This is a genomic window from Rhodococcus sp. NPDC056960, assembly GCF_042674125.1.
GTDB lineage: Bacteria > Actinomycetota > Actinomycetes > Mycobacteriales > Mycobacteriaceae > Rhodococcus_F.
Map to the genome: position 1 here is coordinate 112,435 of NZ_JBHURF010000012.1, position 115,343 is coordinate 227,777.

The following is a 115,343-nucleotide window of genomic DNA, read 5'->3' on the forward strand; positions in this document are numbered from 1 at the left end:
GGCCAGTACCTCAGCGCGTCCATCCCGCAGCGGCCCCGGATGTGGCGGTACCTGTCGCCGGCCATCCCCGCCAACCCGTACGGACAGCTCGAGTTCCATGTGCGCCGCGTGTCCGGCGGGTGGGTCAGCCCCGCCATCGTGAACGAGACACAGGTCGGCGACCGCTGGTTGCTCAGCTCCCCACTCGGCGGGCTCGAGGTCGACCGGGACAGCGGGCAGGACGTCCTGATGATCGGTTCGGGGACGGGCATCGCACCGCTGCGCGCGCAGGTGATGGAGATGGCCATGCGGTCGAACAACCCGCGGGTTCACATGTTCGTGGGCGGCAGGTACCCGTGCGACCTGTACGACATCGAGACCCTGTGGCATCTGTCACTGAGCAATCCGTGGCTGACCGTCGTCCCCGTGTCCGAGGAGGACGAGGACCCGTGGTGGCACACGGCGCCCGCCCCCGAGGCGCCGCCGGGGTTGCATCAGCGACTCCAGGGGCAACTCGGCCGCGTCGTCGCCCGGTTCGGGTCGTGGGCGGACCGGCAGATTCAGATCTCCGGTTCGCCGGCGATGATCAAGACCACCGTGTACGCCCTGCAGGGCGGCGGCACACCGCTCGAACTGATCCGGCACGACCCCCTCGTCTAGCAGGCAGCCAGACGCCGCCCATCCGCAATCCGGTTCGACAGTCGGGAGAGCATCGCCCCATGCACGCCACGCAGACCACCTGGACCAGCACCGTCGTCGAACATCATCGCCTGCGGCACGACCTCGCCGTGATCCGCCTGGTCGGCGATTACGTTCCGTTCGCGCCGGGCCAGTACGTGGACGTGAGCGTGCCCCAGAATCCGCGGCTGCTGCGCAGGCTCTCCCCCGCCCTTCCACCGTCGCGCGACGGCAAGCTCGAATTCCACGTGCGCACCGTCCCGGGCGGCTGGGTCAGCGGCGACATCGTCACGGAGACCTCGCCCGGCGACCAGTGGCAGATCCTCGAACCCCGCGGCACGATGACCGTCGACGAGGACGGACCGGACGTCATCATGATCGCCGGCGGCACCGGCCTGGCCCCGTTCCGATCGATCCTCCTGGACCTGTCGCGCAGGCCGAATCCGCCGCGGGTGTTCCTGTTCACGGGAGATCGGACGCCGCGCGACCTCTACGCGTCCGACATGCTCTACCTGCTGCTGCAGAATCTGCCGTGGCTCACCGTCATTCCCGTCGTGGAGAACGTCGTGGATCCGGACTGGACCGACGAATGGTACGAACGCACCAGAGTGGACGTGGGGTTCACCGAGGACGATCTCATCGAGGGCTCGCTGCCCGACGTCGTGACGTCGTACGGTGCGTTCACCGAGCACCAGGTGCTGGTGTGTGGTTCGGCGGCGATGGTCCGCGCCACCCTCGACCGTCTCCGGGACACGGGAACGCCCACGGAGAACATTCAATTCGACCCGTACTGAGCCGGCCCGGTCAGTAGGCGGGGTCGTGCCGGATGTTCTCCGGCGGAGTGCCCGCCGCCTGCAACCGGAACTTGGTGGTGTTGATCATGGCCTCGGAGCCGACGAGCTGGATGTCGCGCTCGGCCCACGTTCCGAAGTCGGCGACGACCTGCCCGACCTTGCCGGTCAGCCTGCGGTGCATGCCGGGCAGCGTCGCGCTGACCGGCCCGGTGTACCACCACGGATCCTCGTCCTCCTCGGTGACGGGGACGACGGTCAGCCACGGATTCTGTTCGGCGAGGGCCCACACGGTGCCCAGGTCGTAGAGGTCGCAGGGGTATCGGCCGGTGAAGAAGAGGTGGACCCGGCGGTCCTGGCCGCGTTGCGACATCTGGAGAATCTGCGCGCGCAGCGGGGCGATGCCCGTGCCCGACCCGATCATGAGCATGTCGCGACCGTTGTCGTGGCGGACTCCGAGGTCGCCGAGCGGGGATCCGATCACCCACCGCTCGCCCACGAGCGTCTGGGTGACGATGGCGGGACTGACCCAGCCACCCGACACGCGGCGGACGTGGAATTCGATGATGCCCTGGTCGTTGGCCGGGTTGGCCGGTGACAGATACCGCCACATGCGGGGACGCGACGGGACCTGCACGCTCACGAACTGGCCTGCGGTGTACGCCATCGGTTCGTCGAGTCGGAGGCGGATGATCGAGATGTCCTTGCGGACCTGGAGGTGCTCGATCACGGTCGCACCCCACGCCGGCGGACCGCTCTCGGCGTTGGCCGCATCCATCATGGTGGCGGCGACGACGGCGAGGACGTCGCGCCAGGCCTGCTCGAGTTCGTCGGTCCACGGTTCGGTGGACGGGAACTGCTGGACCGCGGCGATCAGGGAGTTGCCGACGGCGACGTAGTGCGCGTCGTCTATTCCGTACTTACGGTGGTCCCGGCCGAGCTGGGCGAGGTAGGCGAGTATCTGCCCGGACTCCTCCTCGAGTCGCTCGATCACGTACTGGACGGCGGAGATCAACCGGTCGCGCTGCTCGTCCATGGCTGCGGGGAAGAAGTCGCGGGCCTCGGGGTACCGCGCGAACAACAGGGCGTAGAAGGACCGCGAGAGCGCCTGAGGGCCGTCCGGCACTGCCGCGATAGCCTTGAAACTCGACCGGACCAGCGATATTGCCTGTGAATCCACGCGCATCCTCGTCGCCGACCGAACGCGGACCCCGCCGCGAAGTACTTGGGCAGACTATAGGCGGGGCCGCCACGCCACAGACCAGGTCCCTTGATTCCCGCCCTGCTCGTGCTATCCGACCGCTCGGTCTGCACTCTCCCAATAGCGGGACCGCAACGCCTTCTTGTCCAGTTTTCCGAGCGGGGTCAACGGCAGCGTATCGACGAAGTCGATCGATTTGGGGGCGTGCACGGAGCCTTTCGCCGCACGGACCCGTTCGACCAGATCCGCGGCGTCCACCGACTGCCCGGCCCGCAACACCACGCACGCCTTGACGGCCTCGCCCCACTTCTCGTCCGGAACACCGACCACCGCCACCGACGCGACCGCCGGGTGCGCCGAGATGACGTCCTCGATCTCCCGGGGAAACACGTTGAAACCGCCGGTGACGATCATGTCCTTCTTGCGGTCGACGATCGTCATGAAACCGTCCTTGTCCTTGCGCGCGACGTCACCCGTGTGCAGCCATCCGCCCCGGAACGCCTCGGCGGTCTCGTCGGGCTTGTTCCAGTACCCCTTCATGACCAGGGGGCCGCGGACGCAGATCTCGCCGAGTTCACCCTGCGGCACCTCGTTCAGGTCGTCGTCGAGCAGGGCGACGTTCAGCCACGGCACCGGGCGCCCGCACGTCGCGAGCCGGCTGGGGTCGTCCGCCACGTGCTCCTCCTTCCGCAGCACGGCGATGGTCATTCCGCATTCGGTCTGGCCGTAGAACTGGAAGAAGATCTGGCCGAACTTCTCGATACCCTCCCGCAACCGGGCCGGCGACATCGCCGACGCCCCGTAGAACAGTGTCTGCAGACTCGACACGTCCCGGTTCGGCAGGTCGGGATGGTCCATCAGCAGGTAGATCATGGTGGGGACGAGCATGGTGGCCGAGATCTTGTGCTTCTCGATGGCCTCGAGGACCGCGCCGGGCTCGAACGCGGGCAGCACGATCAGCGCGCCACCCCGCAGCAACGTCGGAATGAAGAAGGCGGCGCCGGCATGCGAGAGCGGCGTGCAGATGAGGAAACGCGGCTGGTGCGGCCACTGCCACTCGGCCATCTGGATCTGATTGAGCGTTGCACCCGACTGATAGGAGCCGACGACGCCCTTCGGCTTGCCGGTGGTGCCCCCGGTGTAGACCATGCTGCTGCTGTCGTCGGCGGCCACATCCGCTGCCCGCAGTCGTTGCGGGGTGAACGTCTCGGCGAGCGCGAGGATGTCGGTACCCACTTCGGACGGCCCCAACGACAACACGTTCTCGATGGACGGGGACTGCGCAACCAGCTGTGCGGCGCGCTCCTCGAAGGCGGTGGGATCGAAGATCAACGTCTGGATCTCGGCGTCGCCGACGATGTACAGATGGTCGTCGAGCGAGCCCATCGGGTTCAGCGCGCTGGCGCGGCACCCGGCGATCATGGTGGCGCCCATGCTGATGAGCACCTCGGGCCTGTTCTTCGACAGCATGGCGGTGCTCGTACCCTTGCCGATCCCGAGCGAAGCCAGTGCCTGCGCAAAACAACTGATCTGATCGCGCATCTCACCGCCGGTGAGGACGACGTCGCCGAGGTAGAGCGCCGGCTTGTCGGTGTTGCGTTCCAGTGCAGTGATGAGGAGGTCTGCAGCGAAGGCGGGTCGATGCAGATCTGCGAACTCGTCGGTCATCTGTAATCCTTCTCCCGCGACGCCCCGGGCGCGTGGTCCGGCGGCCTGGATTTGCTGTGTCCTGGGTCACCGACACCCTAACCGGAAACCGGGAAAACTGAAACCTGTTCCACTCCCTGGTGATGGCGATCCGAGCTTCCGGAGCGGGGCACTCCGATACCGTGTCAACCATGAGTCCGCAGGACAGAGTGGCAGAACGGATCTCGGCGGCGGCGCGCCGCTCCCACGTCTTCCTCGCAACGGCGGAATCACTCACCGGCGGCCAGATCTCGTGTCTCCTCGGCGCCGCACCCGCATCCTCCGACTGGTACCGGGGCAGCGTCGTCGCCTATTCCAGCGAAGTGAAGCACCGGGTGCTGCAGGTGCCGGACGGTCCCGTGGTCAGCGAGCCCAGCGCTCGCGCGATGGCCGGCGCGGTCGCGGAACTGCTCGGCGCCGACATCGCCGTCGCCGTGACCGGTGCGGGCGGACCCGACCCTCAGGACGGGCAACCGCCGGGCACCGTCTGGTTCGGGCTCTTCTCCGACGGGCGGATCGAGACCGAGGTGCGCCGTTTCCCGGGTGAACCGCAGGACGTCGTGACCGCCACCACCGAGCACGCCCTGGCGCTGCTCGAGCAGGCGCTGGCCGCCGTCTCCGGTCGAGTACCGCCGCCCGCGTAAATTCCGGGGAGTCGGGTAACCGCTCGGGAGGTCACCTCTACACCCGAGGAGGATTTCTCCGTGCCGAAGACCACCGACAGCGGCAAGCCGAAGAAGAGCGAGCTCCCGGAAACTCTGAAGAAGTCGTCCGAGAAGGCGCAGCGCACGTTCGCCAAGGTGTACGACTCCGCCATGGACCGGTACGACGACGAGGAGCGAGCGCATCGCGTCGCGTACGACGCCTTGAAGCACAGCTACGAGAAGGTCGGCGACCACTGGGAGGCCAAGAAGGAGAAGGGCCCGTCGGACGATCGCGCGAAGAGCGGCGGCCCCAACCCCTCCGGAGAAACGGCCGAGGGCGTCGACGCCAACGCGAGCAAAGAACACCTGATGCACGTCGCCCAGAGGCTCGACGTTCACGGCCGGTCGACCATGACCAAGGACGAACTCGTCGACGCCATCGAGAAGGCGAACTGGAGAGCCCGATGAAAGCCGTGACGTGGCAGGGGAAACGGAAGGTCAGCGTCGACACCGTCCCCGACCCGGTGATCGAACAGCAGACCGACGCGATCGTCGAGATCACCACCACCAACATCTGCGGCTCCGACCTGCACCTGTACGAGGTGCTCGGCGCGTTCATGCGCGAGGGCGACATTCTCGGCCACGAACCGATGGGCATCGTCCGCGAGGTCGGGTCCGCGGTGTCCGACGTGAAGGTGGGCGACCGGGTGGTCATCCCGTTCCAGATATCCTGCGGCAGTTGCCACATGTGCGATCGGCAGTTGTTCACCCAGTGCGAGGTCACCCAGATTCGCGACGAGGGGATGGGCGCGGCGCTGTTCGGGTATTCGAAGTTGTACGGGAGCGTTCCCGGCGGCCAGGCCGAATATCTGCGGGTGCCGCACGTGACGAACACCCACATCACGGTTCCCGAGGGTCCCCCGGATGCACGTTTCGTGTACCTGTCCGATGTGCTGCCGACGGCCTGGCAGGCCGTCGAATACGCGGACGTGCCCGACGGCGGTTCCGTCGCCGTTCTCGGTCTCGGACCCATCGGCGACATGGCGGCACGCATCGCCGCGCACCGCGGGTTTCGTGTCATCGGCGTGGACCTCGTGCCCGAGCGCCTCGACCGCGCGAGGGCGAGGCAGATCGAGACGGTCGACCTGAACGAGTCCCCGGGTGAACTCGGCGACCTGATCCGAGACATGACCGACGGCCGCGGTCCCGATTCCGTCATCGACGCCGTCGGGATGGAAGCGCACGGCTCCCCCGGGGCGAAACTGCTGCAGCAGGTCACGTCGTTCCTGCCCGGCGCCATCGCCGGGCCGCTGATGTCGACGGTCGGGGTCGACCGGCTCCACGCCCTGTACTCGGCGATCGACATCGTCCGACGCGGCGGCACCATCTCACTGATCGGGGTGTACGGCGGCATGGCCGACCCGCTCCCGATGCTCACGCTGTTCGACAAGCAGATTCAGCTCCGGATGGGGCAGGCCAACGTCAAGCGGTGGGTCCCGGACATTCTGCCGCTGCTCACCGACGCCGACCCGCTCGGCGTCGATTCGTTCGCCACCCACGAACTGCCGCTGGACGACGCCCCGCACGCGTACGAGATCTTCCAGAAGAAGGAAGACGGCGCGGTGAAGGTACTGCTGAAACCGTGATCCTGGAAAGGAATTGCCCATGACATCCACCGATACGCTGCGCGGCCGGAAGGTCGCCATCCTCGCCACCGACGGCGTCGAGGAAGTCGAACTCGTCGAACCCCGGAAGGCCGTGGAGAACGCTGGCGCGGAGGTTCGGCTGATCTCGTTGTCCCCCGGCAAGATCCAGGCCATGAAGTCGGACGTGAACGAGGCGGGCACGTATCCTGTCGATGCCGTCGTCGGAGACGTGTCGGTTGCCGACTTCGACGCGCTGATCCTGCCCGGCGGCACCACGAACCCCGATCACCTCCGGATGGACGCAGCGGCCGTCGGCTTCGTCCGCGACTTCGTCAATGCGGGCAAACCGGTGGGCGTGATCTGCCACGGACCATGGACCCTGGTCGAGGCCGACGTCGTCCGCGGTCGCACGCTCACGTCGTATCCCAGTGTGCGCACCGACATCCGCAACGCCGGCGGAAACGTCGTCGACGAGGAAGTGGTGGTCGACAACGGGTTGGTGTCGAGCCGCAACCCGCACGACCTGCCCGCGTTCTGCGCGAAGATCGTCGAGGAATTCGCCGAAGGCCGTCACTCGCGGTGACGAATCCGTCGGCGAGCGTGGTCAATCGGGGTCCGGAACCGTCACCACCACGCGGGTGCCCGCACCGGGCGAGGACGTGACATCGAAGGTGCCACCCAGGCTCTCGACCCGCACGATGTTCGACGCGAGTCCGATGTGCCCCTGCGCCACCCGTTCCGGAACGACGGCCGGATCGAATCCCGCGCCGTCGTCCGCGACGGTCAACGTGATCCGGCCGTCGGCACGGTCGAGTGCGAGTTCGATCTTCGTGGCGCGGGCATGCCTGGTCACGTTGGTGAGCAGTTCCCGTGCCACCCGGTAGAGCAGTTCCTGGCTGTCCGGGTGGCCGACCTCGCCGAGGTTCACCACCATCTCGACCTCACCCCGGCGCTCGTACAGATCCGCGAGTTCCCGCAGTGCCACGGTGAGGCCCAGTTGCGCGAGCACCTGCGGATGCAGTGTGGTGACGGTGGAGCGCAGCTGCGCGGCGGTCTCGCGGAGGGCGGACTCGGCGGCGTCGAGCATCTCGTCGGGGTGCCGCTCCAGCGCCTCCTCCACGTCGAGCCGGGCGGCGAGCACGTTCTGCAGCGGCCCGTCGTGGAGGTACTCGGCCAGCTGCCTGCGCTCGCGTTCCTCGGCGACCATCGACTCCGCAACCAGTTGCTTGCGCACATCCATCAGCGAGATCACCGTCGCCGACCGCCGGACCAGCACGTATGACAACGCCGTGGTCGCGGCCGCGAGCCACAGCAGGAACCCGAAGTACAGGTACACCTCGTCGGGGAAGCCCACCGCGTCGTCGCGTTTCGAGTAGACGATCCACACCACCTGATACCCAACCGCGGTGCACACCCCGACGATCGCCGTCAGACGCGGCCGGTACTGGAACGCCACCGAGATCGGCAACAGGAAGAACACCGGCAGCAGCACCGACGTCGCACCGCCCGAGGCGATACACAGCGCCACCACCGCGGTGACGTCCGCAGCGGTGGACACCCAGCCCGCCCACGGCCCGACCTCCCGCACGAGAACGAAGATCAGCCAGACGAGCGCGATCGCCGCGTACCCGATCAGCAGTCCCGCGAACACGTCGGGTTTCCAGTGCGTCACGTGGATCACCGGTCCGAGGAGTGCCATCAGTCCGATCAGCGGCAACCGCAGGATGGCGGTCACCCGGACGGCCTCGGTGGTGTAGCGCCGGACTACGCGACTCTGGGACGGATGGGGCACGTCACTCCAGCAGACCGCGGCGCATCGCCTCGGCCACGGCTGCGGCGCGGTCGCTCACCCCGAGTTTCTCGTAGAGGCGCTGCACGTGGGTCTTCACCGTCGACGGGGCAAGGTACAGTTCGCCGGCGATCGTGGGAATGCTCTGGCCGCGCGCGATGAGCGCCAGCACTTCCTTCTCCCGGCCGCTCAGCACCGGGCCCGCCGGTTCACGGCGGCGGCGCACCTCTCCCGCTAGCCCGACGGCGAGGGAGGCGGGCAGGACGTCCCGGCCCTGGGCGCAGTCCAGGACGGCCTTCACGATCTCGGCCCGCGTCGACTCCTTCGGCAGGAACCCCGCGGCCCCCTCCTGCAGTGCGTGGTAGACGATCGCGGACTCGTCGTGCGCCGACAGCAGCAGTACCCGCGTGGCGAGTTCGGACTGTCGCACGGCCGCGGCGACCTGCGCACCGTCCAGTTCGGGCATCCGGTAGTCGAGCAGGGCGACGTCGGGACCGAGTTCGCGGATCAGGGCCAGCGCCGCCGCGCCGTCGTCGGCCTCGCCGACCACTTCGATGTCGCCACTCGCGACGAGGGCACGGACGACGCCGTCCCGGAAGATCGGGTGGTCGTCGCCCACCACCACACGCACGGCGCTCACGGCGCGGTCCGATGCGTGTCGACCCCGGCGAAGTCCATTGCTCACTTTCTCACGAGACCGGGCCCGCGCGGAGCACTTCGCCGAGCCCTGTCCCCCGATCGGGGGACACCGGATTCATCCCCGCCTCGGTCCTGTCGGCGGACAGACGGCAACGCGCATTCGCGACATAGTTGATGCACACCGGAAAGCGGGGAGATCGGAAACCGAAACCCCCACGGCCCCAGACGTTCCACCCCACAGAAGCGTCAGAACCCCGACGTTCCCGAACTCAGGAGAAGCCATCATGCGCACTCACGTCCGCCGCCGCGTCGCACTCTTCGTCGCACTGCCCGCCACCGCCGTGGCCGTCACCGGATTCGCGATCGCCGCCGCCGGAGTCGCCAACGCCGGCACGATGCCGACGTCGGGTCCCACGATCGCGATGACGATCAGCAACGACACCGACCTGCCGATGGTTCTGGCGGGGTGGTCGAACCCTTACGGTCAGTGGATCCAGGCGCCGTCGGACTACCTCGCCCCGCACAGCAGCGAGATCGTGAAGGCCTACTCCACCGACCCGAACGGCGTCGAGGTCGACGCCACCTATTCACTCGCAGGCGGCGCCCAGGCCGTGTTCCGCGCCGACAACTACATCAACACCACCGACCTGGACGGCACCCGTGTGGACGCCGACTTCGGCCACGGCTACGGCATCAGCAGCTGGATCGACTCGGGCTACCCGAACATGAACGCCGGCTACCACCTGTACGGACAGCCCTGATCGGCACACCCGACCATCCACCGAACCCTCGAAGAAAGACAGAAGACATGTTCACGAACGTCACCGACACCCCCACACCCACCCTCTCCCGCGCACTCTGGACCACCGAAGAGATCAAGGCGCGTCTCGAGGTAATGGACATTCCGCGCACGCGCACCCGCCGCGGGCCCCGCTGGGGTAGCCGCGACCGATAAGCCTGGGTGGGGCCGGGGCCCGATGTCGCACTGGTTCACTCGGACAGGACCAGTGCGACATCGGTTCGTCTTTTCCCGGCGCGGATCAGCGCTGGTGTCGCGGCTTCCACACGACGAGCGCGTTGCTCCGCGGAATCGGCACGAGGTCGCGCCGGTAACCGGCGTGGACCTTCGAGATCTCCTCCGCGAGCTCACGAACCCGATGTTGCAGGGCCTCCACCTGGTTGGTCAGTTCGATGATCCGCTTGATCCCGGCGAGGTTGACCCCCTCGTCCTGGGAGAGGCGTTGCACCTCGCGGAGCAGTGCCACATCCCGCGGCGAGTACCGCCGCCCGCCACCGGACGTGCGGTGCGGGGTGACGAGACCGAGCCGGTCATAGTTGCGCAGAGTCTGGGCGTGCATGCCGGCGAGTTCCGCGGCCACCGAGATCACGAAGATCTGGGCGTCCGGATCAACGGCGGTTTCGCGTGGATCCTGGGTCGTGTCGCTCATCAGGCACCTGCCCACCCGGCCCTGGGATCGAATCCGCTGGCCTTCTCTGCTTCCAGATAGGTCTTCAGTGCTTCGGTGGCCGGGTCGTCTAGCTTCTGCGGAACCGCGACCTTGACGGTGACCAGCAGGTCACCGGCGCCGCCGGCGCGTTTGGGGACGCCTCGTCCCCGCACGCGCAGGATCCGGCCGTCGGCCGTGCCCGCCGGAATCTTCACGCCGACCCGCCCCTCCAGGGTGGGGACGGAGACGGTGGTTCCGAGCACGAGCTCACCGTAACTGACGGGGACCACGAGGGTGAGGTCGTCGCCGTTGCGCCCGAACACCTTGTCGGGCTTCACCCGGACCGTCACGAACAGGTCGCCGGACGGCGCGCCGCGCAGACCGGCCTCACCCTGCCCGGCCAGCCGGATCTTCTGTCCGTCGCTGACACCCGCGGGGACGCGGACGGTGATGGTACGGGTGCGGTTGGTGACTCCGTTGCCGTGGCAGACCTCGCACGGGGAGTCGATGATGGAGCCGGTGCCGCGGCAGTCGTCGCACGGCTCACTGAACCCGAACGCGCCCTGGTTCCGGCTGACGATTCCGGTTCCGTTGCAGCGCGGGCACACCCGCGGGCTGGTGCCCGGCTTCGCCCCGCTGCCGTGGCACGTGGTGCACGGTGACGGGCTGGTCAACCGCAGCGGAACCGTGACTCCCAGCGTGGCCTCGCGGAACTCGAGTGTGGTCTCCGTCTCGACGTCGCTTCCACGCCGGGGACGGTTGGTGGTGCGGGTCGCGCCGCCGCCGGCGGCACCGCGATTGAACAGGCCGCCGAAGATGTCGCCGATACCGCCGTCACCGGCCGCCGCTCCGCCACCACCGAACAGGTCGTTGATGTCGAATCCGCCCTGACCGAAACCGCCGGCTCCCGGGTTGAATCCGCCGCCGCCCTGACCGAACCCACCGCTGGCGAACAGGCGCCGGGCCTCGTCGTACTCCTTGCGCTTGGCAGGATCGGACAGCACGGCGTGGGCTTCGCTGACGGACTTGAACCGCTCCTCGGCCTTGGCGTCGCCGGGGTTCGCGTCGGGATGGAGGTCGCGGGCGAGCTTGCGATACGCCTTCTTGATCTCGTCCGCGGACGCGTGGGACGAGACGCCCAGCTCCTTGTAGAAGTCCTTTTCGATCCACTCCCGCTGGCTCACTGGGCGTCTCCTCCTCTCGCTCTTACTCTTGTTCCGACCGGGCGGACGTCGCCGCCTCGTCGGAGGTGTTCGCATCGGCATCGCCGGTGCGATCGATCACAGCTACCATCGCATGCCGCAGGACGCGATCACCGAATTTGTAGCCCTTTCGCATCACCGTGCCGAGAACGGGGTCGGAACCCTCGCCCTCGTGCTGCACTGCCTCGTGCAGCGCCGGATCGAATGCGTCGCCCTCGGCACCGAACTCGCTCAGGCCGAGCGAGGTGAGGGTGCCGGTGAGCTTGTCCGCCACACTCTTCAGCGGCCCCGAATCGAGGTCGCCGTGGCTGCGTGCACGGTCGAGGTCGTCCAGCACCGCGATGAGCTCACCGACGACGGACGCCTTGGCGTTCGCGATGTCGGACTGCTTGTCGCGCTGGACGCGGCGACGGTAGTTGGCGTACTCGGCCTGCAGTCGCTGCAGGTCCGCGGTACGTTCCGCCAACTCGTCCGTCTCCGGTGCCGCCGTCTCCGGCTGCGTCCCTTCGTCCACCGAGTCGGGCTGCGGAGCGGCAGCGGCGCCCGCGAGGGACTCCACTACCGGCTCCGCGTCCCGCGTCTGACCGGTCTCGGGGTCGATCTTCCGCTTGTCCACGAAAGTGACCGGTTCCTGCTCGGTGTTGTCGGACGTCACTTCTTCTCCGAGTCGGACGGCTCGTCCACGACCTCGGCGTCGACGACGTCGTCGGCACCGCTTGCGCCGGAACCGTCGGTGTTGGCGGCCTCTTCCGCGGCACTGGCCTCGTAGATCGCCTGGCCGAGGGCCTGCGACTCGGTGGCCAGCTTCTCGACCGCAGCCTTGACGGCCGCGATGTCGGTGCCGGCGAGAGCGGCGTTGGCTTCCTTGATGGCCGCCTCGACCTTCTCCTTGACGTCAGCCGGGACCTTGTCCTCGCTGTCCTTGATGAACTTCTCGGTCTGGTGCACCAGCGACTCGGCCTGGTTGCGGACCTCGGCCTCCTCACGGCGGGCCTTGTCTTCCTCGGCGTGCGCCTCGGCGTCCTTGACCATCCGCTCGATCTCTTCCTTGGACAGACCGGAGCCGTCCTGGATCTTGATCGTGTTCTCCTTGCCCGTGCCCTTGTCCTTCGCGGTCACGTGCACGATGCCGTTGGCGTCGATGTCGAACGTGACCTCGATCTGCGGCACACCACGCGGGGCGGGCGGCAGGTCGGCCAGCTCGAACGAGCCGAGGAGCTTGTTGTGCGAGGCGATCTCGCGCTCACCCTGGAACACCTGGATCTGCACCGACGGCTGGTTGTCGTCGGCCGTGGTGAAGGTCTCGGACCGCTTGGTCGGGATGGTGGTGTTGCGCTCGATGAGCTTGGTCATCACGCCACCCTTGGTCTCGATGCCGAGGGACAGCGGGGTGACGTCGAGGAGCAGCACGTCCTTGACCTCGCCCTTGAGGACGCCGGCCTGCAGGGCGGCGCCGACGGCGACGACCTCGTCCGGGTTGACGCCCTTGTTGGGCTCGCGGCCACCGGTCAGCTCGCGCACCAGGTCGGAGACGGCGGGCATACGGGTGGAACCACCGACGAGCACGACGTGGTCGATGTCCTTGACGGCGATGCCGCTGTCCTTGATGACGGCCTGGAACGGCGCGCGGGTGCGGTCGAGGAGATCGGACGTGATCTTCTGGAACTCGCTGCGGGACAGCTGCTCGTCGAGGAACAGCGGGTTCTTGTCCGCGTCCACGGTGATGTAGGGCAGGTTGATCGACGTGCTCTGCGAGGAGCTCAGTTCGATCTTGGCCTTCTCCGCAGCCTCACGGAGACGCTGCAGGGCCATCTTGTCCTTGGTCAGATCGATGCCGTTCTGAGCCTTGAACTTGTCGACGAGCCACGTGACGATGCGCTCGTCCCAGTCGTCACCACCGAGGTGGTTGTCGCCGGACGTGGCGCGAACCTCGACGACGCCGTCGCCGATTTCGAGCAGCGAGACGTCGAACGTGCCGCCACCGAGGTCGAAGACCAGGATGGTCTGTTCCTTGTCGCCCTTGTCGAGGCCGTAGGCGAGCGCGGCCGCGGTGGGCTCGTTGACGATGCGCAGGACGTTGAGGCCGGCGATCTGGCCGGCTTCCTTGGTGGCCTGACGCTGCGCGTCCTCGAAGTACGCGGGGACGGTGATCACGGCGTCCGTGATGTCCTCACCCAGGTATGCCTCGGCGTCGCGCTTCAGCTTCATGAGCGTGCGCGCGCTGATCTCCTGCGGCGTGTACTTCTTGCCGTCGATCTCCACGTTCCAGTCGGTGCCGATGTGGCGCTTGACGGAGCGGATGGTGCGGTCGACGTTGGTGACCGCCTGGTTCTTCGCGGGCTGGCCGACCAGCACCTCACCGTTCTTGGCGAAGGCGACGATCGACGGGGTGGTGCGTGAGCCTTCGGCGTTGGCGACCACTACGGGCTCGCCGCCTTCCAGCACAGACACGACCGAGTTCGTTGTACCGAGGTCGATACCGACGGCACGAGCCATAGTGTTCCTCACTTTCGTTTTGCAGTCCTGTGGGCAGGCTTTTCATGACTGAACTGCGATGTTGGCGCTTGATGAGCGCCCTCCGCTCAAGTTTGCACTCCGACACCGTCTGGAGTCAATTCGAACTTGAGTCTTGCACGCTCAATCTTGTCGTAAGGCTCAACGGAGGGGTGCGGAGATTTGTTCCCGGCGCCCGAACTTTTCTTCGGACACGGCCCTGCGCGGGTCTGCCCGCCGGGGGTCGGTCGCTCGATAGGATCGCAGCGTGACGACACCCGAACAGCCGCCAGGCCGGCCGGCACCGCCGCGACCCGTACCGCCGCGTCCGGAGTTCGCGGTCACCCCGCTGCGCGCCGCCCCGACCGATGCGACCCCGAAGGCCGTCACGGTGTCACTGTCCGCGTGGGTGGGGTCGTTCGTCGTCCTCGCCGGGATCGCCGGGGCCATCGCCCTCGACCTCGGCGCGGTGCGCGACGCCCTCGAGGCGTCGGTGGCCGCGGACAACCCCGGCGACTCCGCGGCCGACATCACCGACACGGTGAATCTCACGCTGATCGGCTGCGGCGCCATCGCGGTCGTCCTGATCCTCCTCGGACTGATCGGGATCCAGCTCCTGCGCGCCCGCAAGCCGGCGGGCCAGATCACCCTCGCCGTCGTCGGTGCCCTCAGCGTCGCCGGCGGGGTGGGCCTGTGGACCCTGCTGTCCGACGCCGGCGACGCGACCGCGGGTGTGCTGCAGTGGGCGCCGCTCGCCTACAGCGCCCTGGTCGCGGTGGGTGTACTTGCCCTGTTCGCCCCCGGCGTGTCCGCGTGGCTGCACCGGAGTCGCCGAGATTCGACGATCGCCCACCGCACATGACGCACTGCGTGACCTGGCGCGGCCTCCCACCGCCGCCCGATGTCACACCGGTGCAATCGGACTGAACGGATGTCACATCGGGCGAGGCGGCGGGCGCTTTCGGCACATCCGGGAAGGCACCCAACTCCGACCCGCGAGAAACGCCGAGGAATGGCCTTTCTAATAAGGACCGTTTCTGACCTCAATCGCTTCTATCGTTCTTCTCATGACCACTTCCAAGCAGTCCGAGCAGTCCACGGCCACCGGTGAGCGCGCCGACATCCTCCAGATCCTGCAGGAGCAGCGTGCCACCCTGTTGATCACCGTCCGCGGCATCGACGACGCACAGGCACGGCAACGCTCCACCGTCAGCGACCTGACGCTCGGCGGGCTGATCAAGCACGTTCTGCACACGGAAAAGCATTGGGTGGAAACCATTCTCGAACCCGACGAGAACGCGGAGTTCGACATGGAGTGGGCGATGGAGAAGTACTACATGCGCGACGACGAGACGCTCGAGGGGCTGCTGGCGGAGTACGCCGAGGTGGCCCGCGCGACGGAGACCGCGCTCGCCGGCCTCGACGACCTCGACGTGCTGATCCCCCTGCCGACGGCACCCTGGGCACCCGAGCGGCAGTGGTGGACGATCCGCCGCACCCTGCTCCACATCATCCGGGAGACCGGCCACCACTCCGGTCACGCCGACATCATCCGGGAATCGCTCGACGGCGGAAACACCACCCTGCAGATGGGAGCCGACGCCGGCATGGAGTTCTGACCGGAACAAACGAAAACGCCTCACCGGGTCCGGGTTCCGGTGAGGCGTTTTCGTCTCGGCAGTGGCGGTCTGGGGTGTTGACGTACCTCCTGCGGGTCAACCTTTCGCCGACTGGTGAGAACTATCGTGCCTCCCGGCTGCGACATCGGCCACCGACCCCAGGGTGGGTGTCGCCCACCCCGGAGCCGGGACCGAATTCCGCGGCTACGCCTCCTCTGTGACGGAGAGCACGACGACGTCGTCGGGGAACGACGCGGGCGTCTGCAGACCCGCCGCCGCGAGGGCCCGGCCCGTCAGCACGACGCCGGGAACGTCGCTCCCCGCGGACAGTCCGTCGGATCGTCCGCCGCCGGGCGGGGTGGTGACGGTCGGCTGTCCCTGCGGCGGAACGTTGAACCACGCCGGCGGTTTCAGGCCCTCGTCCGGTTGACCGGCGAACACGGGCCGAACCCGGTAGCGCCGGTCGGGGTCGAGCCCGGGCAGGGTGAACCGGCCCCGCGGAGACACCTCGGAACGCCCGAGGTAGGCGAGGAAGAACAACGCCTCCGAACGGTCGTCCGCGACGGCGCCGTAGACCTGGAGGGTGGGGTCGATCTCGTCGGCGCGCACCATCGTTCCGGTGTGCAGGAGCTCGCGGTGCCGCTTGTGCAGGTCGATCCACACGGCGAGCTCCGCGTTCTCCTCGTCGGTGGCGGTGGCCAGATCCCACTCGATCCCGAGGTGACCGTAGAGTGCCGTGCCCGCCCGGAACGACAGCCGGTGGTACCGGCCCGTCGTGTGGGAGGTCCCGGATGCGATGTGCGAGCCGAGCAGTTCGGGCGGAAGCAGCTGCATCGTCCACCGGTTCATCTGCTGGCGCTCGAGCGGATCGATGCAGTCGGACACCCACACGCGGTCGGTGCGTTCGAGAATGCCGAGATCCACCCGGGCCCCGCCCGACGAGCAGGATTCGATCTCCAGCCCGGGGAAACGGTGCTTCAGTTCGTCCATCAGCCGGTAGGTCGCGAGAGTCTGGTCGTGCACGCCGGCGCGCCCGTGCGGTGCGGTGCCGGCGTCGATCAGGTCGCGGTTGTGGTCCCACTTGATGTAGGCGATGTCGTACTCCGCGAGAATCGCGGACATCCGCCCCAGGATGTGGTCGTACGCCTCGGGGATCCCCAGATTCAGTACCTGCTGGTTCCGGGACGGCACCGGCGTCCGCCCGCCGGTCGCCATGACCCACTCGGGATGCTCCCGCGCGAGGTCGGAATCGAGGTTGATCATCTCCGGTTCGAACCACAGGCCGAATTCCATGCCGAGGGAACGCACGTGATCGATGATCGGGTGCAGACCGTTCGGCCACACCGTTTCGTCCACATGCCAGTCCCCCAGCCCGGCCAGGTCGTTGCGCCGGTGCCGGAACCAGCCGTCGTCGAGGACATACCGCTCGACGCCGAGCTTCGCCGCTCGATCCGCCAGGTCCGTCAACCGTGCCAGGTCGTGATCGAAGTAGACGGCCTCCCACACGTTGATCGTCACCGGGCGGGCGCGCCGCGGGTGTGTGGGGCGCGCACGGAGGTAGTCGTGGAAGCGACGCGCCTGGGCGTCGAGGCCGTCGCCGTAGGCGCCGTAGATCCAGGGCGTGCCGTAGCTCTCGCCGTCCGCCAGCCGGACCTCGCCGGGTAGGAGGAGTTCGCCGCCGCCGACCACCTGGAAACCGGTGAAGAGGCGCTCGGCGTAGTGGCGGTGGTTGCCGCTGAACGCGACATGGGTGCCCCACACCTCGCCGCGGGCGAAGCCGAAACCGGGCACGCCGACGGACAACACGGTGGCCGCGTCCGGGCCGGTGCGGCCCTTCCGTCCTTCCCGCTCGTGGACGCCGACGGTGAGTTCGCTGCGCTGCGGGACGCGTTCCTTCCCCCATCGCCCGGCGAAGTCGAGAATCTCACGGGCCTGCGGCGGAACCGGGAACGCGAGCTGGAGGTGATCGAGGACGTAGAACGAATCACCCGAGTTGGTGACCTCGGCCCGCGCCCGCAGGAGGCCGCTCGGCAGCAACTCGATGTCGAGGGCGAGACCGAGATCGGCGACCGCATCGCGCGCGGTGACCCGGACGGTGCCCGGACCGGCCGAGACGAGTTCCGCGTCCGCGGACGGCCGGTGCTCGGTTCCGTCGACCGTGAGGGAGTCGGTGGTGAACAGCGGCGACCAGTCGGCGCCGTCGCGGTGACCGGCGATGCCGGGCTTGCCCACCCACCCCGTGTGATGTTCGGGGAGGATCGACAGCCGCACCGGGAGGTCGACCACGTTGCCCGCGAGGGGCTCGATGTTCGCCTGCGCCAGAGCCTCGACGTCGGCAACGGTCAGCTCGCCGAGCGCCGCCCCCCAGTGGACGATCGCCGGCAACCTGCCGTCGGTGACGTCGAGGACGACGGACACACCCGCCGAGGTCAGATGAACGTACGCGTGCGGTGAAACCATCGCACTCACTTGTTGGCTCCCATCGTCAGTCCGGAAACGAAATGCCTTTGCAGCGCCACGAATACGAGCACCGTCGGCAGTGCGACGAGAACCGATCCGGCGGCCAGCAGGTTGGTGTCGGTGAAGAAGCTGCCCTGCAGATTCTGCAGAGCGGTGGTGACCGGCAGCTTGTCGCCGCTGACCATGAGTGCCAGCGCCCAGAAGAAGTCGTTGTAGATCCAGGTGATCATGAGCGTCGCGAGCGCGGCCAGCGCCGGACGGCACAGCGGGAGGACCACCTGCCAGTACTGGCGGAACAACCCCGCTCCGTCGACGGTGGCCGCCTCGAGCAGCTCGGGGGGAACCGTCTTCATGTAATTGCTGAGCACGAACACGCAGAATCCGGTCTGGAATGCCACGTGCACCAGGATCAGACCCCAGTAGCTGTCGTACAGCGAACCCGACGAACTCATCCAGTACGGCAACGGAATTGCGTTGTACAGCCGGAACAGCGGCGTCAGCAGCGTCTGCTGCGGCAGCAGATTGCCCGCGATGAACACCGCCAGCATGATCACGTTGAACTTCCACGGGAACCGGGCCAGCACGAACGCGGCCATCGACCCGATGAACAGGATCAGCAGCACCGCCGGGATGGTGATCAGCATCGAATTGAAGAAGTAGTGCGGGATTCCGCCGACCTGCCACGACTCGGTGTAATTGCTGAGCGTGAATCCGCCGACCGACAGGTAGCCGTGCGTGAGGACGTAATCGTAGTCGCGGAACGAATTGTAGAGGGCCCACAGGAGTGGGAAGATCCACAGCAACGCCAGCGTGGTGAGCAGGAAGTACATCGCCGCGTGCGCGGTACTCAGCCGGCGCCGGTTGGCCACCGCGGCCTTGTTGCGGGGCCCGGGCCGTTCGACGGGCGCACTGTGGTCGGCGAGGGGTGTCGTCATGGTCATCAGTCGTCGCTCCGCATCACGATCCAGAGATAGAGGGCAATGAACACCAGCGAGATCACGAGCATGATCGTCGCCAGGGCCGAACCGAATCCGACCCGGCCCGCTTCACCGACGACGTTGGCGGTGACGAGGGCGGAGATGAGTTCGAGTCCGTTGCGGCCCTTGTTGATCACCCACACGAGGTCGAAGGCACGCAGGGCCTCGATGACGGTGATGACGATGATCAACAGGTTGGTGGGCTTCATCAGAGGGAACACGATGCGGAAGAACGTGCGGATCGGGCCCGCTCCGTCCATGAGTGCCGCCTCGCGCACCGACGGGTCGATGGCCTTCAGGCCTGCCAAGTACAGCAGCATGATGTAGCCGGTGTGCCGCCAGCTGGCGGCGACCATGACGGCCCAGATGTTGACGTCGGGGTTGCCGAGCCAGTCGACGTCCGCGCCGAGGATGGTGTTGAGGACGCCGCCGTCGGTGGAGTAGATCAACTGCCACACGAACCCGACCAGCGCCATCGACAACACCACGGGGATGTAGAAGATGCTCTGGTACAGACGGCTCCCTTTGAGGCCCCGGTCGAGCAGCACGGCGAGGAAGATGCCGAGCACGGTCGGGAAGACGAACAGGAACGCCAGCCAGAGGACGTTGTTGTGGAGCGCCTGCTGGAACGGCGGGTACGCCTGGACGGCGTCGACGTAGTTCTGCGTGCCGATCCATTCGATGGTGGACGTGCCGCCGATGCCGTCCCAGCGGGCGAACGACAGGATCACCGTGAACACGGTGGGAATCCACACCAGCCCGATGACGATCGCGGCGGGCAGCCCGAGCATCACGGCGATGGTCCACCGGTCGCCCCGGCTGCGCCGGATCTTCGGCGCCGGGGCCCGGGTCTCGGTTCCGGCCCGGGGAGGAACTGTGCTGGTCATGAATTCACCTGACCTGTCGGGACAGCGGGGATGGTCGTTGTCTTCTCGTGTGCGCTCATTGGCCGAACACCGCCGCCTTCTGTCGCTCGATGCTGCGGACCAGGCCGTCCACGTCGTTCGGATTGCCCAGGAACTGCTGCATCGCCGGAATCATCACGACGGACGCGAAATCGGGCCGGGTGTCCCGGTCGAGGAACTGGGTGATGGATCCCGCGCCCTGCACGAGTGCGGCCGACTTCTGCACGAGAGGAGGAAAACCCGACAGATCCGCGTCGCGGTGAGCCGGGATCGCCTGGGGGTCCTGCTTCGCATAGGCGACCGCGGCGTCGGCGCCCGTGAGGAAGGAGAGGAACTGCTGCGCCCCGGCGAGGTTCCGCGGGTCCTTGCGCATCATGAAGCCGTCCATGGGCGCCTCGACCGCCGAAGTACCGACGGCGGAGTCGATTTCGGGAAAGGGGAAGAAGTCCAGATCGTCCCGGTCCGGGCCTGCGGGGAAGCTCTGCGCGACGAACATGCCGGCCACCAGCATCCCGACCTCCTTGTTGAGGAGGGCCTGCTGCGCCTCGGACATCTTGCGGCCCAGTGGCTGCGGCTGGTGGAACGGGAGAATCTCCCGCCAGGTGTCGAACACCGACCGGACTCGATTGTCGGTCCAGCTCACGTCGCCGGCCAGGAGGGAACGGTGGAAGTCGACTCCGTTGAGGCGCAGATCGAGGTAGTCGAACGTGCCGAACGGCGACCAGCCGTCGCGGACCCCGAATCCGATCGGGGTGAGCCCGTCCGCCTGCATGCGCTTCGACAGGGCCACCCAGTCGTCGAACGTCTTAGGCGGCGCGTAGCCGCGCTCCCGCCAGACGCTGGGACGGTAGAACACGGCCCACGGGTAGTAGAAGAACGGGATCAGGTACTGCCTGCCGTCGGTTCCGGTGGACGCCTCACGGAAGCTGTCGCTGAAGCCGCCTCCGTGTGACTGCCACACCGAGCTGACGTCGTCGACGAGGCCCTTGTCCGCGAAGTACTTCATGCGGTACCCCGACATCCAGGTGAAGACGTCGTCCGGGGTGCCCTGCAGGTAGTTGTTGACGTTCTCCTGGAACGACGTGGAGTCGACGGAGTTGATCCGCACGGTGCCACCGGTCTGCTGCTGGAACATCCCGACGACGTCCTTGACGCCGAGTTTCGCGTTCTTGTCCGACAGCCGCGATCCGAGGGTGATCACATGGGGGTCGACACCGCTCGTGCAGCCGGACAGCAGGCCCGCCGTCGACAGGGCGCCCGCGGCGCCGAGCGCGGCCTTGAGAAAGGTGCGCCGGGAGGGTTGCCACGTGTGCGGCAGCTCGTTTCGGTTCATGGTGCCCTTTTCGATTGAGTACCGGGAGGGCGGAGTCGCTCACCACCTGATCGAAATCGAACAACTTCGATCACATCTCGGTGCTGTCGTCTCACGCCCTGACGTGATGCACGTTACAAAATCACGCCACACCGGGGCTTGTCAACCGGACGGACGTGCCTTCACCTGGGAAAGTACAAAAATGTTCATTCGTGTTGACTTTTGATCGGGGATCGGACAGATTGTGAGCATGCACACAGCGAGCGACTCCGGCGGGCGGCACCTGAGGTGGCCGACCCGGGGCATTTCCTTCGGCGGTGACTACAACCCCGAGCAGTGGCCGGAAGAGGTCTGGCGGCGCGACGTCGAACTCATGCGCGAGGCGGGTGTCGACTTCGCGACGGTCGGCGTGTTCTCCTGGGCCCGGCTGCAGCCCACCCCCGGAACCTGGGACTTCGGCTGGCTCGACCGCGTCCTCGACCTCCTGCACGACGGCGGCGTCCGCGTCGACCTGGCGACGGCCACCGCGTCCCCGCCCCCGTGGCTCACGGCCGCGCATCCCGAGATCCGGCCCGTGGACGAGCGCGGCTACCGGTACGAGATCGGCAGCAGGCAGACGTGGAGCCCGAGTTCCCCGATCTACCGCGAGCACTCCCTCGTCCTCGTCGAGAAGATGGCCACCCGCTACGGCGACCACCCGGCACTCGCGCTCTGGCACGTGTCGAACGAACTCGGCTGCCACAACTCGCGCTGCTACTCCCCCGACAGCGCGCGGGCGTTCCGGCGGTGGCTGCAGCGGCGCTACGGCGACCTCACCGAACTCAACCGGGCGTGGGGCACGACGTTCTGGAGCCAGCACTACGGCGACTGGGACGAGGTGGTGCCACCGTCCGCGAGCACGACGTTCGGCAACCCCACGCATCTGCTGGACTGGCGCCGGTTCTGCTCGGACGCCCTCCTCGACCAGTACCTCGCCGAGCGGGAGGTGTTGCGGCGCATCACCCCCGACGTTCCGGTGACGACGAACTTCATGGTCGGCATGGGCTCGCCGCAGTCGCTCGCCGGCGACATGAACTACGCGCAGTGGGCGCCCGAGCAGGATCTGGTGTCCACCGACCACTACCTGGTGGGGTCCGCGACGGGCGACGGCGCGGCCCACCACCGGCTGTCGTTCTCCGCCGACCTCACCCGCGGCATCGCCGGCTCACGGCCGTGGCTGCTGATGGAACATTCGACCAGCGCCGTCAACTGGCAGCCGGTCAACCGGGCGAAGACTCCCGGAGAGATGCTGCGCAACTCCCTCGCCCACGTCGCCCGCGGAGCGGACGGCATCGCCTTCTTCCAGTTCCGCGCCTCGCAGGCCGGCGCCGAGAAGTTCCACTCCGCCCTGGTTCCGCACGCGGGCACCGACTCCGCCCGATGGCGGGAGGTCGTCCAACTCGGCGCCGTGCTGCGCCGTCTCGAACCGGTGGCCGGCAGTCGTGTCGAGGCGCCGGTGGGTGTGCTGTTCGACTGGGAATCGCAGTGGGCGTGCGAGCAGGACGGCCACCCCTCCCGGCTGATGCAGCCCATGACGATCGCCGAACGCGCCCACCGGGCCTTCTCCGGGGTCACGTGCGACGTGATCCCGCCGGACGCCGACCTCGGCACGTACGCCGTGGTGGTGGTCCCCGCCCTCTACCTGTGCAGCGACGACGCCGCCGCGCGAATCGAGGCCGCGGCCCGCGCGGGTGCCCAGGTGCTCGTCACCGCGTTCTCCGGCATCGCCGACCGCGACGACCACGTCCGACTCGGCGGCTATCCCGGGGCGTTCCGCGACCTGCTCGGCGTCCGCGTCGAGGAGTTCTTCCCGCTCGGCGCCGACGAGACCGCCCCGCTCGACGACGGCACCGCGGCCCGCATCTGGTCCGAGTACCTGACGGTGGCCGACGACGTGGACGTCCTCGCCCGCCACACCGAGGGGCACCTGCAGGGTGTGCCCGCTTTCACCCGGCGCCCCGTCGGCGACGGCGCCGCGTGGTACGTCGCCACCGTCCCCGATGCGCGCGGCTGGACGAGCATCGCCGAGACGATCTGCACCGCAGCCGGTCTCGACCTCCACGCGGGGCAGCACTCCGACGTCGAGATCGTCCGCAGGCGGGGCGAGCACGGGTCGTGGCTGTTCGTCCTCAACCACACGAACGACAAGGTGACCGTCGAGGTGTCCGGCACCGACCTCGTGACCGAACGGGTCGTCGACGGTCCCCTCACGCTGGAACCGGGCAACTGTGCTGTGATTCGCGAACACGGCGCCGGCACCGGCGCCCGGACCCGGAAGGCGGACGCATGATGCTCGCTCGACAGCGCCAGCAGGTGATCCTCGACGAGGTCACCGCCCACGGCGCGGTGAAAGTGGTCGATCTCGGCGCGACGCTCGGGGTCTCCGACATGACCATCCGGCGCGACATCAACGAACTCGTCGAGCAGGGTCTCGTCGAGCGGGTGCACGGCGGGGTCACGCTGCCGCGGTCGGCGAGCGTGCACGAACCGGGGTTCTCGGCGAAGTCCGAACTCGACCGCGAGGCCAAGCGGGCCATCGCCCGCGCCGCCGCCCGGCTGGTGCGTCCGGGCACGTCGGTGGGCATCTCCGGCGGCACGACCACGCACGCACTGGCCCGGGAACTGCTCGACGTCCCCGACATCACCGTCGTCACCAACTCGCTGCCCGTCGCCGACGCGTTCCACGAGGGCGGCCGCGACGATCAGACGGTCCTCCTCACCGGCGGGCAGCGGACCCCGTCGTTCGCCCTGGTCGGGCCGCTCACGGTGGCCGCCCTGCGCGGGATCCACGTGGACATGCTGTTCCTCGGCACGCACGGCATGGGGATCGAGTCGGGACTGACCTGCCCCAATCTCATGGAAGCACAGACCAATCAGGCGCTCGTCGCGTCGTCGCGGCGGGTCGTGGTGCTCGCCGACCACACGAAGTGGGGTGTGACCGCGCTGGCGAACACGATCCCCCTGTCCGACGTCGACATCCTCATCACCGACGCCGGGCTCGAGCGCGCCGCCCAGGAAGCTCTCGCCGATCACGTCGGCGACCTCGTAGTGACACGGGAAAACCGGGAAGGACTCGTCGATGACCGTGCGTGACGATCAGGATGCGCGGGAGGCCGTCCCCCGGCTCCGGATGCGCAAGACCCGAACCACCCTCGCGGACGGCCGCGAACTCCTCTACTTCGACGACTCCGAGCCGTACGTGTCGGGGGACGCGACCCGCGAACTGGTGGATTCCCGTCCGCTGCCGCCTGCGGTGTCGCAGTCGCAGATGCGCTTCGACGTCCTCACCGGGGAGTGGGTGGTCATCGCCGCTCAGCGGATGGACCGCACGTTCCTGCCGCCGCCGGACGCGTCGCCACTCGCCCCGAGCCGTCCGGGCAAGGCGCCCACCGAGATTCCGGCCGACGACTACGACGTGGTGGTGTTCGAGAACCGCTTCCCCTCGCTGGCGACGGCCGCCGCCGAGCAGGATCTCCCCGACTGCGTCGACGGAGAAGCGTTGTGGCCGTTGGCACCGGGCGCGGGCAGGTGCGAGGTGGTGTGCTTCACCAGCGACCCGGACGCCGCGTTCTCCTCCCTGAGTGTCGACCGGGTCCGCACCGTCGTCGACGTCTGGGCCGACCGCACCGCCGAACTGTCGGCACTGCCGGGAATCCGGCAGGTGTTCTGCTTCGAGAACCGGGGCAAGGAAATCGGCGTCACCCTCACCCACCCGCACGGGCAGATCTACGCCTACCCGTACCTGCCGCCGCGCACGGACGCACTGATCCGGCGGTCCCGCGAGCACTTCGAGAGCACCGGCCGACTGCTGCTCGCCGACGTCCTCGACGCCGAACGCCGATCCGGCAGGCGAGTGGTCCTGACGGCCGGGCACTGGACCGCGTACGTTCCCGCGGCCTCGCGCTGGCCGCTGGAGGTGCACCTCGCACCGCACCGCGACGTCCGTGACCTCACCGAACTGGACGAGGACGAACGCGACGAACTCGCCCACGTCTACCTCGAACTGCTGCACCGGGTCGACCGCTTCTTCGACGGCGTCGACGCCGTGCCCTACATCGCCGCCTGGCACCAGGCGCCCGTCGGCGAGGACCGCCCGCTCGGACGCCTGCACCTGCAGCTGTTCTCGATGATGCGGTCCCCCGGCCGGATGAAGTACCTCGCCGGATCCGAATCCGGGATGGGCGCGTGGGTCAACGACACCACCCCCGAGCGCATCGCCGACCGCCTGCGGGAGGTGGCGTCGTGAGTGCGGCGCATTGGGTCGAGCCCGTCGACGTCCGCGTGGTCGCCGGCACCGCGGAGGCGTTGTTCCGCGGCACGTTCGGCGGCGCCGCGGACGGCGTCTGGGCCGCGCCCGGCCGGGTCAACCTCATCGGTGAGCACGTCGACTACGCCGGCGGGCTGGTGCTGCCGTTCGCTCTCCCCTACGTGACCGTGGTGGCCGTGCGGGTGCGCGGCGACGGAATCCTGCACGCCGTGTCCACGCACACCGACGAGTCCTGGCAGGGCCCGCTCGCGGACGTCGCCCCCGGCCACCCGGCCGGCTGGGCCGCCTACGTCGCCGGGGTCGTGTGGGCGCTGCGCCGGTCCGGGCATCTTCCGGCGGAAACGGGTTTCGACGTGGCAGTGCATTCGACGGTCCCGGTCGGATCCGGACTGTCGAGTTCCGCCGCCCTCGAGTGCGCGTTCGCGCTCGCCGTCGCCGACCTCGCCGGACTGCCCACCGACCACGCCGGCCGCCGGCCGCTGATCGCCGCGTCCATCCTCGCGGAGAACGAGATCGCCGGCGCGTCCACCGGCGGCATGGACCAGTCGGTCGCGATGCTCGCCCGCCCCGGCCACGCGGTACTCCTCGACTGCCGGGACGGCGCGACCCGCCAGGTCCCGCTCGACTTCGACTCCGCGGGCGCGCGGCTGGTGGTCATCGACACCAACGCACCGCACCGGCTGGTCGACGGCCAGTACGGCAACCGGCGCGCCGCCGTCGAGAAGGCGTGCGCCGACCTCGGCGTCGCCACCCTGCGCGACGTCCCCGACCCCGATGCCGCCGTCGCGGCGCTCGGTTCCCCCGCCGCGGCCCGGGCCCGGCACGTGCTCACCGAGATCCGTCGTGTCACCGAGGTCGCCGGCCTCCTCGACCGCGGCCGGATCGCCGACATCGGCGACGCCCTGAACCGTTCGCACGCGTCGTTGCGCGACGACTACGAGGTCAGTTCCGTCGAACTCGACTCCGCCGTCGACGCGGCGCTGGCGGCAGGCGCCTGGGGTGCGCGGATGACCGGGGGCGGTTTCGGCGGCTCCGCGATCGCCCTCGTGCCCGCCGACCGGGTCGACGCCGTCGCCGAGAACGTCGTCCGCCGGGCCGAATCCGCCACCCTCCCCACACCACAGTTCCTGTCCGCCGAGCCGTCGGGCTCGGCACACCGACTCTGAGATCCCTTCCACGACCAGGAGAACACCATGGCACGAGTCACGTACGACGCAGCCACCAAGATGTACCCCGGTTCCGATGTGCCGGCCGTCGATTCACTGAACCTCGACATCGAGGACGGCGAATTCCTCGTCCTCGTCGGCCCGTCCGGGTGCGGCAAGTCGACGTCGCTGCGGATGCTGGCCGGTCTCGAGGACGTCGACTACGGCGCCATCCGCATCGGCGAGAAGGACGTCACCGCACTCGCGCCGAAAGAGCGCGACATCGCGATGGTGTTCCAGAACTACGCCCTGTACCCGCACATGACGGTCGCGAAGAACATGGGCTTCGCGCTCGAGATCGCCGGCATGGACAAGGGCGAGATCCGCCGCCGGGTCGAGGAGGCCGCGAAGATCCTCGATCTCGGCGACTACCTGAACCGCAAGCCCAAGGCCCTGTCCGGTGGGCAGCGCCAGCGGGTCGCGATGGGGCGGGCCATCGTCCGCAACCCGCAGGTGTTCCTCATGGACGAACCGCTGAGCAACCTCGACGCGAAACTCCGCGTGCAGACCCGCACCCAGATCTCGCTGTTGCAGCGCCGGCTGGGCACCACCACCGTGTACGTCACCCACGACCAGGTCGAGGCCATGACCATGGGTGACCGCGTGGCCGTCATGAAGGCGGGCATCCTGCAGCAGTGCGCGAGCCCGAAGACGCTGTACGACAAGCCGGTCAACAGTTTCGTTGCCGGGTTCATCGGATCACCGGCCATGAACCTCTTCGAGGTCGATGTGGTGAACGGCGCCGCCCGGATCGGTTCGCTGTCGGCGCCGATCGAGCGGTCGGCACTGAATGCCGTCGACACCGCCCAGGTGGTCGTCGGAATCCGCCCCGAGGCCTGGACCGTGTCCGACCAGGGCACCACGGTGAAAGTCGACGTGGTGGAGGAGCTCGGCGCGGACGCCTACATCTACGGGCGCATCGTCCGCGACGGTGAACTCGGCGGCCACGACATCGTCGCGCGCGTGAGCGACTCCCCCTCCCCGGCCAAGGGCGACGTCATCCGGCTGGCTCCGGACCCCGCCCGCCTGCACTACTTCTCCCCGACCACCGGTGCCCGGCTCGGCGACTGACCGGGGAGGGGAACAGTGAAACTTCTCGTCACCGGCGGCGCCGGTTACGTGGGCAGCGTCTGCGCCCAGCGGCTGCTCGAGTGCGGTCACACGGTCGTGATCGTCGACGACCTGTCGACGGGCAACGCCGACGCGGTGCCGGCGGAAGCGGTATTCGTGGAAGACGACATCGCGGGCTCAGCGGAGCGGGTTCTCGGCGCCGGGGACTTCGACGGCGTGCTGCATTTCGCCGCCCGCTCCCTCGTGGGCGAGTCGGTGGTCACGCCGGAAACGTATTGGAACGCGAACGTCGTCGAGACCCTCGCCCTGCTGGAGGCGATGCGCGCGTCCGGCACCGGCCGGCTGGTGTTCTCCTCCACCGCGGCGACGTACGGTTCTCCCGAGTCCGTGCCGATCACCGAGGATGCTCCCACCCGGCCGACCAACCCGTACGGCGCCACCAAACTGGCGGTCGACCACGCGATCACGTCGTATGCGGCGGCGCACGGTCTGGCGGCGTGCAGCCTGCGCTATTTCAACGTGGCGGGCGCATACGCCGGGCTCGGCGAGAATCGCGTCGTCGAAACGCACCTGATCCCGCTGGTGCTGCAGGTCGCTGCCGGGCAACGGGACGAGATCTCGGTGTTCGGCACCGACTGGCCCACCCCGGACGGCACCGCCGTCCGCGACTACATCGACATCCGCGACCTGGCCGAGGCGCACGTCCTCGCGCTCGAGTCGGCCCGGCCGGGCACCCATCGCATCTACAACCTCGGTACCGGCACCGGGTTCAGCGTGCGGGAGGTGATCGCGTCCTGCGAACGCGTGACGGGCCGGACCATCGCCACCCGGGACGCCCCGCGCCGCGCCGGCGATCCCGCGGTCCTCGTCGCGTCGAGCGCACGGGTACAGGCCGAACTGGGCTGGCACCCGCGGCACACCGATCTCGACGAGACCGTCGCCGCCGCCTGGGCGTATCAGCAGTCGCTGGGCGGGCGACAGCGCTACCGTGATTCGGTGCGGTCCTGACGAGGCGTGCGGCGGCGGGTCTGCCGCGGGAAGGAGGCGGGTGTGGACGACACCGATGCTGCGCGGAAGAGGCGGATCGTGGAGGTTCTCGTCGAGACCTTCGCCGACCTGATGGAGGCGGACCCGAGCGCGTTTCGCACGAAATTCCGGAAGATGGCCGCCGATCCGTTCGCCTTCTACCGCGGCAGCGCCTGCCTGTTCTACGACGATCTGCGGGACTTCGACGATCCGTGGGCGGACGAGCGCACCGGCCGGGTGTGGATTCACGGCGATCTGCACCTGGAGAATTTCGGCACGTACATGAACTCGGAGGGCACCCTCGTCTTCGACGTCAACGATTTCGACGAGGCGTACGTCGGGCACTTCAGCTGGGATCTTCGTCGCTTCGTCGCGAGTCTCGCCCTGATGGGCTGGCAGAAGGCCCTCCCCGAGAAGGATGTCCGGGCGCTGGCCGACACGTACCTGCGGAGCTACGTCGACCACGTCCTCCACTACGCGCGGCAGGACGGGGACGAGGACTTCGCGCTGGGCCTGGACAATTCCCGCGGCGCGATTCACGACCTGCTGCTGAGCGCGCGCCTCGCGACCCGGGTGGAGTTGCTCGAATCCGTCACGGTGCTCGAGGACTACGATCGGCACTTCCGGCGCGGCAGCGGCGTCCGCGAACTGGACGACGCGGAACGCGCCACCGTGAGCGAGGCGGTCGAGACGTACGTCGAGCGCATTCCGCGCAGCAAACGTTCCGCGCGGCCGGTGTTCTACCGGATCAAGGACGTGGTGGGGCGGACGGGATTCGGGATCGGCAGTGCCGGCCTGCCCGCGTACAACGTGCTCATCGAAGGGGCGACGCAGGCCCTCGAGAACGACATCGTGCTCTCCCTCAAACAGGGCAACGTCGCCGCACCGAGTCGCATCGTCGACGAACCCACCGTCCGCGATTACTTCGAGCACGAAGGTCATCGCACCGCGGTGAGTCAGCGGGCCCTGCAGGTTCACACGGACCCGCTGCTCGGCTACACGGAGATCGACGGCACCGGTTTCGTCGTCGCCGAACTCTCCCCGTACGAACTGGACCTGGACTGGTCCGATCTCACCGAGCCGGAGGACATCACGCCGGTGCTCGAGGACCTCGGCCGGGCGACGGCGAAGGCGCACTGCGTCTCCGACGAGGACAGCGATCAGACGCTGGTCACGTTTCAGACCGAGGACGCCGTCCGCAGTGTCCTCGACGGCAGGCTGGACGAATTCGTCGACGAGATAGTCGAATTCGGCATCAAATATGCCGAGGTGAGCCGCAGGGACCACCAGCTGTTCGTGAACGCGTTCCGGGAGGGTGAGATCACCGGAGTGTCCGCGACCTGACACCGCGCTGCTACAGGCGGACCGTGTTCAGCTCCTCCAGCACACCCTCCGCGCTGCGGGCGGCGACGGTGCAGGCCCGGGCCGTGAACTGGTCGAGCAGCGGGTGCCGGGCCCGTTCGCGCCACTTCCGGACCGCGGCGAGGGCCCGCATCCGCTGCAACTCGACGGAGTCGTCGCCGTCGGTGCCGAGTCGTTCGCAGATCTGGATCCCGAAGCCGCCGATCAGGCGCTGCAACTCGGCCACGTCGTCGGCGGGCAGTCCCACCTCGGTGGACCGCAGCCGCCCGAGCAGCCGCAGCTCCTGGAACCCGTGCACGTCGGAGAGCAGCCGCTCGGCCGACAGCAGGATCTCGCTCGCGCCCGGCACGGGATGCGCCGTGAGCACCCGCTTGAGTGCCACGAGGGCCGAGTGCGTCTTCAACTGATCGGCCCGCTGACCGAACTGGATGTCGATCACCTGGCGCAATTCGTCGAGACCGCTGCGTTCCACCAGCTCGGCCGCCAACGTCGGCGAGTCCTTGGTGCCCAACCGGATCAGCGTGACGGCCATCCGAATCCCGAAGAGCCCGAAGCGGTCTGCGAGCTGGGCCCGCATCCGTGCGTCCACCGGCAGCGGGCTGTCCTCCCGCGCGAAGCGGTCTGCCGACAGCATCGCCAGGTTCAGATCGTCCACCGGGACCTCGGCCAGATGCTGGAACGCGGTGAACTCGGCCTGCCGCATCGTGCGGGCACCGAGCGCCAGCAGCCCCGCGACGGGGACGACGGCCTGGCACAGCCCGGTCCGTTCGAGTTCGCCCGCGAACCGGGACGCCACCTCCTTCGCGGACATCATCGCGTCCAGGCGGCCCGCCCCCACCTCGTCGGCCCGCGACACCACACCCACCACACCGAGCGGCCCCGACTCGTCGCCGACATGGTCGCCGATCTGGCCGAGGAACTGGACGTCGGTCGCGTTGAGTGTGCGCAGCAGGTAGACCACCGCGTCGGCGCCGGACGCCTCGTTGTCGGGGGTGAGCATCTCGAGCGTGCGGGCCGAGACGTCCCGCGACAGCGAGGACGTGCCGGGGGTGTCGATGATCGTCGTGTGCGCGAGCGCGGACGACGGCCACTCCACGTCCAGGCGGTCCACCTGATCGGCGGTGAGGTGACCCAGGTCGAACGTGAGATGCCCGTCCCGGCGCAGCACCGGGACGTTCGCGGAACGCTGAGCGCCGGTGCCCGGGTCCGGCTGGTACCAGGCCGTCACGGTGGGCGTCGAGCCACTGCGGTACCAGGTGACGACCCGGGTGCACTCCGTCGCGTCGGTGGGCGCGATATCCTGCCCCACCAGGGAATTGAGCAGGGTCGACTTGCCCGCCTTCAGCGAACCGGCCAGGGCCACCCGCAACGGCTGTTCCAGTCGACGCGCACATTCGGTCAGCTGATCCCGGATCTCGGGACTGCCCGCGTACAACCGGCGGGCGGACGCGATCAGCGCGCGGGCGTCGTGCAGCGGAGCGGCGCTCATGCCGTGACCGCTCCCGCGTCACCTTCGACGAGTTGCGCCGCTTGCTGTTTCAGTGCGGACGCGACGTGCAGATCCTTCTCGAGCTGCGCGATCCGCCGGGTCCGCTCGGTGGACTCGAGGTTCGCCGCCTCCTGCGCCGCGCGCAGCGACTCGTTGATCGAGCGCAGCGCCTGCTCCGCGATCGCCGTGAAATGGTCGCGCAGGAGTCGCTGGATCGAGCGGAGCCGATCCTTCGACTCCTTGCCCACCTGGAAGCTGGCGTCGTCGGCGAAACGCCGGATCGCGGTCTTCGCCTCCGCCCGCCGCTTCAGGATCCGGCTCTCCCGGTCCTCCCGGTACGCCTTGGTGCCGAGGAGGACTCCGGCGCCGATCGAGATCGGATTGACCAGGGCCATGCCCATCATGGTGGTGATCAGGCCGAACATGAGCACGCCACCGTACGACCCCCGCATACCGACGAGGACCTTCTGGGTGATGCCGATGCGGCCCGCCTCGAGGTCGGCGAGCGACGCCACCGGTTCGAGCACCCCGTCCACGTCCGCGACATCGAGGTGCGGCAGTTCCACGGCGCCCGTCTCGGCGAAATGCTGCGCGACGACCTCCGCCAGCCAGAGGGCGCGGTCGTGCGCCCAGACGAAGTTGTCGCCGATCGCAGTGGCGAACTCCTGCTCGAGCCACTGCCCCAGCGCATCCCAGTCCTTGCCGGGGTCGCCCTCGTCGACGGTTTCCTCCGCCTCCCGGGTGACGCGGCGCAACCGGTCCCGCAGGTCGTGGTCGATGTCGGCGGCGAGGTCGGCGATGCCGTCGCCGAGCGTCTGCTGCCACAGCGACGTCTTCTTGTGAAGTTCCTCGGCGGCGGCCTTCGCCTTCTGCAGTTCGGCCACCGCGGCGGCGCCCTTCGCCGGATCACGCAGGGCGGCAAGCTCACTGCCTATTCCCAGGGTGAGGTGCTCGGCCGCCGACGACACGTCCAGCGACACGGCCCGGCGGGTGTTCGCCTCGGCCCGGGCCACCACCCGGTCGCGCAGAAACGCGTACAGCTCGACGAAACCGGATTCGGTGTTGAGTTCCTCGTCCTGCAGTCGCAGCGCGTGTGAGCGCAGCACCGACGAGATCGGGATCAGAGGAACGTCGAGACCGGCCCGCGAGAGGTGCGCGCGGTCGGCCCCGACGATGTCGCGCCAGTGCGGGTACAGATCGGTCTTGCTGATCAGGCACGCCACCGACGGGCACAGGCTCGTGACCTGACGGATGAACCCGAGCTCCGGTTCGGTGAATTCCTGGCTGGCGTCGGACAGGACGAACACGGCGTCGGACGCCGGGATCAGCCCGAGTGTGCTCGCGGCGTGCGGGTTGCCGGCACCGCCGACGCCGGGCGTGTCGACGAGGACCAGCCCGTCGGCGAGAAGCGGGCTCGGGACGCTGACCTCGACCCGCAGCACCTCCCGGCCCCCGGCGCGCGGCGAGGCCGGGGTGATGCCGTTCAGCTCGTCGAGAGGCAGGGGCACACGGATCGCGTCGGCGCCTGGATCGGCGAGGACGAGTTCCGCCGACGCGGTCTCGGCGTTCTGGACGACGGTGGGAATCGCGGTGGTCTCGTCGTCACCCACCGAACACACGGTGAGATTGAGGAGGGAATTCACGAACTGGCTCTTGCCCTGCTTGAGCGGCCCGACCACCACGATCCGCATCCGCGGGTCCTGGACCCGGGTCCGGGCCGAATCGAGCCGCTTCACCAGGTCACCGCGACCGAACCGCTCGGCCACGCCCAGCGCCTGCGTGAGCAGCGCCGTCATCGACTGCGACCCGGCTGGACTCTTCTGGGCGGCTGCACTGTCCATGAGTTTCGTTGACCCGCAATTCTTCCGACCTCGTGCGGACACCGCGTTCCAGTGCACCGACACCCGACTGTGAAACAGCCCCGTACGCATAACGCGTCCGGGGCTGACTTCGTTACATCGTACGGCGGTTCCGGTCACCCCGTCTGGGGGATGCCGGAACCGCCGTTTCGTCACGGCTCGAGGTGATCGACCACGTCCGTGACGTCGTGCGTCGGGGCCACCGAAGAGTCGGTGTCGGCGAACAGCGAGCCATCGGTGGCACCGTGCAGGCCCGAGTCGGCGCCGAACGCGTTGTCCGCGTCGATCGACGACCAGGTGTCGGCTCCGGTGTCGACGGCGCCGCCCAGGGTGGACCCCAGGCCGCCGGCGATCGACCCGGTGGTGTCGGTCACGACCCCGCCGACCGCACCGAGGTCCGCGGAACCGTCGGTGGTGGCATCCGCCGTGGCGTCCGCGCCGGCGGAAGCGCCACCCGCGATCGATCCACCGGCGGACGCGGCGCCGTCGAGGGCACCGCCCACTGCGGCTCCCCCGTCGACCGCTCCGTCGACGGCGCCGTCGAGTGCGCCTCCGACCGAGGTGCCGAGCGACCCGAGGCCACCCACGCCACCGGACAATCCGGCGCCGAGGCCTGCGGCAGCGTCGGCGGTGGCGTCCAGGCCACCGGTCAGACCGGCCGTGGCGTCCACTGCACTGTCCACGCCGCCTTCGATTCCACCGGCGACGCCGCCGCCGAGTCCGGCCGCCGCATCCACCGTGCCGCCGAGGCTTCCGCCGACGTTCGCGGCCGTGTCCAGAGCGCCACCGACGGTGCCGCCCAGGTCAGCGGCCGTGTCGAGGGCGCCGCCGAGGTTCGCGTCCAGGCTCGCACCGGCATCGGCGACCGCGCCGACCGAGGCACCGACATCACCGACCGCGTCGACGGCACCGCCGACGCTGCCCGTCAGTGCCGAGCCGAGGCCCGCACCGGTGTCGAAGATTCCACCCAGACCGCCGGTGAGGCCGCTGGTCAGACCGGCGCCCAGGCCACCGGCCGTGTCCAGTCCGCCGACCAGGTTGGTTCCGAGGCTGCCGCCCAGGTCCGCTCCGGCGTCGGCGACCGCGCCGACACCCGCCGCGACACCGGCACCGATGCCGGCGGCCGCGTCCGCACCGCCCGCGACACCACCGCCGACGGCGCCGCCGACATTGCCCGTCAGCTCACTGCCGGCGTCGAGCAGTCCGCCGAGCGCGCCGTCGATGCCGCCCGTCAGGCCACCCGCGAGATCGGTGCCCGCGTCGAGGGCACCGTCCAGGGCGCCGCCCACACCGGCCGCGGCATCGAGGCCCAGGTCTGCGTCCAGAGCGGAGTCCAGATCGAGTCCGCCACCGGCCTGCAGTGCCGTCTCCAGTGCGGAACCGAGGGTCGCGCTGAGGCCGCCGTCGGCTCCCAGGACGCCGCCGAGAGCGGTGCCCAGGGTGCTGCCGATGCTGCCCTCCGCGCCGAGCACGCTGTCGAGGTCGAGGGCGCCGCCGGTCTCCAGTGCGCCGCCGAGTACTCCGCCGAGCGCAGCACCGAGGTCCGCGCCCGCCGCGCCGCCGGCGCCGAATGCTCCGCCCAGCAGGCCACCGAGGTCGGTCGCGCCGCCGAGGCCGATCCCGCCGTCCGCGCCGAGGACCGCGTCGAGCGCCGCACCCAGACCGGCGGTCGCGTCACCGTCGACGCCGAGGACGCCGCCGAGCGCACTGCTGATCGTGGTGCCCAGATCGGCGCCGGTGTCGAGGACACCGCCCAGCCCGAGGCCGCTCTCCAGCGCGCCGCCGAGGACCGTGCCGAGGTTCGCGCCGGCCTCGCCGCCCAGGCCGAGGGCCCCGCTCAGCGCCGTCGTCAGCTCCGACGTCAGTTCTCCGCCCAGGCCCAGGTCGCCGCCCAGCCCGAGGCCGGTGCCGAGGTCCAGGCCGCCGCCCAGCAGGCCGCCGAGGTCGATGTCCGTCACGCCGCCGGCGCCGAGCACGGCGTCGAGGGTGGTGCCGAGTTCGGTGGCCAGGCCACCGTCCAGGCCGAGTGCGCCGCCGAGGACCGTGCCGAGTGCGGCGTCCAGACCCAGTCCGCTGTCGAGCGCGCCGGACAGGGCACCGCCCAGGCCGCCGTCCAGATCCAGGGCGCCGCCGAGCAGACCGCCCAGCGCGCCGCCGAGGTCGCCGCTGACGTCGCCGCCTGCGCCGAGGACGCCACCGAGGATGCCGCTCAACGCGCCACCCAGGCCGGCGTCGGTACCGAGCACCGCGCCGAGGTCGAGTCCGCCGCCGGCACCGAGCACGGCGTCCAGCGCGGTGCCCAGACCGGCCGTGAGGTCGCCGCCCACGCCGAGTTCACCGCCGAGCAGTCCGCTCAGCGCACCGCCGAGGCTGCCGCCCGCACCGAGGATCGCGTCGAGGTCCAGTCCGCCGCCCAGGTCCGCGATCGAACCGAGGGTCGCGCCCAGCGCCCCACCGAGGTCGGCGCTCAGGTCGCCGCCGGCACCGAGAACCCCGCCGAGGGCGCCACCGAGGACCGCACCGAGGTCGGTACCGAGCACCCCGCCGAGCGAACCGGCGACGTCACCGAGCAGGTCACCGCCGAGCAGGCCGTCGAGGGTGGCACCCAATCCGCCGCCGACGCCGATCGCCGCGTCGAGCGCACCACCCAGTGCGCCACCGAGACCGGCGTCGACACCGAGAACGCTCCCGAGGGTCGTTCCGAGGACGGCACCGAGATCCAGGCCGCCGCCGACGCCGGCGAGGATGTCACCGTCCAGGCTGCCACCCAGGTCCACGACGCTGCCGAGTGCGGCACCGAGAGCCGCACCCAGCTCGGCGCCCAGGTCGCCGCCGATCGACAGTGCGGGTGCGAGGATCCCGGTGAGACCACCGGCCACGTTGAGCACCGGCAGGGCCGTGATCGCCGCGGTGAGGGTGGTGGCGAGCTGCGCGGTCAGGTCGGCACCCAGTCCGAGTGCTCCGCCGAGGGCCCCGCTGACCACGGTGCCGATGTCGAGTGCGCTGCCGAGGTCGAGGCCACCGGTGAGGGAGAGGGCCGCGTCGAGGGCCGCACCCAGTGCGGCGCCGAGCTGTGCACCGATCTCGCCGCCGATCTCCAGGGCCGCACCGAGAGCGGCGCTCAAACCGGCTGCCAGTTCCCCGGCGAAGTCGAAGTCGCCGCCCAGTCCGGCACCGAGACCGAGGCCCGCGCCCGCACCGAGACCGACGGCCCCGCCGAGGCCACCGCCGAGACCGAGGCCCGCACCCAGCCCGCCACCCAGGCCGCCACCGACACCCGCGCCGATGCCGCCGGCGACGTCACTGACGACATTCGCACCGGCACCCACGATCGCGGCCAGATCGGCCCCGCTGCCCGCGAACAATCCCGACTCCGCGACCAGGGGAGCGACGGCGACGATGTCGGCGTGGCTCACACCCTGCAGGCCGGCGGCGCACAACGCATCGGTCGGGTTGGCGCAGTAGGCCGCGGCGGCCTGCTCGTCGCGAAGAAGGCCGAGGATGAAGTCGAGGACGGCGTTGGTAGCCATGGCAATCTCTCCTGTGCTCGTGGATCGGGGAGTTCGGGTGGCCACCACAACTGCTGTGACGGCGAGTGAAATACACGTTATGGATCGGCGGCCCCCGCCCCAACGGGGCGGCGCCCCCCATTCGGGGACCCCGGTATCGGGGATCTCCCACCGGGGGTCGGGCCCTCCCCGTTAGGGGATGGGGGGCCGTTAGGGGATCGGCCCCGTAACTGCCGTCGACCAGCGACGTCGGCGTAACGAAACGGCCACCGCACGCGACAATTCGAGTGACCACGACGGCATCGGCCGTTACATACGGCGGCATCGTCCGTCCGACACAGGCGGCGGCGTGACGCCCGCCCGGACCACAGGAGTGGAACATGGCTGCAGCGCTCGGCATCGGTGTCGGATCGGTCAATACGGTGGCCGCCGTCGACACGGACGGGGCGGGCGTGACGGATGCCACCGACCTCACCGTGCTGTCCCGCGCGAGCGTGCTGCACCTCTCCCCCGACCGGGCGCCCGTCCTCGGCGACGACGTCGGGGAACCGGATGCGGTGACGGTGTCCGACTTCGCGAACCGTGTCGGCGACCCGGTCGGGATCCTCACCGACGACGGCTCGACGTACTCCGGTGAAGATCTCGTGGCCACGGCCGTCAGCTGCATCGTGCACGAGGCCGCGTCGGGCAGGCACGGACTCCCGACCACCGTCGTCACCCACCCGACCGTCTGGCCGCAGTACACGGTCGGGGTCCTCGCCGACGCGCTCGACCAGGCCGGCGTCGCCGGCGCCACCCTCGTGTCGGAGGCGCGGGCGGTGATGACGTGGCTCGAGCAGACCCGCGGCGCACTCGGCGACGCACTGACCGTGATCTACGACCTCGGCGGCACCTCACTCGACATCACCTTGTTCCGTTCCGACGCGCACGGCACCGAGACGGGAGTGCTCGGCAAGCCGGTGCGGTCCGAGGACTTCGGTGGCGCCCACTTCGACCACGCCACCATGCAATACGTCCTCGGCAACGTCGCGGAGGAGTTCGGCGACATCGACCCGTTCGCCCCCGACACCGTCGCCGCGCTGACCCGACTGCGGACCCGCTGCACCGCGGCGAAGGAGGCGCTGTCGTCCGACACCGAAGCCACCATCGCCATCACACTGCCCGGCATCTCCACCGATGTGCGTCTGGTCCGCTCGGAACTCGAAGACCTCATCCGCGAACCGCTGCAGGATTCGGTGACGCTGGTGCGCGAGAGCATCCACGCCGCCGGCCTCGAATCCAGCGACGTCACGCAGGTGGTCCTCACCGGGGGCAGCGCCTCGATCCCGCTGGTCGCCGAACTCCTGTCCGCGGAGCTGCGGGTTCCCGTCGTCGCAGCCGAACGCCCCGGACAGACCGCCGCCCTGGGGGCTGCGCTGATCGCCGCCGACGCCGTCGCGGGACAGGCCGCCGCCCCGACGGTCGCACGCATGCCGGCAGTCGTACCCAGTGCGGCGCCGGCCGCGGCGGCGCCCGCGGTCACCACGGACGCCGACACCGTCGTCCTCGCCGCCCGGCCTCCCGCACCGAGACCCGTCGACCCCGGCCCCACCGGGATGTCGCGCAAGAAAAAGGCCGGGATCATCACCGCCTCCGCCGCGGCCATCGCCCTGCTCGCCGCCGGCGGGCTGTCGCTGGGCACCGCCTTCGACATCGCACCGGCGTCCAGCTCCGGTTCCACCACCTCGCAGTCGTCCGGCACGTCGGGGGGCACGGCACCGACGTCCGGTGTTCCGGCCGAGGCGGCCGCAACCGGCGGCGCGGCTCCCGGCACCGATGCCGCGGGCGTCGCCGCCGCGACGGGCGCACCCGGCACCGCGGCCGGCGTCGCCACGCCGATCGCCGCACCCGGCACCGTCCCCCCGGGCACCGTGGCACCGGCGGTCGCACCCGCGGCGGCAGCACCCGGCACCGCTCCGGCCCCCGCGGCCGCGGCTCCCGCGGCCGCACCGGCTCCGGCACCTGCCCCCGCACCGGCCCCGGCTCCCGCACCTGCTCCCGCACCGAGCGTGCCGCAGTCGGACGGCGGCGCCGCGATCGCCAACACCATCGTCGGCGGCGCCGGCGCAGTGGGCGACACCGTCACCGGAGTGGGCGACACGGTCGGCGGCGTCGTCGGCGGCGTCACCGGCCTGGTGCCCGGCGTCCTCGGCAACGGCGGATAGGGCGCCCGTGTCCACACTGCCCTCACCGCTTCCCCCCACGGATCTCGCGGAGCTCGACGGCCCGCAATTGTCCACGCTCGCACTGGTTCTGCTCGGTAGCGACCTCGACGAGTCCGTGATCGCCCAGGTTCTCGACGTCGAACCCGATCGTGCCCGTGCCGCCATCGACACGCTCCGGGCGGACGGCTGGGTCGACGGACGCGACACCCTCGTCCGCGCGGACGGGACACATCTCACGTCAACCCTCGGCGAGAACCGGCTGCACACGCTGGCCCGCCGGCTGCTCACCCACCACGTCGACGGTGGGACGCTCACGCTTCCCCTGGCACGAGCGGTGGCCGCGACCGGAACACCCAGCGCGGAACTGAGCCAATTCCTCTGCGCTCAGGCAGAACTCGCCGAACCGGCCGCCGCCGTCGCACTGTACGCAGACGCCGGCCGGGTCGGCAGTCTCGGCGACACCGCCGTCGTCGCGTACGCCGAGGCCTGCGCACTGAACGGCGACCTCGACACCGCCGTGGGCCTCGCCGATTCGGTCCTCGAACGGTCCGGGTCCGTCGCCGGCCCGGAACTTGCTGCGGCCGTCCGCATCTCGGCCGCCGGCGCCGCCCACTGCGGGATGATCGACCGCAGCGCCGAACTCTACGCGTGGCTCGGCGCCGACCGCGCCGGCGCCGACGCGTCCCTCGCCGCCTCGGTCCTGGTGGTCGCGGGCCGCCTCGACGACGCCGAGGCCGTCCTCGCGACGAGCGCGGGCGCACCGCCCACCGCCGCCACGGCCGGTGCCGCCCTCGTGGCGACGGGACTCGTGCAGTCGGTGACCGCGTCCGCGAACGCGGCGCTGAACTCGCTCACCCGGGCACTGTCGCTGCCCGGCCGCGCGTCCCGGCCCCGGATGCTGCCCGACTCCCCCGCCGCGATCACCGCCCTCGCCGCCCTCCACTGCGGCGAACTCGCCCACGCGGACGCCGTCCTCACCCGGGCACGGGAAGCCGACCGACCCGGCAGCGTCACCGCGAACCGGCACCAACTCCTCACCGCCTGGACGTCCATGGTCCGCGGCGACCTGACCGCCGCGCAGTCGCGGCTCGACGGCCTCGACGCCGCGTCGATGCAGCAACGCGACCTGTTGTTCGTCCACGGCCTGCGAGTGGGCCTGGCCCGGCGCACCGGCGACAACGCGGCACTCCTGCAGGCCTGGTCGGGAGCGCAGGGCGTCCTCGCGGAGTACTCCGTGGACCTCCTGAGCCTGCTGCCGCTCGGCGAACTGTGGCTGACGTCGATCCGCATCGGCGAAGCCGCCCGGATCACCCACCTCGTCGAGGACGCGCAGTCGCTGCTGCGGACACTCGGCGAACCGGCGATGTGGGGGTCCGCGCTGCACTGGTACGGCGTGCAGGCGTCGATCCTCGCCGAATGTCCCGCGGACCTGATGCCGCACGCGCGCGCACTCGGCGAGGCCGCCAAGGTCAGCACGTACGCGTCCGGGCTCGCGACCGCGGGTCGCGCCTGGCTGCGCGTGCTGCAGGGCGACATCGACGCCACCTCCGTCGAGGACGCCGCCCGCACCCTCGACCGGATCGGGCTGCCGTGGGACGGTGCCCGCCTCGCCGGCGAAGCGGCGCTGCGCGCCTCCGACACACGAGTCGCGACCGCGCTGCTGCAGGTCGCGCGGGCCCTCCGCCAGCCGACGTCGGCGGGCACCGGCTCCGACTCGACGGTCGTGTCGAGCCCGGGCACGCCGGGATCACTCACCGACCGCGAGGCCGAGGTCGCCGAACTGCTCGTGCAGGGCCTGACGTACCGGGAGATCGGGTCACGCCTCTACATCTCCGCCAAGACGATCGAGCACCACGTGGCCCGCATCCGGCGCCGCCTCGGTGCCGGATCGCGGTCGGAATTGCTGTCGATGCTGCGGGCGATGGGCCACGGATATTCCGTCGACTCCTGACCCGTGAGTACTTCTCAACCGCCCGTGGTTGAGAAGTACTCACGGGTGCCGGATGTAACCATTCGCCGCCGGCAGGCGACACACTGTGCACATGGTGCGATGATGCACCTCTCGAACCGTGCCAGTAAGGATCTTCCATGACCACCGGAGTCGGACTCACCGTCGGCGATTCGGTTTCGACGGCGGTGGTGACCGCGTCGGGGACCGACGTGAGGACGATCGAACACCCGTCCGTCCTGTTCACGGCCCCGGACGGGACCGTGCAGCTCGGCGACCCCGGGACCGAATCGACGGGCGCGGTCCGCGACTTTCTCGCCCGCGTCGGGGAACCCGCGGGCATCGAGTACGCGGGTTCGCTGACCCGGGCGGAGGATCTCGTCGCGACCGCGATGTTCTGCCTGTTCCGGGAGGCCTCGGACGGACTGACCGGGACAGTGAAGGTCACCGCCACCCATCCGTCGGACTGGGCGCCCGAGATCGTCACGAAGCTGCGCGAATCGCTCGACTACATGGGTCTCGATGAGGCGACTCTGATCGCGGAGTCGGTGGCGCTGGCGGCGTCGGCGGAGTCCCCCGCGCACGGTGCGGCACTGCTGGCGGCCGGGCTGGCGCTCACCGACGAGGACACGAGCGCGGACACCGAGTCGATTCCCGTCGTCGAGGCCCCGCTGCACACCGCGTACTCCGCGGTCACGGCGGTGCCTGCGGCCGCTGCCACTTCCGACGCGTTCCCGCCTGCCACGACCGAGGCGTCCGCTCCGGCGAGCGCGCCGACTCCACCCGTCACGCGCACGAACCGTCGGCCGCTGATCATCGCGGGTGTCGCGGCGGCCGCGCTGGTACTGGCGGGCGGGACGCTCGCGTTCGCGCTCACCGGCAACGGCCGCACCGAGGTCCCCTCGATACAGGACGCTCAGACCGCGCCGATGACGACGACGTCGACCGCCCGGCCCACCACGACCGGATCCGTCGTCTTCCCGACGGCGAGCACGCAGGAGGTGGCGCTGACGACGGAGGAGCAGATTCCGGTTCCGGTCGCTCCCCCGCCGGTGCCGGTCGAGACGACCACCCCGTACGTGCCTCCGCCTCCCCCGACCACGACCACGACCACGTCGACTCCGGTGATCACCCTCCCGTCGATCACCACGGTCCCGCAGACGACCACGACGACGACCGCGGCGGCCACCACCACGACGACGCCTCCCGAGACGACCACGACAACGAAGACGGAGTCCGCGGCGGCGATCATCACGACGACGACGACCCAGCAGCAGCAGCGGCCCGCACTGATCACCCCAGGTGAGTGAGGCTCCAGCCACACCTCCCCGGCGGGCTGACCGGGTCGTAGCTTAAGGTGGGGCGCTGATACCCACCCCAGAAGGAATCCCTCCGTGAACGGATTCCGTGCAGAAGGGATTTCATGCGTAACGTGCTGGCGCACCGCGCCGCTGTTGTAGGCGCCTCGGCAATGCTTCTTCTCTTTCCGTTCTCCACTGCCGCCCAGGCCGAACCTGTTACGCAGACCGACACCACTCAGCTGAGCGCCGACAAGTTGCCGGCCGAGCTGGTCGAGGCCATCACCCGCGACCTGAAGATCAGCCCGCAGGAGTACCTCGACCGCGCCGCGAAGGCACAGGAGCTGGGTAGCTACGCCCAGGACTTCCGGGAGCAGCATCCCGACGATTTCGCCGGCGCCTGGATCGGCCTCGACGGCCAGCCCGTCGTCGCGGTCACCACCAGCGAGGCAGCCGACGCCGCGGCCAAGGCCGGGTACGCCACCCGCATCGCGCCGGTGTCCGCGAACGGCCTGGAGAAGACCCTCTCCGACGTGAACGGCTGGATCGCGGGACTGCCGAAGGATGTGGCCTCCCAGGTCAACTCCGCGTCGATCGACGTCCTCGACAACCGCGTCGTCATCGACGTCGTCAACAGCCCCGTCGGTCAGGCCCTGAACCTGCCGACGCTGCTCGCCAACGTCAAGGTCATGCTGAGCCCCGGCGGCGGCGGTCCCGTCGAGAAGGGCCCCCTCGCCGGTGACACCTACATCACCTCCGCGGGTGAGCTGGCGAAGACGCCGATTTCGGAGATCTCCGTGTGCTCGCTCGGCTTCAACGCTGTCGACGACAGCGGCCAGGCGGTCAACATCAGTGCCGGACACTGCAACCCCGCCGAGGGCAAGCCGTCTCCGGTCTTCCTCCCGAATCACCAGAACGTCGACGACAGCCAGCAGATCGGAACGTTCTCGCGGTCCTCGGTGGGCAATCCGGCCGACAAGCTGGACTACTCGGTGATCAAGCTCAACGAGGCGGGCGTCAAGGCCGGCCTGGACCGTCCCGCGGTCCGCGGTGCGAACGGCACCACGCTGGAGATCACCGGCACCGCCCGCCCCGTCGTGGGCGCCCCGATCTGCAAGTCGGGTCAGACGTCGTCGTTCACGTGTGGAGTGGTTGCCGCCGATCACGTCGAGACGCAGTTGTTCGTCTCCGACGGTTCGAGCCGCACCATCAACGGTTTCGCCGGCACGGCCTGCACCCTCGCGGGTGACAGCGGCGGGGCCATCGTCACCGGAACCCTCGCGCTGGGTATCACGAGTGGTTCCAATGCCAGTGGCGCCCCGAACTGCACGGAGGCGAACCTGGTGCTGGCGCCGGAGGGTGGCACGGCCAGCCTGGGTGTCCCGATCGCGGACATCGTCGACACGGTCGGATCCGGGATGCGCGTGCGCACCGTTTCCGACTAGTTCTCCGCCGTTTACCGCCGCATGCCCGGTGTCCGTTCGTTCGGACACCGGGCATTCGTGTTCGCGCCGCCGGGGATATTTCGGGACGTCTGTCCGCTTTGTCCTGCTGCGTCGTCCGCCGGGAGTGTTACAGGTGGGAATAGGCGGGGCGAACCCATATAGTCGACTCCGACTGTGTACGGCCTTACCTGTCGGGGGGTCGTATTCGTATGCGCCCGCGAGGCAACTGCGAACAAACAACGAAGAAAGGCCCCCATGCGAAGCTCCATCGCACGTCGTGCCGCCGTGTTCGGCTCTGCCGCGCTGCTGCTCCTCGGTCCGGTCACCGCCGCGGCCCAGGCCGATCCGGTCGAGCCCGGAGCGTCCGGCCAGGCCGCCAAGCTGCCCGCGGAACTGATCGACGCAATTCAGCGTGATCTGTCGCTGAGCCCGGACCAGTACCTGGAGCACTCCGAGCTGGGCCAGAAGCTGGCCGAGTTCGCGAAGATCGCCCGCACCCAGTTCCCGGACGCGTTCGCCGGAACCTGGCTCGACAACGCCGGCACCCCGATCGTCGGGCTCGCCGACGGCGCCGACAAGGACGCCGCCGTCGCCGCCGCCGAGAAGGCCGGCTTCCAGGTGAAGGACGTGGCGCAGAGCGAGAGCAGCCTGCAGGCGCAGGTGAAGTCGCTCGACGGCTGGCTGGACACCCAGCCGCCCGCGGTCGCGAATCTCGTGCGCGGCGTGGCCATCGACATCGTGAACAACGATCTCGTGCTCCGCGCCGACAACGTGGGCGGGCTGCAGCTTCCGGACTTCCTGAAGGGTGCCCGCGTCGTGCAGTCACCTGCGACGGCCGCTCCGCTGCCGTCCACCGACCTCGCCCCCATCGCCGAGCCACTCCCCGCCGACTCCCTGCTGGGCGGCGACGCGTACGGCTCGCTCGGCGGTGGCATCGGGCTGCGCTGCTCGCTCGGTTTCAACGGCACCGACGGTTCGGGCCGTCCGGTGAACATCACGGCCGGGCACTGCGACCCCAACCTGGCCGCAGCCGGCACGCCGGAGGCATCGGAGGCGTTCTCACTGCTCCCCGGCGGCGGCACCGGACCCCGGATCGGCACGTTCGCCAAGACCAGCCTCGACATTCACGACTACTCGATCATCCGGGCCGACGACAGCGCCGCACGCCGGTTCGAGAACAACGGCGTCCGGGTTCCCGGCGCGGCGCCGGTCGCCATCACAGGCACCGCCGACCCGATTGTCGGTGCCCCCGTGTGCAAGTCGGGTCTGACCACCGGCTTCACGTGCGGCGTGGTCACGTCCGTGGCCCAGACCGTGTCGGTCGGTGAGCGCACCCTCGCCGACAGCTTCTCGACGAGCATGTGTGCCCTGCAGGGCGACAGTGGCGGCACAATAGTCACCGGCACCCTGGCACTCGGCATCTCGAGCGCCTCCAACGTGGGGCAGTACCCGGTCTGCCAGGTCGCTGACGTCGTCACGTTCGTCCTCGGTGAGAGTCCCGAACTGTTCGCCACACCGATCAACCAGGTGCTGGCCGAGAACCCGGGCCTGCGCGTGCGCACTTCGTAACCCGCTACCACGACGACTACGGCCCGCCTCCTTCTCGAAGGAGGCGGGCCGTAGTTTTCGGTCGAGAGTTTTCGATCAGGACGCCGGGTCGGGGGCGGGCGGCACGAAGGGCGTGTTGATGGTGACGAGGTACTGGATTCCGAGGATCACGAGGGCGGCGCCGCCCACGAAGATGGTTCCGGCCAGCCCGCCGGCGGCGAATCCCGCCATCAGGCCACCGAGGCACCCGACCGGGGTGCCGATCACCGTCACGGCGAACAGTCCGCAGCCGACCGCGAGCCCCACGACTCCGAAGATCACACCGAAGATCAGGCCGCCGATCAGTGTCGCGTAGCCGAGGTAGCTGTTGAAGTCGGCCAGCGCGACGTCGTCGCGCTCGTCCTGGGTGTCGAATCCGTCCTGCGCCACCGACTTCAGTGACGACGCGACGTCGGCGGGAACGTGCGGGGTGAGCGTCGCGGTCCGTCCCGCGAGGTCGGCGTCGATCGGATAGACGGCATCGCCCAGCCGGATCGTGAGCGGAAGTGCCGCAACCACTGTGCCGCTGCCGTCCACCACCTCGATCGCATCCCGGGCGTCGGTGATCCGGAAGGCACCGGCGTCGATCGACGTGACCACCGAGTCGCCCTCGGCGTGCGCCTGGTAGCCGATGTCCGGCGCACCCTGCGTCGACGGAGCGGCGTGTGCGGTGCCGGCGCTGATCCCGAGAGCAGCGACGACGAGGACCGCTGCGCCGGTGAGGGACCGAAGCTTCCGCGCGGACGGGCCGCTCATGCGGCGGGCGCCGGTGCGACGAACGGACTGTTGATCGTGTTGAAGTACTGGATGCCCAGAACCACGAGGGCACCGCCGCCGACCACGATGGTCCCCGCCAGAGCGACTACGGGGGCGACGATCAGCGCGCCGCCGATGCACCCCGCCACCGGACCGGCCAGGCCGAGGAACGGAACCACCAGCGCCGCCGTGCCGGGAATGACCCCGACCGCGCAGCCGATCGCCCCACCGATGATGGCGGCGACGATCGCGGTGATCGCGGTGGTGATGCCGAGTTGCTGCTGGAAGTCGTCGAGTGCGCGATCGTCGCGCTCCGCCTTGTCCACCGGTGCGGCGACGTCGTCGAGTGTCAGCCGTTCCGACACGGGGACGGGGATCGCCGCCGCCGGATCCATGTCGGGGAGGAGTCGCAGGACGCGCCTGGAAGAGTCGACCGCCACCTCGAAGGGGTGTTGCAGATCGTCGACCCGGAAGAAGGTGGGGATGGACGCAACGACTCGGCCGCCGTCGTCGATCACGTCGACGGTGTCGGCGGCGGCGTTGATCGAGAAGGCGCCGGCGTCGAGGGTCGCCACTGCAGCGTCGCCGTCCCGGGCGGTCTGGTAGTTGACGTTCGGGACGCCCTGCTCCGCGCCCGGTTGCGGTGCGACTGCCGGATCGGCGTAGGCGGTGGCCGACCCGACGCCCATCGCCGCGACAACGAGCATGGATGTGGCAGTAAACCGTCGAAGGTTCATCGAGATCCGTTCCGAGAGCAGCGGTGTGACGGAGGAAGGTTAGCCTAAGCATGGGCAAACTCGGCAGGTCGCCTCAGCCGCTGTGACGAGGTTCACTTCCGGGGTCTCGGAAAACGACGAACCGCCCGCACTCCGGAAGGAGGACGGGCGGTGCCGGAGCTACTGCGGGGTGGGGGCTACTTCACCCACTTCGTGACGCGAGGCGCCTTCCCACGTCTCGTGATGTCGTCAGAACAGCTTCGGCGCGACAGTCACGATCGTGACCACGTACCCGAAAATGTCGGCCAGGATGCCAAACAGCTCTGCCATGGATTTTCACACCTCTCCTGGGCGTTTGCCCTGCGGGTTCGCTACTTCGCGCTCTTGTCGTTTTTCGCCCAGATGGTGGTGCCGTCGGGCGCCGTCAAGGTCTGGGCGAGCTGGATGCCCGCGATGACAAGAGTCGGCCCACCGATGAGAACGGTTCCAGCAATCGCCCCGACTGCCGCGAATACCGGGACGGTTGCCAGCGCGACGGGCCCTGCGATCAGGCCGACCAATCCGATCGCGCCTCCGACGACGGTTCCCGCCAGGCCACCTACCGCGGTCGCCAGTGTGAGCTGCTGGCCGAAATTCGCCTGCGCTCTCGAGTTCTCCTCCACGGAGGCCACGTCATTCAGCGGGAGATCGGCGGCGGCGATCGGCGTAGCTTTGGCGCGGTCGGTAACCGGCGTCAGCGTGAGAGTCTTGCCGTCTTCGCTGACCTTCTCGTCGAACGGGAACTGCAGATCGTCCAACCGGTAGGCGAGCGGAAGCGAGAGGACGGAGTTACCTGCTGCATCTTCGAGTGCAACGGACTGACCATCCGACGACACGACGAATGCACCGGCGTCGATCTTGGTTACGACGGCACGGTCCTCCACGCGGGTCTCGTAGCCGATCTTCCCCTGAGGCTCAGCCGGATCAGCAGTTGCAATCCCCGATCCTGCGGTGAAGATACTCGCAACCAAAGCCGATGCCGTGACGACTCGACGCAACTTCATTCCATCCCCTTAAGGTTTCAACCCCATCCGTTGCCAAACAGTAACTTGCCACTACGACAGGTCCCAATTGAGGCTCGACTCGAGAAAAATCTCGCGTCGGATCAAATCGGTACGGAGTAATAAAAATCACCCCTCCGAACGGAACATGCCCGAAATTCGCGAATTACTCCGAGCGCTGATTCAGTAAATTCCCCCAAAGCGGGGAACCGGTCGGTTTCCTCGCGAGACCCGTCTCGCAACTCGGCCCCGCCGCGGAAAGCGCGACGGGCTGAGCGGCGAAGCGATCGCGACTACTGAACGCGGTCCGCGTAGATCGAGGTGCCGGGGGCGGCATTGCAGGCCTCCCCCACAACTGGTAGGCGCTGACGCCAAGCGTGGGACCACCGGCGACGATGGTTCCGACGACTCCCCCGCTGCCCGCGCCGGTCACGAGCCCCGCGACACAACCGGCGGGAATTGTTGCAATACAACCGATTCCGGCACCAGCGAGACTTCCGACCGTGACGGCGATACCGACCTGGCTGCCGAACTCAGCAAACGCCCGGTCGTTCTCCTCACGGGAGGCGACATCGTGGAACGGCAGCGGGAGAACCGCGGGCGCCGTGGTCGTCGCGGCCGGCGCCGCGGGTGCGAGCGCCTGTCCTGCGTGGGAGATTCCGGCAGCCATCTCCATGGCGGCTACCGCCGCGCCTGCCGTCACTGCAGCTCGTCTCACGATCATTGGTGCCTCATTTCAGGAACGTCCCGACGAAGTGACTGGTGTGATCGATGTGCACCGCTCGACCCTCCCCGCGTCCGCTGGCCAAGGCCGGAAATTACGCTCAGAGTAACAGTGGAATCACGGCCGAATCGGCCATTGACGAACTTTTCACCCGAGGCGGAAGTACCAGTCGGTAGCCGCCCGAATCGGCGTAATTCATGCAAATTGCCGATTCGGTGAATTGGGTCACCCGAGCTGATTCCTACGCAGCCTCCGCACAAGCAATACGAATTTGCCGATCGTTATCCCGCCGCGACAGGATCGCGTCGTATTCGTGACACTTCGGATGGACGCAACATGCGTTCGAGTCGGTCGGGCCACCCCGCGGGCACCGCCGGCCAGACTTAGGGCGACCTTCGGTGAACGCCGCGATTCCGACCCTTTAACGTGGCGAACAGATAAGTCCGATTGTGGCATGCGCCACATGCCGCATCGGCCCCCCAGCTGCACAAATCCTGCTGAACGCCGGTAAGTTACCCACTGGTAGGCTAGTTAAGTTACTAGTGGGTAACTTAGCAAGCGTTAGGATCACGAGCAGTCCCGAGGTGGCCGCCCTGCCGCCCTGAAACGAAAGGCCGCGACATGAATGCCCTGACGATCACGTTGGGCACCATCGGCGTGCTGCTGAGCCTCGTATGTTGGTTCTCCTTCATCACCGGCGCATGGAAGATGGTCAACGTCGTCCGGATCGGCCAGTCCGCCCCGGACCGATGGCGTCCCTTCTTCCCGCGCTTCAAGCAGATGTGCGTCGAGTTCATCGCGCACACCCGCATGACCAAGTTCCGCACCGTCGGCTGGGCTCACTGGCTCGTCATGGTCGGATTCATGCTCGGCGCGATCGTCTGGTTCGAGGCCTACGGGCAGACGTTCGACCCGGAGTTCCACTGGCCGCTGGTCGGTAACACCGCCGTCTACCACTTCATCGACGAGATCCTCGGCCTCGGCACGGTCATCGGCATCACCACGCTGATCGTGATCCGCCAGCTCAACCATCCACGGGTTCCCGCGCGGCTGTCCCGGTTCGGCGGATCCGACTTCCGGGCCGCCTACTTCGTCGAGGCCGTCGTCCTCATCGAGGGCCTGGGCATGATCTTCGTGAAGGCCGGCAAGATCGCCACCTACGGCCACTCCAACCCGTGGACCGACTTCTTCACCATGAACCTCGCGAAGCTGCTGCCCGCGAGCCCGAACATGGTCGCGGTCTTCGCGTTCGTCAAGCTGATGTCCGGCATGATCTGGCTCTACGTCGTCGGTCGCAACATCACCTGGGGTGTCGCATGGCACCGGTTCGCGGCCTTCTTCAACATCTACTTCAAGCGTGAGGACGACGGCGACGTCGCCCTCGGCGCGGCCAAGCCCATGATGTCCGGTGGCAAGCCCATCAACATGGAGGACGCCGATCCGGACACCGACACGTTCGGCGCCGGCAACATCGAGGACTTCTCCTGGAAGGGCTGGCTGGACTTCTCCACCTGCACCGAGTGCGGTCGATGCCAGTCGCAGTGCCCCGCCTGGAACACCGGCAAGCCGCTGTCCCCGAAGCTGCTCATCACCTCGCTGCGCGACCACGGTTTCGCGAAGGCTCCGTACCTGCTGGCAGGCGGGCGCAAGGACATGGGTGGCGACGAGGTCGGTCTGGTGAACGGCGACGGCGCCGTGGACGAGGCCAAGCTCGCCGCGATCCCCGAGGCAGCACGCCAGGAGGCGGAGCGGAAGCTGGTCGGCGAGACCGTCGAAGGCGAGCTGGCTCCGGTCATCGACGCCGAGACGCTGTGGAGCTGCACCAACTGCGGCGCGTGCGTCGAGCAGTGCCCCGTCGACATCGAGCACGTCGACCACATCATCGACATGCGCCGCTACCAGGTGCTCATCGAGTCGGAGTTCCCGTCCGAGCTGGCCGGCCTGTTCAAGAACCTTGAGAACAAGGGCAACCCCTGGGGCCAGAACTCCAAGGACCGTCTCAACTGGATCAGCGAGATGGACTTCGACATCCCGGTGTTCGGCCAGGATGCGGACAGCTTCGAGGATTACGAGTACCTCTTCTGGGTCGGTTGCGCCGGCGCCTACGAGGACCGCGCGAAGAAGACCACCAAGGCCGTCGCGGAACTGCTCGCCACCGCGGGCGTGAAGTTCATGGTGCTCGGCGCCGACGAGACGTGCACCGGTGACTCGGCTCGCCGTGCGGGCAACGAGTTCCTGTTCCAGCAGCTCGCCATGCAGAACATCGAGTTGCTGAACTCGGTCTTCGACGGCGTCGAGCAGCGCAAGCGCAAGATCGTCGTCACCTGTGCGCACTGCTTCAACGCGCTCGGAAACGAATACCCCGAGGTCGGCGGCGACTACGAGGTGGTTCACCACACCCAGCTGCTCAACCGTCTGGTCCGCCAGAAGAAGCTGATTCCCGTCGCGTCCGTCAGCGAAGACATCACTTACCACGACCCGTGCTTCCTCGGACGCCACAACAAGGTGTACGACGCTCCCCGCGAGCTGATGGAAGCCTCCGGCGCGAAGCTGAAGGAAATGCCGCGTCACGGCGAACGGTCCATGTGCTGCGGTGCCGGTGGCGCTCGCATGTGGATGGAAGAGAACATCGGCAAGCGCATCAACATCGACCGGGTCGACGAGGCGCTCAGCACGGATCCGAAGAAGATCGCGACCGGCTGCCCGTTCTGCCGCGTCATGCTGACCGACGGTGTCACTGCTCGCCAGGAGTCGGGCCAGGGTGAGGGCGTCGAGGTCGTGGACGTCGCCCAGCTGATGCTCTCGTCCATCACGCGTCTCGAACCCGAGAAGCTGACCGAGAACATCAAGGTCATCCCCCGCGAGAAGCCGGCCACACCCGTGGCAGCCGAGGCCAAGGCCGAGGTGGTGGAGAAGAAGCGCGTCGAAGAGGTCGAGGAGGCCGCTGCGACGCCGGCCGCCACCGAAGCTCCGGCGGGCAAGGGTCTGGCGATGAAGGGCCTGGCCAAGGCACCCGGCGCGAAAGCTCCGGGGGCGAAGGCTCCCGGCACGGGTCTCGGCATGGCGGGTGGCGCGAAGGCACCCGGCGCCAAGGCACCCGGCAAGGGTCTCGGCATGGCGGGTGGCGCGAAGGCACCCGGCGCCAAGACTGCCGCTCCCGCTCCGGCCGAGGCTGCCGGCACGCAGGCACCCGCGGCGGAGGCGCCGAAGCCCAAGGGTCTCGGGCTCGCCGGCGGTGCGAAGGCACCGGGCGGCAAGGGTCTGCAGATGAAGGGTGCTGCCAAGGCTCCCGGCGCCAAGGCCGCCGCTCCGGCTGCCGACGCGCCGGCCGCAGCGGCTCCCGCGGCGGAAACCCCTGTTCAGGACGCCCCGGCGGCGAAGCCGAAGGGACTCGGGCTGGCGTCCGGGGCCAAGGCTCCCGGCAAGGGTCTGCAGATGAAGGGCAAGGCGAAGGCTCCCGGCGCGAAGACCGCTCCCGCGGAAGCACAGGCCGAGTCTGCAGTCGCCGAGCCCCAGGTTGCCGAGCCCCAGGTTGCCGAGCCTGAGGTCGCCGACACCGCTGTAGCTCCGGAGGCACCGGCGGCGGAGACACCGAAGGCTCCCCCGGTGGCGAAGGCTGGTGGGCTGGGCTTCAAGAGCGGCGCCAAGGCTCCCGGAGCCCGCAAGTCTGCTCCCAAGGCCGCGGCACCGAAGGTCGAGGCCCCGGCCGCCGAGGCACCACAGGCGGCAGCCCCGAAGACTGAAGAGCCGAAGGTAGAAGCTCCGAAGGTCGAGGAGTCGAACGGCGACGGGTCGAACGGCGCGGCGCAGGCCCCGCCCCAGGCCAAGCCCGGCGGACTCGGTTTCAAGGCCGGCGCGAAAGCACCGGGCCGCAAGAGCTAGCCGGCAGCACGACAAGCAGCGCCCCCACCATGATCGGTGGGGGCGCTGTTTCGTCGGGCCTCGCTCACTCGCCGAGATCCGGCTAGCGCGGCCCGGTTCCGGCGCGGCCCGGCCCTCCGCCGCCCATCGGCTGAGCGGGTGCCTGGTTCTGCACGGTGTATTGCTGTACCTCGTCGTCCTGCGAGGTGTCGTCGGCGGACGACGCTTGTTCGACGGACGAGGTCGTCGTGGTCGTCGTGACCGAGGGCGAATCGTCCTGGCCGATCAGTTGCGTCGCCGCCGCTCCGGCACCCAGGAGTACGAGAGCGGCGGCACTCGCCGCCACCATCCACCCCCGGATCCCGGACTTCTGCTTCTGCGGCACCTCGGTCGGCACCACGACGACCGGTGCCACGCGTGCGGTCGGCAACCCGACCGACGCGGACGGCGGCAGCACCCGCGACGACGCCGCGGTCGCAATCGGCCGCGGCGGCGCCGGCGGCCGCACCCGTGGTCCCGGTGTCGTCACACGCGAGGTCGTCACGCGCGAGCCCGACATCTGGAGGGCGGCACGCTCCGCGATGACCGCAGCACCGCGGGCGGAGGCGGACGCCGGTTCGGGGGCAAACACGAGCGGCACGTCCGCGGCAGTCGAGAGCAGTTCGGTCACGAGCGGGACGGCGGCACCGCCGCCGAGAAGGACTAGGGCGTCCGCGGGGGTGCCTGCGTCAGAGAGTCGTTCGAGTTCACGTGCCACCGTGTTCGCCGCCCGCGTCAGGGGCGCGCGGATGGCGTCCTCGAACTCGGAACGCATCACCCGTATCTGGCGTCGTATTCCGGGAAGTTCCACGGTCACCACCGCCGAGGTGTCGTGCGACAGCCGCTCCTTCGCTGTACGGCAACGGGACGCCAATTCGGTCAACGCGGCCCGGTGCGCGGGATCGTCGACATCGAAATCCGGGCGTGAGTTCTGCACGAGCCCGATGACATGTCCGGTCAGGAGTCGGTCGGCGTGGTCTCCGCTGAAGTCGGTGCTCCGCGTCGATCGGACCACCCCGAAGTCGGCACCGCGCCTCGTGACCACGGTCAGATCGACGGAATGGGCGCCGACGTCGCACAACAGCAGCGTCGCGTAGTCGTCGAGTGGCTCGACCCGGGAGATCCATGCCAGTGCCGCCATGGTTTCGGGTATCACCGTGACCGTGCGGTTCTGCAGCAGACCCCAGCGGCGGATCTCGTCTTCGAGTTCTTCGACCGCGTATCCGGACCAGCCCGACGGCGCCGCGACCACCACGTGATCGAGTGCAGGCGTGCGGCCTCGAACAAGGCAGTCGAGGGCGGTGGCGACTAGTTGCACCGCCGGTGTCCGGGTCCCGTCGTCGCCGATCACCGGAACGGGATCACCGACCCTGTCGATGAAATCGCGGAACACGATGCTGCCCTGAGGAATCGGTCCGGCACTGAGCGCTCCGAGGGTGGGAGCGCTGCTCGACGAGAGCATGAGTTCCGCCGACTGCTGCACCACGGAGAAGCCGTCGTGGTTCTCGGCGCGCGCCGGCGATTCCTCCAGCATCTGTGCGGACACGAACGAGTCGGACCCCATACTGATCCCCATCGATGTCCGCATGTCGTGATCTCCGTTCCGTGTCGACGGCAGGTGCCTTTCCTGCCGATCGAAACGCTAAACCGCATTCCTGTGCCTGCCGCTGTGCGCTTCCTGCGATGTTCCTGTGTGCGGGGCCGCGCCCGCCCCTAGGCAAGGTGCAGCGTCCTCCCATGGTGTTCCCAGGAATGGTCCATAACGTCGTCGTCAGTCGCCTCGAAGGGGCAAACCCGAACCGAAGGAGCACTCATGACGAGAAGCGAAATCCACCCCACGGCCGTCATCGATCACGACGTTCCCGCCCCGCACGCCGCAATCGACGTCCGGGCACCGCAGCCCGATCTGGGTGGTGCGCCGCCTGTGGCGGACCTCCTGCGCGACGGACTCGACGGTCTCCTGCGCGACCTCCGTCCCACGAACCCGACCGGCGGTGGTTCTGCACAGCACGCTGAGCCGCAACAGAATTCGCGTCGTGCCGACGAAGCCCGCGACCACGACAACCGCGCACCCTCGAGCAACCACGCCCACCCGGAAAACAACGCCCACTCCGAACCCTCACGCGACAACAGCCACGACAACAGCGCGAACCGGAACGACGCTGCCCAGGACAACCACACCCGGTCCGGCAGTCAGGATCGCCAGAGCACCGAACGTCACAGCAACACCGGCACCGAGGCCCACCGGACCGACGCCACGGTCGGCCGCGACGGAGGCATCGACGCACACAACGCCCCGGGCGCGGGAGCATCCGTTGAAGCGGGATCGGGCCACCAGAACGCACAGGCCGGCGCGTCGGCTTCGTTCGGGACCACCGGTCGCGGCGAGTCGTCGAACTCCGGGGGCGCTTCTGCGGCTCAGCCCACGTTCAACCAGGGCAATCCGGTTGCGACGCAACCGACGACGCTGACTCAGACTACGTCGGCCTCCTCGCCTACCGCGTCTGCCATGCAACCTGCCGCAGCTACTCCGGCCGCGAGTGCGGCGCCCGCAACGGCGACGTCCGCGGCCCAGCCGATCACGGCGACTCCGGTGTCGACGCACTCCGATTCGGCGGCGACGTCGCAGCCTCTCGACACGACGATCCGGCAGACAAGCACCGCCGAACCGACCTCGACGTCGGAAACCTCGACGACGCAGCAGAATACCCGGAGCACCGAGGCCGCAACGGCAACGGCCTCCAGCAACGAAACGACGCACGCCTCGCAGGCCACGTCCACTGCGGCCAACGCGACGTCCACCGTCACCACGCAGAACGCGACAGCACCCACCGCGGATCTCGGCGGATCCCAGACGACCACCACATCGCCCACGTCGACCGACAACAACACGAGCAGCACCACCGGCGACCACACTGCGACGCAGACGGCGGCGACCACCACGGCGACCACGGCAACGGCGCCGACCGCCGACCTGGGCCAGTCGCAGGCAACGACCACTGCTGCCACCACCACGACCGCCACGAGCGATCTCTCGTCGACGGACCACAGCTCTGCCGTCAGCACCCTCACGGACACCTCCGCAGACACGGGTCTCAGCCACGACACCGAGACCGCGTACGACACCGCGACCACGGCCGACACCGCAAGCTCGTACGACACCACCACCACCACACACGACGCCGCGACCACGTACGACTCGAGCACCTCACTCGACACGGCCTCGTCGCTCGACTCGACGAGCACGAGCCTCACGTCCGGGCTGACGACCGACTCCGGTACGACGCTCGATACGCACGATCAGAGCCTGACTGCGACGACCACCGTCGACCAGCACGTGTTCTGACCTCGACGTGGCGGGCCCGCCTACTCCCCTGTGCCCGCCGCTCCCCTCTCCCGTACGTCCGTCACTCACTCTTGCGGAGATCATGAACGCCACCCTCGAATCCTCAGCCGTCAGCACCCCGGTGCGCCCGAATCTTCCTGCCGAGACCACTGCGTCGATGACGGCACTGCTGTCGCAACTCGCGGCGCTGACCCGCGCTGCGGGTCGCGGTGATCTGCTGACCCGGTTGTCGCACACCGAGTCGCGTCTCGCGGATCCACGGACGCGGGTGGTGGTACTCGGACTGACCGACAAGGGTGTCAGTTCCGTGACGGGTGCGCTCGTCGACGCGGACGTGTCGGCGGCGGCGCGGTCCCGGCACGAGCCGGTGGTCGTCGAGTACGGCCCGGTCGCCGGGGCCCCGGATTCGACGGTCACACTTCCCCATGACCTGCTCGCGGAAGGTCTGGTGCTGGTGGACGCTCCCGGATTCTCCGGGCACGCTCCCGCCCGCGCGGCCGACACTCTGGCGCTCGTCCCGACGGCGGATGCTGTGCTGTTCGTCTCCGATGCGAGCCAGGAATACACCGAGCCCGAGATCGCTCTGCTCACCCAGGTGCAGAAGTTGTGCCCCGTGGTGATCTGCGTCGTCAACAAGATCGACTTCTATCCGCGCTGGGCGGACATTCAGAAGGCCAACCGCACCCACCTGCAGAACGCTGACCTCCCGCTGCCGCTGCTGCCGGTGTCCGTGCTGATGCATCAGGACGCCCGTGAGGCCGGCGACGACGCGCTCGACGTGGAGTCGGGCATACCGCAGTTGGTCGACTACCTGCGCACCCAGGTGATCGCGAAAGCGGATGTGGTGCTCCGCAATTCCGTGATCGCCGATGTTCGCACCGTCACCGATCACCTCTCGCTGTCGCTCAGCGCCGAACTCGATGCGGTGCGTGATCCGCAGCGCGGCGCGGCGTTGCTCGCCCAGATGGCACAGGCTCGCGCGGCGGCGGATCAGCTCCGGCAGCGCTCCGCGAACTGGCAGCACACACTGGCCGACGGCGCGATCGAGTTGATGACGGACATCGAGCACGACCTGCGCCATCGTCTCCGCACCGTGATGCGCGCGGCCGAGCAGGACATCGGTGCGTCCGATCCGGCGCCGCGCTGGGAGAAATTCGGTGCGTGGCTCGACGGCGAGATCGCGACCTGTGTGCGGGAGAACTTCGTGATGGCCCACACCCGCTCGCTCGATCTGGCCCGTTCAGTCGGCGACCGCTTCGCCGAGGACGGCAAGGTCCCGGTCCCGGCGCTGCGCATCGACAACGTCGATCATGTCCTCGAACCCGTCAACACCCTCGAATCCCTGGAGAGCTCGCAGGGGTTCACCCAGCGCGTCCTCTCCAGCATGCGCGGGTCGTACGGTGGTGTGCTGATGGTCGGTTTGGTCACCAGCCTGGCAGGACTGGCGCTGGTGAACCCCTTCTCGATCGGAGCGGGAGTTCTGCTCGGCGCCAACACGTATCGCGAGGACCGCAAGGCACGTACCGCCCGCAGGCAGGCGGAGGCGAAGGTGGCGGTGTCCCGGTTGATGGACGACGTGATCTTCCAGGTGGGGAAGGAATCGAAGCAGCGGCTACGTGAGGTGCAGCGCGTTCTGCGGGACCACTTCACCGATCTGGCGAACGAGATGCTCCGTTCCGTCGATGATTCGCTGCGTGCGGCCACGGATGCGTCGAAGATGCACGACGACCACCGTGCCACGCGGTTTGCGCAGATCCGCACGGAACTCGATGCGTTACGGCAGATCCGACTGCAGGCGGCCGGCTTCGCGGGACAGGTGGCGGCATGAGCGTCACGCGTCTCGGGTCGCAGACCCGCCAGCTGATCGATGCCGCCCGGCACGAACTGCGCGGCGATCCCGCCTCCGTCGAGGAACTCGGCCAGTGCCACGCCCGACTCGACGAGCCGCTCCGCGTCGCCCTCACCGGCACGCTGAAAGCCGGGAAGTCGACGCTCCTCAACGCTCTCGTCGGCGAGGAGATCGCGCCGACGGACGCCACCGAATGCACCCGGGTCGTCACCTGGTTCGAGCAGTCCGCCACACCGCGCATCGACCTCACCCACGACTCCGGACGCCGGACGCGACTGCCGGTGCACCGGGACGAAGGCCGGCTGTCCCTGGACCTGGGCGGGGTCACCGCCGATCGTGTGGAGAAGCTGCAGGTGGGCTGGCCGTCGGCACTGCTCGGCGAATTCACGCTCGTCGACACCCCCGGAACGTCGTCGAACTCGCGGGACGTGTCGGCCCGCACCCGGGCGCTGCTGCTCCCCGAGGACAGGCCCTGCGACGTCGACGCCGTCGTCTACCTCACCCGGGGCGCCGACGGCGCGGACGTGCGGTTGCTCGACCAACTCCAGACCCGGGTCGGAACCGCGGCGGGCCCGCTCGGCATAGTCGGCGTGCTGTCCCGGGCCGACGAGGTGAAGGGCGGTCGCGAACGCAACCTCGACGCCGCCCGGGCCGCAGCAGACGACGCGGGCCGCCGGGTGGAGCGGAGCCTGCTCCCGGTGTCGGGACTTCTCGCGCTCCGCGGTCGCACCCTGCGGCAAACCGAGTTCGACGACCTCGCCGTGCTCGCCACCGTCCCGGACGGCACGCTCGAGGCGGCGCTGCGCTCGATCACGCGATTCACCGCGGACGACGCGGAGCTCCTGCTGCCGTCACCGCAGCGGCGCGCCCTCCTCGACCACTTCGGCCTGTTCGGGATCCGGTTCGCGGTCATGCTGATTCGCACCGGTGCAACCGACGCGCCGACCCTGGCCCGGGAACTGACGGCGCACAGCGGCCTCGACGACCTCCGCCGGACGCTGCACCTGCAATTCGGTCAGCGAAGCACCGAACTGAAGGCGCATTCAGCCCTCCGCTCGCTGAAGTCGGTGCTGGCGAGGACACCGTCGTCGGCCAGCCGCAGCCTCAGCCGGGCGGCCGATCGGCTGCTCGCCGACACCCACGTGTTCCGAGAGCTGCGGGTGCTGTCGAGTCTGCGCACCGGCGGTCTGCAATTGCGAGACGCCGATGTCGTGCTCCTCGAGCGGGTGCTCGGCGGCGAGGGCATGTCGCCGCACACCCGCCTCGGCATGCCCGCCGACGCCGCCCCGGAGCAGATCTCCCGGGTCGCGCTGACCGCCCTCAGGTTCTGGCGGTCCCAGGCCGGCCGGCCGACGATGGACACGGCGACGGTTCAGGCGTGCGCGTGCGCGGCGCGTTCCTGTGAGGCCCTGCTCGCGCGATGACGAGGCGCCGCGCCGCTACTGCTCGGGTCGCCAGAGTTCGAGTCGCGGGATGTCCGGCGGCTCGAAGCCGAGAACCTGACCGTAGAAGGAGAGTTCGGCGTTGCGGGAGCTGATCAGGGTGGCGAGCTTCCGGAATCCGTGCGACTCCCCCTCGTATTCGAGGTACGCGTGTGGGATGCCCTTCTCCACGAGGGCGTCCCGGAACCGTTCCGCCTGCGAGGGCGGCACGATCGGATCGTCGAGTCCCTGCAACAGCAGCACTGGGCAGTTCAACCCGGCGACGTTGTTCAGCGGTGCCCGCTCCGCGTAGAGGTCGGCCGATTCGGGCAGTGGGCCGATGAGGCCGTCGATGTAGCGGGATTCGAAATCGTGCGTCTCCTTCACGAATCCGTCGAGCTCGGCCACACCGAAGTACGACGCGCCGCACGCGAACACGTCCGACGTGGTCAGCGCCGCGAGGACGGTCCAGCCGCCGGCGGATCCACCCTCGATCGCGAGCCTGCGGGGGTCCGCCATGCCCGCCTCGGCGAGGCCCGTCACCGCCGTCACCACGTCTTCGACGTCGACGACGCCCCACTGACCGCGCAGCCGGTTGCGGTACTCGCGCCCGTAACCCGTGGAGCCGCCGTAGTTCACGTCGACGACCCCGATGCCGCGACTGGTGAAGAACGCGAACACGGGGTTCAGCAACGGCGCGACCCGCGACGTCGGTCCGCCGTGCACGAACGCCACATACGGCGGCAACTCGCCGTCCTCCCCCTGGTACCGGGGATGCCGCGGCGGGTAGGCGATGACGTGGACCTCGCGTTCGGCGCCCTGGAACGTCAGAGTCCGGGCCTCCGGGAGATACGCCGATTCGGGTAGGTCGGTGACGGACAGCCGGATGGTCCGGAGGTCGCCCGTGTCGAGGTCGAGTTCACGCAGACCCGCCGGTGTCTGCGCACCGCCGGTGAGCAGCAGGATCCGGTTGCCGCGGCGGTCCCCCAAGCCGACGCTGGTGAGCCCGTCCAGGGGGATGTCGGCGAGCGAACCGGTCGCCGGATCGAGGACGGCGAGGGTGTCGGTGCCGAACGTCCGGACGGTGAGCAGCGTGCCGTCGTCGCGGCGGGTGTGCCACCGGCCCCCGAGCATCCACAGTGCGCCGCCGAAATCGGCGTCCATCGGGCACAACGCCACCGGGTCGGCGTCGTCGATCCCGACCCGGTAGAGGTTCCACCAGCCGCTTCGGTCGCTGATGGTGTACAGCTCGGCAGGCCCGGACCATTCCGGTTGCAGCACCGATTCCTCGACGCCGCCGAGCAGGGACCGCACCTGCCCGGTCACCCGGCCGCCCTCGATCGGCACGACCCTCAGTTCGGTACCGTCCCACGGCATCTGGGGGTGGTCCCACGCGATCCAGGCGAGGTGCCTGCGGTCCGGCGACAGCCGCGGGTTCGCCAGGAAATCGGAGCCGGCGACAACGGACCGCACCCGGTGCGCGTCGCCTGCCGCCGATCCGTCCAGCGGGACGACGCAGATGTCGCGGGTGACGCCGCCGTCCGTGTCGTGGGTCTCGCGCACGGCCCACACCTCGCCGTCGACCACCGAGAGGTCGCCGTACCGCAGCGAGCAGGGCTGCGGCGGCTCCGGTGTCAGCGGCACCGGTGTGCCACCTTCCAGCAGATACAGACGCTGATCGCCGAACTCGGCGAACACCAGGTGACCGGCGTCGGTGACGGTCCAGGCCCCGCCGCCGTACTCGTGGACGCGGGTGCGCGCGTTCCACGGCGCCGGCAGGACGTCCTCCGGTTCGTTGTCGAGACCGAGGCGGCGCACCGCGACCCGCCCGCCCTCACTGGGGCGTAGTTCCGCCCACCACACGTCGTCGCCCACGTAGCGGCCGCCTTCGACGGGGTGTCCGCTGGAGGCGAGATCCGCCGCCGCGATCGGAGAGGGCCAGGAACCGTAGGGCGCAGAGGTCATTCGCCGAGGATATTCCGCCGACCCCTACTCCGCAGGCAGCCACGCGCCGTGAAGGCCCGCCGGAACCCGGATCGGCAGCCGCACCTTCCCGATCGGGCCGGCACCGGGATCGTCGGCGGTGAGCACGAAGAACCAGGACGTCATGTCGACGCGGTCCGTCCCGATCATTCCCCAGTACTCGTGGTCGGTGCCCGGCATGAAGATCGGCTCGCCCACCGACACGCTCCCCGGATCCCAATGTGCCTCGGTGCCGCGGGCCGGGTCGAAGAACCACAGCGAATCCTGGCGACCCTGGCTGCGATCGAGTTTGCCGACGGTGGCCACCGTGCGGTGCCCGCGGGTGAGTTCGCGGTCGTCGACCCGCGGGAACTCGACGTCGCGGTCGCACACCACCTCTCGCGTCATCCGGCCGCTGCCGGGGTCGACGACGGCGCGGATCAGGGACCCGAGCGACGGCGCCGGAGCCTTCGCGAAACCCCCGGGATACGTCCATTCGACGTAGTCGACGCTCACACGCCCGTCGGGCAGATCGAACGCGTTCGCGAAATGCCACACCCAGTACGCGTCGTGCGTCGACCACCGCACCGGACCGCCGTCACGGGGTATCAGCGCGAGCCTCGTGCCGTCGTCCGGCCGCCAGTCCAGTACGGATCCGCCGGTCATCACCGCGGCGATGTCGAAGACCAGGGGGCACAGCATCAGCACGATATAGTGCTCGGTGAGCGCCATGTCGTGGACCATCAGCGGGGTGTCCACCCCCTCGACCGGCGTCGGCGTCCGCGCCACCGAACCGTCGGAGTGCACCACCGACCACGTCAGGTACGGGGGCTCGAGCATGTAATTGAACAGCACCATCTCCCCGGTCACCGGGTCGAGCTTGGGGTGCGCGGTGCTCCCGACACTCATGGCCCCGTCGCAGTTCTCGCGCTCCAGCGTGCTCAGGTCGGCAGGGTCGAGCCGGAACGGCAGCGTGGTCTCGGCCATCGCCAGCAGTCGTCCCCCGTGCCGGACGATGTTGATGTCGGGCAGCTCGCGCGACGTGCCCGCCAGTTCGGGCCCCACCTCGTCCTCGGTCGGCGTGTAGAGGTCGGTGACGCCGGGCCAGATCACGTGCCCGGCCTTCTCCTCCGCCTCCACCATCGGGGTTCGGACGAACCGGTTGGTGTAGCGGGCGGCGCCTCCCGACAGTTCGACGCGGTGGACCATGCCGTCGCCGTCGAGCGGATAGACGTAGCTGCCGATGGGGTCGAAGCGCGGGTTCGGACCGTTGCGCAGATAGGCGCCGTGGAGATCGGCGGGCAACTCGCCGATCACCTCGAGATCCCCGACGTCCACCTCCTCGCGTTGCGGCGCGAAGATCCCGCTGAGGTGGCTGTGGTGCGTGACGTCGACGGGTGCGGGACGGGGAAATACCGGTGCTGACATGTGCGTCGCTCCCTCCGGGCGCGGTGAACACGAAACGGATCGGGCCCCTTCCCGAGGGTACGACGGGCGCCCGCGCGGCCGAGGAGTTTCGACGCCGCCGGGGCCCGTCGATACCCACCAGTAGAAATCGGGTTGCCCGGGGGTGGGAGAATGACGCTCGTGAGCAACCCAGACCACGGCCATCACCGCAAGCCGCACCGCAAGCTGGAGCAGTCCACCAAACTCCAGAACGTGCTCTACGAGATTCGTGGACCGGTACATGCCCACGCCGCCCGGCTGGAGGCGGAAGGCCACCGGATCCTCAAGCTCAACATCGGCAACCCCGCACCGTTCGGTTTCGACGCGCCCGACGTGATCATGCGCGACATGATCGCCGCGCTCCCGTACGCGCAGGGGTACTCCGAGTCCAAGGGCATCCTGTCGGCGCGGCGCGCGATCGTCACCCGCTACGAACTGGTCGCGGGATTCCCCGAACTCGACGTCGACGACATCTACCTGGGCAACGGTGTGTCCGAGCTCATCACGATGACGATGCAGGCGCTTCTCGACAACGGCGACGAGGTGCTGATCCCGGCGCCGGACTACCCGCTGTGGACCGCGATGACGAGCCTGGCCGGCGGCACTCCGGTGCATTACCTCTGCGACGAGGGCAACGACTGGAACCCGGACATCGCCGACATCGAGTCGAAGATCACGGACAAGACCAAGGCGCTCCTGGTCATCAACCCGAACAATCCGACGGGTGCGGTGTACTCGATGGAGGTGCTGCAGCAGCTCGTCGACCTGGCCCGCAAGCATCAGCTGCTGCTGCTCGCGGACGAGATCTACGACAAGATCCTGTACGACGACGCCAAGCACATCTCACTCGCCACGCTGGCCCCGGATCTGCTGTGCCTGACGTTCAACGGTCTGTCGAAGGCGTACCGGGTCGCGGGCTACCGGTCCGGCTGGGTCGCCATCACGGGACCGAAGGAGCACGCCGCGGGATTCCTCGAGGGTCTCGACCTGCTGGCGTCGACGCGGCTGTGCCCGAACGTGCCCGGTCAGCACGCCATCCAGGTCGCGCTCGGCGGACACCAGAGCATCGAGGACCTGATCCTGCCGGGTGGCCGGCTGCTCGAGCAGCGGGACGTGGCCTGGGAACGCCTCAACATGATTCCGGGCGTCTCGTGTGTGAAGCCGAAGGGTGCGCTGTACGCGTTCCCCCGGCTCGATCCGAACGTGTACGAGATCTACGACGACGAGAAACTGGTCCAGGACCTTCTGCTGCAGGAGAAGATCCTGATGGTGCAGGGCACCGGATTCAACTGGCCGGACCACGACCACCTCCGCATCGTGACGTTGCCGTGGGCCCGTGATCTCGCTGTCGCCATCGAGCGGTTCGGTAATTTCCTCACCAGCTACAAGCAGTAGGATCGAGGCACAGCAAGCGACACGCGCGTCGCTTGCGTGTCTCCTGGGGGAAAAGAATGGTCACCAGCACCCGCGCGCGTTTCGGGCAATTCGTCCATAAACGACGCCGTTTGCTGAACCTCACGCAGGACGAGGTCACCGCCGCGGGTGGTCCGTCCGACGCCGCGCAGACCCGGGCCGAGAACGGGACCGGCCCGGATCCGAGCATCGAAACCCTCCGCAAACTGGACGTCGCGCTGCGGTGGGCGCCGGGCAGCGCGGCGCGCACCCTCGACGGTGGGCATCCGACGCCCCTCGAGGCGCTGGACGGGGACGACCGGTCGCAGCCCACGCGACCGCTGACGCTCGGGCCGTCGGAGATTCCGCTCGATCTGGACACGATCATCGAGATCCTCGGGCCGCACACCCGGATCACCGAACTCAGCGCGGCGCACCCCGAGGTCCCGGGGCTGGCCGAGGCCGCGGGCGAACTGAGCAAGGTGGTCTCGAAGATCACCGGCGCGTACGTGACGCGGTTGCTGGAAGTCAACGGGGGTCCCGCCGGGCCCCGGCAACCGCTGGTCGAGTTCGCGTTCGGGCACCTGCTGGAGGTCCCGTCGACGGCCACCGACCCGCGCGAACGCGAGGAGGCGCGGTACCGCCGGTTCCTCTACGGCCGGGAGGAGGACCTCGACGCGGCCACCCGGGAACGGTTCTGGCGTCGATGGGAGGACGCGGTGAAACTCGTGGCCACCGACGATCCCGACCGCAGCGGAGACACGGAGGTGAACGCATGACCGGCGTGCCACTGTCGGTGCGGGTGAACCGCCTGTTCTCGCTCGCCCACGACCTCGACGGCCCGGAACCGGGCGATGACACCGTCGCCGCGGGTGTGTCCCGGATACTCGGCCGCCGCGTCGAGCCGTCGGTGATCGAGTCGCTGCGCAGCAACGATCACCACCCGGCCGAGCCGGATGTCGTCCGTGCGGTCGCGCAGCATTTCCACGCCCCCGAGCAGTACCTCGCGGCCGACGGCTACCACGAGTACGACACTCTCGTGCGGTTCAAGATCGCGGTCCGCGAGGCCGGGGTCCGGCACCTGTCCATGCGCTCGCTCGACGCCGGCTCCGAGCCGACCACCGCCGAGATGGAATCGCTGATTCCCCTCCTGGAGAATTTGCGGAACAGCCCCGGACCCGCGCCGGTCGCGGCGCCGGAGCCCCGTCAGACCTGAGCGGCGACGCGTGCCGGGTGCTCGGGTCCACCGAACTGCGGCAGGCGCCGAGCCCAGAGCGCGGCCGCCTGGGCCTCGGCCTCCCGCCAGTGGTCGGCCAGCTGCGCCAGCTCCCACGGTTCGCCGCCGACGTCGGTGCCGAACAGGTGCGTCGTCCCGCCGGTGCCGTGCGCCCGGTGACCGGCGGTCCGGGCCAGGCACGCGAGATGCAGCCGGGTCGCCGTGACCACGGGTGGCGCACTGTCGCCGAGCCCGCCGAGTTCGAACACCACGTGCCGGTCGAGGATCATGATCGCGTCGCGGATCTCGACGCTCATGCGGTCCAGGCGGTCGCGGGCGGACAGTGTCCGGCGGTCCTCCGGGCGCAGTTCCAGCACCACCTCGGGCACCGCGCCGGTCAGGGTCCGCCACATCGGCTGCAGCCGGCGCGTGACTCGTTGCGACCGCCGCCGGTGACCGAGAACCCGCACGACCGGTCCCACCGAGATGAGCGCGCCGGCCGACACGGCGAGCAGGCGGATGAATGCCCCCGAGTCGCTGTGCGATTCGGTCAGGACGTTGTCCTCGCTGACCGCGTTGACCACGCCGGTCGTCACGACGATCCCCATGTCGACGACCTCGAACAGCGACAGGGCGATGACGGCGAGAAACACCCGGCGTTCGCGTCCCGGCGTCGCGCTGCGCACGGCCTTCAGGGAGATCCACAGGTTGAGGAGGGCGACGGCGAGGATCGGGATCGCGTAGGTGATGCAGTACGCCGCGAAGAGCCAGCCGCCCTCGTCGGCGACGGCGACGCCCCGCGACCGCGCCGGCGTGCTCAGCGCGATCAGAATCGCCCCCGCCACGAGGCAGACCGACAGCGAGACGGTGTGAATGCGGGGAAGACGCGCAGGGCCCAGCGCCCACGCCGAGAAGAGGCTGATCAGCGACGCCGCCGTGAGCATGATGCAGATGTTGCTCAGAGTGTTCGCGAATCCGTGTCCGAACCAGAGGTCGAGCCAGTGCTGCGCCAGTGAACGCTGGAGCACCAGGGAGAGGGAGGCGAAGACGAGGGCGGCGTTCATCCGGCGTTCGGCGACCGTCGACCGGACGAGCGCCAGGCGGAGGAGGGTCGTCGCCCAGACGAGGGCGAGGAGCGGCCAGCTCACATAGGTGGGCGGTTCGTACACGGCGTCAGAACGTTCCGAGCATCCGGGACACGCGCGCGTCACCGAGGGCGTCGTCGCTCGCCCGCGCCCGGCGACCCGCCATGATCAGGGTGGCGAGGAGTTCCGCCTCGTATTCCTGATCGTTCGAATAGTTGGACCTGCCCAGCATTCTGACCACGCGAGCCGTGTCGACCGACGGTGCGGCCTCCGTCAGCACGGCCGAGTCGACGGAGGTGTCTCCGACGGCATCGCGATCGTGCCCGAGCACCATGTGCGCCAACTCGTGGCAGATGATGTGAGTGGCATGGACGTCCGACATCCCCGCGGCGTACAGGATCACGTCGTCGTCCGCCCGTGCGAGCCAGAGGCCGGAGTGCCCGCCCTGGACCAGTGCGTGGGTGACCGGAACCAGTCGGATCGGACGACCGCGCCGTGCCGCCACGTCGGCGACGAGCCGATCCCTGTTCCAGGGCACGGGAATACCCATCTCCGCCACGATGCGGCGAAGATGGTTGCTGGATCGCGACTGCCGCGAGATTCGCACTGGAACACCTCCGAACGGCCATAATCCTAGGCCGTCGCGATGCGAGGTCACGACATGTGGGCGATTTCACCTACCCGGTTGACGAATACCCCCACCGTGTCGGTAGATTGGCAACCGGCACCTCGAGTGCCGCGAGCACCTGTCGCCCCTCCCCCCCTGTGGGCGCCAGGTTGGTGGCGGGGTCAACCCCCCCTGTACCCCGCCACCCAGCTCGGCAACACTCTCCGCACAGCGTGTCAGCGTCCGCGGAACACACCCCTCGTTCGGAGTTCCGGACCACTCGTGCGTGGAGTTCGACGTTCGCTGCATATTAGCTGTAGCGCACCGTGCCTCGATATCTAATCACAACGGCGACATATAAGCGACACGAAGGCAATACGAACCTGCCGACTCGGCAACAGCGGTACCTCACGTCACTTCCGTCACGGCGGGACCGGCTGCGGTCCGGCTACCCTGTCGTGCGTGCGGAGACTATCCCCCCAGCAGCCGACGCGACGCGGCCGATGAGCGAATTCCACGGACACGGACACGGCCACGGCCACGGGCACGGGCACAGCGACGGTCCGGCGCCGATGGGTCCGGTGGCCGCGAAGGTGGTCGTCGGACTCCTCGTCGCTATCGGGGTCGCGGTACTCGCCGGCGCGATCGCGTTGTGGCCCGGCAAACCGAGTGTCGACGTCGAGCAGCCGTTCCAGAGCGCCCAAGGCGGTGCGGTGGTGACGGAGTCGGGCACGGTCACGATGCAGAACATCGGCGACTGCGGGAGTCCGTCCGCGGGTCGCGCGTTCACGGGTGCGCCGCTGCCGCCGCCCGCCGGCGCGTACGAGTGCCAGCGCAGCATCGTCGACATCGAGTCCGGCCCGAACAGCGGTACCCAGACGTTGCTCGAGATCATTCCCGGACCAGGTCAGCCCGACCTGCGGGTGGGCGAGAACATCCGGTTGGCCCGCCAGACGGATGTGAACGGGACGACGGAGTACTCGTTCGAGGACTTCGCCCGCGGCCTGCCCGTCACCCTCATCGCACTCGCGTTCGCCGTGGTCGTAATCGCGGTGGCGCGCTGGCGCGGGTTCCGCGCACTGGTCGGCATCGTCGTCTCGTTCGGGGTGCTCGTCCTCTTCACTCTTCCGGCGCTACTGGACGGACAGCCGGCGATCCCGGTGGCTCTCGTCTCGGGAGCCGTGATCCTGTATGCCGTGTTGTACCTGGCGCACGGTGTGTCACTGCGCACCAGTTCGGCGCTGCTGGGCACGCTCGCATCGATGCTTCTGGCGGCGGTCCTCTCCTACGCGACCATCGAGATGACGCGGCTGACCGGGCTGTCCGAGGAGCAGAACACCAACGTCCAGACGTACATTCAGCACGTCAGCATCACCGGGCTACTGCTGGCAGGGTTCATCATCGGCTCGCTGGGTGTGCTCAACGACGTGACCATCACGCAGGCCGCGTCCGCGTTCGAACTCGCGTCGCTGGACCCGGGCGCCTCCCGCGGGCAGATCTTCGGTTCGGCGATGCGGGTCGGCCGCGATCACATCGCGAGCACCGTCTACACCCTCGTCCTGGCCTATGCGGGCGGCGCGCTGCCACTGCTGCTGCTGTTCACGGTGGCGGGGCGGTCGATCCAGGACGTGCTGCTCAGCGACGCCGTCGCCATCGAGATCGTGCGGTCCGCGGTCGGCGGCATCGCCCTGGCGCTGTCGGTTCCGCTGACCACCGCGATCGCGGTGATGCTGGCGCGGCCGATCGGCGCGGGTCCGTCCGGTGCGGCGCCCGGGGTGAAACCGTCGCGGGGTGGCCGCCACTCCAAGTAGCGGCGAGTGCCCTAGCTGAAGACGCCGAACTCCCGGAGCACGATGAAGATGATGGCGATGACCATCAGCGCGTACACGGTCAGCATCGTCACCTTGGCCGCGCGCTCGCTGGTCGGCGGGAAGATCTTCAGGATCGGCTTCGTGTAGGCGACCAGCCGGCGCGGTTCGGCCGGTGCAGCGGGCGTCGGAGGCCGGGAAACACTGGGAGTGCCGTGGAACTCCGCGGGGTTTGCAGTCATTGCACACATCCTCTCGACGCCGGAACCATTCCCATCGTAGGCCCGCGACGCGGCGGCGACTACGTTCCCGGGAACCTGGGGAGTTCGGGCAGCTGCAGGGGCGGCAGTGGGATCTGCGGCAGACCGGGGAACAGTGGCGCCGGCGGCGGTGGCGGCGGCGGCGCGGGTACCGGCTCGGGAATCCGGATCTGGGACGCCGTCTGCACCGGTGCCTCGACAGTCTCGGACGTCGGAGGCGCCGGGGGCGGCGTCGGTGACGGTGTGGCCACCTCGGTGACGGTGGGCGGCTCGGTGACGAGTTGGGTGGTCACCGGCTGGGACGTGCCCTCCGTTCGCCCCAGCAGGGTGCCGCCGTACCCGAGTCCGAGCCCGATCACCGCGATGACGGCGAGCGCACTTCCCGCCAGTGCGGCTCCCCGGATCTGGAGTTTGGCGACCTGCTGACTCGGTGGTGGCGCGGCGGCGCTCAGCCAGGACGGAATGCTCGACGGCACACCGCTGCGCGCAACTGCCGCAGTCGGAGCATGGCGTGACGGCCCGGCCTCGAGCACGGGCACCGGCGCGTGCTGCGGCGGGCGGACCGTCGTGACGGCCACAGGAGGCACCACCCGCTGCGCGAGCAGCGCAGCACCCTGTGCCGCAACGAGTTCGGGGTGGTCGGGAACGATGACGGGCAACCCGAGCCACGATTCGAGCACCGACCGTACGAGCGGAATCCGGGCGCCGCCGCCGACGAGGACCGCGGCATCCGGGACTCGCCCCGATCTCTCGATCACGTCGCGGGCGAGGCGCGCCGAGGATTCGACGGTGACGCCGATCAGCGCGTCGAACACGTCCCGCGAGAGCAACAGCAGCCCGCCGTCGCCCGGCACCGCGACGGCGCCGCCGGTCGACAGCCGCTCCTTCGCCTCACGACAGCGGCGGTCGAGCGCGAGGCTCTCGGCCGTGTCGCGCGGCGCGTCGATGCGCTTGTTCTCCAACTGGTTGTCGCGGATCAATCCGTCGAAGACGTCTCCGCTCACCGTGTCGGTGCGGGTCGTCTCCACTACGTCGCCCGTCGCCCGGTCCACGACACTCACCGTGAGGCCGGAGCTGCCCAGGTCGTAGAAGACGAGCGTCCGGTGGTCGGCGAGGGCACCGGACGCGTCGAGGAACGCCAGCGCCGCCGAGGCTTCGGTGACGAGCTGGTAGTGGACCAGTTGCTGCCGAGCCATCGCCGCGTGCACGGCGCCGGCCTGGGCTTCGTCGCGGTAGGCGACGCCGGTGGCGTGCACCTGTCCGGCGCCCGGCGTGCCCGCGAGGACGACACCGATCGACTCGGCGGCGAGTTCCTCGGGCCGGTCGGGGCCTGCGGCGACGACCTGGGCGAGGAAGTCGGGCAGGTGCCGGTTCCCGGTGCCGTCACGGTTCACGGAGCCGGGTCGTGCCAAGCGCACAGCGCTCGCACCGACCGACACACCTAGAACCGAACTCATGGGCCGCCTGACTCGACTGTGCACGGGTTCGATCCGGAATCCCCCCACTCCATGGCCCGCAGTCTAGCGAAGAGGTCCGACCCGGCAACCGAGCAGCCGTTCGGCCGCAACCGAAATCAGAAGTTGCTCGCGATGATCACGCCGGCGATGCCGGTGCCCAGCGGCACGAACGTGCACGGCGGCACCACGGCGTGGGTGGGATCGAGGGTGTTGAGCACCAGTTGCTGGGTGAACGGGTCGTAGGGGAGGTTGAAGTGTCCGGTCTGATCCAGCGGGCACAGATCCTGGACGAGGATGTTGGTGGCACCGGGATCGTGCAGCGCCACGTTGGTGTACGGCTGGATCACCTCGTCGTACCGCGTCCCGATGGTCGTGTACTCCACCCCGGGCACGGTGTCGCCACCGGCGTTGAGGGTGGTGAGGAAATCCGATCCCTGCACCTGCTCGGCGAGCGCCTCCGAACCGAAGCGCTCGATCAGTTCGGAGCCCCCGGGAACGGACGTCACCGCAGTCGCGATCCCGAAGAACGTCCCGCCGTAGGTCGGGGACGCCAGACCGATCCACCGGTTCACGTGGGCCGCTCCGCCGAGCCTGTTGATGTAGTACCGGGCCACCGTCGCGCCCTGCGAGTGCCCGATCACGTCGACCTTGGACGCGCCCGTCACGGACAGCACCCGGGCGACGAAATCGTCCAGTTCGTGTGCCCCCTCGGTCATCGTCTCCATGCCGTAATGCTCGGTGCCCGGTTTCTGCCCGTAGTTGAGGGCGAACAGGCAGTAGCCGGCCTCTTTCAGTCGAGGGCTCAACCCCGCCCAGTTCGCGTAGGCACTGCCGTCGCTGCCGTGGACGAGCACCACCGGGTGGGGGTGCGCGGCGTCGGGGTGGCAGCTGAAGTCGTTGACCCCCGGGGGCGCGGAATGCGGGTGCTGTTCGGAGTAGGTGATCGCGTCGCCCGCCTGGGACTGCGGCGGCCCGGGCTGGGTCGGGACCTCCATCGCGTCGGCGGGGAACGCGAAGAACGCCAATGCCGCGCAGAGCAGCAGCACCTGAGACAAGCGAGCCGAGATCGCCATGGTCACGCCCCCGATTCGACGCCGTTGTCGGCGACGCTACCGGTCCGGCGGCCCCGGCGCGACGATCCATCCGAAACCCGTTACCGAACCGCGCGGTCCGATCTGTTCGTGACCCGATCGCAACCCTTCGGCGCTGCCGGTCAGCCCCGGCCGAGCCCCCGGTAGACCCACCCGGCGGCGCGCCATTCCGCGGCGTCGAGGCAGTTGCGGCCGTCGACCATCACCCGCGCGCGGACCACGTCGTTCAGGTCGTCCGGGTGCAGCGCCGCGAATTCCGCCCACTCGGTGAGCACGAGCACCGCGTCCGCGTTGTCGCACGCCTCGACGGCCGACGTCGCGTAGTTCAGCGTGGGAAACAGCCGTCGTGAGTTGTCGAGCGCCTTCGGGTCGTAGACGCTGACGACCGCCCCGTGCAGTTGCATCATTCCCGCGACGTTCAGCGCGGGGGAATCACGGACGTCGTCGGATTCCGGTTTGAATGCCGCGCCGAGCACCGCGACGTTGGCGCCGAGCAGCGACCCTCCGCACGCCTGCGCCGCCAACTCGACCATCCGGGTGCGTCGCCGCATATTGATGCTGTCGACCTCCCGGAGGAAATGCAGTGCCTGATTTGCGCCCAGTTCGCCGGCCCGCGCCATGAACGCGCGGATGTCCTTGGGCAGGCAGCCGCCGCCGAAGCCGAGCCCGGCGTTGAGGAACCGCCGGCCGATCCGCTCGTCGTATCCCAGCGCGTCGGCGAGTTGGGTGACATCGGCACCCGTCGCCTCGCACACCTCGGAGATCGCGTTGATGAAGGAGATCTTGGTGGCGAGGAACGCGTTCGCCGACACCTTGACCAGTTCCGCGGTGGCGAGGTCGGTGACCAGGAACGGAATGTCCTCGGCGAGCAGGCGGGCATACAGTTCGCGCAGTTCGGTCTCCGCGCGCCCCGGGCGCTGCCGGTCGACGCCGAGCACCATGCGGTCGGGGTGCAGGGTGTCCTGGACGGCGAATCCCTCGCGGAGGAACTCCGGGTTCCACGCGACCTCCACGCCGTCGCCCGCGGGCGCGAGCGCCCGGGCCCGCGCACCCAGGTCTGCGGCCGTCCCGACCGGGACCGTCGACTTTCCGACGATCACCGCGGGACGGTCCAGCAGCGGCGCCAGCGTGTCGATCACCGAGTGCACGTGCCGCAGGTCGGCGGCGTACTCCCCCTTCTTCTGCGGGGTGCCGACACCGAGGAAGTGGAGGTCCGCGAACGCGGCGGCCTCGGCGTACGACGTGGTGAACTGCAACCGCCCGGCGTCGATGTTCCGCCGGAGGACCTCCGCCAGTCCGGGCTCGTAGAACGGGACCTCTCCGGAGGAGAGTTTCGCCACTTTTCCGGGATCGATGTCGACGCCGAGAACGTCGTGGCCCAGTTCCGCCATACAGGCGGCGTGGGTGGCTCCCAGGTATCCGGTTCCAAACACGGTGCAGCGCATGCACCCTTGATAACCAGTGCAGGTGAGCGCGATATTTCCCCGGCTGATGTTCGAAGCCAACAGTGCGTGTACGGACGGTGCGGGCCGAGACCCTATGCTTCGCCCATGCATGTTCTCTTCGTCTGCACCGGAAACGTCTGCCGCTCCCCAACGGCTGAGCGCCTCGCAGTGGCCTTCGCCGAGGAGCTCGGGATCACCGATCTGACTGCCGAAAGTGCAGGTACACGCGCTGCGGTCGGACGCCCGATGGAACCGACGGCCGCGCAAGTCCTCGAAGGGCTCGGTGGCGATCCCAGCGAGTTCACCGCACGGATGCTCACCGCCGACCTCGCCGTGGCCGCCGATCTGGTGCTGACGATGACCGAGCGTCAGCGCGAGAAGGTGCTGGCACTCGCACCGGAGCAGCTGAAGAAGACGTTCACCCTCCGGGAGGCGGCCCGTCTCGCGGACGCCGCGGATGCGAAATCCGTGGCCGATCTGGCGGCGGCACGTCCCAGACACAAGGCGGGCGAGACCCCCGAGGACGTGCCGGACCCGATGGGACAGGACGAGAACACGTTCCTGACCATCGGGTCCGAGATCGCCGATCTACTGGGTGTGATTACGCGGAGCGTCCGCCTCTGACCAGGAGTCCTGGTCGTCACGGTAGCGGCGGGTGCGCCGGGGTGCGGGAGGCATCGGTGCGCCCGCCTGCTGCTCGTGACCGTACTGCTCGGGACCTCCGTACCACTGCTGGTCCTGGTACGCCGGGGCGCCCTGGTAGGCCGGGACGTCCTGCGGTTCTCCCCCGTACGGGTGCGGTGTGTACTCGTCGTGCACGTACTGGGCCTGCTGCGGCTGGGCCTGCTGCGGTAGCGGCGGCCGCGGCGCCTGCTGCGGAACGGGCGGCTGCGGGAGGGAAACCTGCGCGGGGGTGGCCTGCTGCAACTGCGGCAGGGACTTGTCGGTCTCGTAGTAGTACTTGTACTCGTAGACACCCCGCCCGCGGCTCGGCGTCATCGTGATGATCGTTCCGAGGATGGTCGCCCCCACGCTGTGCAGGTTGCCCACCGCCCTCGACAGCTGGTCGCGCTTGGTTTCGGCGTGGCGCGCGATGACCAGCGCACCGTCCGACATCGCGGTCAGCACGGTCGCGTCGGTGACCGGCAGCAACGGGGACGCGTCGACGATCACGTAGTCGAACCGTTCGCGCAGCTCGGCCAGCACCTGGCGGGCGGTCTCCGTTCCGAGGAGCTCACTCGGGTTCGGCGGGATGGGTCCGGACGCGAGGACGGTGAGGCCCGAGTACTGCGTCGGCTGGAGCACGGCGTCGAGGTCGGCCTTGCCGGCCAGCACGCTGCTGAGGCCGACGGAACCGACGACGCCGAGGTACTTCGACACCCGGGGCTTGCGGAGGTCGCCCTCGACCAGGCACACGTTCTGGCCGCCCTCCGCGAGCACGAGGGCGATGTTGATGGCGGTGGTGGTCTTGCCCTCGGTGGGCAGCGAACTGGTGACGACGATGACGCGCGGCGGGTTGTCGACCTCGAGGAATTGCAGGTTGGTCCGCAGCTCGCGGTAGGACTCGGCGCTCGACGAGTTGCCTTCGGCGAAGTTGATGGCCTGCTGCGTCTGCCGTTCCTTGTCGAACGGGATGGTGCCGATCAGTGCCGAGCCGGCCAGTTCCTCGACGGTGCGCCGATCCTTGACCGTGTTGTCGAGGCGATCCCGCAGGACGGCGAAGGCGATACCGAGCAGGAGCCCGACAGCGGCACCCAGCGCGAGGTTGCGCAGCGTCTTGGGCGAGACGGGAGCGGACGGGGTCTGCGCCTGCTGTTCGACGACGACGCGGGCGGCGGGGGCGCCGCCCTTCTCCGGGGTCTCGAGCTCACGGGCCATGACGACGAACTCGTCGGACAGCGCGTTGGCGATGTCGCGGGCGCGTTCCGGCGACGGATCCTGCACCTTGACGTCGATCAGCACGGTGTCGGGTGCGGAGCTGGCCTTCACCTGGGAGGCGAGCGCCGCGGCCGAGCCGCCGAGATCGAGCTTGTCGATCGTCCGCTGGGCGAGGGTCTCACCGGTGAGCAGTTTCGTGTAGGACGTCACCCGCTGCTGCGAGAACAGGTTGCCCTGGTAGACCTCGTTCACCGAGGATCCGGCGGACGTCGACACGAACAACCGTGTCGAGGCTTCGTAGATCGGCGTCGTCAGCAACGACGCCCCCAGCGCGCCGAGGATCGCCACCACGGTGGTGATCGCGATGATCTTCCATCGGGATTGCAGAATTCGCAGGTAGTCCTGAATTTCCATTATCGAGTCTCTTCCACATTGCGTCGCGCGCGGCGGCGCGATCGAGCTGTCATTCACATCGTCTTGACCCGACGGAATCGCTACATCCTAGTGATGAGGTCCACTGCCGGCGTCACGTGCGTCACGGTTCGCCGTGGTCCCCCGATCTCCGAAGCAGACGGCCGATCTCGGCGAGCGGGCCCGGGTCTGCCATCTCGGAGTGCGTGGTGTCGATGTGGTGCCCGGTGACGACGCCGTCGGCGTGACTACGCCAGGCGTCGACCACATCCGGGTGCCGGGTCAGGTCCTGGGCGGCGACGAAAAGGTCTAGGTCGCCGTCGAGTACGCGCGGGCTGTGTGTCGACGCGATCATCTCGAGTCGCTCGATCACCGCCCGGATCTCGCGCAACCGGTCGACGCTCACGTATTCGCCGAACTGCGCGATCAACTCGTCCTCACCGAGGGTTTCGGGTTCGGGCGGCTGATGCTGCGGCAGGAGCGTGTCGAGGAGGGCGGGCGGCGCCACCTGGTGGCCGGCTTCCCGGAGCTGGACGGCCATCTCGTGGGCGATGGTGCCGCCGAGCGACCACCCCAGCAGGTGGTACGGACCGTCCGGCTGAACGACCCGGATCGCGTCGACATACCGTGCGGCCAGCTGCGACAGCGTCTCGGGCAGGTCCGGCGCGCCGGTCGCCTGCAGTCCGTACAGCGGACGGTCGCCAATATGGTCCGCGAGACCGCTGAAGCACCAGGCCAATCCGCTGAGCGGGTGCACGCAGAACAGGGGCGATCCCGTCCCGGCGGGGCGGAGTTCGACCAGGGTGTCGAAGAAGTTCGCGGACTCTGCGCCGTTCTCGATCCGCGCGGCCAGTCGCTGCACCGTCGGGTCGGTGAAGATCCACTCGATGGGCACGTCGCGTTCCAGCCGGCGGCGCAGTGCGGTCGCCGCCGACGCCGCTCCCATCGAGGTTCCGCCGAGGGTGAAGAACGCTTCGTCGGCGGGTACCTCGTCGCGGCCCAGGATTTCCCCGAAGACCGCGGCGATTTCCTGTTCGAGTTCTCCTGCGGGCTGCGCGGTTTCGGTGATCTCGATCGTCGGCGCCGGCAGCGCGGCGCGGTCGAGTTTGCCGGACGGCAGGAGTGGCAGTGCGTCCACGACCGTGACCGAGGCGGGGACGAGGTGCCGCGGCAGCCGGCCGGCGGCGAAGTCGCGGACGGACGCGGGCACCGGATTCGAGGCGCCACCGACGTAGGAAACGAGCACGGTGCCCGTCGGGGTCGGCATCGCCGTCGTCACGGCGAACTCGACGCCGGGATGGCGGAGCAGCACGGCGTCGACCTCGGCGGGTTCCACCCGGATTCCGCGGATCTTCACCTGGGAGTCGCTGCGGCCCAGGTATTCCAGTTCGCCGTTCGGGTCACGCCGCACGAGGTCGCCGGTGCGGTACAGCCGCTCCCCCGGCTTTCCGTAGGGGTGTGCGACGAATTGTCCTGCGGTGAGGTCGGTTCGGCCCGCGTACCCACGAGCGATGCCACTTCCGGCCAGATACAGTTCCCCGGTGACGCCGTCGGGCACCGGATGCAGGCGCGCATCGAGGACGAAGGCGGCGTTGCCGTCCAGGGCGTTGCCGACGGTGATCGTGCGGCGGGGTTCGAGCGGGCCCGCGACGGCGGCGTCGACGGTGAACTCGGTGGGACCGTACGCGTTGAACAGCCGGTGCCGGCGCGACCAGCGTTCGGCGAGATCCGCGGGCAGTGCCTCTCCCCCGACGACGACGGTCGACGGAGCGAGGTGCTGCGGGTCGAGCGACGCCAGCACGGTCGGCGTGAGCGTGAATTGGGTGATCCTCTGCGACACCAGGAACCGGGTCAGCTCGTCCCCGGCGTAACTGAAGGCGGGGGCCACCACCAGGGCGCCACCCGACGACACGGCCCACAGCATCTCGAATACCGACACGTCGAAGGTCGGGGACGTCAACTGCAGCACCCGGGCAGCGTCGCCGCTTTCCGCGGCCGGAGCGTAGGCGGGCGTGGCGAGGAGTGTCGCGAGACCGCGGTGGGTCACGACGACGCCCTTGGGCCGGCCGGTGGACCCCGACGTGTAGATCATGTAGGCCGCGTTGTCCACGTCGGGCGCGATCGGGTTCGCGTCACCCGTCGGCGTCTCGTCCAGGTTCATCCAGTCGACTGATCGGGGCAGATCGGCGACATCACCGGCGGTGAGTCCGAGCACCGCACCCGAGTCCGTCAGCATCCAGTCGAGCCGCTCCGTGGGGTGGGTGGGGTCCAGCGACATCCACGCGGCACCGGCCTTGGCCACCGCCCACACCGCGAGCAACCAGTTCAGCCCGCGGGGTGCCGCCACCGCGACGACGTCCTCGGGGCCGACGCCGCGGGACGCGAGCGCGCGGGCCCAGCGGTTCGACAGTGCGTGGAGTTCGCGGTAGCTCCACTCGATGTCGCCGTCGATCACCGCGACGGCGGACGGGGTTGCGCGAGCCCGGGTTTCCAGGATGTCGCGCAGCGTCCGCGGCGTGCTCGCGGTCCGCGGTCCCTGCACGAGTCGGGCGCGTTCGGCGTCGTCCAGGATCTCGAGGTCGCCGACAGCCGCCGCGGGGTTGGTGAGGGCGGCGTCGAGGACGACCGCGAACCGGCGCAGGAGCGTCTGTGCCGTCGCCTGGTCGAACAGGTCGGTGGCGTAGTCGAGCCGCACCGTCAGGCCGTCGGGTGCGTCGGTCACGTCCCAGGCGAGGTCGAACTCCGTTGCCTGCGTGTCGGGTCGGTACTCGTCGGTGCCGAGGAACAGTTGCGGGAATTCGACGGCGTGCTGGTACGTCAGCATCACCTGGAACAGCGGGTTGTACGCCGCTGACCGGGGCGGGGCGAGATGCGCGACGACGTCGTCGAACGGGACGTCGGCGTGGGCGAGCGCGTCGAGGTCGACGGTGCGGACGTCGGCGAGGAAGTCCTCGAAGGACTGCGCCGGCGACACCGGGGTCCGGAGTGCCACGGTGCCGACGAACATGCCCACCACGGCGTCGAGCGCCGGGTCGGGGCGACCTCCCACGGCCGTGCCCACCACCACGTCGGGGTGTCCGCTCACGCGCGCCAAGAGGACCGCGAGGGCCGCGTGGAGGACCATGAACACGGTCGTTCCCCGGCTGCGTGCCAGCGCGCCGACGCGCTCGCGCACGTCTTCCCCAGGGGTCCACTCCACACTCGCCCCGGTGCGGCTGGGCAGTTCCGGTCGGGGACGATCGGTCGGCAGCGGGAGCGGGGCGCCCACTCCGGCGAGCACGTGCGCCCAATGGTCGAGTTGGGCTCGGACGAGACTGGCGGGGTCGGAGGCCTCCCCGAGCAGATCGCGCATCCAGATCGCATAGTCGGCGTAGTCCACGGACAGCGGCGCCCAGTGCGGGGCCGACCCGTTCGCGCGGCACCGGTAGGCGGTGTCGAGGTCGGCGAGGAGCGGCGCCATCGACCCGCCGTCCAAGGCGATGTGGTGCACCACGACCCCGAGGGTGTAGTCGCCGGTACCGGTGCGCCACAGCGTCACCCGCACGGGAGGTTCGCTGGTGAGGTCGAAGGGCCGGGCGCTCCACGTGTCGACGGAGAAGTCCGCTGCACCGGCCGCCAGATCGGCGGACACGGTGTCGACGGGCACGACCCGCTGATGCGGACCGTCGGCGTCGACCGGGAAGACGGTGCGCAGCACCGAATGCCGTTGCAGCACATCCCGCATCGCCAGTTCGAGAGCGTCGACGTCGACGTCGCTGCCGATTCGGGTGACGAAAACCATGTTGTGCAGCGCGGAGTGGGGGTCGACCCGGCTCAGCAGCCACATCCGTTGCTGCTGAGGCGACAGCGGCACCCGCGTGCCGCTCGGGCGCGGCACGAGCACCGGCCGGGCGACTCCCGGCGCGGGGTGGTTCAGCCAGCGGGCGAGTGACGCGGGGGTCGGGTTCTCGAACAGCACCCGGACGGGGACGTCGACGCCGAACGTCGCGGACAGGCGAGCCGTCACCGCGGTCGCCGAGAGGGAATCGCCGCCGGCCTCGAAGAAGTGGTGCCCGGCGCCGATCCGGGCGGTGCCGAGCACGTCCGCGAAGACGCCGGCCACCATCTCCTCGACGGGGGTGCGGGGAGGCACCGCGATCGCGTCGTCGTCCCACGCCTCCAGCGCGGCGACGTCGAGTTTGCCGTTGGCGGTGAGCGGCAATGCGTCGATCGCGACGATCCGGGACGGCACCAGGTACGAGGGCAGAGAGCCGGCGAGCTGCTCGCGCACGGCGCGGGAGTCGACGTCCGCTCCGGCGACGAACGCGACGAGGTCGTGGCGCTGCACCGACACGGCGGCCTGCTCGACACCGTCGAGTTGCAGCAGGGCCGCCTCCACCTGCGCCGGTTCGACGCGCATGCCGCGCAGCTTGATCTGGCGGTCGACTCGGCCGAGGAAGGAGAGTGCGCCGTCGGCGCGGCGGTGCACCACGTCGCCCGTGCGGTACATGCGGGTGCCGTCGGGGGCCGCGACGAAGCGCTCCGCCGTCCGGCCGGCTGCGCCCAGGTATCCCTGGGCGAGTCCGGGCCCGGCGAGGTAGAGCTCACCGACACCGCCGACGGGGACGGCCCGCAGCCGGGGGTCGAGCACCAGCGCGGTGGTGCCGGGGATCGGGGCGCCGATCGTCACCGCACCGTCCGCGGACCCCGGGTCGATCTCGGCCAGCGTCGCGACCACCGTCGACTCGGTCGGACCGTAGGCGTTGAGCAGGAGCCGTCCGGTACTCCAGGTCGCGGCCGACTCGGAAGTCAGTGCCTCGCCTCCGACACCGACGACGCGGACCGATTCGAGGCCGCGCGGGTCGAGCGTGGCGAGGACGGACGGTGTGGAGAGGTAGTGCGTGACACGCTGATCGACGAGCAGCCGGTGCAGTTCGGCGCCGGCGAACACGTCGACGGGCGCGACCACCAGGCAGGCCCCCGAGCCGAACGCCAGCAGCATCTCCAGCAGCGCGGCGTCGAAGGCCGGGTTGTAGCCGTGCAGCACCCGGTCGCCGGGGCCCACCCGGTACCGCCGCACCACCTCCGTGGTGAGGGGTCCCAATCCACGGTGGGTGACGGCGACGGCCTTGGGTGTGCCCGTGGAACCGGAGGTGTGGATCACGTACGCCACGTCCCGTGCGCACTTCTGGTAGCCCTGGCTACCGAAACCGCTCACGGGGCTGAACGCCGCACCGGTCTTCGCGATAGCCCACAGTTCGACGACGAAGTCCGGCGACCGCGGCAGGTCGACCGGAACCACCTCGCCCGGTGCGACACCCCGCGCCCGAAGCTCCCGGGCCCGCGCGTCGGAACGCTCGTCCAGTTCGCGGTAGGTCAGCGTGATGTCGCCGTCGGTGAGTGCATCGTGGTTGGGGTATCCGGCGGCGGTGGCCGTCAGGATCTCGGCCAGGGTGCGTTCGACGGCAGGTCGCGCGCCGACCAGTGATTCTCCGCCGGGTAGTGCGACGTCCCCGACCGCGATGCCGGGGTCGGCGCAGATCGCCTCGAGCAGCCGTCCGAGGTTGTCCATCACCGTGTGCACGGTCGCGTGATCGAAGAGATGCGAGTACACCGCGGCACCGGTCATCCCTGCGGGCGCGCCGTCGTCGAACGTCTCGGTGAGCGTCAGGTGGAGGTCGAATTTCGTTGTTCCGGTGTCGAATTCCTCAGCCGTCACCGTCAGGCCCGCCGCCTCGACGGTGGGGATCCGCAGGTTCTGCAGGGCCAGGGCCACCTGCGGGGTCCTCCCCTCGAGCAGTCCGGCGACCACCTCGAACGGCACATCGGCGTGCTCGAATGCGGCGACGTCGAAATCCCGGACCTGCGCGAGGAGCCCGGTGAACGGCATGTCCGGCAGCACCTGCGCCCGCAGCGCGAGGGTGTTCACGAACATGCCCACCACCGAATCCAGCGCCCGGTCACCTCGACCGGCGACGGCGGTGGCGACGACGACGTCCGACCGGGCACCGTGCCGCGACAGCACCACGGACAGCGCCGCGTGCAGAACCATGAACGGTGTGGCGTGGTGCCGCGCCGCCAGGCGGTGGACGGCCTGCTGCACGCCCGACGACACCCCGAATTCGACGACGCCGGCGCGGGTCGACGTGCTCGTCGGGCGGTCCGGCGGAAGGGGCGCCGTGCCGTCGACGCCGTCCAGCGCTCGACGCCAGTGCTCCACCCGCCGCTGCCCGTAGTCACCGTCCAGCAGTTCGCGCTCCCACAGGGCGTAATCGGCGTATTGCAGGGGCAGCGGATCACCGTGCGGGGCGGTGCCGGAGCAGTGCGCCGCGTAGGCGGTCAGCACGTCGGCGACGAGCGGGGTCAGCGACCATCCGTCGGCGGCGATGTGGTGGATGTTCACGGCCAGCACGTGGCTTCGGGGATCGAGCCGCAGCAGCGCGACCCGGATGGGCCGGTCACGCGTCAGGTCGAATCCACGGGACGCGAACCGCTGCAGGAATTCGGCGGGGTCGCGCACGTCGATCGGATCCAGGTCGAGCGGTTCCGGGTCCAGGATCTCCTGGTAGGGGTGCCCGTCCACGGGGTACCGCGTCCGCAGCGTCTCGTGCCGCCGGGTCACGTCCGCGAAGGCCGCGGTCAGCGCGGCGACGTCGAGCGCCCCGTCCATGCGCACCGTGGCGGGCAGGTTGTACGCCGGCGACCCGGGATCCGTTCGGTTCAGCACCCACATGCGGTACTGGCTGCGCGACAACGGAATGCGGTCCGGCCGGGGGCGCGCGACGAGTGCGGGACGCAGGTCGGTCTCGGGGACCGCGTCGTCGAGGGCTTCGGCCAGTTCGGCGACGGTGGGATGCGCGAACAGGGTCCGCAGCGGCACCACGTGCCCCACGGAATCGGTGAGCCGGGCCGTCAGTTGCGTGGCCAGCAGCGAGTTGCCGCCCGCGTCGAAGAAGTGCGTGCCACGGCCGACGTTCTCGGTTCCGAGGACGTCCGCGAACACCCGGGCCACGGCGCGCTCGGTGTCGGTGTGCGGCGGGTCGTGCTCGGCGACCGCGAGTTCCGGCATCGGCAGCGACCGCAGGTCGAGTTTGCCGTTCACGGTGGGCGGCACGGCGTCGAGCACCACCACGGCGGTCGGCACCAGGTACGCCGGCAACAGTTCCGCGAGGCGACGTCGCAGTTCGTGGGTGTCGACGGGTCCCCGGGGCAGCACGTAGGACACCAGCAGGTCGGTGCCGGCGCCGGTGGTGCGCACGACGGTGGCCGCGAACACGACGTCGGCGAGTCGCGCGATGACGGTGTCGATCTCCGCCGGTTCGATGCGCACACCGCGCATCTTGATCTGGGAGTCGTTGCGGCCCAAATACTCGAGTTCGTAGGCGGCCGCCGTTTTGCGCCAGCGCACCAGGTCGCCGGTGCGGTAGCGGCGCGCGCCGCCGTCCGCGGCGACGAACCGCTCCGCCGTCAGGCCCGGCTGATCCTGGTACCCGCGGGCCAGTGCGCCGCCCGCCAGATACAGCTCGCCGGGCACGCCGGGGGGTACCGGGCGGAGCCGGTCATCGAGTACTACCGCGGACACCCCGTGCACGGGAACGCCGATGGATGCCGGCTGCCCCACCGCGAGCGGTCCGGTGCTGATGGCGTACATGGTGGTCTCGGCCGGTCCGTAAGCGTTGTACAGGCGACGCCCCGGCGCCCAGCGGTGCACCAACTCGCTGCCGAGCCGCTCACCGCCGACCATCAGCACCTGCAGGTCCGGGAGTTCCCGTTCGCCGAGGGTCGCGAGGATCGTCGGCGTCATGCACGCGTGGGTGATGCGGTCGCGTTCCATCAGGTCGGCGAGCGCGGGACCGGCGTATTCGGCGTCCGACGCGATCACCAGCGTGGCTCCCGACGCCCCCGCCACCAGGACCTCGAGCAGCGTCATGTCGAATCCGGCTGCGCCGCGGTGCAGCATCCGCGACCCGGGACCGGCCGCGTACCGGGCGCGCAGGTCGGCGTCCAGGGCGGCCAGGCCGGCGTGCGTGATCGCGGCACCCTTGGGGGTGCCCGTCGTTCCCGACGTGTAGACGACGTACGCCACCTCGCACGTGAGTGGCACGGTGTGGCCCGGCACGCTTTCCCACTCACGTGGGGGGAACGGGGTGCGGGCGGGGTCGAACAGCACCGGGGCCGCGCCGGTCTTCGCGATGGCCCACAGTCGCACCACCGAGTCCACCGACCGGGGCTCCGCCCACGGAATCAGCGTTCCCGGACCCGCCCCGGCCTCGCCGAGTTCGCGTGCGACGGCGTCGGAACGGGCGTCCAATTCGCGGTAGGTGAGTTCGACGCCCCCACCCGAGGCCGCGACGGCGTCCGGTGCGACGGCGGCACCCCGGGTGAGGATCGAGCGCAGGGTCGACGGCTCGGGGGCGCGGGGGCCGGCAGCGGGCACCAGTGCGGCACGCTCCGCGGCGTCGAACAGGTCGACGTCGCCCACCGGGATCTGCGGGTCTGCGGCGACGGCCTCGAGGAACCGCACCAGACGCGCCGCGAACTGCTCGACCGACGAGTGCTCGTACAGGTCTGCGTCGTAACCGAAGTCGAGATGCAGGCGTCCGCCGGGGCCGGATTCGGTGACGGTCAGTTGCAGATCGAAGTTCGCCCGGTCCACGACGTCGCCGACGGGCGTCACCGTCAGCCCGGGCAACGTCACAGGGCCCGGTCTGCTCCGCTGCATCGACAGCGCGACCTGGAACAGCGGGTGGTGGGACGTCGACCGCGCCGGGTTCAGCAGTTCGACCAGGGTCTCGAACGGCATGTCGGCGTGCGTGTAGGCGGCGATGTCCCGCTCGTGGACGTGGGCGAGCAGTTCCGCGAAGGTGGCCGACGGGTCTACCGCGGTGCGCAGCACGAGGGTGCCGGCGAACATCCCCACCAGGTCGTCGAGTTGCGGATCGGTGCGGCCGGCGACGGCGGTGCCGATGGGGACGTCCCGGCTGCCGCTGTACCGCGAGAGGACGGCGGCCAGCGCGGCGTGCAGCACCATGAACGTGGTGGCCCGACCGTTGCGCGCCAGCGTGTTCAGCGCGTCGTGCACGTGCTCGCCGACTTCGACGCCGACCGTGCCTGCCCGACCGGACGCGGCGGCGGGGCGCGGGTGGTCGACGGGCAGGGTGACCTGTTCGGGCAGGTCGGCCAGGGTGTCGAGCCAGTAACGCTGCAGGGCGTGGGCGGATGCGTCGTCGAGGACGGCCCGCTGCCACACGCTGTAATCGCTGTACTGCACGGGAAGCGGGGCCCAGTCGGGGCTGCCGCCGCCGAGGCGCGCCTGGTACGCCGTCATCGTGTCGCGGATCAGCGGGGTCAGCGACCACGCGTCGGCGGCGATGTGATGCACCACGAGGGCGAGCACGTGCGCTTCGGGACCGACGCGATACAGCCGCGACCGGATGGGCGCCTCGACGGACACGTCGAATCCGCTGTCGACGAACGCGCGCAGGTGCGCGTCGACGGCGTCCTCGGGCAGCGCGATGGGAGTCAGATCGAGCGGAACGTCGCCGGCGTCGAGCACGACCTGGTGCACACCGTCGGCATCGGACGGGTACACGGTGCGCAGCGTGTGGTGCCGCTCGATCACGTCGTGTGCCGCCGACGTCAGGGCGGACACATCCAGTCCGCCGTCGAGTCGGACGACGAGCGGAAGGTTGTATCCCGATGCCCCGGTGTCGAATTGGTTGACGAACCACATCCGCTGCTGCGCCGGCGAGAGCGGGATGCGACCGTCGCGCGACACGGGCCGCAGCGGAGGACGCCGACGCCCATCACCGGACCGCTCCTCGATCCGCGCGGCCAACTCTGCGACGGTCGGGGCCTCGAACAGGTCCTTCACCGTGACGTCGATGTCGAACACCGCACTCACCCGCGCGGACACCCGCGTGGCGAGCAGCGAATTGCCGCCCAGGTCGAAGAAGTTGTGCCGAGTCCCCACCTCGGCCCCGCCGAGCACCTCGGCGAACACATCCGCCACCACATCCTCGATGGGCGTGTGGGTGCCCTGCGCGTCCGCATGCCGGACCCCCGGATCGGGAAGGGCATCGCGATCCACCTTGCCGTTGACGGTCAACGGAATTGCGGGCACGTGCACCAGCGCGCCGGGCACCATGTGGTCGGGCAGCACCGTCCGCAGGTGCTGGGCCAGGGTCGGCTGATCGACGTCGGCCACCACGTACCCGACGAGTTGCCGTCCGGCGGCCGTGTCGCGGAGGACGACCACCGCGCGTTCGACGCCGGAATGCCGGAGCAGTGCGGCCTCGATCTCACCGGGTTCGATGCGGTAGCCGCGCAACTCGACCTGAGCGTCTGCGCGCCCCACATAGCCCAGGGTGCCGCCGCCGCGGTAGCGGACCAGATCACCGGATCTGTACATCACCGCGCCGTCGACGAAGGGGTTCGCGACGAATCGTTCTGCTGTCAGCCCGGGACGGTGCAGGTATCCGGAGGAGACCTGAGGCCCGGCGACATACAGCTCCCCCACACCGCCCGGCGGAACCGGGCGCAGCGCGGCGTCGAGCACGTAGGTCCGCACACCCGGGAGCGCACGGCCGATGGTCCCGGACGCGTCGTGGGCCGAGGGGTCGAGTTCGGTGGCGGTGACGTGCACGGTCGTTTCGGTGATGCCGTACATGTTGACCGCACGCACCCCGGGATGCCGGGCGAGCCACGGCCACAACGGGGTCGGATCGAGGGCTTCGCCGCCGAAGACCAGCAGCCGCACCGCCAGGTCCGCGTCATCGTCGACCTCTGCCAGCTGACCGAACGCCGACGGCGTCTGGTTGAGGACGGTCACGCCCTCGCGGACCAGCAACGCCTGGAACTCCTGCGGTGACCGGGCCAGGAAGTGGTCGACGAGCACCAGCCGTCCACCGGTGGTGAGGGCGCCCCACATTTCCCACACGGAGAAGTCGAACGAGGGTGAGTGGAACATCGTCCACACGTCGTCGGGCCCGAACCCGAATTCGTCCCGCGTATTCGCCAGCAGCGACAGCACATTGTCGTGCGAGACGAGCACACCCTTCGGCCGGCCGGTCGACCCGGACGTGTAGATCACATATGCACTTCGTGCCCGTGAGTACTTATTAACCGCCCGTGGGTAAGAAGTACTCACGGGCCACGCATCCGCGATCACCGCCAACGGCTTCGCGTCGTCCAGCAGGAACTGGACGCGCTCCGCCGGATACTGCGGGTCGACGGGCAGGTAGACGGCCCCGGCGCGCACCACCCCGATGATCGCGGCGATCAGATCCGGCGACTGCGGCAGCGCGACCGCCACGATGTCGCCGGCAACGACCCCCGACTCGCTGAGCGACGAAGAGACCGCGGCAGAGCGTGCCTCCAGTTCCGCATACGTCAACGACCGGTCTTCGAACGTGACCGCCACCGCGTCCGGGCGTTCCGCGGCCTGCCGCAGAAATAATTCGTGCAGCCACGACGCGTCGGGCTCGCGGCCGGGATCGCTCGTCAGGGCGTCGGCCAGTTCCTCAGCGGTGAGCACGTCGATTGCGCCGACCGAGGCGTCGCTCTCGACCGCGGCAAAGGAGCCGAGAAAGTCGACGAACCGCGACAACAGCCGGTCCAGTTCCGCGTCGTCGTAGCGGCCGGGGTTCGCTTCGAAGTCGACGCGCACGGTGCGACCGTCCACCGACGGGTACAGGTTGAGCGACAGGTCGTCGGCGATCCCGGTCGTCAGCACGTTGAATTCGCCCACGAGGTCACCGAGCACGATCTCGCGGTGGAAGTTCATCACGTTGACGGTCGGGCCGAACCCGCCGCGCGACGGTTGTGCGCGGCCTTCCCACATGTCCTCGTGACGGAATCGCTGACGACGCAACGCACCGGTCAGTTCGAGTTGGACCTTGCGGACCAGCTCTTCCACGCTTCCACCGGGATCGAGATGAACCCGGAGGGGCACGATGTTCGCCATCATTCCTGCCGAACGGCGCGCGGACGCCGTGGTTCGAGCCGAAACAGGAAGGCTGAGTACCACGTCCGTGGCACCGGCCATACGTCCCAGATACGCGGCGAAGGCGGCGACGATGACGGGGACTTCGGACGAGTTCCAGGCGCGGGCCAGTTCCTCGATCCGGCTCGCGACGGCAGCGTCCATGACGCGACTGGCTACCCGTGGCGGGGACGTCGGTCGCGCATGCCGACTCGTCAACCTGACCGGTTCGGGCAGTTCGGAGGTGCGCTCCGCCCAGTACTCACGGTCGCGGAGGTATCGGTCGGTGGTTCGGTACTCGCTCTCCGCGTCGTACATCGAGCGCAGGCTCATCGCCTTCGACTGCGGCGCCTCGGTACCGCTGACGAGATGGGTGTAGAGCTCCGCGACTCGATTCATCAGCACCATGGCGCCGTACGCGTCCATCACCAGGTGGTGCGTGCGGGAGAACCAGAAATAGTGGTCTTTGCCGAGGTGCAGCAGGGTGGCGGAGATCAACCGGTCGGTCATCACGTCGAGGGGCCGACTGTATTCGTCCGTCATCCAGCGGTGCGCCTCGGCGACCGGATCCGCAAGATCCCGCATATCCCGGTAGACGAGCGCATCCTCGATGCTCTGGTCGACCACCTGATGGGGCTCACCGGCCACATCGACCAGCCGAACGAAAGCCGACTCCAACTCGCGGCAACCGCGATCGGTGGCCGCCACGAGGAGGTCGTGATCGATCCTTCCGCGAACCTCGACGAATTGCGCGATATTGAAGGGCACGTCCGGGTCGAGTTGCTGAGCGAACCACAGCGCTTGTTGCGCACGCGAAAGCGGAAATGATCTCACTTCCGCCACCCCGTTCTCACAGGGCCCGAACACCCAGTTGTCCCGCTACTCAGCCCTACCCCGAAAAATGTGAGGCCGTGCCTCGACGGGCCCTACATCGTGGGCGCCTCGCGGTTCGTTACCTGGCCTAGACAATACTGGGCAAATCATCACCGCTCCACACGAGGGGCAGTGTGAGCGCAACGTCACGATAATCTCTGCACACCCCTCAGACAGGAGCCGAGCAGCAATGGACGACAACGTCACGGGCCCGTCGGGTTTCGGCACGTCAGACCCGGACAATCGCGGTTCGGACGACCCGACCCACGCGGCGGACGGCCCGGTTCGACGTGTCCGTAAACGCCGGACACACCAACCGCAGGTGCGGGCCCATCGACTCCGGCGCCGCCTGATTGTCGGCGGCTCAGTGGCCGTCGTGATCGTCGTCGCGTTCGGCGCGTGGCTCGGTTACACCGCCCGCGAGGCGCACGCGAATCTCGAGCAGGCGCGCACGCACGCGCAACTCGCGAAGGACGCCCTGCTCGACGGCGACACCACAGACGCCCAACGGTCGGCGGCCGACGCCGACAAGTACGCGTCGCTGGCGTACGACAACACGCACTCGATTCCGTGGAGCATCTCCGCCGCTGTTCCCGTCCTCGGCAGCCCGTTGGCAACTTCTCAGCAGATCTCCGAGGTCGTGCGGGGGCTGACGCACGACGTGTTGACTCCGGCCGTGGATGCCGGAAGCACCCTCGCACCGGATCAGCTGATCGAGAGTGGTGGCCGGGTCAACGTGCAGTCGCTGCGTGACGCCGTCCCGGTCCTGGATCAGACATCCGTTGCCGCGCAGGCGCTGTCGGATCAGGCGCAGCACGTCGACGAGGCCGCATATCTGGGTGTGGTGAACGAGGCGCGTACCGCGCTGCAGGATCAGACCGCCGAGCTGTCGAAGCTGCTGGGTAACACCGCGATCGCCGCGAAGGTGGTGCCGGCGATGCTCGGCGGAGACGGTCCACGGAACTACTTCCTCGGATTCCAGACGAACGCCGAGGCGCGTGGAACCGGTGGCCTGCTGGGCGGATTCGGCATCGTCCGCGCCAACGACGGCGGAGCCAAGGTCGATGCGCTCGCTTCGAACTCGGAGCTGTCGATGGACAAGAAGCCGCTCGATCTCGGTCCCGATTACGCGGCGCGTTACGGCGAAAGTCGGCCCACCACGGACTCCCGGAACAGCAACCTGAGCTCACATTTTCCTTACGCCGCGCAGATCTGGCGGTCACTCTGGGCGCAACAATCCGGTGAGCAGGTCGATGGCGTCGTGGCGACCGATCCCGTCGCCCTCAGTTATGTGCTCGGCGCCATCGGACCGGTCACCATGCCGGACGGCGAAGTGATCTCCAAGGACAACGTCGTCGAACTCACCGAGTCGACCGCGTATGTGCGATTCGCCGACGACAACAATGCCCGTAAGCAGTACTTGCAGACCGTCGCCGCGCGCGTGGTCGACAAGATGACCGGCAAGCTGTCGTCGCCGCAGGCCCTGCTCGATGCATTGGGCAAGGCCGCCGGTGAGGGCCGCATCGCGGTGTGGAGCGCGGACCCGGCACTCCAGCAGGTGCTTTCGACGACGAAGGTCGGCAACGTCGTTCCGGATGACGCGGCGCCGTACGCGGGTGTCGTGGTGAACAACCAGGGCGGAAACAAGCTCGACTACTACCTGACGCGGGAGATCTCGTACGTGGCCGACAGTTGCGTCGGCGACACCCGGACCTCGACGGTCACGGTGCGCCTGACCAACAACACCCCCGCCGGCGAGTTTCCCGATTACGTGGCAGGTCTGTTCGAGACGGTCGGCAACGTTCCGAAAGGCACGAACGCCATCGACCTGTCGCTGCTCGCCACCCGCGGAGCAACTCTCGACAAGGTGACGGTCAACGGCGCACAGCAGTTCGTCTTCACCGGCAGCGAATTGGGCCATCCCGTGTTCAGCGTGCGGGCCATGGTTCAGCGGGGGAAGACCGCCGAGGTCACGTATCAGCTCACCGAGCCCACCGCGCCGGGTGAGGCCCGGGTTCCGGTGCAGCCGTTGGTGGACTCGCCGAATGTCACGGTCGACGTGCCGAATTGCGGTAGCTGATCCCGCACGGGTACCGCCGCTATTGGGGATTTGCGTCGGGCGGCGGTATCCGAATGGTGTTCTCCGTTTCGACGGACTGCACGCCGGGAACGGACGCGAGCAGGGCACGGTCGTCCTCCCCCACCGCTCCGGAGATGATTCCGATCGTGCGGTGCACCTGGTCGACGCGCATTCCCCGTTGCCGCAGCGCCGCGCCGACCGCTTCGATGGTGTCGAGGTGGTCGGCGTCGACGGTGACGGTGATCCGGATCATGCCGGTGCCTGGATCAATCCCGATCCGACGTCGAGGGACGGCAGCAGGAGTCTCCGGGCCTGCTGGGTGAGAACGGACCACAGTTCGGTTCCCTTGCGTCCGGTTGCCTCACACCACAGGGCGGCGATGCCGGCGACGTGCGGGGTGGCCATGCTCGTCCCGCTCTTCGACCCATACCGCGTCGGAACGGGAACGGTGGAGAACACCCCCACTCCGGGCCCCGCCACGTCGATCTGACCGCCGATCACGGGGTTGCTGCGGGCCGAGAAGTTGGCCAGGCCCAGCGCCCCGTCGACCGCTGCGACGGCCATGATCGACGGACTGTTCGCCGGTGGACCGACGAATCCCAGCTGCCCCGCCGGCCGGTTCGCGTTGTTGCCCGCGGCCGCGACGATCAACGACCCCGACGCCAGCGCCCGGCTGCCCACGGTTTCGTAGGCGACGGACACTGCCTCGACGTTCGCGCCGAGGGACATCGAGATGACTTGGCAGCCGTTCACGATCGCCCATTCGATTCCGGCGAGGATGCTCCGGTCGGCTCCGCGCCCCTGGTCGGACAGCACCTTGCCGACGAAGATGTCCGCCTGATGGGCAATGCCGTATCGGCGGGTGCCGCTCGGAGCCTTGGGGCCGCACGACGTTCCGACGCAGTGCGTGCCGTGCCCGTGTCCGTCCTGCGCCGCGGCACCGGGCACGAACGACTGGGCCGTGATGCTGCGCCCGTCGAAGTCGGGATGTGCCATGTCGAATCCGGTGTCGAGAACGGCGACCTTCACGCCGGAGCCCCCGCACGCCGACGCGGTGACCTTGGTGGCCTGCAGTCCCCACGTGAATTCCGCGGTGTCGCTGAAGCCGGCGGCTTCGGCCTCCACACGTGGATCGGTGCCGACCGAAAGTGCGTAGTGCATCAGCTCGGGCTCGATGGAGAGCACCCGGCCGTCGGTGGCGGCGGCGTCCTGCAGTGCTGCGAGTTGTTCGGGATCCGCGGTGACCACCGCAATCCCCAGCTCGTCGAACACGACGGCGTCGGCTGCCTGCGTCTCCGCCAGGTCCATCGCGCTGGATTCGAATTCGGTGCTGCGTGCCACGTCGGACAGCCCCGCGACGTCGCGGAGTGTCTGTGCGGCGTCCGTTCGGTTGCCGCCTTCGGTGAACACGACGACGTGGCTGCCGGTGACTTCGGGCTCGGAGGGGGCCGCGAGTGTGTTGTCGCCGTCGTTGTCGCCGTAGGAATTTCCGTGTGATATCACGATGCCGTCCTTGATCGGGGTGAGTGGTTGGGGTGGAGTGCTGCGCACCGTGTCCGGTTCGGGGCACCGGACACGGTGCGGTTGGAGTGAGGTCGATCAGCGATGCGTGGTTCGGTGATGCGTGGTTCAGAGAAGGGCGACCACCGCCCCGACTACGCCGAGGGCTTTGCTGATGCTGTCCACGAGCGGCGTGATGTCGAGGTTCGCTGCCGCCGACCACCGCCACCGGTATCCCTGAGCGTTGAAGATGGGCCAGGCGTTACGCAGCGCCGGATTGGTTCCGCTTCGATTCCAGTCGAAGTCGCGGGACCCCGGCTCAAATGTGCCGTGCACTCGGCCCTTCGCCGGCATCACGAACGAGGGATGACCCAGGCCGGTGGTGAGGACCCACGCCACCGACACGGTGTAGCTGGTTGCGCCCGAAACATGCAGGTGCCCACTGTAGTTGTAGCTGCCGTCGGGGAACACCACCATCTGCGTCCATCCGCCGACGGGAACCCCGCCGCCGAACACGATGCGTCCGGATCCGCCGATTTGGGTGAAGCCCTGAATCTCCGCGGTCGGCGACAGGGAATCATCCTGAGCGGCCAGCGTGTCCCAGTCGATGCTGTCCAGTTCGGCGCCTTCGCTTTCCGCCTTGCTCGCGACGCGTTCCGGATCCGGCATTGTGGCGGGTGCGGTGAAGTCGGCCCCCATGACGATCGGTCCCGTGACAGGACGGGCGGCGGCGGGTGCGCCGTTCTCGGACAGTTCCCCCAGGTCCACATACTGGTCGGTGGCATCGTGGGGGACGTTGAGTACAGACATGGCTGTTCCTTTCGAGAGGGACGGCGACCGGGAGGTGAGTGTCGGAGCCTCCGGAGTGGCGCTCGTTGGACGTCCTCAACGGTCGATCACGTGATCCCGGATTCCGCGAGTGCTGCGCTACCCGAATTTCTCCCGGACCGATGCGGCGGGCAGAGTAGTTCGGTTCACGCAACCGCGGAGGTGACGTGATACCAGTCGACGACGACGGACTTCACGCCGACCGAGGCGATCATCGCCCGGACGGGACCCTGGAGACAGAACTCGCTGTCGAGGTGTCGTTCGCTAGGGCACCCGCAGACGGCCGGCGTGGCCGTCACCCCGATCAGGATCTCCGGCGCGGAGCCGGATCGGCCGCCCTCGATGAGGAGGGCTTCCTCGTCGACGCCGCGGACCGCGATGTCGTGACCGTCCGCGACGTCGCCGACGATCAACGCGAGGTAATCGACGTCGGTGTCGGCGTCACGGGTGGCGATCAGACGCGCGGTGCCGGTTTCCAGCGGGACGAGTTCGTCCAACACAAGAACGGCGGATTCGGATTCGCGGAGCCTGTCGAGTTCCACCCGTCGCGCTGTCCAACTGAAGAAGGGCTCCGGCCGCGCGGTCATGACGTTCTCCTGTAGTTCGACGCAATAGCTTTCCGCGATACCCATTCAGCGTGGCCGGGATGTCGGTTAATCTCGCGAGTAGCGTCCTACCCGATCGCGCGAGGCCCGCGGCCAGTCGATCGCAAAACCGAACTCGTCCCCGCTCCCGCTGCTCAATCCGTCGACAGCTCCGGAGTTTTGCGGCCTAAAGCAACTTCGAGGCCGTGTTGCTCTGGTGCGCTAAACAACTCTGGCCCGATACCCGCCGCAGTGCTGTCACCTGTGCCGCGAGAAAACTAGACTCATCGGTATGGGTCCGACGTGGCCTCTGATTCAGCGGCAAGTCGAGTTCGACGCGATCACCGCGTCGCTCACGGCTCGGTCCGGGGGATGCGGTGTGGTCCTCACGGGCGATCCCGGCGTCGGCAAGACCACACTCGCGCGGTTCGCCACCGAGTCGTTGCCGCGTGAGGTGAAGTGGGTGGCGGGCACCGAATCGGCGCGGAGCATTCCGCTGGGCGTGTTCGCCCATCTGGTCGGTGCGTCCACCTCCCGGGATCCGGTTGCCTTCCTGTCCGCGGCGCGGCAGGCGCTCCTCGACGACGGTCACAGTCGCGACGTGGTGATCGGCGTGGACGACGCGCACCTCCTCGACCAGCTCTCGGCGACGTTCCTGCATCAGCTCGCCCTCGACAGGGCGGTGCACATCGTCGCCACCGTGCGCAACGGTGAGACCGTGCCCGACGCGATCACGTCGTTGTGGAAGGACGGGCACCTCTTGCGGCTCGAACTGGCGCCGTTCAGCCGGGACCAGAGCATCGAGTTGATCGAGTCCGTGCTGGACGGCCCCCTCGAGGGGCTGAGTGCCGACATGATCTGGGAGGCGTCGGGCGGAAACGCATTGTTCGTCCGACACCTCGTCGAGGGCGCCCTCGAGGCGGGGACGCTGCGCCGATCTGGTGGTGTGTGGCAGTTGCGGGGCCGGGCCGCCATCACGTCCGAACTCGCGTCACTGCTGGAGCACCGGATCGATCAGATTCCCCACGACGTGTTGCAGGCGTTGCAGCTCCTCACGTTCTGCGAGCCGCTCGATCTCGACATCCTCGGTCAGCTGGCGGGCGAGGACGCCGTCGAGGAGGCGGAGCGCCGCGGCCTCGTCCGAATCGTCGAGGACGGACACCGGCTCGACGTCCGCTACACGCATCCACTGTTCGGCGAGGTGATCCGGCGACGGGTCGGGCGCGCGGCGGGCCGCAGGCTCCGGGGACAGCTCGTGGAGGCCCTGAGCAGCCGGGCGGTGGTCGGATCCGCCAATCGGATTCGCCTGGCCGAGTTGGCCCTCGACAGTGACCGGTCCGTCGACCCCAAACTGCTGGTGACCGCGGCGGAGGATGCGATCGGGTTGGCGAATGTGCCGCTCGGGGAACGACTCGCCCGCGCCGCGCTCGACGAGACCGGCGGTTTCGAGGCGGCCGACCTCCTCGCCAGGGCACTGCTGTGGCAGGGACACGCGACGGAAGCCGAATCGCTGTTGCTCTCCTTTGCGCCCGACAGCCTGGACCAGGTGCAGCTGGTGCGGTGGGGTACGTCGCGGATCGCCAACCTGTTCTGGGCGAGTGGCGAGTCGGAGAAGGCCGACGAGGTACTCGCCGTGCTGCGCGAGAGGGTGACGCATCGCAGTCTCGTGCCGATCATCGAGGGGATCGGCTCGGTGTGTGCGGTGTTCGAGAACCGGCCCGAGGAGGCGGCAGCGGCGGCCACCGCGATTCTGGCCGCCGACCGGGTGCTGCCGTGGGCGGTGGAGTGGGCGTTCTTCGGCGGCGGGCTGTCCCTCGCGCTGATGGGGCGCGGAGGCAGCGTGCCGGAGCTGGCGGCGCGCAGCGCTGCGGTGGCCGACCAGATCGACGGACTGCTGCGCTTCCCCGCCGCACACGGGGAGATCCTCGCGTTGACCCTGACGGGACGTTTCGATGCGGCGGAGCAGCGTGCCGAAAAGTACCTCTCGCTGGCGTCGAGCGGCCGGTACGTGGCGTGGGGGCTGGCGAACATCCTGGTCGGGACGGTGGAACTGGCGCGCGGCCGATTCACCGACGCCGCGCATCGACTGGAGCAGGCGATTGCCGCCCTCGACGTGGGCGACACGGCCGACGCGATCTCGTGGAGTTTCCCCGCCTACATCGCCCTCGGCCAGGCGTATGCGGTACTCGGCCGCGTTCACGAGGCGGAAAACATCATCACTCAGGCGCGAGCCCGGAACGGCCGGCACGTTGCCGTGTTCGGCCCCCAACTCGAATTGTCGAAGGCCTGGCTGGCGGCCGCGCGCGGGGAGACGTCCCGAGCGGTCGGCCTGGCGCGATCGGCCGCCGATTCCGCCTGTACCGCTGGTCAGTTCGGGGTCGAGGCAGTGGCGCTGCACCTCGCCACCCGGTTCGGTGACACCTCGACGGCGTCGCGGCTTGCCGAGTTGACGGATGTCTGCGACGGCGACCTCGTGCAGATGGCCTCCCGGCAGTCCGCGGCCGTCGCGGCGAACGACGGGTGCGCTGTGGCGTCGGCGGCCGCCGAATTCGAGCGGATCGGCGCCCTGCCCGATGCTGCCGACGGCTACGCCCGCGCCGCAATTGCCTTCACACACGCCGGAGACAAGCGGCATTCGATCGAGTGTGCTGCCGCGGCGGAGGCCCTGGCGGCCCGCTGCGATCACATGTCGTCTCCGGCGCTCGTGGAGGCGGCTAATCCACTCCCCCTGACGAGTCGTGAGCGGGAGGTGGGGTCGATGGTGGCGGCCGGGTTGACGAACCGGCAGATCGCCGATCGGCTGGTGGTGTCGGTCCGGACGGTGGAGGGGCATATCTACCGTGCGTGCATGAAGCTCGATGTCGCCGATCGAAACGGTCTTGCGCGGGCGATGGGGACGTCGATTCACGCCGACCGAACCACCGGAGTCGTCCGCACCTGGAGCGACGACGAGGGCTGCGGCGTGATCGATTCCGATGCCACTCCCGGTGGCGCGTGGACGCACTTCAGCAACGTCGATGGTTCGGGCTGTCGTTCGCTGACGCCAGGACAGCACGTGACATTCGAACCAGAGACGATGGTCGGGAGAATGCAGGACGGCTACCGCTACCGCGCGCTGAAGGTTCGGAAGGTGGAGTAGAGCCGCTGAGGGTTGCGGCCATCCCGAGTAGCGAGAACTCAGCGTCGCCCCGGAGGAATGCCGTGACGAACCCGCTCGTGTGGCAGAGGTGGTTTCCCATCGGGCGACGCTGGAGCTGTTTTCCACCGGCACCGACCTCATCACGATGCCCCGGTTTGGTGACACGACTACGGCAAGTCGTCTCACCGAGTTGACCGACATCTGCGACGGCCGTTCTTGCCGTGATTGCAGCCACGCATTCCGCCGCAGAGCGGTAGGGCAAGTCGTGCGACGTGGCATCGGTGCCGACGAGTTCGAGAGGATCGGTGCCCTGCCCGATGCTGGCGACGGCTACGCCGCGGCGGTTGCCCTTACGCGTGCTGGTCTACGGCGGCATGCGATCGAATGTGCCGCCGCGCGGGAGCCTCTCGGCGTGGGGTGGACGGTGGAGATCATGTCTACCGTGTGTGGATGACCTCGGTTGTGGCGGACCGCAGCGGTTTGGCGGAGTCGATGGGACTGCGGTGTGGTGATGTCGGGTGTCAGGCGACGACGGCATGCCGATGCGGCGGCAGGAGTCGTCCTGTCGCCGAGTCGGCTGGGTGTTCTGTTGTCGTGCGGTCAGGAGGCTGGCGGCCCAGCCCGGTTGTGTGCGGGGATGGGTTTACGTTCCCAGTCGACTTGTTGCGGCGGAATGAACGTGGGGTGCCGGTCGGCGCCCATCTCGATTTCCCAGTCACTGTGATGCAGGAGTCGGTGGTGAAATCCACAGAGGAGTACCAGATTGTCCATGTTGGACGGGCCCCCTTCGGACCAGTGGATGATGTGATGGCCTTCGCACCAGGACGGCGGCGCACCACATCCGGGGAAGGCACATCCGCGGTCTCTCGCGACCAACGCCTTTCGCTGCCGCTTGGTCACCGTCCGGGTGGAGGCGCCGAGGTCGAGTGGCGCCCCGTCGTCGTCGAGCACGATCGGCGTGTAGATCGAATCACAACTCAGGAGGCGGGTTGTTCTGATGCTCAGCGGTCCCATCCACTCCGTCCACGCCACTCGATCGACGGCGAACAGTCCACCGTCAGTCGCCGCGCCCGCACCCTCCTCCCCTCGCGCACTGTCGGCCGTGTGTTCGGCAAGGTCTCGAATGTTGACGTGCAGGGAGACGTGTGGCCGTTCTCCGCCTTCCTCGCCGGCGATGCCGGAATCGAGGTAGCGGCGCAGCAGTTCGACGAATCCGTCGGCCCGTCGCTGCCCGGGAGTGCGGTCGTCCTTGGTTCCATCCTGTGCCGGTCGCGGCGCGGACAGCCCGGAGAGTGCGGAGAGCAGCATTTCGCCGGCGACGGCGTCGAGGTCACCTTTGACGGCCATGCGTCCGTTGAGCGTTTTGCAGGCGTGGAATTCGTTGAGTTCGGTGTCTTCGCTGGGCGGCGGGTCGTCGGATTCGAAGATGCGTTCCAGTCTCGTGATGACGGCGCGCACCGCGTCGGTGTTGGCGGTGGGACCGGATGTGGCGAGCAGCAGCGCATTTCGGCAGTCGTCGAGCGCCTCGCGCGGCATACCCTTGGGCGGCCTTTCACAGAATTTCATGACGAGCGCGGCATGCTCGGCGGAGATGGTGGTGGCATAGAATTTTTCGGCGATCTCCGGCTGGTGTCGCAACCCTCTGCCCAGCATCACGATTCGCCCCGCGGCTCCCACCTCGAGCAGCGCCTTGGAGGCGAGCCACATCTTGACGTTCGGAAATCCCAGCGCATCGACCGCGCAGCGGTGGTCGACCGCACCGACGAGTTTGACGCGCAGGGCCTCGAGTTTCTGAATCTCGTCCGAAATACGCACGACCGAATCGAGCAGCTCGACCTCGGCCAGCCGCCACGCGTCACCGATCGCGGTCGCCAGAATTTCGTCCGACAACGCCCCCTGGATATCCTCCCCGATCCCCATGTTCCAACCCTAGTTCGAACATCCATTCGAGTCAATAACGGGCGTAAAGCTGGCCGCCCGAACGCGCACCGCGCGACAATGACGGCATGACAACTACTGGCGTCGTCCGCAGCTGGAAAGGCAGTGAGCGACGCACGCTCTCGCATCATGAGGCCGAGATCGTCATCCATCCGCGTCCCCAGATCGGCTTGTGTCGCGAATCGCGCATGGAGAGCCACTTCCGACCAGGATCGGGGTAGTTACGGAGTATTCGGCGCTTGATCGTGCCAAGTGATACTTCGGACTACGCGCTCAAGAGGGGCGCATCGATATTGGGCGCAAACGTAGTCGTCACACGGAACTTACCCCTGGCAACCGCTACCGGAACTGCGATTACGGGCGTGAACAACGCAATCACCACTGAATCTGCCGGCATCCGGTCCCGTCCACGGGAGCGTGAGCACATCGATCCGGGCGCTGCAGAGGCAGCGCGCCGCATCTACCCTATGGCAGTCCCGCTGTTGCACCCTGCAGCAGCCGGATGCACGTATCGGATGAAGTTCGCCTTTCCGTCCCCAGAGAATGCCATCGCGCTGTGTAGCGGGGATGAAAGTGACCGGCGAGTAGCTACCTTTCCGTCTATATTCCTTCCATCCCAGTGTCGTTAGCTGGGGGACATGAATCCGAGGGGAAGCACTCCGATGGCAACCATTACCCAGGCCTCTTCGTCGCGTGGCAAGCCGGCGAGACCAAAGGCCGCGCAGCGGCTCGACATCCAGGGCCTTCGCATGGTCGCGGTCACGCTCGTGGTTTTGTCACACCTCTTCCAGTGGCCGCGGGGCGGATTTGTTGGTGTAGACGTATTCTTCGTGATCTCCGGCTTTCTGATAACTGGATCACTTGTACACACCTTCGAGAGGACGGGAAGGATCTCCTTCTCCAGTTTCTACCGCCGCCGCATTCGACGAATCGTCCCAGCAGCTAGCCTTGTCCTGGTCGCCACGTGCATCGCTGCATACTTCATCTTCGCTGCGAACCGGTTCAAGTCGACCACGCTGGACGCCCTCTGGGCATTCCTATTCGCCTCGAACTGGCGGTTCGGTATCGAAGGCACAGATTACTTCGACGCTTCCGGACCGGCCTCCCCGCTGCGGCATTACTGGTCGCTCTCCGTCGAGGAACAGTTCTACTTCGTCTGGCCGGCCGTCATCCTGGCCATCGGGCTCATCGCCGTCCGCCATTCGTGGTCCAGGAAAGTGCGGATCGCCGTGTCCACAAGTGTCATGGGTGTCATCGTCGCGATATCGTTTGCCTACTCGATGCTCGATACCGTCAGCAATCCGAGCTGGGCTTACTTCTCCACCCTCACCCGTGTGTGGGAACTCGGCGTTGGCGCGCTTCTGGCAATCACAATCAGTTACTTCGAACGCATTCCGAACCAACTTCGCCCCTTCATTGCATGGGCAGGACTTGTCACGGTTGCAGTGGGCGCATTCGCCATCACCGAAACAGGCGGAGGCTTTCCGGCTCCCTGGGCAGCAGTACCCGTACTCGGTGCAGCGCTGATCATCGTTTCCGGGGTGGAAGGCAAGCAGAAATATCTTCAAGTGCTCACCAACCGAGTCAGCACATACATCGGAGACATCTCGTATTCGCTGTACCTGTGGCACTGGCCAATCATTATCATTCTCGGAACACTTATGGATCGAAACATCTACTATTTCGCTTCAGCGCTGTTCCTCATGTTCGGCTGTTCGATTGGCGCCTATCATTTCTTCGAGAATCCAATTCGGGCATCAAAATGGCTAGAGACAACTGACGAGAAGAAGGACCGAGGCATTCTCGACTTATCGCGGTGGCGACTGCGAACAATGAAGATGAGCGAGTCGAACCAAACCATCGGCATTGCGTCACTCGCTCTCGTCACGGCGGGCCTCGTGGCATTCGCCATCGTTCCCATGAAACCTGTCGCAGTACCTCCTACGGCTACTGTTTCTCCGAAGCAAGACGCCGCCGAGGCGAAAATAGTGGGTGCGAAGCCCACGGTCGGTCCGGCCCAGGAAGCACTGGCGAAAGACATAGCGGCAGCCGCGCAGGCCACGTCTTGGCCGGAACTGACGCCTTCGATGGATGACGCCATCAACGGGTTGAAGGCCCCCCGAGAAATCTCGGCGTGCTGGGAAGCCGATCGCCCCAAAGCATCTGCCTGCACGTGGGGGGCACCGAACGCCCCGCGCACGATCATGTTGCTTGGAGATTCAGTGGCTGGTCAGTACGTCCAACCCCTGAAGGCTTTCGCGGAGAACAGTGGCGGTCAATGGAAAGTGCGTACCGAAGCAATGTCTGGCTGCCCGTTCGTGGACATCACAGTACGCGAAGCCTTTGAAGGAACGGCCGACATATGCCCCAGGCGAAAGAAGGAGGCTATTCAAAACGTGAACCAGGAGCGTCCTGACGTCGTCATCATCGCGAACGCTTACGGGTATGAGTCAGTCTCATCAGATGAATGGGCTGCTGGCATGACCCGCTTGACTACCCAGTTTTCCAATAACGTGGGAATGGTCTCCTTTTTATCCCCACCTCCCGCCGACGTTACAATCGGTTCGTGCTTCAGCAAAATAAGCACGCCAGCGGATTGCATAAGCCGAGTCAAAGACTTGTGGTATTCACGCGCGGATATAGAGAAGAGCCTCGCAAAGGAGCTACGGGGCTCTTTCATTGACTCTCGATCCTGGTTTTGCACGGCTGACGATTATTGCCCCAGTTTTGTCGGCGTGATCCCCGTAAAGATGGATTCGGTGCACATGACCCCACAATATGCTGAAAAAATCGCAGGAGCGGTCGCGGAAAGTTTGCAGATGCCAGGCGTTCTTTATCGCTAGATCGGACCGCCAGGCTACTGCGCGAACCCATCATGGTCGACGCGGCAGTATGAAACTTGCGAATCCGCTCCAACATCGAAGCCGATAAAGTTAGTTTGATGCACACTTCAGCGTCGCCAATGCCGCCTTTCGACAGTGCGTGGGCTAACCAGCCACTCAGCAGCGCACAGCAGGCATGCGTGCGTATGACATGGTCCGACCCGCGACTGGTGCATGCCGTCGTAGCCGTACACAGCAGAGGGCGTATACTTCCCACGGCGAAGGATGACGGATCCTTTGCCGTGGGAAGTTTCATTCTCCGCTTGCTCGTGTCAGCGTCGCCCGGTGCGCTTTTGCTTGGGCCGCCGTTGTGGGCTCCAACCGTACTCAGCGTTCCTCCACCGGCATCGCAGGGTGCACGCCCGCCACAATAAGTGGTACGGCCTTCAACACAGAGATTCGAAAGACGTGGGGCGGGACCGATGACAGCCGGCACTGGAGGCAAGGCCACAAAGGGGAACGTTGGCTTGTCCGCACTCATTATCTCTGCAGGATTAATCACCGGTTATCTTGTCTCGCAGGCAGCTGCCCTAGCCGCGCTTTGCGCAGCAGCGATCGCCCTCGCCTTTCTGTGGAGGAAGCCGACGCTCGGCGTTGGGCTTTGGATGGTCCTCGTCGCCGTGATCCCGTCATGGTGGACAATCCGAGTAGGCCTTGAAATCGGTGTCGCCACAATAGTCGGGATCCCGCTCGCGGTGGTCATTCTCCTGTCAGCGAACCGCGCCACAGCGTTCGCCAAGGCTGACCTATGGTTCTGTCTGTTCGCCATCACTGCGATCATCACGACGAGGTTCTTCGAGACACCGCTTTACGCTACCCGTGACGTGATCGTCATTTGGCTCGTCGCATACCTCCTCGGGCGACTAGCGGGGAGAAGCGCAAATGCTATCGTCGCGGTCGTCGGAGTTGGGTGTGGGCTTTGGTCGATTCTCGAGTTTGCGTTTGGCCTACACGTGTTCGAGTCTTCCTCCGCAGTCGACTACTGGGCCTCGATTCAGACCCGCGGGAGCTATGAGCGTTCAGAGGCTTCCTTTGGTCACGCGATCGCACTTGGAGCTACACTGGCGTTATCGGTGCCTTTCGTAATGCAACTCAGAAGGTTTCGAGGTCTATGCCTCGTAATTCTTGCGCTCGGCACCCTTGCAACTTTCAGCAGAGGCCCAATGCTCGCATTCGGGTTGTCAATGCTCCTAAACATATTCGCGAGCCACCGAATCAGGTTCAAGACGCTCCCCATGGCAGGCCTTGCAGTCGTCGGCGTCGCTTACTGGTACACCGTCGATGCACTTCAAGCAGACGAGACTGCTGGTAACCAGTTGAACGGCTCCGATGCGTACAGGGGGCTGACATTCGCTCGAACTGTCGAGACACTTAACCCCATCGGGCTTGCAGACGGAACTGTGTACAACCCGATTACCCAAAAGACCTCATACTCGGGCATCACAACTGTGGACAACGCACCACTTCTGATCGCACTGAGATTCGGATGGATACCTGCACTGATCCTCGTAATTCTTCTGATCGTGCTGTCGTGGCGAGTAATCAGCCGTGTTGCTACCGCTCCCGCTGCCATCGCCCTCGTTGCGCAGATTCCGGTATTACTTACTGCGGCGCTTCTCACTCAGTGGCAAGTATTTGTGCTATTCGCGGCCGGTGTCGCCGTAACTGAAATGGCGGATCCGCCCGAGAAACCCGTGACCGATGGTTCTATCAAGCAGCCACAGCAGCCGGAATGCGAACCCCGAGCCCAGACTGCGCTGTAGGCGGTGTACGAGTTGGTTGCAACATTCCTTTGACGCCGCTGACCACCGTTGCGAGTACAAATCTGATTGCAAGGGCCAACAGCGGCCCACTACGAACGAGGCGCCCTCGCGCAATCTGATTGTCGATGCCTTCGCTGGCCCTCCAAGTGACAGCCACCGGCAGGATGACATCACCACGACCGTCCAATCGATGATGTGTTGAGTCCGACTGTGTCTGCAACAGCGACGCCGAGCAAACTGCTGTCGCGATCGTGCAGGGCAGAGCAACGATGGCTCGATCAGGGACGCGATCGAACTGCGCTAGCCCATGCGCGAAGGACTAGCTCCAATGAAGACCAACGCGGCTCAGCCTCCTAGGACCCTGACGGGTAGGCAGACAGACAGCGCTCCTCATGTGCGCTGCACTCGCGTACGACTACCCACTTGTGACCGCGGAATTGTCCTGGATGGCGCCGAACTGGGTCGCGCCCTCATGCCCATTAAGCAAAATTGGACTGAACAACTTACCTCCGAGAAGCCATGAAGTGCACGATCTAGCCGGCACCCTCGCTGCCGTGGGTCTCCACCTCCGAGCGTGATCGAATAGAATGGGACAGGGCTCGACACTCATGCCTCGGCGCTTTACGAAGTAACCACCGCCACACCGCAGCCCACGCAGGACGCACCTGAACGCCGCACGGCCAGCATGATTTGAACCGGCTCCCCCTTCACACTCAATTGCCCAAGCCGTCGGCTCCTAACGTCATGGGTGACGCAGCGTTGAGAAGATTCAGCAGGTAGTTTCCATATCCCGACTTCACCAACCTCTCTGCCCGAGTTCTCAATTCATCGTCAGTGATGAAACCCTGTCGCCACGCGACTTCTTCGGGGGCACCGATCTTCAATCCTTGGCGTTCCTCGATAGTGCGGACGTAATTCGACGCCTCAAGGAGTGAATCGAACGTACCAGTATCAAGCCACGCGGTTCCCCGCGGAAGGACCTCGACGTTAAGGCGTCCGTGCTCAAGGTATGCCCGGTTGACATCCGTGATCTCGTACTCTCCGCGGTCCGACGGACGAAGTTCTTTAGCGATCGCAACGACATCGTTGTCGTAGAAGTACAGCCCCGGCACCGCAAAATTCGATTTGGGGGTCGCAGGCTTCTCCTCTAGAGACAGCGCGCGTCCATGATCGTCAAATTGGACAACGCCATAGGCGGACGGATCAGCAACCCGGTAGGCAAAAATGGACCCACCATCCAGATGCTCGAATCTACGCAGTTGGTTCCCCAGGCCGGCGCCGTAGAAGATATTGTCGCCTAGGACGAGTGCTGCGGAGTCGTGTCCGACGTGGTCCTGGCCTAGGACGAAAGCCTGTGCAAGACCGTTGGGTTCGTGTTGCACGGTATAGGTAATGTTCACGCCAAACTGGGAACCGTCACAGAGCAGCCGCTGAAATTGATCGGCGTCGTGCGGCGTTGTGATTACGAGGATGTCGCGGATTCCCGCAAGCATAAGAGTGGTCAGGGGATAGTAGATCATCGGCTTGTCATACACAGGTACGAGTTGCTTGCTGACACCGATGGTGATCGGATGCAGGCGGGTTCCCGTACCCCCCGCCAGGATGATCCCCTTCATGAGGAAGTTCCTGTCCCTTTTTTGTCAGTCACTACCACTGATCCACTCCCTAACATCCTCGTAGCGAGGCAGAAGCCCTGCCTCCTTGGCTTCCATCAGTGATGGTGCTGTCGAGTCCTTTTCGGAAAGGATCAGATCGACTCGGGTCCCAGATCGCGACACCGTCGGCCAGTCAATACCGACCTCAAGATCGAATGGGCTGATTCCGTGCTCACTCCCCGGCGAATACCCCTCGGAGCACAAATAGACCACCGATGAGTCATCCTCGAGGGAAAGGAACGCATGGCCTAGACCCTCTGAGAGATAGATTGCCCGGCGGTCCACATCATCGAGAAGGACTGAGTCCCATAGGCCGAAGGTCGGAGAACCGACGCGTAAGTCGACAACAACATCTAACACGGCTCCGCGGATACAGGTGACATACTTCGCCTGTCCCGGAGGTACATCAGCGAAATGGATGCCTCTCAGCACTCCGGCTGCCGACACCGAGCAGTTTGCCTGAGCTAGTCTCAACGGCTGCCCAACTGCCTCGACGAAGGGCGACTCCTTGAACCATTCCAAGAAGACGCCACGAGTGTCGCCTAATTGCTTTGGTGTGATCTCCCAAGAGCCCGCAACCTTGAGCTGTCGAATGTCCATATTCACACCTTCTGTGCTTGGTATCGAGCCTCGACAGCGGCCTTCTCGTTCTCCCACCACGCCCGGTTGTCTCGGTACCAGTCGATCGTGGATCGCAGGCCTTCCCGAAAGCTGGTGTAGTGCGGCTGCCACCCAAACTCATCGCGCAACATCGACGAATCGATGGCGTACCTGAGGTCATGGCCAGCTCTGTCGGTGACATGGTCAAATTCGTTCGGATCTTTGTCCATCAGCTCCAGGATCAACCGAACCACCGTCAAGTTGTCGAGTTCGCCATCAGAACCAATGAGATAGGTACGTCCGATCTCACCCGACTCAAGAACGCGCCACAAGGCGGAGTTGTGATCTTCGACGTGAATCCAGTCACGCACGTTCTTCCCCGCGCCATACAGCTTGGGTCGAACGCCAGTTAGCACGTTGGTGATCTGACGGGGAATGAACTTCTCGATGTGCTGGTAGGGACCATAGTTGTTGGAGCAATTCGACAATGTAGCTCGCACCCCAAATGACCGCACCCAAGCGCGGACGAGCATGTCTGACGCCGCCTTAGTTGCCGAGTATGGGCTAGACGGGTTGTAAGGCGTGTACTCAGTAAATTTTGCAGGATCGTCCAACGCGAGATCGCCATATACCTCGTCAGTCGACACATGGTGATAGCGGACGCCATACGTACGCACAGCCTGCAGCAACGTGTAAGTACCGATGATATTGGTGCGCAGGAACGGCGACGGATCGGCCAACGAGTTGTCGTTGTGAGATTCTGCAGCGAAGTGCACCACCGAATCTGCTTCAGAAACGAGGTGATTCACTAGATCGGCATCGGCAATGTCGCCCTCTACGAACTTGAATTGATCTTCAAGCGCGAACAGTGAAGATCGCGAACCGGCATAGGTCAAGTAATCGAGGACCGTAACCTCAACATCGACTCCACGGCCCAAAGTCGCGCGCACGAAGTTCGATCCGATGAAACCCGCCCCGCCAGTCACAAGAACCCGCACAAAAACTCCCAAATCAATTTTGACAACTAACCATCTATACTCAGCAAACGCAACCGATAAACGAAATCGAACTGATCATAATCTTCGGGCGCTTCTACCCGACTTGCCCCTCAGGCCATCCCAAGCACCGATACCAACCGCACGCATCTTTGCCAAAGATCCGCGTTCCCTTCTCACGATCCGTAACACGAGATTGAGAACGCAGTATGGAGTCATCAACTCCGCGCGTATGCCCATAGTACGAGAAATCGATCGAGCAGCCAATATTCGGTTCCTGCTTTGGTAGTAATAGTATAGAGAAGAATTTCCCGTGTCGTTCTGCCTTGAACTCGCACCCGCTGCGTGATACGCACGAGAGGAATTAACAACCGCGGAGACAAGCCCCTGTCGATTTGCAGAGAAACTCATCAGGACGTCCTCGTAGTACATGAAAAGTGACTCTTCAAGTGGCAATACAACACTTCTGGCAGAAGGTCTGAACAGGACCACACAACCCGATACGAAGGTTGTCGCGGTCACGGCGTCGGAATTAATGACCCGTTTTCCATAACCGTCATGAACGACTGACAGGTCGCGGCCACGAACTCGGCCACCCGAGAACCAAACCTTCTCGCTACCGCCTTGAAGAATACACGGGACCGCTAGATCAAGATCGTTATCTATTGCATTCGCGAACAAGACTTCGACAGCGCCAGAAGCGAAAATCACATCGGGATTGACAAGGAGGATCCATTGACCCGGGTCGATGCTGGACAACCCGGCATTGACCCCAGCCGCGAAACCATCATTGAGGCTGTGCATAACCCGAATATTCTGACAGGCCATGCCATCAATGTGTTGCCGCTCGGAATCGTCCGAATAATTATCGACAATCACCACCGACAGCCCCGGCGGCAGTGAATCAATTAGTCGACTGACATAACTGTGCGATTTATAATTTACGATGAGAACTGACACTTCACTCAACGAGTTAACCACTTCGCACGCCGCTTCCCTTTTTGTAACGCGCTCGCTGAACATAGTGGATGGCGGCAAGTGGGGACAACTTTAACAGGACAGGGACGCACTCTATAAAGTACCTACGGAAAAGTCTCCGTGGGTCAGAAATTAGTCTATGCGCCCATTCAAGGCCAAGAAGCTGAACGTGCTTCGGGGCCCGCGGTCGTATTCCTGTAACCATGTCGATCGCGCCGCCTACCGAGATGATAACTCCGGAATATCCTGCAGCGAGGATTTCTCTGGCAAGATTGTCGCCCACTGGCGGCGTTACTGCCACGAGTAAGAGCCGAACACCCGCTTGCTGTGCGGCCCTCACGATATCTTTGGCTGACCAACTTGTGTGGTGGCCATGGTCGCGAAAGACCAATCGTTTGTTCGCGTCGCTCAGCATGGCAGACCATCGATCACCAGCCTGCGTGGTCGCTCCCAGCAAACCCAGCGGAAGATCTTCCAGAATCGGCGCGTAGGTCAGATGCTCAACGAACGAGGCACCCGTCACGCGCTCAACTTTGAGCCCCATCCAGCCAAGGGCTTTCACAACGGGCCAACCATCAGCCGTGATGAAATTGGCGCTAAGGAACGAGCGCTCAAACTCCGTCGACGATTCACAGAGTGACAGGTGATGCAGGTTGACCGTCTGAATTCGTGTTGCCTCACTGCTCGCGACCAATTCAATCAGTTGAGAGTCCGATTGAATACAGCGACCAGACTGCTGGTGCAGGAGATCAGAAACGCTATATCCACTCATCGCTCATCCCCAGTCAGCGGCCCACGGTCACGATCCAGGAGCAGTTGAGCAACACATTCAGGAAGTCCAGTTTCCACTCCGCGCTCCTCCACGTAATCACGAACGGTTACGCCGGGATCGGCGGTGTAGTAGCGGACAATGCGATCGGCAGTCTCCTCGGCGGAACCGGCAGCGTAGTAGCCGTTCTCTAGACCAGCGTCCGCCGCCAACTGCTCAGGCACTATGACTGGTACACCGCTACTGATAGCTTCAAGCATCTTTACCGAGATTCCCGTTGCTGATCCCATACGTGGCACAACAACGACGTCAACGCTGCCGTAGAAATCTGCTGCCGACTCGACCTCGCCAACAACTTCGACCCCGGGATAGCTATCCCACCGGGATGTACCGCGTCCGCCAACCACGACGGTGGGTGCAGCCTCACCCATGGCGTTCTTCACTAGGGGCATTACGCGCTCCGTCAAGTAGTCGATTGCCGCAATATTTGGAGGCCAGGTCCCCTTACCTAGAAACCCGATTCGACCCGTACGGCGCGTCGAGGTCGTACTGCCACCGGCAAGCTTCCAATGGCTGGATTCAATCCCCCACGACCGGAGTCTCTCCACATCTCGAATCGATAATGCTGCCACCGATGTCGGCAGTCGAAGTACATTCTTCTCCATCGCCTCCGTGCGCAAAGAATTCCGCAGGATTCGAAATGGAAGGGGGTCGTATTCTCTCGCTAGGACAGCGTCGACATTGTGCGCAATATGAAGATCAACTTTTATCCCATGATCTAGCAGAAGAAGGAGAGCTGGAAGCTGACTGGTAACAACAATTGAAGGCTCGCCTACGATCCGAGACGATATATCCCGGCCACGACCATTCCAATTCCGATCACTACGCAACTTTGCCGAGAAATACGGTTCCGAATGTCGGATCATCCGGAGAATTGTCCTGGCAGCAGCTGATTTATCCCCTCGAACCTCCAACTTAACGTGGCCATCCGAACCGTCCTTGTTTGACACCGACGATATCGCCACATCAAATTGGCTAGCGAAAGTGGAGATGATATGCCGGTCCACCCACGAAGCTCCACCCAGAGTTTCATGACTGGGTTCATACGTGGTGACATAGTGCAGCTTCATTTCTGAACCGCCACTTTCTCTAAATTCTTGATCGTGCTAATCATCTTGAAACTCAGAAAAGCAACAGGAATAGAATAAAAGATTACGCAAATTGCAAGCCTGACGAGGATCGACGAGGAGAGGTGGATTGCAAATTGCAGGACAGCTAAAGCAAAGCCCACGGAAATTATCTCCGCAGTAAGCAGCCGCAACGCCAGATTCCTTCCGCTAATTTGCGTCAGAATGCCGCATTGCCACAAATATGCCGGCGACATAACAAACGTTGCGGTTAGCAGTGCGAGTCCTGCGCCCGAAGCCCCGAAATGCCGGATCGATACGACACTGAGACCAAGCACCAGCAGGAACCATACAGTCTGAGTTACGACCAGCCTCTTCTGCATACCAATAGCGTTTACTGCTGCAACCACCGGCATATACAGACACATCGCTGCCAGAAAGGCACAAACATAGATAATAGCCGGGTAGCTTGCTTCAACGTCCATCGCTAACCATATCGCAATTAAGTCTTCCCTAAAGACGGCAATCGGGATCAGAAGTAGAATTACCAGTAATCCGTGCAGAACGTAGCTTGACTTTAGGTTTTCAATCGAAATGCGACCTTCGTCTCGGACTTCATCGATAAACGAAGTGAATGAAGGTGTCCAAACCCAGGTAAGAGCCTGGCGACCAGCCATAAGAATTCGATAGGCGATTGCAAATAGGCCCGTCTGCGTGGGGTCACTCAGTGCTGCAACGAGCACAGGTTGGATTTGAAGAGCACCTGACCCAGTTAGTGACAAGAGAAAGAACGGGCCACTATCCTTAAGCAGACCAAGAAACTTTTCCTCGAACCTCTGACCCTGGACCGCTCTCTGTGCGATCTGCGTTCTAACATATACTTGAGCACCCACGGCGGGAATTGACACGAACAGCAGATCGGAAATAGCGACCAGCACTACGCCTAGATCCAAAGACAACGCAAGTAGAATGACGGCGAACCTGGCCAGACTCGAAATGATTGAAAGGCCTCGATCCATGTCGAATCGGCCCCAACCAATTACTATGCTCGAAGCAGCCCGCCCAACGAATGCACACAGTGTCGACGCGCAGGCCATCAAGATCAAAAGTTCGTATTCGCGTGCGCTATCGAGCGTATGCGATAAATTCTCTAGCGGGTTTGAGAAGATGTACAATATCGCGAACGCGCACACCAACCCGACGGTTACAAAGAGGTAGTTTGCGTGCCTCCAGGTTGTCCGAGTTATTCCCAGTCCAGCGCGCTTTACTAACGCTGCACCAACTCCCAGATCGACCATCACGATCAGTTGTGAAGCAGAAAAGAGAGCGACCCAGACACCATAATCGTCTAACCCCGCCACTCTGATAGCAATCGGAACTGATATCAGCTGTAGAATCAGAACGACGCCACCGCCGCCGACACTCACTGCGGTTCGCGCAAACAGAGTCTTCATTTAATCTTCCGCAACATACTGTCGAGGCTGGTTCGATGTCCCTCGAATCTCCCCGACCAGTCGTGACATACGAAGGCCGGAGTACCGCCTTCAACGACTCTGTGGATGTTCGAAACTTCTGAAATCGCCTTGTCGAAGCCAAGGTGCGTTAGTGTGGGACGAACTTTGCCATTGTAGGCAATCGCAACCGTGGGAATACCAGCTCGAATGCCGGCGAGGGCCAGGTGCATTCGAGTTGCAATGAGAAGTTTTGCTGACGAGATATTTGAGATTGTCTCATCTACAGAGTCGCAATAGATTACGTCAGCGTTTGGGAAATTCCGCACCGCATATCGGTACTCGTATTCGGCGGCGCAGAGGACTCTGATCCTAGATTTCATTCCGCAGTCTCGAATATAGTCCTCAAGCGCACTCCACTCAGCAAGATCGAACTCGGCCTCGTGATGGTCACCTCGACGTAGGACGTCGGTCATGTTGACGACGATGCCAGCATCAGCAGAGGTCGAGGGGCGGTACGAGTCGCCGCGGCTTATCGAAATTGCATCTTCTGTGATGACCTGCGTAGCGCCCAGTCGTTTGACAACCTCGGCGCTCGCTTGATCGCGGACCGTTACCCAATCAGCCTTCTGCAGTATTTTTGCGCAGAGAAGTCGGTGAATTCTCTTGTCTACAGAGGAGATTTGAACTGAATGGACACCAATATTCGATATCCGTCGCGCCAGCAGCAGAATATGAATTAGCTTGCGACTGCATTGATACCGCCAGATACCGTTAATGTAGCCACCCCCGCAAACAAGGAGGGTGTCATCGCTTCGTGCGGAGGCAAGGGCGGAGACGACCGAGACGACCTTGACGTCGATTTCAGCGTGTCGCATAGAAGACATCCTTCTGCGCGTCTCCGCCGGATCTACCGACACGATTACGAGATCGCTGACACCTATGCGCGTGGATAGAAATTCGATATAAGAATCAAGTATCAGATCGTCGCCGATATTATCGTGACCCCAGCCACCGTATAGGAAATATCTACTGGACATCAACGCACTCCCGAAATATGTTTAGAAGCTCCTCGGCGTAGACATCAATCGTGTATAATTTCGCCAGCCCGCTGCCTTTGTTGGACATATTCGATTCGGCCTTCTTAATATTCTCCATTAAAGGAATGCCCACGTCTAGCCAGGCTCCGCCCTTCGATTCTTCTACATCAAAGGGAAATAGCACACTGTTTGAGACAAGCATTGGCTTTGATAGACCGATCGCATCAGCAGCTTCCGTTAGTCCAGACAGTCGTTCGGGATCGTCCAGCGGTATTACGATGACCCGAGAGCTTTTCATATAATTCACTGTCTCTTCGTAGTCCAACAGGTTCGGGGCGAGAGTATGTTGACCGTCCGCGAACCTCTCAACCGCTTCATCTCGAATTATCAATCCGTTCGCGCGTTCGGCTATTGCCCTTTCGCGTAACCAGCTATAATTTCGATTTGTTTTGCCCGCGGACACGAAGTCGTAAACCGCTTCAGTTCTTGTGTCGATGTATATCGGCGAGTTAAGCTGTGGCCCCCAATGCATGACGATGATGTTTCCCGACTTATGCGGTAGTTCGCATTTCAACCTGGCCGCCGAACCATTACTTAGAACAAGAATTCTATCTGCGCCGCCCATCCAGTATCGAGTCCACCAATTTCGGGGCCCATTATGAGATACGATTACCAGTGGAGTGCGGAGAACCTGCCATCGCCGCAGTAAACCCAACAAGATAGGCGTTTGTTGATCAGCGGCGTAAATTACACTTCGTGCGGGATGACAGTTTCGTATTGCAAAGAATTGCTGCAGCACGTCCCCGATTACTGGAAGAATCCATCTTCTTGCGCGCCGCAGCAAATTCCGGGAAGTTTCTCCCACCAAGGAGCGAGTAGGAATTAGACAATCGACTCGTCCCCTTATCTCGTGGATCCCCCAGAGGTGCTGACTTGTGTACTTTCCATCGGCTATGAGTTTCGAAGCGACACTCATGGGATAGTTGTTCAAGAACACTACATTTATTGGCTCGCGGCTATCCACAGTCATATCTCCGGGTACATTTGACGAGAGTTCGCTTCATTCGCAACTAACACAGATGATTGGGCATAGAATCTGAGTGCCTTGATCCTCAGTACGCCCCATCGCTCGCAACCACTGCTCTTACCGTCTTCCCGATAATGAGCAAATCCCCCATCATCGACCAGTTCTCGACATACGAGAGGTCTAGTCGCACAGTCTCTTCCCACGACAGGTCGGATCGTCCACTCACCTGCCACAGCCCGGTGACACCCGGCTTGACCAGCAGCCGGCGCCTTACAGTTCCGTCGTAGGCCTCGACCTCTCGCCGCAACGGCGGCCGCGGGCCGACCACGCTCATCTCCCGCCGAAGGACGTTGATGAACTGGGGCAACTCATCGATGCTGAACTTGCGCATGAACCGGCCGACCTTGGTCACCCTCGGGTCTTCACGCATCTTGAACAGCACGCCAGCGCCCTCGTTCACCTTCATCAACGAGGCCACCTGCTTGTCGGCATCGACAACCATGCTGCGGAACTTGAGCATCGAGAACGGCTTACCGTCCAGTCCCATTCGCTCAGACTTGTAGAAGACTGGTCCTCTACTCGTTAGCTTGATCGCGACGGCGACTGCCAACAGAACCGGAGAGATCAGGATCAACGCGAGTGTTGCGAAGACGAAGTCGAAGGACAGCTTCGAGAACCGCTGCGCACCGTGGTACTGCGGCTTCTCGACGTGGATCAGAGGGAGGCCGGCAACGGGGCGCATCGAGAGCCTGGGACCCGAGACGTCCATCATCCCCGGAGCGACCACAAGATCGACATGGTGAGGTTCCAGCGCCCACGCCAAGTCCCGCATGCCATCGTGACCCAGGTGCTCGGTTGCTGTGACTGCCACCGTGTCTGCCCGGCAGAACTCGAGCGACTCGATCACGCCACGCTCGCTACCGAGCACGGGGATCTCCCGTCCGTTCACGGTGATCTTGTCGCCATGCGCACCGGTATGTCCCGGGATGCACACGCCGACAACGCGGTAGCCGTCAGCAGTGCCGCGGGCGAAGGATTCGGCAAGACTTCGCACCGATCGTTCGCCACCGACGACCAGGACAGAGGTCTGAAACTCTCCACGCAAGCGCTTGCGCGCGACTACTTTGCGCCACACCCAGCGGTTCACCATCAAGGCAACCAAGCCCACGGGGAACGCAATCGCCAGGTAGAGGCGTGCCAGGTCGAGCCTGAAGAGAAGTGCCAGGATCGCAATGAACCCGAAGAGCCGCACCGTCGAAACGAAGATGCGGCGGTACTCGTCGGGACCGCTACCGATGACTCGGATGGTGCGGGTCCGGAAGATCACCAGCGTCACCAGCCACGCGACTACCAGCAGAGCCGACACCAGCGTGTAACTCAGGCTGCGGATGGCTTCGCCGGTCGTTAGAACACCACTGTCGCCGAAGCGAATCCACTGGGCCAACGCCACGGCAGCAATCACCACCACGGTGTCGGAGATCAACAGGCGACGGATGTACGCCGCCTGCCACTCTCGACGACTCCCGAGTCGCCCTGTCTCCGTAGAGACCGTTGTTGCACCCGGCGTGCCTGAGGCAGGGCCGAGCGGAACATCGAATGCGGTCACCATTCGTGCCTTCCACCTGAGTACCAATAAGCCGGCAAGCGCTGCTGTCTTGCGACTGTTGGCGGTAGATGACGACCGCCCCCCTGTATTGCTGCCGAGTTGATGATCGCACCTTCAACCAACTTCGTTACAACCGGAGTGGTGAGAGTCACAGAAACGAGAGTTCAACGGCGAGAACAGGTTACTGCGCAGGTCACAGGTCTATCGATCGAATGAATGACACGGTCTACACCACGCCGTGTACCACGGATAGGGTCTAAAGTCCTGGCGTGCTCGACATTGATCCGGTATTTTGCGCAACCCTACTCGAGGGTCAGATCAAGATTGCGTCCTCGTCGAGCCGGCACGCAGAGACGCTCATGCACCCACGGACACGCCACTGAAGCGACTACCGGCCCCAAATGCCTCGTTGCCGTTGACGGTTCCGTGTCATTCGTGTGAATGACATTGGGGCACTGAGTTCGTGAGCAGCCGATAAATCGCTCTACGATCGGCGCCGAATCATCACAACCACCGGGAGTGTGTTTACGTGGATCGAGACAGTATTTGGAATACACCGTGGGGAATGATTTTCTCGTTCGGCTCGGAACTGTTACATGCACTGAGTTTCGGCAGCGTCAACTAAACCGGAAAGCCCGTCCTTCGATGAACGACGGGCGGGCAATACGTTCACTTCGTTTCCCCGATTGAGCACCCACGTCAGTGGCACCATTGATCGGTGACCACTCACCCGCTCGACGATGCACTCCACCCGAGTCGCTGGCACCGGCTGCGTGCGGCGTGGCGGAGAAAGCTTGATCCGAGTGAGCAGTCGGCGGTGCTGTCATGGGCGGCGTTCACGCTGACGTTTGCGGGGGTGCGGGCGTTGACGCACTGGATCAGGCGTGGGCACGGGCCGTCCGGGGGCGGCATGAGTCTGCACGGCCAGCATTTCCACCATTACAACCTGGGGATCGCG

81 protein-coding genes (2 of these 81 only partly in view) are annotated in these 115,343 nt (G+C 67.1%); 36 read left to right on the forward strand and 45 right to left on the reverse strand.

All coding sequences use genetic code 11. The annotated features are described in order from the left end of the window. Both ACFTWF_RS20410 and ACFTWF_RS20415 read left to right on the forward strand, forming a co-directional pair. Positions 1–639: the 3' portion of a globin domain-containing protein gene (locus ACFTWF_RS20410; RefSeq protein ID WP_378462993.1), read on the forward strand. 582 nt of this gene lie to the left of the window's left edge; only the last 639 of its 1,221 coding nucleotides appear in the window; its start codon lies beyond the left edge, outside the window; it ends in the stop codon at positions 637–639. Positions 640–698: 59 nt separating this feature from the next. Further along, on the forward strand, positions 699–1,451 hold the full coding sequence (locus ACFTWF_RS20415; RefSeq protein WP_185728233.1) for an FAD-binding oxidoreductase: 753 nt from the start codon (positions 699–701) through the stop codon (positions 1,449–1,451). Positions 1,452–1,461: 10 nt separating this feature from the next. Here the strand turns inward: ACFTWF_RS20415 and ACFTWF_RS20420 are convergent, their stop codons facing one another. Both ACFTWF_RS20420 and ACFTWF_RS20425 read right to left on the reverse strand, forming a co-directional pair. Then, a complete protein-coding gene (locus ACFTWF_RS20420) occupies positions 1,462–2,628 on the reverse strand; it encodes an FAD-binding oxidoreductase (protein ID WP_378462994.1) in 1,167 nt (388 codons plus the stop codon). Between the two features lie 111 nt (positions 2,629–2,739). Continuing rightward, positions 2,740–4,317 carry an AMP-binding protein gene (locus tag ACFTWF_RS20425; RefSeq protein ID WP_378462995.1) on the reverse strand — a complete coding sequence of 526 codons (1,578 nt, stop codon included), beginning with the start codon at positions 4,315–4,317 and terminating at the stop codon, positions 2,740–2,742. Positions 4,318–4,487: 170 nt separating this feature from the next. Here ACFTWF_RS20425 and ACFTWF_RS20430 point away from each other — a divergent pair, with 170 nt between their 5' ends. From ACFTWF_RS20430 to ACFTWF_RS20445, 4 genes are read left to right on the forward strand one after another with little or no spacing between them, the layout of a single operon-like run. Further along, entirely contained in the window at positions 4,488–4,979 is a 492-nt protein-coding gene (locus ACFTWF_RS20430) for a CinA family protein (protein WP_378462996.1), read from the forward strand. Between the two features lie 60 nt (positions 4,980–5,039). After that, the gene (locus tag ACFTWF_RS20435; RefSeq protein WP_378462997.1) at positions 5,040–5,447 is read left to right on the forward strand and encodes a ChaB family protein; all 408 of its coding nucleotides are present in this window, start codon (positions 5,040–5,042) and stop codon (positions 5,445–5,447) included. Next, entirely contained in the window at positions 5,444–6,625 is a 1,182-nt protein-coding gene (locus ACFTWF_RS20440) for a zinc-dependent alcohol dehydrogenase (protein ID WP_378462998.1), read from the forward strand. Before ACFTWF_RS20435 ends, ACFTWF_RS20440 begins: the two co-directional genes overlap by 4 nt. Positions 6,626–6,644: 19 nt before the next feature. After that, positions 6,645–7,208 (forward strand): type 1 glutamine amidotransferase domain-containing protein, encoded by a 564-nt coding sequence (locus tag ACFTWF_RS20445; RefSeq protein WP_378462999.1) that lies wholly within the window; start codon positions 6,645–6,647, stop codon positions 7,206–7,208. A 21-nt stretch (positions 7,209–7,229) separates the two neighbouring features. On the opposite strand, the gene ACFTWF_RS20450 is transcribed toward ACFTWF_RS20445, so the two are convergent. Beyond that, a complete protein-coding gene (locus ACFTWF_RS20450; protein WP_378463000.1) occupies positions 7,230–8,417 on the reverse strand; it encodes a sensor histidine kinase in 1,188 nt (395 codons plus the stop codon). A gap of 1 nt (position 8,418) precedes the next feature. Beyond that, positions 8,419–9,054 carry a response regulator gene (locus ACFTWF_RS20455; protein ID WP_378463001.1) on the reverse strand — a complete coding sequence of 212 codons (636 nt, stop codon included), beginning with the start codon at positions 9,052–9,054 and terminating at the stop codon, positions 8,419–8,421. Positions 9,055–9,337: 283 nt separating this feature from the next. Between ACFTWF_RS20455 and ACFTWF_RS20460 the strand changes: the two genes are divergently transcribed. Together ACFTWF_RS20460 and ACFTWF_RS20465 are read left to right on the forward strand one after the other, a co-directional pair. Continuing rightward, entirely contained in the window at positions 9,338–9,814 is a 477-nt protein-coding gene (locus ACFTWF_RS20460) for a hypothetical protein (RefSeq protein ID WP_378463002.1), read from the forward strand. A 47-nt stretch (positions 9,815–9,861) separates the two neighbouring features. Next, positions 9,862–10,008: a hypothetical protein gene (locus ACFTWF_RS20465; RefSeq protein ID WP_378463003.1), complete on the forward strand. Its 147-nt coding sequence runs from the start codon at positions 9,862–9,864 to the stop codon at positions 10,006–10,008. Positions 10,009–10,093: 85 nt separating this feature from the next. Here the strand turns inward: ACFTWF_RS20465 and ACFTWF_RS20470 are convergent, their stop codons facing one another. From ACFTWF_RS20470 to dnaK, 4 genes are read right to left on the reverse strand one after another with little or no spacing between them, the layout of a single operon-like run. Then, entirely contained in the window at positions 10,094–10,501 is a 408-nt protein-coding gene (locus ACFTWF_RS20470) for a heat shock protein transcriptional repressor HspR (protein WP_185728222.1), read from the reverse strand. Then, entirely contained in the window at positions 10,501–11,685 is a 1,185-nt protein-coding gene (gene dnaJ / locus ACFTWF_RS20475) for a molecular chaperone DnaJ (RefSeq protein ID WP_378463004.1), read from the reverse strand. Before dnaJ ends, ACFTWF_RS20470 begins: the two co-directional genes overlap by 1 nt. Positions 11,686–11,707: 22 nt before the next feature. Then, positions 11,708–12,358, reverse strand: coding sequence for a nucleotide exchange factor GrpE (gene grpE, locus ACFTWF_RS20480; protein WP_378463005.1), 651 nt, complete (start codon positions 12,356–12,358; stop codon positions 11,708–11,710). Then, complete coding sequence (dnaK, locus tag ACFTWF_RS20485; protein WP_378463006.1) at positions 12,355–14,199, reverse strand: molecular chaperone DnaK; 1,845 nt, start codon at positions 14,197–14,199, stop codon at positions 12,355–12,357. The genes grpE and dnaK overlap by 4 nt, the downstream gene beginning before the upstream one ends. A 265-nt stretch (positions 14,200–14,464) precedes the next feature. On the opposite strand from dnaK, the gene ACFTWF_RS20490 reads away from it, so the two are divergent. Together ACFTWF_RS20490 and ACFTWF_RS20495 are read left to right on the forward strand one after the other, a co-directional pair. Further along, positions 14,465–15,058: a hypothetical protein gene (locus tag ACFTWF_RS20490; protein ID WP_378463007.1), complete on the forward strand. Its 594-nt coding sequence runs from the start codon at positions 14,465–14,467 to the stop codon at positions 15,056–15,058. A gap of 205 nt (positions 15,059–15,263) precedes the next feature. Next, positions 15,264–15,815, forward strand: coding sequence for a DinB family protein (locus ACFTWF_RS20495; protein ID WP_378463008.1), 552 nt, complete (start codon positions 15,264–15,266; stop codon positions 15,813–15,815). Between the two features lie 204 nt (positions 15,816–16,019). Here ACFTWF_RS20495 and ACFTWF_RS20500 read toward each other — a convergent pair whose 3' ends face one another. Genes ACFTWF_RS20500 through ACFTWF_RS20515 form a run of 4 tightly spaced genes read right to left on the reverse strand, consistent with a single transcriptional unit; the run spans position 16,020 to position 21,490 of the window. After that, positions 16,020–18,275 (reverse strand): alpha-galactosidase, encoded by a 2,256-nt coding sequence (locus ACFTWF_RS20500; RefSeq protein WP_378463112.1) that lies wholly within the window; start codon positions 18,273–18,275, stop codon positions 16,020–16,022. A 5-nt stretch (positions 18,276–18,280) separates the two neighbouring features. Further along, complete coding sequence (locus tag ACFTWF_RS20505) at positions 18,281–19,216, reverse strand: carbohydrate ABC transporter permease (RefSeq protein ID WP_378463009.1); 936 nt, start codon at positions 19,214–19,216, stop codon at positions 18,281–18,283. Then, positions 19,216–20,139 carry a carbohydrate ABC transporter permease gene (locus tag ACFTWF_RS20510; RefSeq protein ID WP_378463010.1) on the reverse strand — a complete coding sequence of 308 codons (924 nt, stop codon included), beginning with the start codon at positions 20,137–20,139 and terminating at the stop codon, positions 19,216–19,218. The genes ACFTWF_RS20505 and ACFTWF_RS20510 overlap by 1 nt, the downstream gene beginning before the upstream one ends. Before the next feature lie 55 nt (positions 20,140–20,194). Then, complete coding sequence (locus ACFTWF_RS20515) at positions 20,195–21,490, reverse strand: ABC transporter substrate-binding protein (protein WP_378463011.1); 1,296 nt, start codon at positions 21,488–21,490, stop codon at positions 20,195–20,197. Between the two features lie 229 nt (positions 21,491–21,719). Between ACFTWF_RS20515 and ACFTWF_RS20520 the strand changes: the two genes are divergently transcribed. From ACFTWF_RS20520 to ACFTWF_RS20550, 7 genes are all read left to right on the forward strand, one after another. Beyond that, positions 21,720–23,798 carry a beta-galactosidase gene (locus ACFTWF_RS20520; protein WP_378463012.1) on the forward strand — a complete coding sequence of 693 codons (2,079 nt, stop codon included), beginning with the start codon at positions 21,720–21,722 and terminating at the stop codon, positions 23,796–23,798. Continuing rightward, positions 23,795–24,601 (forward strand): DeoR/GlpR family DNA-binding transcription regulator, encoded by an 807-nt coding sequence (locus ACFTWF_RS20525; protein WP_378463013.1) that lies wholly within the window; start codon positions 23,795–23,797, stop codon positions 24,599–24,601. The genes ACFTWF_RS20520 and ACFTWF_RS20525 overlap by 4 nt, the downstream gene beginning before the upstream one ends. Beyond that, complete coding sequence (gene galT, locus ACFTWF_RS20530) at positions 24,588–25,754, forward strand: galactose-1-phosphate uridylyltransferase (RefSeq protein ID WP_378463014.1); 1,167 nt, start codon at positions 24,588–24,590, stop codon at positions 25,752–25,754. The genes ACFTWF_RS20525 and galT overlap by 14 nt, the downstream gene beginning before the upstream one ends. Continuing rightward, complete coding sequence (gene galK / locus ACFTWF_RS20535) at positions 25,751–26,941, forward strand: galactokinase (RefSeq protein WP_378463015.1); 1,191 nt, start codon at positions 25,751–25,753, stop codon at positions 26,939–26,941. The genes galT and galK overlap by 4 nt, the downstream gene beginning before the upstream one ends. Positions 26,942–26,968: 27 nt before the next feature. After that, positions 26,969–28,051, forward strand: coding sequence for an ABC transporter ATP-binding protein (locus ACFTWF_RS20540; protein WP_378463016.1), 1,083 nt, complete (start codon positions 26,969–26,971; stop codon positions 28,049–28,051). 15 nt (positions 28,052–28,066) lie between these two features. Continuing rightward, positions 28,067–29,059, forward strand: coding sequence for a UDP-glucose 4-epimerase GalE (gene galE / locus ACFTWF_RS20545; protein ID WP_378463017.1), 993 nt, complete (start codon positions 28,067–28,069; stop codon positions 29,057–29,059). A gap of 111 nt (positions 29,060–29,170) precedes the next feature. After that, positions 29,171–30,421, forward strand: coding sequence for a DUF2252 domain-containing protein (locus ACFTWF_RS20550; RefSeq protein ID WP_378463113.1), 1,251 nt, complete (start codon positions 29,171–29,173; stop codon positions 30,419–30,421). Positions 30,422–30,431: 10 nt separating this feature from the next. Here ACFTWF_RS20550 and ACFTWF_RS20555 read toward each other — a convergent pair whose 3' ends face one another. The 3 genes from ACFTWF_RS20555 to ACFTWF_RS20565 all read right to left on the reverse strand — a co-directional run bounded on the left by ACFTWF_RS20555 (position 30,432) and on the right by ACFTWF_RS20565 (position 37,317). Then, entirely contained in the window at positions 30,432–31,928 is a 1,497-nt protein-coding gene (locus ACFTWF_RS20555; RefSeq protein ID WP_378463018.1) for a dynamin family protein, read from the reverse strand. After that, complete coding sequence (locus ACFTWF_RS20560; RefSeq protein WP_378463019.1) at positions 31,925–33,769, reverse strand: dynamin family protein; 1,845 nt, start codon at positions 33,767–33,769, stop codon at positions 31,925–31,927. Before ACFTWF_RS20560 ends, ACFTWF_RS20555 begins: the two co-directional genes overlap by 4 nt. Before the next feature lie 170 nt (positions 33,770–33,939). Then, a complete protein-coding gene (locus tag ACFTWF_RS20565) occupies positions 33,940–37,317 on the reverse strand; it encodes an IniB N-terminal domain-containing protein (RefSeq protein WP_378463020.1) in 3,378 nt (1,125 codons plus the stop codon). A gap of 359 nt (positions 37,318–37,676) precedes the next feature. Between ACFTWF_RS20565 and ACFTWF_RS20570 the strand changes: the two genes are divergently transcribed. The 5 genes from ACFTWF_RS20570 (at position 37,677) to ACFTWF_RS20590 (ending at position 45,760) form a co-directional block, all read left to right on the forward strand. After that, on the forward strand, positions 37,677–39,500 hold the full coding sequence (locus ACFTWF_RS20570; RefSeq protein WP_378463021.1) for an Hsp70 family protein: 1,824 nt from the start codon (positions 37,677–37,679) through the stop codon (positions 39,498–39,500). Positions 39,501–39,507: 7 nt separating this feature from the next. Further along, positions 39,508–41,451 (forward strand): LuxR C-terminal-related transcriptional regulator, encoded by a 1,944-nt coding sequence (locus tag ACFTWF_RS20575; RefSeq protein WP_378463022.1) that lies wholly within the window; start codon positions 39,508–39,510, stop codon positions 41,449–41,451. A 137-nt stretch (positions 41,452–41,588) separates the two neighbouring features. After that, positions 41,589–42,758: a hypothetical protein gene (locus tag ACFTWF_RS20580; protein WP_378463023.1), complete on the forward strand. Its 1,170-nt coding sequence runs from the start codon at positions 41,589–41,591 to the stop codon at positions 42,756–42,758. Positions 42,759–42,871: 113 nt separating this feature from the next. Further along, a complete protein-coding gene (locus tag ACFTWF_RS20585; protein ID WP_378463024.1) occupies positions 42,872–44,191 on the forward strand; it encodes a S1 family peptidase in 1,320 nt (439 codons plus the stop codon). Between the two features lie 255 nt (positions 44,192–44,446). Continuing rightward, a complete protein-coding gene (locus ACFTWF_RS20590; protein ID WP_378463025.1) occupies positions 44,447–45,760 on the forward strand; it encodes a S1 family peptidase in 1,314 nt (437 codons plus the stop codon). Positions 45,761–45,835: 75 nt separating this feature from the next. Here ACFTWF_RS20590 and ACFTWF_RS20595 read toward each other — a convergent pair whose 3' ends face one another. From ACFTWF_RS20595 to ACFTWF_RS20610, 4 genes are all read right to left on the reverse strand, one after another. Continuing rightward, the gene (locus ACFTWF_RS20595; protein WP_378463026.1) at positions 45,836–46,534 is read right to left on the reverse strand and encodes a hypothetical protein; all 699 of its coding nucleotides are present in this window, start codon (positions 46,532–46,534) and stop codon (positions 45,836–45,838) included. Next, positions 46,531–47,271 carry a hypothetical protein gene (locus ACFTWF_RS20600; protein ID WP_378463027.1) on the reverse strand — a complete coding sequence of 247 codons (741 nt, stop codon included), beginning with the start codon at positions 47,269–47,271 and terminating at the stop codon, positions 46,531–46,533. The genes ACFTWF_RS20595 and ACFTWF_RS20600 overlap by 4 nt, the downstream gene beginning before the upstream one ends. A gap of 350 nt (positions 47,272–47,621) precedes the next feature. Beyond that, the gene (locus ACFTWF_RS20605; protein WP_378463028.1) at positions 47,622–48,293 is read right to left on the reverse strand and encodes an ammonium transporter; all 672 of its coding nucleotides are present in this window, start codon (positions 48,291–48,293) and stop codon (positions 47,622–47,624) included. A 163-nt stretch (positions 48,294–48,456) separates the two neighbouring features. After that, positions 48,457–49,014, reverse strand: coding sequence for a hypothetical protein (locus tag ACFTWF_RS20610; protein ID WP_378463029.1), 558 nt, complete (start codon positions 49,012–49,014; stop codon positions 48,457–48,459). Positions 49,015–49,635: 621 nt separating this feature from the next. Here ACFTWF_RS20610 and ACFTWF_RS20615 point away from each other — a divergent pair. Further along, complete coding sequence (locus tag ACFTWF_RS20615; RefSeq protein WP_378463030.1) at positions 49,636–52,896, forward strand: heterodisulfide reductase-related iron-sulfur binding cluster; 3,261 nt, start codon at positions 49,636–49,638, stop codon at positions 52,894–52,896. An 82-nt stretch (positions 52,897–52,978) separates the two neighbouring features. On the opposite strand, the gene ACFTWF_RS20620 is transcribed toward ACFTWF_RS20615, so the two are convergent. After that, positions 52,979–54,502, reverse strand: coding sequence for an Hsp70 family protein (locus tag ACFTWF_RS20620; protein WP_378463031.1), 1,524 nt, complete (start codon positions 54,500–54,502; stop codon positions 52,979–52,981). A gap of 225 nt (positions 54,503–54,727) precedes the next feature. Between ACFTWF_RS20620 and ACFTWF_RS20625 the strand changes: the two genes are divergently transcribed. The 3 genes from ACFTWF_RS20625 (at position 54,728) to ACFTWF_RS20635 (ending at position 59,533) form a co-directional block, all read left to right on the forward strand. Then, positions 54,728–56,260, forward strand: coding sequence for a hypothetical protein (locus tag ACFTWF_RS20625; protein ID WP_378463032.1), 1,533 nt, complete (start codon positions 54,728–54,730; stop codon positions 56,258–56,260). Positions 56,261–56,342: 82 nt separating this feature from the next. Beyond that, on the forward strand, positions 56,343–58,088 hold the full coding sequence (locus ACFTWF_RS20630) for a dynamin family protein (RefSeq protein WP_378463033.1): 1,746 nt from the start codon (positions 56,343–56,345) through the stop codon (positions 58,086–58,088). After that, positions 58,085–59,533, forward strand: coding sequence for a dynamin family protein (locus ACFTWF_RS20635; RefSeq protein ID WP_378463034.1), 1,449 nt, complete (start codon positions 58,085–58,087; stop codon positions 59,531–59,533). The genes ACFTWF_RS20630 and ACFTWF_RS20635 overlap by 4 nt, the downstream gene beginning before the upstream one ends. A 15-nt stretch (positions 59,534–59,548) precedes the next feature. Here ACFTWF_RS20635 and ACFTWF_RS20640 read toward each other — a convergent pair whose 3' ends face one another. Continuing rightward, the gene (locus ACFTWF_RS20640) at positions 59,549–61,495 is read right to left on the reverse strand and encodes a S9 family peptidase (RefSeq protein ID WP_378463035.1); all 1,947 of its coding nucleotides are present in this window, start codon (positions 61,493–61,495) and stop codon (positions 59,549–59,551) included. A 24-nt stretch (positions 61,496–61,519) separates the two neighbouring features. Next, positions 61,520–62,920, reverse strand: coding sequence for a carotenoid oxygenase family protein (locus tag ACFTWF_RS20645; protein WP_378463036.1), 1,401 nt, complete (start codon positions 62,918–62,920; stop codon positions 61,520–61,522). Between the two features lie 150 nt (positions 62,921–63,070). Between ACFTWF_RS20645 and ACFTWF_RS20650 the strand changes: the two genes are divergently transcribed. From ACFTWF_RS20650 to ACFTWF_RS20660, 3 genes are read left to right on the forward strand one after another with little or no spacing between them, the layout of a single operon-like run. After that, positions 63,071–64,333: a pyridoxal phosphate-dependent aminotransferase gene (locus ACFTWF_RS20650; protein WP_011597655.1), complete on the forward strand. Its 1,263-nt coding sequence runs from the start codon at positions 63,071–63,073 to the stop codon at positions 64,331–64,333. 56 nt (positions 64,334–64,389) lie between these two features. Continuing rightward, positions 64,390–65,109 carry an XRE family transcriptional regulator gene (locus ACFTWF_RS20655; protein WP_378463037.1) on the forward strand — a complete coding sequence of 240 codons (720 nt, stop codon included), beginning with the start codon at positions 64,390–64,392 and terminating at the stop codon, positions 65,107–65,109. Next, on the forward strand, positions 65,106–65,546 hold the full coding sequence (locus ACFTWF_RS20660; RefSeq protein WP_378463038.1) for a hypothetical protein: 441 nt from the start codon (positions 65,106–65,108) through the stop codon (positions 65,544–65,546). Before ACFTWF_RS20655 ends, ACFTWF_RS20660 begins: the two co-directional genes overlap by 4 nt. Here ACFTWF_RS20660 and ACFTWF_RS20665 read toward each other — a convergent pair. Both ACFTWF_RS20665 and ACFTWF_RS20670 read right to left on the reverse strand, forming a co-directional pair. Beyond that, on the reverse strand, positions 65,537–66,715 hold the full coding sequence (locus tag ACFTWF_RS20665; RefSeq protein WP_378463039.1) for an MAB_1171c family putative transporter: 1,179 nt from the start codon (positions 66,713–66,715) through the stop codon (positions 65,537–65,539). The genes ACFTWF_RS20660 and ACFTWF_RS20665 overlap by 10 nt on opposite strands. Positions 66,716–66,719: 4 nt before the next feature. After that, positions 66,720–67,238 carry a hypothetical protein gene (locus tag ACFTWF_RS20670; RefSeq protein WP_378463040.1) on the reverse strand — a complete coding sequence of 173 codons (519 nt, stop codon included), beginning with the start codon at positions 67,236–67,238 and terminating at the stop codon, positions 66,720–66,722. A 503-nt stretch (positions 67,239–67,741) separates the two neighbouring features. Here ACFTWF_RS20670 and ACFTWF_RS20675 point away from each other — a divergent pair. After that, the gene (locus tag ACFTWF_RS20675) at positions 67,742–69,049 is read left to right on the forward strand and encodes a YibE/F family protein (RefSeq protein WP_378463041.1); all 1,308 of its coding nucleotides are present in this window, start codon (positions 67,742–67,744) and stop codon (positions 69,047–69,049) included. 11 nt (positions 69,050–69,060) lie between these two features. Here the strand turns inward: ACFTWF_RS20675 and ACFTWF_RS20680 are convergent, their stop codons facing one another. The 4 genes from ACFTWF_RS20680 to ACFTWF_RS20695 all read right to left on the reverse strand — a co-directional run bounded on the left by ACFTWF_RS20680 (position 69,061) and on the right by ACFTWF_RS20695 (position 73,299). After that, positions 69,061–69,288, reverse strand: coding sequence for a hypothetical protein (locus ACFTWF_RS20680; RefSeq protein ID WP_378463042.1), 228 nt, complete (start codon positions 69,286–69,288; stop codon positions 69,061–69,063). 59 nt (positions 69,289–69,347) lie between these two features. Then, complete coding sequence (locus tag ACFTWF_RS20685; RefSeq protein ID WP_378463043.1) at positions 69,348–70,763, reverse strand: Hsp70 family protein; 1,416 nt, start codon at positions 70,761–70,763, stop codon at positions 69,348–69,350. Positions 70,764–70,879: 116 nt separating this feature from the next. Continuing rightward, on the reverse strand, positions 70,880–71,758 hold the full coding sequence (locus tag ACFTWF_RS20690) for an esterase/lipase family protein (protein ID WP_378463114.1): 879 nt from the start codon (positions 71,756–71,758) through the stop codon (positions 70,880–70,882). A 218-nt stretch (positions 71,759–71,976) separates the two neighbouring features. Beyond that, a complete protein-coding gene (locus ACFTWF_RS20695; RefSeq protein ID WP_378463044.1) occupies positions 71,977–73,299 on the reverse strand; it encodes a UDP-glucose dehydrogenase family protein in 1,323 nt (440 codons plus the stop codon). 105 nt (positions 73,300–73,404) lie between these two features. Here ACFTWF_RS20695 and ACFTWF_RS20700 point away from each other — a divergent pair, with 105 nt between their 5' ends. Beyond that, positions 73,405–73,923: a protein tyrosine phosphatase gene (locus ACFTWF_RS20700; RefSeq protein ID WP_378463045.1), complete on the forward strand. Its 519-nt coding sequence runs from the start codon at positions 73,405–73,407 to the stop codon at positions 73,921–73,923. Here ACFTWF_RS20700 and ACFTWF_RS20705 read toward each other — a convergent pair. Then, a complete protein-coding gene (locus tag ACFTWF_RS20705) occupies positions 73,888–75,591 on the reverse strand; it encodes a polysaccharide biosynthesis tyrosine autokinase (RefSeq protein WP_378463046.1) in 1,704 nt (567 codons plus the stop codon). The genes ACFTWF_RS20700 and ACFTWF_RS20705 overlap by 36 nt on opposite strands. A gap of 121 nt (positions 75,592–75,712) precedes the next feature. Then, positions 75,713–88,417 (reverse strand): amino acid adenylation domain-containing protein, encoded by a 12,705-nt coding sequence (locus tag ACFTWF_RS20710; RefSeq protein WP_378463047.1) that lies wholly within the window; start codon positions 88,415–88,417, stop codon positions 75,713–75,715. Positions 88,418–88,613: 196 nt separating this feature from the next. On the opposite strand from ACFTWF_RS20710, the gene ACFTWF_RS20715 reads away from it, so the two are divergent. Beyond that, a complete protein-coding gene (locus ACFTWF_RS20715; protein WP_378463048.1) occupies positions 88,614–90,503 on the forward strand; it encodes a DUF4012 domain-containing protein in 1,890 nt (629 codons plus the stop codon). Between the two features lie 19 nt (positions 90,504–90,522). Here the strand turns inward: ACFTWF_RS20715 and ACFTWF_RS20720 are convergent, their stop codons facing one another. The 4 genes from ACFTWF_RS20720 to ACFTWF_RS20735 all read right to left on the reverse strand — a co-directional run bounded on the left by ACFTWF_RS20720 (position 90,523) and on the right by ACFTWF_RS20735 (position 93,418). Next, the gene (locus ACFTWF_RS20720) at positions 90,523–90,756 is read right to left on the reverse strand and encodes a hypothetical protein (RefSeq protein WP_378463049.1); all 234 of its coding nucleotides are present in this window, start codon (positions 90,754–90,756) and stop codon (positions 90,523–90,525) included. Further along, the gene (locus ACFTWF_RS20725; RefSeq protein ID WP_378463050.1) at positions 90,753–92,006 is read right to left on the reverse strand and encodes a S8 family serine peptidase; all 1,254 of its coding nucleotides are present in this window, start codon (positions 92,004–92,006) and stop codon (positions 90,753–90,755) included. Before ACFTWF_RS20725 ends, ACFTWF_RS20720 begins: the two co-directional genes overlap by 4 nt. Positions 92,007–92,132: 126 nt before the next feature. Beyond that, positions 92,133–92,813 (reverse strand): hypothetical protein, encoded by a 681-nt coding sequence (locus tag ACFTWF_RS20730; RefSeq protein WP_378463051.1) that lies wholly within the window; start codon positions 92,811–92,813, stop codon positions 92,133–92,135. A 164-nt stretch (positions 92,814–92,977) separates the two neighbouring features. Then, positions 92,978–93,418, reverse strand: coding sequence for a hypothetical protein (locus ACFTWF_RS20735; protein ID WP_378463052.1), 441 nt, complete (start codon positions 93,416–93,418; stop codon positions 92,978–92,980). 289 nt (positions 93,419–93,707) lie between these two features. On the opposite strand from ACFTWF_RS20735, the gene ACFTWF_RS20740 reads away from it, so the two are divergent. Beyond that, positions 93,708–96,554: a LuxR C-terminal-related transcriptional regulator gene (locus ACFTWF_RS20740; RefSeq protein ID WP_378463053.1), complete on the forward strand. Its 2,847-nt coding sequence runs from the start codon at positions 93,708–93,710 to the stop codon at positions 96,552–96,554. 600 nt (positions 96,555–97,154) lie between these two features. Here ACFTWF_RS20740 and ACFTWF_RS20745 read toward each other — a convergent pair. Beyond that, positions 97,155–98,474, reverse strand: coding sequence for a DUF222 domain-containing protein (locus ACFTWF_RS20745; RefSeq protein WP_378463054.1), 1,320 nt, complete (start codon positions 98,472–98,474; stop codon positions 97,155–97,157). Positions 98,475–99,154: 680 nt separating this feature from the next. Between ACFTWF_RS20745 and ACFTWF_RS20750 the strand changes: the two genes are divergently transcribed. Continuing rightward, on the forward strand, positions 99,155–101,335 hold the full coding sequence (locus tag ACFTWF_RS20750) for an acyltransferase family protein (RefSeq protein WP_378463055.1): 2,181 nt from the start codon (positions 99,155–99,157) through the stop codon (positions 101,333–101,335). A gap of 461 nt (positions 101,336–101,796) precedes the next feature. Further along, the gene (locus ACFTWF_RS20755; protein WP_378463056.1) at positions 101,797–103,137 is read left to right on the forward strand and encodes a hypothetical protein; all 1,341 of its coding nucleotides are present in this window, start codon (positions 101,797–101,799) and stop codon (positions 103,135–103,137) included. Positions 103,138–103,850: 713 nt separating this feature from the next. Here the strand turns inward: ACFTWF_RS20755 and rfbA are convergent. The 10 genes from rfbA to ACFTWF_RS20805 all read right to left on the reverse strand — a co-directional run bounded on the left by rfbA (position 103,851) and on the right by ACFTWF_RS20805 (position 114,388). Next, a complete protein-coding gene (gene rfbA / locus ACFTWF_RS20760; RefSeq protein ID WP_378463057.1) occupies positions 103,851–104,753 on the reverse strand; it encodes a glucose-1-phosphate thymidylyltransferase RfbA in 903 nt (300 codons plus the stop codon). 24 nt (positions 104,754–104,777) lie between these two features. After that, positions 104,778–105,392, reverse strand: coding sequence for a dTDP-4-dehydrorhamnose 3,5-epimerase family protein (locus ACFTWF_RS20765; protein WP_378463058.1), 615 nt, complete (start codon positions 105,390–105,392; stop codon positions 104,778–104,780). Between the two features lie 2 nt (positions 105,393–105,394). Further along, positions 105,395–106,390 carry a dTDP-glucose 4,6-dehydratase gene (gene rfbB, locus ACFTWF_RS20770; RefSeq protein ID WP_378463059.1) on the reverse strand — a complete coding sequence of 332 codons (996 nt, stop codon included), beginning with the start codon at positions 106,388–106,390 and terminating at the stop codon, positions 105,395–105,397. A 75-nt stretch (positions 106,391–106,465) separates the two neighbouring features. Next, positions 106,466–107,347: a glycosyltransferase family 2 protein gene (locus tag ACFTWF_RS20775; protein ID WP_378463115.1), complete on the reverse strand. Its 882-nt coding sequence runs from the start codon at positions 107,345–107,347 to the stop codon at positions 106,466–106,468. 13 nt (positions 107,348–107,360) lie between these two features. Next, positions 107,361–108,137, reverse strand: coding sequence for a WecB/TagA/CpsF family glycosyltransferase (locus ACFTWF_RS20780; protein ID WP_378463060.1), 777 nt, complete (start codon positions 108,135–108,137; stop codon positions 107,361–107,363). Beyond that, positions 108,134–109,264, reverse strand: a complete 1,131-nt coding sequence (locus ACFTWF_RS20785) for a glycosyltransferase family 4 protein (RefSeq protein ID WP_378463061.1) — start codon at positions 109,262–109,264, stop codon at positions 108,134–108,136. Before ACFTWF_RS20785 ends, ACFTWF_RS20780 begins: the two co-directional genes overlap by 4 nt. Next, positions 109,261–110,715, reverse strand: coding sequence for a lipopolysaccharide biosynthesis protein (locus ACFTWF_RS20790; RefSeq protein WP_378463062.1), 1,455 nt, complete (start codon positions 110,713–110,715; stop codon positions 109,261–109,263). Before ACFTWF_RS20790 ends, ACFTWF_RS20785 begins: the two co-directional genes overlap by 4 nt. Beyond that, on the reverse strand, positions 110,712–111,752 hold the full coding sequence (locus tag ACFTWF_RS20795; RefSeq protein WP_378463063.1) for a polysaccharide pyruvyl transferase family protein: 1,041 nt from the start codon (positions 111,750–111,752) through the stop codon (positions 110,712–110,714). Before ACFTWF_RS20795 ends, ACFTWF_RS20790 begins: the two co-directional genes overlap by 4 nt. Then, the gene (locus ACFTWF_RS20800; protein WP_378463064.1) at positions 111,742–112,377 is read right to left on the reverse strand and encodes a hypothetical protein; all 636 of its coding nucleotides are present in this window, start codon (positions 112,375–112,377) and stop codon (positions 111,742–111,744) included. The genes ACFTWF_RS20795 and ACFTWF_RS20800 overlap by 11 nt, the downstream gene beginning before the upstream one ends. A gap of 487 nt (positions 112,378–112,864) precedes the next feature. Then, positions 112,865–114,388, reverse strand: a complete 1,524-nt coding sequence (locus ACFTWF_RS20805) for a sugar transferase (protein ID WP_378463065.1) — start codon at positions 114,386–114,388, stop codon at positions 112,865–112,867. 715 nt (positions 114,389–115,103) lie between these two features. Here ACFTWF_RS20805 and ACFTWF_RS20810 point away from each other — a divergent pair. Beyond that, a protein-coding gene (locus ACFTWF_RS20810; protein WP_378463066.1) for a hypothetical protein crosses the window boundary here: on the forward strand, positions 115,104–115,343 show its 5' portion. Its footprint extends 264 nt past the window's final position; the window shows 240 of its 504 coding nt (coding positions 1–240); it begins with the start codon at positions 115,104–115,106; its stop codon lies beyond the right edge, outside the window.

Excerpts from the sequence above, each read along its gene's own strand:
- rfbA (WP_378463057.1), bottom strand. The coding sequence starts at position 104,753 with ATGAAGGGGATCATCCTGGCGGGGGGTACGGGAACCCGCCTGCATCCG.
- ACFTWF_RS20440 (WP_378462998.1), top strand. The coding sequence starts at position 5,444 with ATGAAAGCCGTGACGTGGCAGGGGAAACGGAAGGTCAGCGTCGACACC.
- ACFTWF_RS20640 (WP_378463035.1), bottom strand. The coding sequence starts at position 61,495 with ATGACCTCTGCGCCCTACGGTTCCTGGCCCTCTCCGATCGCGGCGGCG.
- galT (WP_378463014.1), top strand. The coding sequence starts at position 24,588 with ATGACCGTGCGTGACGATCAGGATGCGCGGGAGGCCGTCCCCCGGCTC.
- dnaK (WP_378463006.1), bottom strand. The coding sequence starts at position 14,199 with ATGGCTCGTGCCGTCGGTATCGACCTCGGTACAACGAACTCGGTCGTG.
- ACFTWF_RS20505 (WP_378463009.1), bottom strand. The coding sequence starts at position 19,216 with ATGACCATGACGACACCCCTCGCCGACCACAGTGCGCCCGTCGAACGG.
- ACFTWF_RS20425 (WP_378462995.1), bottom strand. The coding sequence starts at position 4,317 with ATGACCGACGAGTTCGCAGATCTGCATCGACCCGCCTTCGCTGCAGAC.
- ACFTWF_RS20740 (WP_378463053.1), top strand. The coding sequence starts at position 93,708 with ATGGGTCCGACGTGGCCTCTGATTCAGCGGCAAGTCGAGTTCGACGCG.
- ACFTWF_RS20585 (WP_378463024.1), top strand. The coding sequence starts at position 42,872 with ATGCGTAACGTGCTGGCGCACCGCGCCGCTGTTGTAGGCGCCTCGGCA.
- ACFTWF_RS20660 (WP_378463038.1), top strand. The coding sequence starts at position 65,106 with ATGACCGGCGTGCCACTGTCGGTGCGGGTGAACCGCCTGTTCTCGCTC.
- ACFTWF_RS20680 (WP_378463042.1), bottom strand. The coding sequence starts at position 69,288 with ATGACTGCAAACCCCGCGGAGTTCCACGGCACTCCCAGTGTTTCCCGG.
- ACFTWF_RS20555 (WP_378463018.1), bottom strand. The coding sequence starts at position 31,928 with ATGAGCGCCGCTCCGCTGCACGACGCCCGCGCGCTGATCGCGTCCGCC.
- ACFTWF_RS20720 (WP_378463049.1), bottom strand. The coding sequence starts at position 90,756 with ATGATCCGGATCACCGTCACCGTCGACGCCGACCACCTCGACACCATC.
- ACFTWF_RS20610 (WP_378463029.1), bottom strand. The coding sequence starts at position 49,014 with ATGATCGTGAGACGAGCTGCAGTGACGGCAGGCGCGGCGGTAGCCGCC.
- ACFTWF_RS20715 (WP_378463048.1), top strand. The coding sequence starts at position 88,614 with ATGGACGACAACGTCACGGGCCCGTCGGGTTTCGGCACGTCAGACCCG.
- ACFTWF_RS20525 (WP_378463013.1), top strand. The coding sequence starts at position 23,795 with ATGATGCTCGCTCGACAGCGCCAGCAGGTGATCCTCGACGAGGTCACC.
- ACFTWF_RS20650 (WP_011597655.1), top strand. The coding sequence starts at position 63,071 with ATGACGCTCGTGAGCAACCCAGACCACGGCCATCACCGCAAGCCGCAC.
- ACFTWF_RS20550 (WP_378463113.1), top strand. The coding sequence starts at position 29,171 with ATGGAGGCGGACCCGAGCGCGTTTCGCACGAAATTCCGGAAGATGGCC.
- ACFTWF_RS20675 (WP_378463041.1), top strand. The coding sequence starts at position 67,742 with ATGAGCGAATTCCACGGACACGGACACGGCCACGGCCACGGGCACGGG.
- ACFTWF_RS20765 (WP_378463058.1), bottom strand. The coding sequence starts at position 105,392 with ATGGACATTCGACAGCTCAAGGTTGCGGGCTCTTGGGAGATCACACCA.
- ACFTWF_RS20595 (WP_378463026.1), bottom strand. The coding sequence starts at position 46,534 with ATGAGCGGCCCGTCCGCGCGGAAGCTTCGGTCCCTCACCGGCGCAGCG.
- ACFTWF_RS20750 (WP_378463055.1), top strand. The coding sequence starts at position 99,155 with ATGGCAACCATTACCCAGGCCTCTTCGTCGCGTGGCAAGCCGGCGAGA.
- ACFTWF_RS20755 (WP_378463056.1), top strand. The coding sequence starts at position 101,797 with ATGACAGCCGGCACTGGAGGCAAGGCCACAAAGGGGAACGTTGGCTTG.
- ACFTWF_RS20635 (WP_378463034.1), top strand. The coding sequence starts at position 58,085 with ATGAGCGTCACGCGTCTCGGGTCGCAGACCCGCCAGCTGATCGATGCC.
- ACFTWF_RS20560 (WP_378463019.1), bottom strand. The coding sequence starts at position 33,769 with ATGGACAGTGCAGCCGCCCAGAAGAGTCCAGCCGGGTCGCAGTCGATG.
- ACFTWF_RS20780 (WP_378463060.1), bottom strand. The coding sequence starts at position 108,137 with ATGAGTGGATATAGCGTTTCTGATCTCCTGCACCAGCAGTCTGGTCGC.
- ACFTWF_RS20645 (WP_378463036.1), bottom strand. The coding sequence starts at position 62,920 with ATGTCAGCACCGGTATTTCCCCGTCCCGCACCCGTCGACGTCACGCAC.
- ACFTWF_RS20580 (WP_378463023.1), top strand. The coding sequence starts at position 41,589 with ATGACCACCGGAGTCGGACTCACCGTCGGCGATTCGGTTTCGACGGCG.
- ACFTWF_RS20430 (WP_378462996.1), top strand. The coding sequence starts at position 4,488 with ATGAGTCCGCAGGACAGAGTGGCAGAACGGATCTCGGCGGCGGCGCGC.
- ACFTWF_RS20805 (WP_378463065.1), bottom strand. The coding sequence starts at position 114,388 with ATGGTGACCGCATTCGATGTTCCGCTCGGCCCTGCCTCAGGCACGCCG.
- ACFTWF_RS20500 (WP_378463112.1), bottom strand. The coding sequence starts at position 18,275 with ATGGTTTCACCGCACGCGTACGTTCATCTGACCTCGGCGGGTGTGTCC.
- ACFTWF_RS20470 (WP_185728222.1), bottom strand. The coding sequence starts at position 10,501 with ATGAGCGACACGACCCAGGATCCACGCGAAACCGCCGTTGATCCGGAC.
- ACFTWF_RS20795 (WP_378463063.1), bottom strand. The coding sequence starts at position 111,752 with ATGTCCAGTAGATATTTCCTATACGGTGGCTGGGGTCACGATAATATC.
- ACFTWF_RS20415 (WP_185728233.1), top strand. The coding sequence starts at position 699 with ATGCACGCCACGCAGACCACCTGGACCAGCACCGTCGTCGAACATCAT.
- ACFTWF_RS20625 (WP_378463032.1), top strand. The coding sequence starts at position 54,728 with ATGACGAGAAGCGAAATCCACCCCACGGCCGTCATCGATCACGACGTT.
- ACFTWF_RS20605 (WP_378463028.1), bottom strand. The coding sequence starts at position 48,293 with ATGAAGTTGCGTCGAGTCGTCACGGCATCGGCTTTGGTTGCGAGTATC.
- ACFTWF_RS20565 (WP_378463020.1), bottom strand. The coding sequence starts at position 37,317 with ATGGCTACCAACGCCGTCCTCGACTTCATCCTCGGCCTTCTTCGCGAC.
- ACFTWF_RS20705 (WP_378463046.1), bottom strand. The coding sequence starts at position 75,591 with ATGGAAATTCAGGACTACCTGCGAATTCTGCAATCCCGATGGAAGATC.
- ACFTWF_RS20445 (WP_378462999.1), top strand. The coding sequence starts at position 6,645 with ATGACATCCACCGATACGCTGCGCGGCCGGAAGGTCGCCATCCTCGCC.
- ACFTWF_RS20590 (WP_378463025.1), top strand. The coding sequence starts at position 44,447 with ATGCGAAGCTCCATCGCACGTCGTGCCGCCGTGTTCGGCTCTGCCGCG.
- ACFTWF_RS20495 (WP_378463008.1), top strand. The coding sequence starts at position 15,264 with ATGACCACTTCCAAGCAGTCCGAGCAGTCCACGGCCACCGGTGAGCGC.
- ACFTWF_RS20615 (WP_378463030.1), top strand. The coding sequence starts at position 49,636 with ATGAATGCCCTGACGATCACGTTGGGCACCATCGGCGTGCTGCTGAGC.
- ACFTWF_RS20730 (WP_378463051.1), bottom strand. The coding sequence starts at position 92,813 with ATGTCTGTACTCAACGTCCCCCACGATGCCACCGACCAGTATGTGGAC.
- ACFTWF_RS20510 (WP_378463010.1), bottom strand. The coding sequence starts at position 20,139 with ATGACCAGCACAGTTCCTCCCCGGGCCGGAACCGAGACCCGGGCCCCG.
- ACFTWF_RS20800 (WP_378463064.1), bottom strand. The coding sequence starts at position 112,377 with ATGGGCGGCGCAGATAGAATTCTTGTTCTAAGTAATGGTTCGGCGGCC.
- ACFTWF_RS20790 (WP_378463062.1), bottom strand. The coding sequence starts at position 110,715 with ATGAAGACTCTGTTTGCGCGAACCGCAGTGAGTGTCGGCGGCGGTGGC.
- ACFTWF_RS20570 (WP_378463021.1), top strand. The coding sequence starts at position 37,677 with ATGGCTGCAGCGCTCGGCATCGGTGTCGGATCGGTCAATACGGTGGCC.
- ACFTWF_RS20745 (WP_378463054.1), bottom strand. The coding sequence starts at position 98,474 with ATGGGGATCGGGGAGGATATCCAGGGGGCGTTGTCGGACGAAATTCTG.
- ACFTWF_RS20540 (WP_378463016.1), top strand. The coding sequence starts at position 26,969 with ATGGCACGAGTCACGTACGACGCAGCCACCAAGATGTACCCCGGTTCC.
- ACFTWF_RS20515 (WP_378463011.1), bottom strand. The coding sequence starts at position 21,490 with ATGAACCGAAACGAGCTGCCGCACACGTGGCAACCCTCCCGGCGCACC.
- ACFTWF_RS20460 (WP_378463002.1), top strand. The coding sequence starts at position 9,338 with ATGCGCACTCACGTCCGCCGCCGCGTCGCACTCTTCGTCGCACTGCCC.
- ACFTWF_RS20655 (WP_378463037.1), top strand. The coding sequence starts at position 64,390 with ATGGTCACCAGCACCCGCGCGCGTTTCGGGCAATTCGTCCATAAACGA.
- ACFTWF_RS20690 (WP_378463114.1), bottom strand. The coding sequence starts at position 71,758 with ATGGAGGTCCCGACCCAGCCCGGGCCGCCGCAGTCCCAGGCGGGCGAC.
- ACFTWF_RS20600 (WP_378463027.1), bottom strand. The coding sequence starts at position 47,271 with ATGAACCTTCGACGGTTTACTGCCACATCCATGCTCGTTGTCGCGGCG.
- ACFTWF_RS20685 (WP_378463043.1), bottom strand. The coding sequence starts at position 70,763 with ATGAGTTCGGTTCTAGGTGTGTCGGTCGGTGCGAGCGCTGTGCGCTTG.
- ACFTWF_RS20520 (WP_378463012.1), top strand. The coding sequence starts at position 21,720 with ATGCACACAGCGAGCGACTCCGGCGGGCGGCACCTGAGGTGGCCGACC.
- ACFTWF_RS20785 (WP_378463061.1), bottom strand. The coding sequence starts at position 109,264 with ATGAAGCTGCACTATGTCACCACGTATGAACCCAGTCATGAAACTCTG.
- ACFTWF_RS20465 (WP_378463003.1), top strand. The coding sequence starts at position 9,862 with ATGTTCACGAACGTCACCGACACCCCCACACCCACCCTCTCCCGCGCA.
- ACFTWF_RS20735 (WP_378463052.1), bottom strand. The coding sequence starts at position 93,418 with ATGACCGCGCGGCCGGAGCCCTTCTTCAGTTGGACAGCGCGACGGGTG.
- ACFTWF_RS20700 (WP_378463045.1), top strand. The coding sequence starts at position 73,405 with ATGCATGTTCTCTTCGTCTGCACCGGAAACGTCTGCCGCTCCCCAACG.
- ACFTWF_RS20620 (WP_378463031.1), bottom strand. The coding sequence starts at position 54,502 with ATGCGGACATCGATGGGGATCAGTATGGGGTCCGACTCGTTCGTGTCC.
- ACFTWF_RS20630 (WP_378463033.1), top strand. The coding sequence starts at position 56,343 with ATGAACGCCACCCTCGAATCCTCAGCCGTCAGCACCCCGGTGCGCCCG.
- ACFTWF_RS20695 (WP_378463044.1), bottom strand. The coding sequence starts at position 73,299 with ATGCGCTGCACCGTGTTTGGAACCGGATACCTGGGAGCCACCCACGCC.